The sequence below is a fragment of the Brevundimonas vesicularis NBRC 12165 genome (assembly GCF_001592205.1).
Lineage (GTDB): Bacteria > Pseudomonadota > Alphaproteobacteria > Caulobacterales > Caulobacteraceae > Brevundimonas > Brevundimonas vesicularis.
The window spans coordinates 1-111,388 of sequence record NZ_BCWM01000004.1 but is presented as its reverse complement, the minus strand read 5'-3'; the positions used below and the strand labels follow the sequence as shown (position 1 = coordinate 111,388).

The window sequence follows — 111,388 nt, the reverse complement described above, 5'->3', positions numbered from 1 at the left end:
TGAACCCGCCGCGCTCCAGAATCGTCGCATCGGCCAGGTGGCGTTCGAGGCCCGCCAGGACGTCGCGGCGGACGTCCCGAACCCGGGTGAGCAACTGTTGCCCGAAATAGAGTTCGGTCATCTGCAACAGGGCGTTATCGACGACGATCTGGCGCTCAGCCCGGGACTGGCCGAGTTGAGCCTCAGCGGCCGCCTGGGCGGCCGGAATCCGGCCGCCGGAATAAAGCGGGACGGTGGCGGTGATGATCGGCCGCGTGCTGTCGCGTTCCATCTGGAACTGCAACGGATCGCTGATGGCGTAGTCCTGAGCGACATCCGCCAAGGGCCCCAGCGGCAGATAGAGGGTCTTTTGATACCGCATCATCTGGCCCTCGAACTCCACCGTGGGCAGCCGCAGCGTCCTTACAGCGTTTTCCTGGGCTTCCCGGCTGCGGACATCGGCGTCCGACGCCTCAATGGCGTCCGAGCGTTGCAGGAGCCTGGCCTGCGCGTCGGGATAGGTCAGGGGCAAAGGACCAACGGTCTGGAGGCCGGAGGTTTCGGCGTCAGAGATCTGGGCCTTGGATGCGGGAGCGTAGGCGGCCGCACAGGTCGACGAGATCAGCAGGATCAGCAGGATGGAAGGTCGCAAGGTCATGAGCGAGGTTCTCCTTGGCCGACCGTAGCGTTGACATCGATCCATCTCAATACATACCTGTATCGAATGATCCAGAAGACTGCTCTCTTGAGCCCAAGGCCTGTCCGGAGCCGTCCCACGCGTGCCCAGACGCGCGAGCGTATCCTCAACGGCGCCCTGGAAGCCTTCGCCGAACGCGGTTTCCAGGGGGCGACACAGGAGGACATCTGCGAACGGGTCGGATTGAGCCGGCGGGCGTACAACTCCAATTTCCGGTCCAAGGAGGAGCTGTTTTTCGCCATCTACGATCGGACGATCGAACGGCTTGAACGGCATCTCGAAACCTCGATCGCATCGGCCCTGTCCGGACCGGGACCGGCGGTGGAGAACTTCGTCAGGGCGTTCATCGCCGGCTACGCCTTCGACCGCAGTTGGTATCTGCTGCAGGCGGAGTTCGGCCTGCACGCCCTGCGCAACCCCGCAGTGGCGAGCCACTACGCCGCACGGCAGGCTCGCATCCTCTCGGTTATCGAAGAGGCCGTCTGCCGCGTCTGGAGCGGAATCGAGCCCGGCCGCCCCCACGCGTCTTCTCGCGTCGCTCGTCTCATTCTGGCGGTCCACGAAGGCGCCATGTTCCAGCGCCTGCTGGAACCATCCGCAATCAAGGACGGGGAATTGCTCGCCCTCTTCGCCGAGTTTCTGGTCTCAAGGTCCGTCATCGACGCGTGATGAGCGTGGCGCCGCCCGCTCGCCTCCGCCTTCGGCAACGACCGCGATGCAGGCGGCGCAACGCGAGGACAAAACGCCGCCAGCCATGGGCGGACGGCCTATCAAGAGGATAAACGTCCGGTCGGATGATCAGATGAAAGCAAGGCCCCTCTTAAGAGGGGGCCCGGCTCGCCGTCACTTGTCCCCGTAGTAGCTGCCGAAATGGTTGGATGGCGACCACGCCGGGAGCGCTGCCGGCAAGGCCGGCGTCAGATCACCGTAGTCTTCCACGCCGAAAACGACCCTGCCGTCCATGACCGTCAGGACCGATGAAATGGCCTCGATTTCATCCTCCGAGACGGAGAAGTAGTCCCTGTCCAGGATGGCGAAGTCCGCCAGATTCCCGGGCGCGATGGCGCCCAGCTCGGCCTCGGCATTCATGAACCAGGCGCCGCCCCGGGTGAACAGCCTCAACGCCTCGGCCCGCGTGAGCCGGTTGTCATCGGCGAGCGCCTGTGAGCCGGACACGGACTTGCCGGTCACCATCCAACTGATGCCGACCCAAGGGTTGAAGGTGGCGGCCCGGAAGGCGTCCGTCGTCATCGCCAGGGGGATGCCGCTGTCGACCAGCATACGCAGACGCGGGGTCTGCAAGGCCGCTTCCCGCCCGTGCGTCTTGATGAAGCCATCGGCATGCAGCGCCATCTTGGCGTCCAGGGCGATACCGCCGCCCAGTCGCCTGACGCGCTCGATGTTTTCCGGGCTGATGGTTTCGGCGTGCTCCAGGCTCCAGCGCAAGCCGTCGATCGGCACAGTCTCATTCACCCGCTCCAAGGCGTCGAGGAAGGGCGTAATGTTCTCGTTGTAGGAGATGTGCATCCGGAAGGGGATGCGTCGCGCGATCAGCCGAGAGACGTCCTCCTCGACGAAGCGCTGCATCGTGTCAGGATCGATGATCACCGCCGGCCGATCGAAATTCTCGTGATCGTGCACCGCTCCGTTCAGCACCTCGCCCGCCCCGCGATACTCATGACCGTGCTGGAGCGTGGGATGCAGGTTCTGTCCCGGACTGATCGGAGCGGTCCTCGTGATGGCCTCGATCTCCAGATCGACCATATTGACCGGACCGCCGTCGCCGAGTTGGAGGTCCACGAACGGCATGCGCACATTCAGGCGATTGTCGCGGGCCAGCACATCGACCCGGGCTTGCGCTTCCGGGTACGGCCACCGGCCGCCGTTGTCGATGATCGAGGTCACCCCCAGACGGTTCAGGCCGCGAACGCTGTAGGTGATCGAGCTGACCTGCTCCTCGACACTGGGTTGGGGCACCATCGTTTCCAGCGCGAGAAACAGCCATGTGTAGCCATGGATGACGCCGGTGGGATTTCCCCGGCTGTCACGCTCGATCTCGATATCCGGGAGTTGCGCGAACTGTTCGGAGCCGACGTTGAGCGCCGCCATGGCCTGGTCGTTCAAAAGGGCCCGGTTGTAGGCGTACTGAACAATCGCGGGACGATCCGGAACCGCCGCGCGCAGCTCATCGATCGTCGGGAAGCGGTTCTCTTCGAACTGATAGGGCGACCATCCGCCGATGACCTTGACCCACTGGCCCTCCGGCGTGCGTCGCGCCTGCTCGCTGAGCATGTCGAGGGCCTGCCGCAACGTCGGCACGCCGTCCCAACGGACATTGTAGTTGTAGGCCAGGTCATTGAGGACGTGGGTGTGAGCGTCGACGATGCCGGGAATGAGCCTGCGGCTGCGCGCATCGATCACCGTCGTTTGCGCAGTCGACAGGCCGCGGATTTCGGCGTCGGAGCCGACCGAATAGATCCGCCCGCCTCGGACGGCGAGCGCCGACGCTTCCGGCTGAGACCGATTGCCGGTGAAGATCTTCGCATTGACCACGATCAGGTCCGCGCCCGCGCCGGCGACCGGCGCGGTCTGCGCGTGCGCAGTGGTGAACGAGACCGCCGCAACGACGGCGATGAGAAGTGTCCTGATCATTCTGTCCTCGTTTCACTCGCAAGGGGCGCCGGTCCGGCGCGAGCCGGAGCGCCGAAGTTCGGTGCGAGGCCTTGAGCAGCCCCAATGCACAGGTTCTCGCAGCCTCCTCCCTCCGGGATAGACCGCGACACCGGCACACTGTGTCGCCGTGCGAGGAACGCGTACGGTGGCGGCGAAACGATCTAGAGCCGCCTCGCCTTCCCCTCTGTGGACGTACCGGGCAAGCTGGCCTGCCGGCGCACGCCGTTCCAGCGCTTCGCCCCCCGGGATCCAACCGTCAGCTTGGCAGGACAGAGGCTGTAGCGACCGGATTTGCCCCTGGCGGCTGTTCGCGTCGGCTCGGGCGGCGTCTGCCCGGATGGAGGGGCCAATCGGTCCGGCCTCCGGCTACGGACGGCGTTTGCGACGGCGCCCTCAGGCGGCTTGCCTCACTCTCTTGCCTTTCCAACCTTCCCCGAATGGAGACGCGGTGGCGCACGAAAAGGCGCTAGCGTCGGGCGAAGGCGAGGCTCAACTCGGTGCGCGGGCGGAAACAACGCACGGCGAGGCCATATGCTTTTCTCAGTTTCCGACTTCCGCCGAACGGGCGTGCTTGCGGCGGCCTGTCTCGTCGCCGGCTTCATCGCGCTGAGCATCCATGTCGGCCTGCTCGCCGCAGGCGTCCCCTTCCCCATTCCGACCCCGCCATTGTGGGCGACATGGCTGCACACCGCCTTGGTCGCGGGCGGCCTGATCATGGCGCTTGCAACCGCGGGACCGCGGGGACTTGGTGGATCTTTGGCGGGCCGGACGCTGCTCGCCTTCGCCATACTGGTGCTGCTGCAGGAGACCTTCAGGGTCGCGGTCATGAACGGCGTGGTCACCGGCGGCTGGGCCTATGGCGCGATCGGCCTCATCAAGCCCCTGCTCCGGTCCCTGATCCTCGCACTGCTCTGCGCGGTGGCGGTGCGTTGGGCGCGTGGACCGATCTCGGCGATGGCCGCGGCGCTCGCGGCGGCGGCCGTGGCGACCGGCGCCCAACGCCTGATCCATCCGTTTCTGAACCCCTGACTCGACACCTTCGATCATCTGTCGCGCGCCCCCCTGTTCGTCTTCCCCTATCCCTTCCATGTCACCGTCGCCGCCTACGTCAGCTTCATCGAGGCCGTCGTCGGCGCCGTCATCCTGACCGCGCTGATCTGGGATCGTCTGCCGGCCCGGCTATGGGCGCGACTGGCCTCGCTGGCGCTCCTGACGGCCCTCATCAAAGGCGTCGTGGGCGGGACCGTCCTCTATGGCGTCTTCACCGGCGACAACCCCTGGATCGGCCTGTTCAGCTGGAGCCAATTCCTGCTGGAGTTCCTGGCCCTCGGCGCCCTGATCGGGGCGGTTTGGGGCAGGCTTGGGCCTGACGGTTCACCAGCCGGCCTTCCACCACCCTGAAGACGGACCGATGAGCGGGGAAGAGGCCCTGATACGGTCCCGTTCAACTGCGGGCCGTGCGCCAGTTGGGATAGGTCACATAGGCCGTCCTGGCGCCGTCGGCCCCGGCGGTGATGGTCACCTCCACCCCCTTGGGCATGTGCACGATTGCGCCGGGCGCGGCCGAAACGGTTTTCCCCTCTGACGTTACTTCAAGTCCGCCCTCCAGCACGATCATGACGTCATCAACCCGCATGGTTTCGGTCAGTCTCGATCCCGCCCCCCAACGCCCGTAGCCGATGCTGATCGGCGCGCCGTCGGCGTCATTAACGACATCGCCGGTTTCAATCTCGTCTTTCTGGCCGGGCGAGCGCTCCATTGCGGCGTCGGCGAATATGAATCCCTGCATCTTCATGGTGCGGCTTCCGTCTGTTCGTCTGCAACGCAAATTCCCGACGGCCGGGACCGTTCCTCGAGATGATCCCCGATCCCGCCAGGGTCGCCCTGCGCCTTGTTGGTGAGGAAGACGCGACGAGCGCGGCGGCTGGACGCGACGGATGCCGATGCGCCCGGAATCCGAGCCGCTTCCGACCAGGGCGGCGCTTATTAGTATTTGAAGGTCGCCATGGCGCTGGCGAGAAAGATGGTCTGCGATGATCCGGTCTCGCGGATGAAGGGACCGGCCCCGAGGGCGCCGGCCGAAACCGCCAGCGCCAACTCCTGTGTCGCGCGCCATGTCGCTGACAGCTCGATCTGGGTGCCGATATAGCGAGCGTTGCTGCCGCGGCCGCTGCGGACCAGCGCTCCTGGAATGGAATAGACTCCGTCGCGAGTGCTCTCGCGCCAGTAGGCCGCCCCCATCAAGGTGACGTCCAGGTCGTCACGGGGACGAAGGGTGACCGAAGGCTGGAGGTGAATGAGGTTGCGAGGACCGATCGGCGACTGGGCGACGAAGTACCGCCCACGGGGGAACAGGGCGTTGAAGGTGTTCAGCTCGGGGTCGTCGGGGTCGTCGTCGCCGGAGATGTAGTCGATCATCATAACGACTTCGGGACTGAGCGGAGCTGTCGCAAATCGGCGACGGATTTCGCCGCCCACGCCCCAGGCCGCTGTGCGGCATCGTTGAACTCGCCGCGCTGGATGACGCCCTCGACGTTCCATCGCCATCCGCCTTCGACCCCGAACCAGCGCATGCCGAAGGAGTGAACGGTCTGGCGACCCGAGCCCTGGTCATAGACCGCGTTACGATCCCGGAATCCCAACCAATAGAGATCAACGCCGGTCCGGCGGTCTTGGGCAAGCCACTGGGTTCCATAGAGCCCCCACAACGCCTTCTGGTCCGAGGACCGGTCATCGAAGTCGCCAACACGGTTTTCGACGGGCCGCAGACCCAGGGCGGTGATCCGACGCGTTCCCCGGGTCAGGGAGACATCGGCGCCATCGAACGCCAACGGCACATTCACGCCGTAGCGCGTATCCACCAGACGCCCGCCGCCCAAGGATCGCAGCCGCCGCCCAGCGGCTAGATCCAATGTGGTCCCCGACGCAATCTCCATCTCCAGGCCGACGAAGCCCTGCAGGAAATCGACGCCCGTCGTATCCACAGGCGTCTCGACGCGATCGGCTCCGGAAATGTCTGAGATGATCGGCTGGGCGAACACGCGCAGCTGACCCATATGCAGGTCCGCGTAGGGCATCACACGGTTCCAGAGATAGTCGTTGCGTGGCTGCTGCCCCCATTGCCCGTGCTGGTAGGATTCATATCGGGTCCGCGCCTCAAGGCCGGTGGTCAGATACAGGTCTCCGGCGTCGTTGAGCGGAAGGTATTTGAACGGTTCGGTCCAGCGCCCCGTGCGCCTCCGCGGGTCCGCAAGAACCGACCAATCCTCACTGTATCGCTCGATGGTGATGCCGGGGCCGCCCACGCTCGCCGGCGCCTGAGCCCAGGCAGCCGGCGCCGAAACGGCGATGGCCGCGATCCCCGTCAGACATCCTCTCCAGCAGAGCCGACGCGCGAAGGGCTTCTCGGCCCCGCGACGGAGCGACCCGCTGCGCCGCCCGGCCATGGCGAGGAAGGAAGAGGGATTGGTCGGGTCGAAGGGGTGGCGGGACGCCATGCCGAATCTCTCTTGTTGGAGGTGGAGCAGACGCCGACAGCGCCGACCCTTGCGACATTGGCAGTTCCGATTTCGATGCGGTATGGCCCCATGGGGCTACGCAGTGTCGCCCAAGGAGGAACAATCATGGACATCGACGAACTGCGCACCTTCGTGGAGGTGGCGGACACCCTCGGCGTTTCGCCCGCTGCGCGGCGGCTGGGCGTCGCCAAGTCCGTCGTCAGCCGCCGCCTTTTCAGGCTGGAAGCGGATCTGGGCGTGCAACTCCTGTCGAGAACCACGCGCGGCGCCGTCCTCACCGAGGCGGGCGCGGCCTTTCGGGACCATGCGGCCCGGATTTGCGCTGAGGTCGACACGGCGCGGGAGACGATCGCGCCACAGGGGGAGCTTCAGGGCCGTCTGCGTGTCGCCGCGCCCCTCACCTTCGGCCCGACCCACTATGCGCCTGCCCTCGCTGAAATGGCGCGACGGCACCCCAAGCTCACCTTGCAGACCTGCTACTCGGATCGTTTCGTCGACCTAGTGGCCGAAGGTTTCGATTGCGCCATTCGGGTCGGCTATCTGCAGGATTCCACCCTGATCGCCCGCAGGTTCGGGTCCGTGTACGGCAAGCTCGTCGCCAGCCCCGATTACATCCGCCTCCATGGCGCGCCACAGGCGCCGGACGACATCATGGACCACGAGGCTCTGATGCAGGGGTCCGAGACCTGGCAGTTCATCGATGGCGACCGAACCGTCTCGATCCGTCCCCGCGGCCGGTTCAAGGCTGACAACGGAACCGCGCTCGTCTCGGCGGCCCTGGCTGGGCTCGGGCTGGCCTGGTTGCCGGACGATTTCACCCGGCCCCACGTGGAGGCCGGCAGACTAGTGGAGGTGATGCCGCAGTTTCCGGTGCCGCCGGGCGGGGCTTACGTCCTCAGGCCGCCCGGCCAGCATCCGTCCCGCAAGATTCGCGTCTTGACCGAGTTGCTCATCGAGATGTGCGTTTAGCTCTGAAGGGTCGCACGGCCGGAGCCAACTCCAGTCGGGCTGTTTGAGCCCCAGATAGCCGACGCCCCGCGTTGCCGGAATGGCGACACCGAGGCGCTCGCCGCGCGACTACTCATCCCCGATCGGAACAGGGATAGTCGAGCTTCTCGCAGCAGCCCGGAGCCCGACGTGCCCAATATTCTCGCGCTCACCAGCAGCGTTGCGGGCGACGCCTCGGTCTCGAGCCTCCTGGTCGACTACGCCGTTCGACAGTTGGTGGAGTTTCACAGCGGCGGGGCGGTCACGCGACGCGACCTCGGCCAGGACCCGATCCCTCATCTGACGCCCGAGACCGTCGCGGGCGTGCGCGCCGTGGCCAATACCGCGCCGGAGCTGACGGCGCGTCGGCTCTCCGACAAGTTGATCGGCGAGGTCTTCGCCGCCGATGTCATCGTGATCGGCGCGCCGATGTACAACTTCAGCATACCCACCGGTTTGAGAGCGTGGTTCGACCACGTCATACGGCCGAGGATCACGTTCGCTTACGGCGAGGCGGGCGTCCAGGGCCTCGTCACGGGCAAGAGGGCGATCGTGATCCAGTCCCGCGGCGGCCTCTATACCGAAGGCCCCTTGGCGAGCCTGGATTTTCAGGAACCCTATCTTCGCCTCCTGCTCGGCTTCATCGGGATCAGCGATGTCGCGTTCGTCCAGGCTGAGCGGATCAGCCTTGGACCGGACGCCCGAGAAGCGGCGATCAACCAGGCGAAATCCACAATCGCGGTCGTCGCCGCTCAGCCCTTGTCCGACGACGTCTAGACCCCGCCTCGGCGAGCCCCCGGCTGGCCAGCCCGAGCCCTGCCCTTGGGAGCGAGCGAGCCACCGATGCCCCACCCACGTCCCGCCGTCGCTGCGCGTTGAAAAGGAGGTCTTCCATGCCTGACTTCGCGCCGCCCGCTGTGAATCACGGCTCCGTTTTCGCCGACATGCGCGCCCACCACGTCGCCATCCGCACGCCCGATCTGCAGCAAGCTCTCGACTTCTACGTCGGCGTTCTGGATTTCCGCATCGTTGCGACCTGGCCTCACGGCGACAGCCTGCTCGCCTATATCGCCCCGCCCGCTGACGACCATTTCTACGTCGAGATTCTGGGAGGCGGCGCGCCAGTACCGGTCGAGACTCGCCCCTACGCAGATTTGAGCGATAGCCTGCAGTATCGCGGCTATCATCACCTCTGTTTCGCCGTCGCCAGCGTGGACGCGACCATCGAGCGACTGCGCGCACGCGCGGTGACGATCGTGACAGATCCCTTCGTCGTCCCCGCGATCAACCGCAAGCTCGCGTTCTTCTGCGACCCCTTCGGCAATCTCATCGAACTCGCAGAGGTCCTGAGTTGATCACAGACCATGTCGCCTATGATCGACCGGCGGCGGAGGCCGCGCTGACAATGCCGTCCCACCCCGCCATCGCGACATCGACGACGCTGTCGAGTTCGGAACGGTCGGCGCCGTTGCGGGCCCGGATCGACATGCCCGCCTGGACGGTCTCCACAAAGCGCGCCAGTCGCGCGGTGTCGAGATCCTGCGGCAAATCTCCTTCCGCCACGCCTCGATCGATGCGGGCCTTCAATCGGCTGAACGTCGTCTCCACGTCTTTGGCGAAGGCCTGAAGCGCGGGCAGGCCCTCGCACCCCATGGAGGCGATCGTGGCCATACAGCCGCGCGGGATGTCGAAGACCGCGCCTGAGAAGGCGGCGGCTGAATCGTGAAGAAAGGCGGCGGTCGCCTCGCGTGCTGTCGTCGCCTGGCGGGCGCGATCCCAGGCCAGACCCTCATATTTCCGCACGTAGTGATGCAGCGCCTGGGTGAAGAGGTCGTCCTTCGATCCAAAGGCCGCGTAGAGGCTCTTGGCGCCTATGCCCATGGCTTGGGTGAGGTCCGCGATGGAGGTCGCTTCATAACCCTTGGACCAGAACAGGGTGGTCGCCGTGTCGAGCGCGGCGTCACGATCAAACGCCCGCGGTCGGCCGCGGCCGCGCCGCGCCGGAAGCGCCTCGGAAAGGGGTGAATCTAAATTCTGCATTGAATGATGTATAATTCCGTTGACGCCCATTTTCAACGTCCCTACCTAATTATGCACCAGTCACTGCATAAATGGATGAGACGATGATTGATCTGAGTGGGAAACGCGCCCTCGTCACCGGCGGCTCTCGCGGCATCGGGGCGGCGATCGCTCTGGCCCTGGCCGAGAACGGTGCCGATGTCGCCTTCACCTACGCCAACTCCCCCGATCGCGCAGAGGGCGTCAGAGGCGCGATCGCAGTCAAGGGGCGCAGGGCTTTCGCCATCAAGGCCGACAGCGCCGACCCCAAGGCGATTGAACGGTCCGTCGCGGAGGCCGTCACAGCACTTGGCGGGATGGACATCCTCGTCAACAGCGCCGCAGTGGGCTTCAATGGCCTGATCGCCGATCTCGATGTGGACGCCTACCAGGCGATGATGGACATCAACGTCCGGGCCCCGGTGCTGTTCTCCAAGGCCGCCATCCCGCATCTGACCTCGGGCGGACGCATCATCTTTATCGGCTCCAGCCTGGGGGATCGCGTCCCAATCCCGGGCGTGACCGCCTACGCCATGTCGAAGTCGGCGCTTCTGTCTTTGACGCGTGGTCTTGCCCGCGAACTGGGGCCACAGGGCGTCACGGTCAATCTGGTCGCCCCCGGCTCGACGGATACCGAGGCCAACCCGGCGGACGGCGAGAGCGCTGAGTTCCAGCGTGGTTTGACGGCGCTGGGACGTTTCGCCGAGCCGGCCGAGATCGCCAACGCCGTGGCCTTCCTGGCCAGTGCGGCCGCCGGCGTCATCACCGGCTCCGTCCTGACCGCAGACGGCGGCGCCACAGCGTGATCCCTAAGACGCCTCCGGTTCTTGCAGCCGGAGGCGTCATGGCGGCCAGCGCCCCATGAGATCATTGGCCCGGACGCACCGCATTAAAGCTGAGGGATCCGCCGATCATCACCGAGCACGATCCCCATGGTCCGTCGCATCAATCGCGGGCTGAAGCCCAGGCCGCGCCAGGCTTTCGGCTGGCTCCGACATCCCTGACGACATCCAGCAGAGCGCGCAACGCAGGGGGGATAGACCGATGCCCAGGGAAGTAGAGCGCCAGCCTCTCTTCGCCCGGCATCCAGTCCGAAAGGACCTGGCGTAAACGTCCCCGCGTCAGCGCACCGGACGCCGCAAACTCTGGAACGTAGGCGATGCCCAAACCAGCGACGGCGGCGTCCACCATCAGCGCCTCGTCATCAAGGACCAGACGGCCGCTGATAGCGAGCGCTAGCGGAGTTCCGTTGCGCTCGAACTCCCAGCGATAGGGTTTGCCGCTCGGCAATCGGTGGCCGATGCAGCGATGGCGATTCAGAGCTTCCGGCGTGTCCGGCGTGCCGGCGCGCTCGAGATAAGCCGGAGCCGCGACGCACACGTATCGAAGCCCGGCAGGCATGGGCGCCGCGATCATGTCCTTGGGGATCATGTCATGCGGCCGTACGCCGACATCGAAACCCTGTTCTACAATATCGACGAGACGATCCTTCGCGACGATATCCACGGTCACCTCGGGAAACCGTTCGGCCATCTTCGGCAGGATGTCGCGGACAAACATCGCCACGGCCAGACGCGGTGCATTCAGACGGACCACGCCCTGCACCTGCCCGCGGAATGGAGCGACGCTCTCCAACGCGTCGTCAAGCAGGTCGAATGCTGGGCCCAGGCCTTCGAGCAGACGGATTCCCGCCTCAGTGGGTGAGACGCTCCGCGTTGTCCGATTCAGCAAGCGCACACCGAGACGTGTCTCGAGCGTCCGCAAGGCGTGGCTGAGCGTCGAGGGAGCCACGCCCAGCTCATCCGCCGCCCGCCGAAAGCTGCGAAGGCGGGCCACCGTCGCAAAGGTCATCAGATCGTTTAGCGACGGGCGGGCCATTCGTGGGATTATTTCATCAACTCGTGCGGAATTGAACGTCTAACCGATCAAATCGACGTCTCCTACCTTCGATCAGCCCCGACAAGCTCGGCGCAAAACCTCAACAACCGAGACGTAACTCCAATGTCTGACCGCGAAGCGATCTTCCCACCCAATCGTCACGCCCTTTACGATCTTCATCGCTATTCCGCCGCCATTCGGTCCGGTGACCTCGTCTTTGTGTCCGGACAGGTCGGCAGTCGCGAAGACGGCTCGCCCGAGCCTTCGTTTGAGGATCAGGTCAGAAGGGCGTTCGCAAATCTCGAAGGAGTCTTGACCGCCGCCGGCTGCGGGTTCGACGACATCGTCGATGTGACCACCTTCCACACGAACCCAGACGCCCAACTGGAGACGGTGATGGCTGTCCGAGCAGAGCTTCTCGGCGGACCGCCTTACCCCAACTGGACCGCCATCGGAGCCACTTGGCTGGCAGGGTTCGATTTCGAGATAAAGGTGATTGCCCGCGTGCCAGGGGATTTCCCCAAGGCTGACCCCGGCATTTCACATCCCTGTTGATAGCCCTGCGGATCGGATATCGGCTCTAACGGGCCGATATCTCCGTCTTCAGGACCTCAGTGACCGTCGGAAAACATCCGGGTCGCGCGCTTTCGGCATTCGAAAAGTGCGCTCGTATCGGATGCGTCAGAAGACAGCCGAGCCGGAACAAAGTGTGCGCTAACGGCGCGCATTGCGCCAATCAACCTACCCGATCCAACAGGGCGATGATCTCCTCGATCTTGCGACGCTGCTCCGCTGGGTCACCCGAGACGATGGCGTCCTCGACGCAGTGGCTGAGGTGCCCCTTCAGCATCTCGTTTTCGAACCGGCCCAAGGCGGCCTTAATGGCCCGGACCTGGGTCAGGATGTCGATGCAATAGCGGCCGTCCTCCACCATACGCGAGACGCCGCGCACCTGGCCCTCGATGCGGTTCAAACGCTTGGTCAGCGCGGGCTTGTCGTGGTGATGCATGGTCGGATCATAGCGTGGATCACCCATTTGCAAAATACCCTATGGGGGTATAATTGCGGTCCATAGTTAAGGTCGAGGATCGCCCATGTCGCATGACCATAGCCCGCACGATCACCGTCATTCCCAGGGCCCCGACGCCCAATCCTCGACCAACGCCACAGCGAAGGATCCCGTCTGCGGCATGACGGTCGATCCGGCGAAGACGACCCACCATACGACGCACGACGGGCACGAGTTCCACTTCTGCTCGGCCGGTTGCCGAGCGAAGTTCGTCGCTGATCCGGCGAAATACCTGACGCCCGCCGCGCCCGAACCCGTCAAGCCCGGCGTCATCTACACCTGCCCCATGCACCCCGAGGTGCGCCAGATCGGCCCGGGAGCCTGTCCAAAATGCGGCATGGCGCTGGAGCCGGAAGACGCCACGGCCGGCGCCGGCCCCAATCCCGAGATCGCCGACTTCACCCACCGGTTCGTCGTCGGCGCCGTCCTGACGGTCCCCCTGTTCGTGATGGAGATGGGCTCGCACCTGCTCGGTCTGCACATTCCCCTACCCCACGGCTGGAGCGGATGGGTCCAGTTCGCCCTGGCGACGCCGGTGGTGTTGTGGGCGGGCTGGCCGTTCATCGCGCGCGGCTGGACCTCGGTCAGGACTTGGAACCTGAACATGTTCACCCTGATCGCGCTCGGGACCCTGGTCGCCTGGGGTTTCAGCACGGCCTCGGTCGTCGCGCCCGACCTGATCCCCGACGCCTTCAAGGACATGCACGGCCAGCCGCCCCTCTATTTCGAGGCCGCCGCCGTCATCGTCACCCTGGTGCTCTTGGGCCAACTGCTGGAGTTGCGCGCCCGCGAACGTACCTCCGGCGCCATCCGAGCCCTGCTGGACCTGGCGCCAAAACAGGCCCTGCGCATCCGGTTGGACGGAACGGACGAGGAGATCGCCGTCGAACACATTGCCGTGGGCGACCGCCTGCGCGTGCGGCCGGGCGAGAAAGTCCCGGTCGATGGCCGCCTGATCGAAGGCCGGGCATCGCTGGACGAGTCGCTCGTCACCGGTGAATCCCTGCCGGTGACGAAGCAGGTCGGCGACGATCTGATCGCGGGCTCGTTGAACGCCACCGGCGGCTTCGTGATGGAGGCCGAGAAGGTCGGAGCCGACACCCTGCTGAACCAGATCGCCGCCCTGGTGGCTAAGGCCCAGCGCAGCCGCGCGCCGATCCAGCGGCTGGCCGACCGCGTCTCCGCCTGGTTCGTGCCCGCCGTGGTGCTGGCGGCGGTCGCGGCCTTCATCGTCTGGTCTGTGATCGGGCCGGAGCCGCGTCTGGCCTATGCGCTGGTCGCGGCGGTCAGCGTGCTGATCATCGCCTGCCCCTGCGCCCTGGGTCTGGCCACGCCCATCTCGATCATGGTCGGGGTGGGGCGCGGCGCCCAGGCGGGCATACTGATCCGCGACGCGGAAGCATTGGAAACCTTCGCCTCTGTCGACACAGTGGTGGTCGACAAGACCGGCACCCTGACCGAGGGCCGCCCCGCCCTGACCGCCGTCCAGCCCGCGCCCGGTTTCGACGAGGCCGAATTGCTGCGCCTCGCCGCCGCGGTCGAGCGGGCCAGCGAGCACCCCATCGCCCGCGCCATCACCGAGGGCGCTTCCGCGCGCGGGATCACGCCCGCCGCCGCCGAGGACTTCGACAGCCCCGTCGGGCGCGGGGCCTTGGGCCTGGTCGAGGGCCGCCGCGTGCTGATCGGTTCAGTCGGCTTCCTGAAGGACGAAGACGTCGACGCCTCCGGCCTGTCCGCCCCGGCCGACGCCCTGCGCGCCGATGGAGCGACCGTGGTCATCGTGGCCGTGGACGGCGCGCCCGCGGGCCTGCTGGCTGTGGCCGACCCGGTCAAGGCGACCACGGCCGAGGCGGTCGCGGCCCTGCACGCCGAGGGCGTTCGCATCCTGATGCTGACCGGTGACAACGAAACCACGGCCCGTGCCATCGCTGCCCGCCTGAACATTGATGAGGTCCGCGCCGACGTCAGCCCCGCCGACAAGGCCGCCGTGGTCGAAGCCCTGAAGGCTGAAGGCCGTCGCGTCGCCATGGCCGGCGACGGGGTCAATGACGCGCCCGCCCTGGCCGCCGCAGACGTCGGGGTGGCGATGGGCGCGGGCTCGGACGCGGCGATCGAGAGCGCGGGCGTCACCCTGCTCAGCGGCGACCTGAACGGCATCGTCCGGGCGCGACGCCTGTCGCGCGCCACGGTGTGCAACATCCGCCAGAACCTCGGCTTCGCCTTCGGCTACAATGCGCTCGGCGTGCCTCTGGCGGCGGGCGTCCTCTATCCGGCCTTCGGCCTGCTGCTCAGTCCGATGATCGCCGCCCTGGCCATGTCGCTGTCGTCTGTCAGCGTCATCTCCAACGCCCTACGGCTTAAGGGCGTCCGGCTGTAGAAGGCAGAGCGCCGAAAGTCCTGCTTGCCGATCGGCCCGCCATCGGACGACCAGTCAACGCGGAGTGACGTCTGGCGCCTGTAGCATTCTGCGCGGCGGGTTCGACGAGGCCTAAAACGCGACGATCACCCGAAGCTCAGTCCCGTCACCACAGGTCGCAAGGAAGGCGTCTGGCTGCACGCGTCAAACGGTCAGGCTCGTAAAAGTCTGTGGCTACCGGAAACCTACGGGTAGCGCTTGTCTGCACATCGCGCTCGACTCAGCTTCTCGCGATCCTCGCGCAGCGGCTCAGGAGGCGTCACATGACCGAGCCTCGGCTCTTCACTGAAAAGGAGGCCGCAGAGTACCTGGGCCTGCCAGCGGCCAGCGTCCGCAAACTATCGTTCGGGCACGTGCGGCTCGGAACACGACATCGATACGACCGCAAGGTTCTGGACGCCCATCTTGACCGGCTGGCCGGACTGGATTCTTCTGCGGAACTGAACGTGAACAAGGCCGATGCCGAACTCGCCCGCTTCATTGCCGATCACCCGGATGCTGCCCGGGGTCCATAGGATCAAGCGCGCCAAGGCGAACCGGGTTTTTGAATACTGGTACGCGTGGCGCGGCGGTCCGCAAATCCTGGCGGCGCAAGCTTCCAGCCTGCGCTCCCTCGCGCGAGAGGTCGCCCGAAAGGCGCCGGCGGCGATGGAGGCCTATCGCGCGCAGATCAAGACCGAGAAAAGCGCGACCGACGAGCCGACACTCTACGGCTTGATCACGCGCTACCTCGACCTGATGAACCAGGACAAATCACTGGCTCTTCGAACCAAGACGGATCGCCGCAAACATCTTGACCTCGTACGGACGGAATTGGGTGATCTAACGCTGGCCGCCCTCACCTCGCCTAAGGCGCGATCCTTCTTGCTCACCTGGCGCGACAAGCGAGCGAACACGCCCAAGACCGCCGACGAGCTTCTGGGCGCGCTGTCACTGGTTCTGAACTGGGCCGTGAACCGGGGTGAGTTGGCTACGAATCCCGTCGCGAACTTCCCGCGCATCTACAAGGTCAACCGGGCCGACATAATCTGGGAGCCGCAGCATCTGGAGACCATCCTGGCCTACGCTGACCCGCCAATCGCGGCGGCGATCCGACTGGCTGCGGTCACGGGTCTGCGCAAGAACGACCTCATCGCCCTGCCTTGGGCGGCGGTGAAGGAGAACGCCATCATCTGGCAAACCGGCAAAAGCCGGGGCCGAAAGAGCGTGGTCCTTCCGATCACGGACGCTGTCCGGGAGGTACTGGGCTCCCTTGAGCGCGGCAGTTGCCCGACCGTGCTGTCCACCTCCGACGGTGAACCGTGGACACCGCCAGGCCGCGGTCTGGACAGCGGCGTACAACGCGCCCGCAATGATGCTGAGGAAGCGGCGCAGACGCGTTCAGGATCGGAAGCGACCGCCGGTCTGGATGGACTGCGCTTCCATGACCTGAGAGGCACCGCGGCGACGAACTACATCCTCGCCGGCCTGCCGCTCGACGACGTGGCCACGATCCTGGGGTGGGAGTTGCAGCGTGTGAAGGAGATCGCCCGGCGCTACGTCACAGGGGAAGCTATCGGATTGGGTATGATCGCCCGGCTTCAGGAAGGGCAGAACAGAAGGCCAACTGTAAAACCCAGTGTAAAACCCACCTCCCTCAGGAGAGGTCAAAAGGGCTCAAATGCAGTGAGGGCGGTGGCTGGGGAACTAGGACTCGAACCTAGAATGACGGTACCAAAAACCGTAGTGTTACCATTACACCATTCCCCAGCGGACCGGCGTTTCCGAAGCACTCTGTGCGGCGGAGGCGGTCAGATACGCCAAGCCGTTTTGGGATGCAACACCCTCTTTCAGGACTATTTTCGCTTACCGTGAAGATGGGTCAAAATGGGCGCTTGCGGCCTATCGAACCCATGGCTATAAGCCGCGTCCTCACTTCGGGGCGACGCCGCCAGGCCAGCCCCCACGGTCGGAGTGTGGCTCAGCCTGGTAGAGCACTGCGTTCGGGACGCAGGGGTCGGAGGTTCGAATCCTCTCACTCCGACCATCTTCTCCTCAGAAAAATCGACGATGCGACAGCGGGTCTTCGCCGCTGCCATGTCCGCTTCAGTCGTCGTTCGCCGCACTCTCCGTCGCCTGACGCGCCACCGCATTCAGATGCGCTCCAACCGACTCGATGGTCCTAGAGCCCAGTGCCTTTCGGCGCGCGGTCAGATCAGGCGATCCGACGTCATAGTCGGCCATCAGTCGCCGCACGAACGCCCCGCCTTGAACCTCAGCCAACACCTGATCCATCGCCCGGCGAGATTCGGCTCCAATGACACGCGGTCCGGTCAGGTAGGCGCCGTATTCCGCCGTGTTCGAAATCTTGGCGAAAGCGCCCGCGATGCCGCGTTCGTACATCAGGTCGGTCACCAGCTTCGTTTCATAGAAACACTCGAACCACGCCACTTCGGGCGGATAGCCGGCGTTGACCAGCTTCATGAAGGCCGCGTCGATCAGTTCGGCGATGCCGCCGCACAGTACGACCTGTTCGCCGAACAGGTCGCTCTCGCACTCGTCGCGCATCGTCGTTTCCAGAATGCCCTTGCGCCCGCAGCCCAGCGCCGCCGCATAGGACAGGCCCAGGGCATGCGCGCTGCCCGTCGCGTCCTGCTGCACGCCAAACAGGCAGAAGACCCCCTCCCCGGCTTCGTACAGATCGCGGATGCGCGGCCCGATCCCCTTGGGCGAGGCCAGGATGACGTCCAGATCCGCGCGCGGTTCGACCAGGCCGAATCGCACCGACAGGCCGTGGGCGAAGACCAAGGCCGCGCCCGGCCGCACGTTCGGCTCCAGTTCGTCGCGCCACAGATCGCGGTGCGCCTCGTCTGACGTCATGACGGCGACCACGTCGGCGCCCGACGCGGCCTGTGCGGCCGTCATCACCTCAAACCCGTCGGCGCGCGCCAGGTCTCGCGTCTTGGAGCCGGACTTCAGACCCACCACGATATCGGCCACGCCCGAATCGCGCAGGTTCAGCGCATGGGTCCGGCCCTGGCTGCCGTAACCGATCATGGCCACGCGCTTGCCGCGGATGATCGAAAGGTCGCAGTCGCGATCATGGAAGACGGGCAGCGGATTGGGTAGGGTCTGGGTCATGACCGCCTTCATAACCCCATCCGACGTCGTCGCCTTCTGGAAAGAGGCTGGGCCCGAAAAGTGGTTCGCCAAGGACGAGGCGTTCGACGCCGATTTCCGCGACCGAGGCAGAGACCTGCATTGGGCCGCCGCGCGTCGCGAACTGGACGGCTGGATGGACACGGCTGAGGGCGCCTTGGCGCTGTTGATCCTGCTGGACCAATATCCCCGAAACAGTTTTCGCGGCACGGCGCATCAGTTCGCCACCGACCCGCTCGCCCTGATGTTCGCCAACCATGCGGTGGCCCACGATCTGCATCTGGCGGTCGAGCCGGCTTTGAAGAACTTCCTGCTGCTGCCGTTCGAACATTCCGAACGGATCGAGGATCAGGACCGCTACATGGCCTTGATCGCGGGCGACGAAGAGCTGGAGAAATGGGGCAAGCTGCACCGCGACATCATCGTCCGCTTCGGCCGCTTCCCGCACCGCAACGCCGCACTAGGCCGCCAGACAACGTCTGAAGAACAAGCCTTCCTCGACCAAGGCGGCTTCGGGGGTTGATTCGATCCACAACGATCCGATCGTGACCACCGACGGCTCATTGGCGAACGACTGATTCGGGTGGAAGCTGACGTCATGAACGCTCAGGTCGCCATCGCTGAACTTCAGGCTCGCATCGCCGCAGCGCCGGCTGATCATCCCGAGCGGCAATATCTGAATCTGCTGCGCGACATCCTCGACAATGGCGTCCGTCGCGACGACCGCACCGGCACCGGCACCTTGGGCGTCTTCGGTCGCCAGATGCGGTTCGATCTGTCCAAGGGTTTCCCGGTCCTGACGACCAAGAAGCTGCATCTGCGGTCGATCATCGTCGAACTGCTGTGGTTCCTGCGTGGCGAAACAAACATCGCCTATCTGAAGGACAATGGCGTCCGCATCTGGGACGAATGGGCCGACGCTGAGGGCGAGCTGGGCCCAGTCTATGGCAAGCAATGGCGGTCCTGGACTGCGCCGGACGGCCGCGTCATCGACCAGATCGAGAAGCTGGTTCATGGGCTGAAGACCAATCCCAACAGCCGTCGCCACATCGTCACCGCCTGGAACCCGGCCGATGTCGACGACATGGCCCTGCCGCCCTGCCACTGCCTTTTCCAGTTCTTCGTCGCCGACGGAAAGCTCAGCTGCCAGCTGTATCAGCGTAGTGCCGACGTCTTCCTGGGCGTGCCGTTCAACATCGCCTCTTACGCCCTGCTGACGCTGATGCTGGCCCAGGTCGTGGGGCTGGAGCCGGGCGATTTCGTCCACACCTTCGGCGACGCCCACCTTTATCTGAACCATCTCGAACAGGCCGAGCTTCAGCTGACTCGCGAGCCCCTGCCCCTGCCCGTCATGCAGATCGCGCCCAAGACCGACCTGTTCGCCTTCGACCTCTCGGACTTCACACTCGAAGGCTACGAGGCCTGGCCGCATATCAAGGCGGCAGTCGCGGTCTGATGAACCTCAAGGACCTGCAGGCCGACGTCCTGCGCATTTCCGACATCTACGCCGCCGAACACGACATCGACCGTGACCGCGACTGGGCGCTGCTGAAGCTTCAGGAAGAGCTGGGCGAACTGACCGCCGAGCACCTGCGGCTGACCGGCCGCGCACGAGGCGCGCCCGACAGCCGGGCGCTGGGCGACGAGGCGGCGGATGTGCTGGGGATGCTGCTGATCTACTGCGCGCGGGCGGGTGTCGATCTGGATCACGCCATGCAGCGCAAATGGCTGAAGTGGCTGGACAATCAGACTGAAGCTTAGGCTTCGGGCGCAATCATGATCATCGGCGTCAGGCGCCGAACCAGGTCCTGATCCGTAGTAATGCGTTCGACCACGATGCTGTTCTTCATCATGCCCATCTGCATGGTGGCGCGAAAGGCGATCACGTCGCCCGGCGCGGCGATGAAGCCTTCGACCGTCGGCTTGCTCTGTTTGCCCGCCAGACCGCCGAACGCCATCGACACCTGGTGGCCGCCCGGCGAGACCGAAATGGCGGTGAAGCGCGGGCTCTTCAGTTGGGCCACGAACTTGTCGTCCACCGACAGGTCCATGCCAGCGGCCTTGCCCACGAAGCCTTCGCGATAGACGATCAGCAAAGCCTGGTCGTGAAACTGAGGGCGAAACGCCAGTGCGGCCTGTTTCTGCTCCGCCGTCGCCGCCTTGCCCAGCTTTGTGCCCGCCAGATTGGCCATGATGTAGGCGGTGAACACGCCCAAGAAAGCACCGACCATCATCGGCAGATAGCCGGCGTCGACTCCGGCGGATGAGAACAAGAACGCCAGCCCACCGCTGATGACGAACGCGACTAGGAAACCGACCACGATGGCGGGGAGATACTTGCTCACAACGGGGCTCGCGTTCATTGGATGGGCCACCTCAACGCATCGATACGGTCAAGGTTCTTGCCCCAGCCCCTCATTTCCCTGGTCGTCGCGCGTGGACGCAACGGCGTCATCGGCCGAAATGGCGACCTGCCCTGGCGGCTACGCAGCGATCTGCAGCGCTTCAAGGCCATCACCGTCGGCAAGCCCTGCCTGATGGGCCGCAAGACATGGGAAAGCCTGCCTTTGAAGCCTTTGCCCGGTCGGCTGAACATCGTGCTGACGCGTGACGAATCCTACGAAACCGACGGCATGTCCAAGGGCGCGCTGGTCTGCGCCACCCTGGACGAAGCCATCGAGATCGGGCGCGAGACAGCCGAGGACGATGGCGTCGATGAGATCTGCATCATCGGCGGCACCGCCCTGTTCGAGGCGTCCCTGCCCCGCGCCAGGCGCCTGTACATCACCGAGGTCGAGGCCTCGCCCGAAGGCGACGCCGTCTTTCCTGCATTCGACGAAACAGCCTGGGTCGAGGTATCGTCAGAATCGCACCCGGCAGGCGAGAAGGACGATCATGCCTTCACCTTCCGTGTGCTGGAACGCCGCTAGGAGAAACAGATGTACGTCACCACGACCAACGACCTGCCCGGCTTTCGCGTCACCCGCCACATCGGCCTGGTTCGCGGTGTCACGGTGAGATCGCGCAACGCCATTTCCGACGCCATCGGCGGGGTCCAGTCCATGCTGGGCGGCCGCGTCGGCGCCTATGTGAAGCTGGCTGAGGCCGGGCGTCAGGAAGCCTATGACGAACTGGTCAAACACGCCCAGGCCCACGGCGCCAACGCCATCCTGGCCGTCCGCTACGACGCGACGGAGATCATGCCGGGCGTGACCGAGGTCCTATGCTACGGCACGGGCGTGATCGTCGAGCCGGCATAACCGGCTCGATGTCTCACGATCAGGACAGGGTCATCAGGTCCGAACGCTCGAAGTTGCGCAGCTCGTCTTCGCGACCGTCGCGGATCTTGGCGACCCACTGAGGATCGGCCAGCAGCGCGCGGCCGACGGCGACCAGGTCGAACTCCTCGTTCTCCAGACGGCGCAGGAGACCGTCCAGCGAGGCGGGCTTTGAACCTTCGCCGCCGAAGGCCGCGATGAACTCGCCGTCCAGGCCCACGGACCCGACGGTGATCGTGGGCTTGCCCATCAGCTTCTTGGTCCAGCCGGCGAAATTCAGGTCCGAGCCTGCGAATTCCGGCTCCCAGAAGCGGCGCTGCGAGCAATGGAATACATCGACGCCGGCGTCCGACAGCGGGGTCAGCCACTCGACCATCTGCTCCGGCGTCTCGGCGATGCGGGCCGTGTAATCCTGAAGCTTCCACTGCGACAGGCGCAGGATGATGGGGATGTCGTCGCCGACGCCTTCACGCACCGCTTTCACGACCTCGGCGCCGAAGCGGGCGCGGTCCGCGATGGTTGGTCCGCCCCAGCGGTCCTCGCGCGCATTTAGGCCGCCCCAGAAGAACTGGTCGATCAGATAGCCATGGGCACCGTGGATTTCGACGGCGTCGAAGCCGAGGTCGCGAGCCGCGCGGGCCGACCGGCCGAAAGCGGCGATCGTGTCGGCGACATCTTCCTCCGTCATCGGCTCCAGCTTGGTCTTGCCCGGCATGGTCATGCCCGACGGGCTGTCTACCTTGCCCAGCGGCGCCCAGTCCTCGCCGCGTCCCCTCGCCGAGCCCACGTGCCAGATTTGCGGCGCGATCAGACCGCCGGCGGCATGAACCTCTTCCACCACGGACTTCCACTCCGGCAGCGCTTCGCCGTGGAAGACGGGAACATTGGCGTCGTTACGCGCCGCAGGACGCTCGACGACCGTGCCCTCGGTGACAATTAGACCCACCCCGCCCTCGGCGCGACGGCGATAATAGGCGGCGACGTCTGAGGTCGGGATGCCGTTCGGCGAGAAGGACCGCGTCATGGGCGCCATGACGATGCGGTTGGGCAGGGTCAGCCCCTTGATCGTGAAGGGACTGAACAGGGCGTCGAGGCTCATCGGAACTCCTTGAGTATCTGTAGCATCCAAGGTGGCGAACAGGGTTGCGTTTGAAAACCCCCTGCCTCGGCTTTTTCTAAATCCCGAGCGCCGCAGAGACGTGCGTGGCTATTTCGGCGAAGCGGCCGGCGATATCGCCCTGCGGATCGGTTGCGACAGGCGGTCTTCCGGCATCGCCGCCCTCCCGCAAGGCGGCGTCCAGCGGCAAGGCGCCCAGAAACGGGATGGATAAGCGCTCGGCCTCGGCCTTCCCCCCACCTTCACCAAAGACTGGCCCACTCATGTTCTCGATCAGGCCAAACGTCGGGACATTGACGCGTTGGAACAGGGTGTGGGCGCGTCGCGCATCGGCCAAGGCCACTTCCTGCGGCGTCGACACGATCACCGCTCCATCCAGCGGCGTCTTCTGGATCAGTGTCAGCTGGACGTCGCCCGTGCCTGGCGGCAGATCGACCACCAACACGTCCAGCGGCGCATCAGCTGTCCCCCAACGCGTCTGGGTCAGCATCTGCGTGATGGCCTGCGATGCCATCGGTCCGCGCCAGATCATAGCGTCGTCCATCTTGGTCAACAGGCCGACCGACATAGCCTTCAACCCGTGAGCGATGTGCGGCACGATGGCGCCGTCCTCATAGGCGGGTTGGCCGCTGATGCCCAGCATGGTCGGCAGCGACGGCCCATACACGTCGGCGTCAAGAATGCCGACCGAAAGCCCGCGCGCCGAAAGCGCAGCGGCCAAATTTACGGCGACCGTGGACTTGCCCACCCCGCCCTTGCCGCTGGCGACGGCCAAGACGCGGCGGACATGGGCCGGACGATCGGTCGGGACGGGCGCCTTGGCGCGGCCCTGATCGACCGCCGCCTTTGACAGGCTCGCCGTGCGCGGCGCAGCAACAGGCTTGGTCTCGGCGGTTAGAATGACCGAAACGCGCGCCATGCCGGGAATGGCCTTCAGCGCAGCCTCCGCTGCGTCACGAACCGGCGCGTAGGCGGCCGCTTGGGTGTGATCGACTTCCAGAGCAAACCCCGCGCGATCCTCGGCCACGACCAGACCCTGAACCAGACCGGCGGCGACCAGTCCCTGGCCGGAAACCGGATCGATGATGGCGTCCAGGGCGGCGATGACGGCGGTGCGTTCTACCAAGGCGGTCTCCAAGGGACTTGCAGGCGATGATGCGCGCGTTCTATCGCCCTCGAACCCGTCTCGCGAGCCACGATTTGTCCCAGCCGCCCTCAATCACCCTGATCGCCGGCCCGACCGCCTCGGGCAAATCGGCGCTGGCGTTGAAGATGGCGCGCGAAACGGGCGCGGTGATCATCAACGCCGACAGCCAGCAGCTTTACGCCGACCTACGCATCCTGACGGCCCGCCCTTCGGCAGAGGATGAAGCCCAAGCCGATCATCTACTGTATGGCGTCGCAGACGCGGCCGACGCCTGGTCGGTCGGACGCTGGAGCCGCGCGGTAATAACGTTGCTCGACGACCTCCGCGATCAAGGCCGCCCGGCCATTCTGGTGGGCGGCACTGGCCTCTATTTCACCAGCCTGACGCGGGGCTTGGCCGACATTCCCGCAGTGCCGAGCGGCGTGCGCGATCAGATGGATGCCGACTACACGGCGCTCGGCGAGTCAGGTTTCCGCCGGGGCCTGGCCCAGATCGATCCCGAGGCGGCGCAGGCCATCGAACAGGGAGACCGCCAGCGACTGGTTCGAGCCATGAGTGTTTTCATCGCCAGCGGCCGTGCGTTGAGTGCCTGGAAGGCCGACACCCAGCCCTTGTTGGCTCCGGGTTCATGGATCGGATGGGTCAGAGAGCCCCAGCGTCAGCAACTCTACGCAAACTGCGACCAGCGTGTGGACCTGATGATTGATCAGGGAGCGATAGAGGAAGTCCAAGCCCTCGTGGACCGTGGCTTGCACCCCGCCCTGCCCGCCATGAAGGCGGTCGGGGTCAGAGAATTGGCCGCCTACCTGTCCGGCGATCTGGCCCGCGACGACTCGATCGCCGCCCTAAAACAAGCCACCCGCAACTACGCCAAACGTCAGTTGACGTGGTTCCGAAACCAGACGCCGGAGTGGCGCCGCGCCTGAGTGCAATCCGGCGCTTGGAATGCCTCACGGCTGCGCCTATATTCGTCTGGTCCGGTTTCGGCCGGACTATAGCGATAAACGCGCTTGTAATAAGCGGACCGGACCCGGGTGCGATTCCCGGCGGCTCCACCAACTTTCTCCCCGCGTTATCGGCGGAGGCAGCATGGGGCCGACTAGCATCGACGGACGTGTAAAGAGGATTGCTTTCGCTCGTCCTGGCCCACCGTATCGGGCCATTTTCTAACTGCGAACGATAACTTCGCTGGAGAAGTCGCTCTCGCCGCGTAATGCGGTTCGAGTGATTTCGAATCTTAAGTCCTAGGGGTTCAGATCCCTGGGCGGGGCCCGTCGGGGGGCCTGGCAACAGAACCCCCGGCACTTTCCAAAAGATGATCGGGAGCCTGGCGCCAGAAACCCGGCGCTTTACCTTCATGACACCTTTCGCCTACGGCCCTGCGCCGCTATCAGTCGCGCTCTGATGTGAGGTGACGATGAGCGACCAGGCCCCTCCGGTCGATGAGATGCGGTACGAACAGCTGGCGCAGGAAGCCCTGCGCGGCGTCATGCGCGCCGCGCTGGAACGCGTGCTGGCCGAGGGCCTGCCCGGCGCCCACCACTTCTACATTACCTTCAAGACGCGCGCCGTCGGCGTCAGCGTGGCCCCTGACATTCTGGCGAAATATCCAGAAGAGATGACGGTCGTTCTGCAGCACCAATATGACGACCTGCGCGTCGAGCCTGAGCGTTTCTCGGTCAAGCTGCGCTTCGGCGGCATGCCCAAGAGCCTGGTCATCCCCTATTCCGCGATCACGCGCTTCTACGATCCTAGCGTCCAATTCCTGCTGCAGTTCGAAGACCCGCAGCTTCTGGACGAGGTCGAAGACGAGCCGACCCCGCCGCAGGACATGCCGCCGATTTCGGACGGCCCCAAGGTCGTTTCGCTGGACCAGTTCCGCAAGAAATAGCCGCCGTCAGTCTTTACGCGGATAGGAGCGGATCAGAATCCGCTCTCTTTCGCCTTCGCGTCTTTCGACCAGCAGCCGCGCGACCTGGGCGTCGTCGTGGAACAGATAGCCCTTGATGGAATCGAGCAAGGCCTTGGCCAGGTTGTCGAGGTCCATCCAGGGCGGTTCGCCGACATGCTCCATGCGGATTTCTACGACATGGTCGCCCCATGACGGCCTGGCTCCGCGCCATTCCTTGCGCATGAATTCATAGACCAGCGGCTTATAGTATTTGGCCTGGGTCGTCAGGCCGTCGATCACGATCTCGACCGCATCGCCATCCTCCCTCGCCCTGACCTTACCGGTCCCGATCCAGCCGGCGGTCATGCGACGATTGCCGGTGTGAGGATATCCGCGCTCTTCTTGCCCTGCATGGCTCTCGTGCTACACCGCCGCGCAACCCATCGCCACGCCTGAGAGACGAGATTTACGCGCATGAGCAACGTCCGCACAGAGACCGACACCTTCGGCCCGATCGAAGTCGCCGCCGATCGCTACTGGGGCGCCCAGGCGCAGCGGTCGCTGGGCAACTTCAAGATCGGTTGGGAAAAGCAGCCCCTGCCGGTCGTGCGCGCCCTGGGCATCGTCAAGCGTGCGGCCGCCGAGACCAATCGTGACCTGGGCAAGCTGGAGCCGGCCCTGGCCGACGCCATCATCAAGGCCGCCAATGAGGTTATCGAAGGCAAGCTGAACGACCACTTCCCGCTGGTGGTCTGGCAGACGGGTTCGGGCACCCAGTCGAACATGAACGCCAATGAGGTGATCTCGAATCGCGCGATCGAGATTCTGGGTGGCGAGATGGGCTCCAAGAAGCCGGTCCATCCCAACGACCACGTCAATATGAGCCAGTCGTCCAACGACACCTATCCCACGGCCATGCACGTCGCCTGTGCCGAACAGGTGGTCAACGATCTGATCCCGGCCTTGAAACATCTGCACGCCGCCCTGGACGCCAAGGCCAGGGCCTGGGCCCACATCATCAAGATCGGCCGCACCCATACCCAGGACGCCACACCTCTGACGCTGGGCCAAGAGTTCGGCGGCTATGCGCAGCAAGTCGAGAACGGCATCAAGCGCATCGAACAGACGCTGCCGGCCCTGATGGAACTGGCGCAGGGCGGCACCGCCGTCGGCACCGGCCTGAACGCGCCCATCGGCTTCGCCGAGAAGGTTGCGGCCCAGATCGCCGAGATCACCGGCCTGCCCTTCACCACGGCCCCGAACAAGTTCGAGGCCCTGGCCGCCCACGACGCCATGGTCTTCAGCCACGGCGCCATCAACACGGTCGCCGCCAGCCTGTTCAAAATCGCCAACGACATCCGCTTCCTCGGCTCAGGCCCGCGTTCGGGTCTGGGCGAATTGGCGCTGCCGGAAAACGAGCCAGGCTCGTCGATCATGCCGGGCAAGGTCAATCCGACCCAATGCGAAGCCCTGACCCAGGTCTGCGTCCAGGTGTTCGGCAACAACGCCGCCCTGACCTTCGCGGGATCGCAAGGCCATTTCGAGCTGAACGTCTACAACCCCGTGATGGCCTACAACTTCCTGCAGTCGGTGCGCCTGGTCGCCGACGCGGCTATCAGCTTCACCGACAACTGCGTCGTCGGCATCGAGGCGCGCGAGGACAATATTGCGCGCGGCCTGAACAACTCGCTGATGCTGGTCACCGCTCTGAACGGGAAGCTCGGCTATGACCTGTGCGCCAAGATCGCCAAGACCGCGCACAAGAACGGCACAACATTGCGCGAAGAGGCTGTCGGCGGCGGCTATCTGACGGACGCGGAGTTCGATGAAGCCGTGCGGCCGGAGAAGATGATCTCGCCGGGCTGACCCCTCCAAGATCGAGATTTTTGAAACGCCGACGTCGTCTGACGTCGGCGTTTTCGTTTGGGTCAGGCTTTGTCGCGGATGGTGCGTCCGACCGGCGCCAGCGCCAGCTTGGCCAGTTCGAGATCCTTCAGCGCGAACGGAATGCCGATGATGGAGACGAACTCCGCCACGGCGATGATCAAATGCGTCAGGGCGATGTACCAGCCGGCCACGACGAACCAGACGACGTTCAACACGACGCCGACACAGCCAGCGACGGGATGCGTGTCCTGCCACACGATCTCGCGGCCGAAGGGCCAGAAGGAATAGCTGGCGATGCGCCACGCTGCGAACGTCCACGGCAGGCCGACGACGGTCAGCGCCAGGATCGCGCCGCCCAGCAGCCACAGAAGGCCGGAAATCCAGCCGCCGAAGATGAGCCAGAGGATATTCAGGATCAGGCGCATCAAGACAGGCTCCACTGTCGCCCATTGCGACATACCTCAGATAAGCAAAAGACCCCGCTTGTGCAGCGGGGCCTTCATTAAATCGGCGTCAGATCGGCCTTAGTGCGGCTTCTCGGTCCAGCGCGCCTTGGCGTCGTCTTGGGTCAGGCTCAGATGAACGTGCTTGTCGTCAACCCGTTCGACCCAGCTGACCGGGATCATGTGGTGCTTGAAGCCGCCGGCGAAATCCAGCTTCGCCAGTTCGATCTGGTCGCCCAGGACGTGATCGACCCGGCCCACGTGACCGCCGTCCGAGCCCACGACTTCGAGGTGTTCCTTGATGAGCGAAACGTCAACCATGTGTATCTCCAGCAGTTTGGTTTGTCCTGCCGATGAGAACACACCCGGCCTGCGACGGTTTCAAACGGCGACGCTTGTTCATCGCCTTGATGACAGGATTGGCAAGGACGCGGTAGAAGCCGGCGTTCACACGGAACCGGAACTCAAGAAATGCGGCGGATTGGATCAGGCCTGTTCGGCGTCCTCATGGCCTTGGCCCTTTCGGCGTGTGGAACGCTAGATCGCCCGACCGGCCCCCTCCGCATCACCGACGGCACGCTCGTCAAGGCGGAAGACCCTCGCATCCGCGCCAGCGACAGCGCGCGCCTGCAGGCCTTCACCCAGGAAATCGGTCAGCGACTTCGGCCCGACAAACCGACGTCGATCTTGGCGCTGTCTGGCGGCGGCGCAAACGGGGCCTACGGCGCCGGGCTTCTGGTCGGTTGGACCGAACAGGGCGATCGCCCCGCGTTCGATGTCGTCACCGGCGTCAGCACGGGGGCGCTTGCCGCTCCGTTCGCCTTTCTTGGATCGGATTGGGACGACGAACTTCAGCACGCCTATACCAGCGGCGCCGCCAGCAATTTGCTGAGCTGGCGCAGTTTCGCCGCCTTCCTGAACCCGAGCCTGTTCTCGTCGCAGGTCCTGCGCAATCTGGTGGATGACAACGTCACCCCTGAACTGATGCAGGCCGTCGCGCGCGAGCACGCCAAGGGTCGCCGGCTGCTGGTGGCGACGACCGATCTGGACAGCGAGGAAACCGTCATCTGGGACATGGGTCTCTTGGCGACCCAGGGCGACGAGAACGCCCGCGAGCTTTTCAAAGAGGTGCTGGTCGCCTCAGCCAGCATTCCCGGCGTCTTTCCTCCTGTGCTGATCGCCGGGCTTCAGGACGACGACAAGGTGGTTCTGGAAATGCACGTCGACGGCGGCGTCAACACGCCGTTCCTGGCTATTCCTGAAGACCTGATGCTTTGGACCCGCCCAAAGGACGAAGGCCGCGTCGGCGCCCTCTATGTCATCGTCAACGGCCAAGTCGGCCGCAACGACGGTGTTACGCCCGGCCGCCTGTCGGGTATCCTGGCGCGGACCTATGACAGCATGAGCAAGTCGTCGCTGCGCATCCATTTGGCGGTGACGGCGGCGTTCGCGCGGCGCAATGGGCTGGACATGGCGCTGTCGGCCATTCCGGACAATGTCGCCGCCTCCAGCCTGAAGTTCGATCAGGAGACCATGACGGCCATGTTCGAACTGGGGCGTCAGCGCGGGCGCGGCGCCGATGCCTGGACCCGGCTGGGCGAGCGCCCGGCGGACCAGCCCTTCATCCCCCAGACGACGATCTCGGAGTCTCAGGTGCCGGCTGTGCTGGCGCCGGAGCCCTCGGCCAAACCGTCGGCGGATACGCCCCCCGCCGACAAGCCCAAGGCGTAGTCATGGGCGAGATCATCAATCTGAACCGAGCGCGAAAGACCCGCGCCAAGGCCGAAGACAAGGCCCTGGCCGTCGCCAACCGCTTGGCCCATGGACGCTCCAAGGCCGAGAAGACCCTGTCCGCTCTTGAGCGTCATCGCGCCGAGAAGCAGTTGGACGGTCAGAAGCTGGAGCCGAAATCCGACGACTGACGGCTCAGGCCTTGGGCGCGCGGATCAGCATGACCTGCCCCGCCAGCACAAGCGCCAGCCCGATCAGGGCGCTCCAGCCGAAACGCGCGCCCTCGAACAGCACCGATACCAGCATGGCGATAGGCGGCGTCAGAGCCGAGATGTAGCTCGCCAGCGCATAGCCGCGTTGGCGCGCGATGGTGAAGTACAGGCCGAACGCGATCACCGACCCGAACAGCGACAGATAGAGCAGCGACAGGACATAGTGCGGCGTCGGCTCGATCCGCCACACCACGCCGGTCGCCATGCCGTACAGCGCCAACATCGCCGTGCCATAGGCCATCGCCCAGGAGGTGGCGGCCATGACGGGCGCGCCCGCCTGCTGTCCCTTCCAGGCGAACCAGTTGCCCAGCGCCGAAGCCAGAACGGCGGTTAGGGCGAAGATGACGCCCAGCCCTGGATTGAGGCCGGCGCCCGCCGCGGTGATCTGGCTGTAGGACAGGACCCCGACGCCCATGACGCCCAGTACTGCGCCGATCCACGCCGCCGGCGCCGCCTTCTGTCCGCCCAGCAGCCGAAACAGGATCAGGTTCACAAAGGCCAGGGCGGCGAAGATCACCGCGACCACAGCCGACGCCACCTGCCCCTCCGCCGCATAGACGAAGCCATAGCTGACCGCGAAAACGAAGGCTCCCTGCCCGATGGCGGCCAGATGCTGGCTGCGCGTCAGACGCAGCGGCCGTCGCGTCACCGCGCAGAAGCCGAACAGGACCACCGAGGCCAGACCAAATCGCCAAACGATGGAGACGATGGAATCAACCGGCCCCAGCTGCAGGGTGATCGCGTACCAGGTCGTGCCCCAGATCAGGGCGCAAATGGCGATCGCAGCAATCGCAAAGGGGCGGCTCAAAGGCTGATCTCCGACGGTGGACGGCCCGCATAACACGCCCTAACGCCACGCGCCCTCACGTCTTGCGCCTGAGTGTGACACACTGGGCGCCGCCAAGGAGATCGCCATGCGAAACGCCCCCCTGATCCTGCCCGCCGCCCTGGTCCTGGCGGCCTGCGCCGCCACGCCGGACGTGACGACCGGAACGACGATGGTGAACGTAACGGCCACCTATCGCGAACGGATCATGCTGCCGCCCGGCCATGTCCTGACCGTCAGGATTGAGGATGTCAGTCTGGCCGACGCGCCCGCCAAGATTCTCGCCGAGACCAGCGAGCCGCTGACCGGCGCCCCGCCCTATCGCGTCACCCTGGGCTTTCCGACGTCTCAGATCGATCCGCGCCACACCTACGCCGCGCGCGCCGAGATCCGCGACGCGGCCGGCGCCCTGGTCTTCGTCACAGACACCCGACACGCGATCCTGACGAACGGCGCGCCGGCCTCGGCCGAGATCGTGCTGAAGTCCGCGCGTTGAGCAGCCTCAGCAAACGTTCGGTCGCCCTCGCCGGCCATGCCACGTCGGTGGCGCTGGAGCCGGAGTTCTGGGCCGTGCTGGACCGGATCGCGGCCGCTCGCAGCCTCAGCAAGGCTCAGCTTCTGGCTGAAATCGACGCCGGTCGCGGCCGACGCCCTCTCGCCTCCGCCTGTCGCCTACTGGCGCTGGACTGGGTGGCGGATCATGGAAGACCGGCGTAGCTTCGATCTAACGGAGACCTGACCATGTCAGACAATCGTCTGCTTCCAGCCGCCGTGGTCGGCGGTCTTCTGGCTGTCGGCTTCATCGGCGCCGGTGCCCTGATCGGTCAGGGCGTCATTCACGCGCGCGCCGGCGACCGCACCGTGACGGTGCGCGGCCTGTCCGAACGCAATGTGAAAGCGGACCTTGCCGTCCTGCCGCTACGCTTCACGGCCTCGGGCGATGTCCTTTCGGAGGTTCAAACCAAAATCGACGGCGATCTGGCGCTGGTCCGCCGCTTCCTCACCGCCCAGGGCTACCCTGCCCAGGCCATCGAATTGGGCCGGTTGGAGGTGGCCGACACCCGGTCGCGAGAATACGCCGCCCAGAACGGCGGTCCACGCTTCATCCTGGCTCAGACGGTGATCGTGCGGACCAGCGATGTCGCCCGAGTTCAGGCAACGACGCGACTGCTCAACGATCTGGTGCGTCAGGACGTGGTGCTGCAGGACTTCCAGGGTCCGTCCTATATCTTCACCAAGTTGAACGACGTGCGCCCGCAAATGATCGCAGAGGGTACAGCGGCGGCGCGCACCGGTGCGGAACAGTTCGCCAAGGACAGCGGAACGCCCTTGGGCCCGATCCGTCAGGCCACACAGGGTTCGTTCGAAATCCTGCCGCGCGATGGCGCAGCCGGCGACGAAGCCGCCTCCATCGACAAGAAGATCCGGGTCGTCACGACCATCACCTATAGTCTGAAGTAGTCTCGGGCGGTCCGGCGTCGGAGGATTGCGGTCGCCCGATGAAATCGACGTCGGCGTGCGGATCTTGATCTATCTCGACCAACACGACCCAGACGGCCAGGATCACGAACATTCCGACCATGCCCAGAACGAAGGCCCACCACCCGGCCTTCTTGCCGCGTGGTTTGCGGTGTGACGCCGCGTCCCTTTTGTCAGTGTTCTGCTGCATCGCACCTAGGAACCGGCCGTCGATCCGCCGGGTTCCGAGGTTTGATTGTGGCGGCGGCCCTGACATTGCCGCGCGGTCCCCTTATGTTCCGGTTTCGATTCTGACTGACGGATAGTTTTGCGCCTGTGACTGATCTTCCCGCCCCCCGCATTTCCGACCTCGCGCGCGCCCGTGCGCCCGAGGGCGAGGCGCCGCGCGATTATCTGAAGGGGCTGAACCCGGAGCAGCGCGAGGCGGTCGAGACGACTGAGGGCCCCGTGCTGGTGCTTGCTGGCGCGGGCACGGGCAAGACCCGCGTCCTCACGACACGACTGGCGCACATTCTGGCGACAGGCCGGGCCAAGCCGTGGGAGCTGCTGGCCGTCACCTTCACCAACAAGGCCGCGCGCGAAATGCGCGAACGGATCACGCATCTGATCGGCCCCTCCGCCGAAGGGTTGCGCTGGCTGGGCACCTTCCACTCCATCGCCGCCCAGATCCTGCGTCGCCACGCCGAACTGGTCGGGCTGAAATCCAGCTTCACCATCCTGGACACCGACGACCAGGAACGGGTGCTGAAGCAGCTGCTCGAAGCGGCCAATATCGACACCAAACGCTGGACGCCCAAGTCGCTGTCCGGCCTGATCGATCACTGGAAGAACCGCGGCTGGACGCCGGACAAGCTGCCGCCGGGCGAGGACTTTGCCAACGGCAAGGGTCAGGGTCTGTACGCCGCCTATCAGGCGCGTTTGCGCAGCCTGAACGCCTGCGACTTCGGCGATCTGCTGCTGCACAACATCACCATCCTGTCGCAGCATGCGGACCTGGCTGAGGAATATCGCCGTCGGTTCCGCTACATCCTGGTGGACGAATACCAGGACACCAACGTCGCCCAGTATCTGTGGCTGCGGCTGCTGACGGCCTCGACCGGCAACGTCTGCTGCGTCGGCGACGATGATCAGTCGATCTACGGCTGGCGCGGGGCCGAGGTGGACAACATCCTGCGCTTCGAACGCGATTTCCCTGGCGCCAAGATCGTCAAGCTGGAGCGGAACTATCGCTCGACCAGTCATATCCTGGGGGCGGCGTCCGGCCTCATCGCCGCCAACCGAGACCGGCTGGGCAAGACCCTGTGGACCGAGGACGACAGCGGCGACAAGGTGCGCGTGCGCGGCGTCTGGGACGGCGAGGCCGAGGCCCGCCTGATCGCCGACGAGATCGAGACCGCGCGGCGTCCCCACGCCGGCGAACCCGGCCTGAAATACAAGGACATGGCCATTCTGGTCCGCGCCTCGTTCCAGATGCGCGCCTTCGAGGAACGGCTGGTCATGCTGGCCATTCCCTACACCGTCATCGGCGGGCCTCGCTTCTTCGAGCGCGCCGAGATCCGCGACGCCCATGCCTATCTGCGCCTGATCCTGTCGGAAGACGACGACCTCGCCTTCGAGCGGATCGTCAATGTGCCCAAACGCGGCATCGGCGACACCAGCGTGCAGAAAATCCTGCAACTGGCCCGCCAACACGACCTGTCGGCCCTGACCGCCGTGCGGGGCCTGATCAATACCGACGAGCTTCAGGCCCGCACCCGCACCGCCCTGTCCAACTTCGTGCGCGACATCGACCGCTGGCGCCAACTGTCCGAGACCACGCCCCACTGGCAGGTCATGGAGACGGTGCTGGAGGAGAGCGGCTATACCGACATGCAGAAGGCCGACCGCACCAGCGGGCAGACCCGCCTGGAGAACCTGAAGGAACTGACCCAGTCGATGCAGCAGTTCGAGACGCTGCAGGCCTATCTGGAGCACGTCTCTCTGGTGATGGATCTGGAGCGTGCGACCAGCGACGACCCCAATGGCGACGGGGCGGTGCAGATCATGACCCTGCACGGCGCCAAGGGGCTGGAGTTCCCGCTGGTCTTCCTGCCCGGCTGGGAGGAAGGCGTCTTCCCCAGCCAGCGCAGCATCGATGAGAAGGGCGAAAAAGGCCTCGAGGAGGAACGCCGCCTGGCCTATGTCGGCGTCACCCGCGCCAAGCAAGACGCGCGGATCAGCTTCGCCGCCAATCGTTTGGTCTATGGCCGTTGGACCTCGCAACTGCCCAGCCGCTTCGTCGACGAACTGCCCATCGCCCACGTCGATCCTCAATCCGACACCGGCTATTACGGCGCGTCGACCGGCATGAAGGAGGCCAAGAGCCGCTGGGACGACACGCCATCGTTCGGCAGCGGCTATTCTTCCCCCGGCTGGAAACGCGCCCAATCCTTCACCGCCGCCCAGACCCCAGCCAAGATCCCGGCGCGCAAGGCCGTCATCGAAGGCGACGGCCGACTGATTGCCACCGCCGACCCCAAATCCAGCTCAGGCTGGAAAAAGGGCGAACGCGTCTTTCACCAGAAGTTCGGGTACGGAAACGTGCGCGTCATCGAAGGCAACAAACTGCTGGTCGAGTTCGAAAAGGCCGGGGAGAAGCGCGTGATCGACAGCTTTGTCGAGAAGGCTTAACCCGGCGCTCTAACGCAACGAATGGAGCCAAAGATGGCGGGCCTCAAGGACAAGCGCGGCTTCATCGACAAGGATCGCATTGATCTGTCGGAACGTCAGTCGGTCGAATACTGGATGAAACGCTGGGGCGTAACCAAGGACCAGATCACCGCCGCCCACCGCAAGGTTGGGCGCATGACCAAGGATATCGCGGCGGAATTGGGCAAGAAGCGCTAGCGTCGAACCGTCGCGCCCTATCTCAGGCGGCGCGCAATCCTGCCAGCAACTGCGGGTTCTTCCTCAGGTAGGCTACAGCCTTCAGCCGGGCGCGCTCGATCTCGGGCTTCAGATAACGGCCCATCTCTCCATCATCCCCCCGTAGCTCGCCAAAGACGGCCAACGCGAAAGCCCAACTGTTTGGAGAAAGATAGCCGCTGGTTTGACTTTGCCAGCCTTGGCTGAACGCATCGCCATGCTGGGAGAAGCTGAAGGCCGCGTTGGCGCCGAACACCCCCATGCCGGCATAGGCTACGGTTAGGTCGGTGATCAGTTCATGGGTCTGATCATCTAAGATGTCGGATTCCGCCGACAGAAGCAGGTGCGATAGTTCGTGCGCCAACACCGCGACCAGTTCAGTCGGCTTCTCGACCAGGTCCGGTACATAGGTGATGACCGGCTGGCCGGCTTCATCAAAGCTGAACGTTCCTCCCGGACCTTGCTCGCCCTGGATCGAAACGAACTCGGCCACGCGCAATCCCGTCATCTGTGGCGGCTGCGCATGTAAGCTACAATGCCAGTGCTGCGTCCCCATAGCAGCCTTCACGCAGTCAAAAACATGAAGCGCACGTTCATGTCCGACGGCGTCAGACGGCGGGAAAAAGTCTCGTGTCGGCACGACGACAGGCGTTTGGTTCAGGGGAAGATCAACGCCAAACCGGTCGATCAGGATCGCCCAAGTTTCCAGGTGCCAATCTTCCAAATCCCTATCCAGAAAGCTCCTCGACATCAGCTTTGCGAACATATCCGCCTCTCGTCACAAGCCCTGGTTGATCGGGCGCAACCATAGACAGAACCACGTTCAACGCTAGCATCGCATGTGGTTCTTGAAGGTCGGCGCTTCGAGCAAGCCAGGCAGCAAAGTGTCCTCCTCAAGAGCGTCTGAAGAAGACCACCCCCGCTATCAGATGTGGATCACGCGCCCATAGGCGTCCAGCGCCGCTTCGTGCATGGCCTCCGACATCGTCGGGTGCGGATAGACGATCCCGTGGATGTCTTCTTCCGTGGCCTCCATGGTGATGGCGGTGACATAGCCCTGGATCATTTCGGTGACCTCGTGGCCGATCATGTGGGCGCCGATCAGGGCGCCGGTCTTGGCGTCGAAGATCACCTTGACGAAACCGTCGGTGTCGCCCGAGGCGATCGCCTTGCCGTTCACGCGGAACAGGAAGCGGCCGATTTTCACCTCGCGCTTCTCGGCGCGCGCAGCCTGTTCGGTGACGCCGACCGAGGCCACCTGCGGCTGGGCATAGGTGCAGCCGGCGATGGGCGAATGAACGTTGGGCGTCTTGTAGCCGGCGATATGTTCGGCCGCGTGGATGCCTTCGTGCGACGCCTTGTGCGCCAGCCAGGGCGCGCCGGCGCAGTCGCCGATGGCGTAAAGGCCTTTGACGTTGGTCTGGCAGTGGCTGTCGATCTTGACGTGGCCGCGGTCCATTTCCAGACCCAGTTCTTCCAGGCCGATGCCGTCGGTGTTCGCGGTGATGCCCACGGCGGAGATGCAGACCTCGGCCTCCAAGGTCTCGGCCTTGCCGCCGATCTCCACGGCGACCTTCACGCCCTTGGCGTCCTTGCTCACCTTGGTGACCTTGGCGCCCAGTTTGAACTTCATGCCACGCTTTTCGAACGACTTCTGGGCGGCCTTGGAGACTTCTTCGTCCTCGACCGGCATGATGCGATCCACCGCCTCGACCACGGTCACATCACAGCCCAAGGCGCGATAGAAGCTGCCGAACTCGATGCCGATGGCGCCCGAACCGATCACGACGATCGACTTGGGCATGAATTTCGGCGCCATGGCTTCGCGATAGGCCCAGATACGATCACCGTCGGCTTCCAACCCGATCTGCGGCAGGGCGCGGGCGCGGGCGCCGACGGCCAGCATGACCGACTTGGCCTCGAGCGCGCGCGAACCGCCCGCTTTCAGGGCGACCACGACCTTGGGCGAGGCGGCGCCCTTCTCCAGCTTGGCCGAACCTTCGATCACCTCGATTTTATTTTTCTTCATCAGGAAGCCGACGCCCTGATTCAGCTGTTTGGCCACGCCGCGCGAGCGCTGGATGATGGCGTCAAAGTCGAACGACGCGCCGGACGCCGACAGGCCGTACTCCTTCAGATGGCTCAGGCTCTCGAACTTTTCGCCCGACTTCAGCAGGGCCTTGGTCGGGATGCAGCCCCAGTTCAGGCAAATGCCGCCCAGGTTCTCGCGCTCGACGATGGCGACCTTCAAACCCAACTGGCTGGCGCGAATGGCCGCGACATAACCGCCGGGGCCCGAGCCGATGACGACGAGATCGAATTCAGCAGCCATTAGATCAACTTCTCGATGTCGGCCTTGATGGCCTCAGGTTCAGTCTGCGGGGCGTATCGGGCGACCACCCTGCCCTCGCGGTCGGTCAGGAACTTGGTGAAGTTCCACTTGATGGCTTTGGAGCCCAGGAAGCCGCGCTTCTGTTCGGTCAACCAGGCGTAAAGCGGATGTCGGTTCGGTCCGTTGACCTCCACCTTGTCGAACAAGGGGAAGGTCACATCGAAACTGGTGGCGCAGAAGGCGGCGATTTCCGCCGCCTTGCCCGGCTCCTGCTCGCCGAACTGGTTGCAGGGAAAGCCCAACACCTCAAACGGCTGATCGGCGAACGCGCGGTGCAGCTTTTCGAGGCCGTCGTACTGCCCCGTAAAGCCGCACTTGGACGCCGTATTGACGATCAACAACGCCTGACCGCGAAAGCGATCGAGCGAAACGTCCGTGCCGTCGATGGCGCGGGCGGAGAAGTCATAGACCGAGGTCATGACCTCACCCTCCCCTTAGGCCAGCATCGCGACGGGATCTTCGATCAGCGGCTTGAACGCCTGCAGGAAGCGGGCGCCGGTCGCGCCGTCCACCACGCGGTGATCGCAGGTCAGGGTCACGGTCATGACCGTGGCGGGCACGACCTGGCCGTTCTTGACGACCGCGCGTTGCTCGCCCGCGCCCACGCTCATGATGCAGCCCTGCGGCTCATTGATGATCGAGGTGAACTGCTTGATCCCGAACATGCCCAGGTTGGACACCGAGAAGGTGCCGCCCTGGAACTCTTCCGGCTTCAGCTTGCGGTCGCGCGCGCGCTTGGCCAGGTCCTTGGACTCTGTCGCGATCTGCGCCAGACCCTTGGTTTCGGCCTTCTTGATGATCGGGGTGATCAGGCCGCCGTCGATCGCCACCGCCATGGAGACATCGGCGTTGTGATGCATGGCGATGCCTTCGGGCGTGTAGGAGGCGTTGGCCTCCGGCACCATCTTCAAAGCAAGAGCGGCCGCCTTGATGACGAAGTCGTTGACCGAGACCTTGATGCCCTGCGGCTCCAGCATCTTGTTGACCTTGGCGCGCACGGCCATCAGCTGGTCGATTTCGCAGTCGATGAACAGCGGGAAGTGCGGCACATTCTGGACGCTGTCGACCATGCGGCGCGCGACGGCCTTCTTCATGCCGTCCAGCGGGATCAGGTCGTAGCTGCCGTCCGGAATGCCCATCTGCGCCAGCGACTGCGCCTTGCGCGGCTCCGCTGCGGTCGTGGCGGGCGACGCCGAAGAGGCGGTCGCCGGTTGGGCCGGCGCCTTACCGGCGTCCTCGACGTCGCGCTTGACGATGCGACCGTGCGGACCGGTGCCCTGGATCGACTTCAGATCGACGCCGTTCTGGGCGGCGATGCGGCGAGCGAGCGGTGACGAGAAGATGCGATCTCCGCTGTCCGACTTCGGCGCGGCAGGCGCCGGAGCGGCAGGCGTGGCGTCCTTGGGCGCCTCGGCCGCAGCCGGAGCGACCTCGGCCTTGCGGGCCTCTTCCGTTTTTGCAGCCGACCTTTCAGTCGGCTTGGGTGCGGCCGCGCCGCCCTCGTCCTTCAGGCGGGCGATCGGCGTATTGACCTTCACGCCTTCCGTGCCTTCAGCGACCAGGATGTCGGTGACTTCGCCCTCGTCCACGGCCTCGACTTCCATCGTCGCCTTGTCGGTTTCGATCTCAGCGATCACGTCTCCGGCGGAGACGACGTCCCCGACCTTGACGTGCCACTTGGCCAGAACGCCCTCCTCCATAGTCGGAGACAGGGCCGGCATCAGGATGTCGGTCATGCCATCACCTGTTTCACGGCCGCGATGATCTTGTCCACGCCCGGCAGCGACAACACTTCCAGGTTGGCGGCGTAGGGCAGCGGCACGTCTTCCTGGTGAACCCGCAAGGGCGGCGCGTCCAGATAGTCGAAGGCGTGCTCAATGACGCGGGCCACGACCTCGGCGCCGACGCCCATCGGACCCCAGCCCTCTTCGGCAGAGACCAGGCGGTTGGTCTTCTTGACGCTCTCGACGATGGTCTCGTGATCCAGGGGGCGCAGAGTGCGCAGGTCGATCACCTCAGCCTCGATGCCCTCTTCGGCCAACTTCTCGGCGGCCTGCAGGGCGAAGCCGACCATGCGGCTGTGGGCGGTGATGGTGACGTCCTTGCCTTCGCGACGGACCTTGGCCTTCCCGATCGGCAGGACATAGTCCTCGACCTCCGGCACATCGAACTCCAGGCCGTACATCATCTCGTGTTCGAGGAAGACGACCGGGTTCGGGTCACGGATGGCGGCTTTCAGCAGGCCTTTGGCGTCGGCCGCGTCATAGGGCGCGATGACTTTCAGACCCGGCACCTGCGCATACCAGGCCGAGTAGTCCTGGCTGTGCTGGGCGCCGACGCGCGAAGCCGCGCCGTTCGGGCCGCGGAACACGATTGGCGCGCGGATCTGACCGCCCGACATATAGAGCGTCTTGGCGGCCGAGTTGATGATGTGGTCGATCGCCTGCATGGCGAAATTGAACGTCATGAACTCGACGATCGGCTTCAGGCCCGACATGGCCGCGCCGACCCCTAGGCCGGCAAAGCCGTGCTCGGTGATCGGGGTATCGACGACGCGCTGGTCGCCAAACTCCTGCAGCAGGTCGCGGCTGACCTTGTAGGCGCCCTGATACTGGGCGACTTCCTCGCCGATCAGGAAGACGCGATCGTCGCGGCGCATCTCTTCGGCCATGGCGTCACGCAGAGCGTCGCGCACCGTCGTCTTGACCAGTTTGGCGTCGGCCGGGATTTCCGGGTCCCGCAGTTCGACCTTGGGCGTCGCGGTCTGGGCCGGGGCCTTTTCGGGATCGCCAGTCTTACCTTCGGCCGCAGCCTTGGGTGCCTCAGCCTCGCTCTTTGCGGAATCAGCCTTGGGCGCAGGCGCCGCTGCGCCGTCTTCGCCGGCCAAACGCGCGATCGGCGTGTTGACCTTCACGTTTTCAGAGCCTTCGTCGACCAGGATTTCCAGCACTTCGCCTTCATCCACGGCCTCGACTTCCATCGTCGCCTTGTCGGTTTCGATCTCGGCGATCACCTGGCCTGCTGACACGGTGTCGCCTGCCTTGATGTGCCATTTGGTCAGCGTGCCCTCTTCCATCGTGGGGGACAGCGCCGGCATCAGAATGTCGGTCACGGATCAGGCCTCCACGTAGACGTCGGTATAGAGCTCGGACGGATCGGGTTCCGGGCTCTCTTGGGCGAATTGAACAGCTTCGGCGACGATCGCCTTGATCTCGTTGTCGATGGCCTTGAGCTCGTCCTCGGTCGCATTGGCGGCCGACAGCAGCGTCTTCAGGTGATCGATCGGGTCGCGGGTCTTCTTGACCTCGTCGACCTCTTCCTTGGTCCGGTACTTGGCCGGGTCGGACATCGAGTGACCACGATAGCGATAGGTCTTCACCTCCAGGATGAAGGGACCGCCGCCCTCGCGGGCGCGCTTCACCGCACGCGCCGTCGCGTCGCGCACGGCCAGCACGTCCATGCCGTCGACCTGCTCGCCCGGAATGCCGAAGCTGGCGCCGCGCTGATACAGTTCGGTCGTGGAGGACGAGCGCTCGATGCTCGTGCCCATGGCGTACTGGTTATTCTCGATAATGTAGATGGCCGGCAGCTTCCACAGCTGCGCCATGTTGAAGCTTTCGTACACCTGCCCTTGGTTCGAGGCGCCGTCGCCGAAATAGACGAAGGCCACCGAATCGTCGCCGCGATACTTGCCGGCGAAGGCCAGGCCGGTGCCCAGCGCCACCTGAGCGCCGACGATGCCGTGACCGCCGTAGAATCCGGTCGGCACGTCGAACATGTGCATCGATCCCCCCTTGCCCTTGGACGAACCGCCGCTGCGGCCGGTCAGCTCGGCCATGACTTCCTTGGGATCCATGCCGGCGGCCAGCATGTGGCCGTGGTCGCGGTATCCGGTGATGATCTTGTCGTGGCCTTGTTTGACGCTCTCCTGAACGCCGACCGCCACGGCCTCTTGGCCGATGTACAGGTGGCAGAAGCCGCCGATCAGACCCATGCCGTAGAGCTGGCCCGCACGCTCTTCGAAGCGGCGGATCAGAACCATCTCGCGATAGAAGCGCAGAAGGTCTTCCTTGGACGCCGTCGGCGTGTTGGGCAGTTTGTCAGGCGTGGTCGTCTGAGCGGATTTGGCTGGGGCTTTCGCCATCCGGTATCTCCCGGCTAGGCGCCGAGAACCGACGCCTTCTTATCGTTACGGAAAGGGGCTTTAGCAGCCTTCCTTCCGGTAACGCAAAGGGGTGCGGGTCGCCCTGTAACAATAGTTCAAGTGGTGAAGGGCGCTCAGCCTTGGGCGGCAGGCGCCGAGACGCGGATCACATAGTCGCGCGGATCGGAGAAGCCGAGCACGGCGCGCGCGCGCTCTTCCAGAAGGTCGCGAGACAGGCTGTCGGTGCGCAGATAGCGAACCCGTGTCTCAAGGTCGCGGCGCTGCTCAGTCAGATGCGCCAGCTGGTCCTCGCGTTGCCCCAGCAGGGCGTCGCGAGACGAGCCGCTCAACAGTCCGCGCTCGCCCGTCAGCGCCTGCACCCCGAGATAGGCCAGAAGCAGCAACAGGGCGAGGGACAGGCGGTAAGGTTTCATCCGTTCGGGCACTTGAGACGCTCCTTCTGAGCGCGAAAACACAGTTCAGAAACCGTGCCCGAAAATGCCTAACGAAATGTAGCTTGACCGTAAGATTGTCGGCGGAAAACGCTGATTCTCCGCCGACAATTCCGTTTCCTATTTCAGCAGCATGCCGTCGCCGAAATAAACGCCCTGGTCGCCCAGCATTTCCTCGATGCGGAGCAACTGATTGTACTTCGCCACCCGGTCGGAGCGGGCCAGAGAGCCGGTTTTGATCTGCCCGCAGTTGGTCGCCACGGCCAGGTCGGCGATGGTGTAGTCCTCGGTCTCGCCCGACCGGTGGCTCATCACGGCGGTGTAGCCTGCGCGGTGGGCCATATCGACGGCGTCCAGCGTCTCGGACAGGGTGCCGATCTGGTTGACCTTGATCAGGATCGAGTTGGCCAGACCTTCGCCGATACCCGCAGCCAGACGCGCCGGATTGGTCACAAACAGATCGTCGCCGACCAGTTGGACCCGGTCGCCCAGGCGTTCGGTCAGCAGGCGCCAGCCGTCGAAGTCATCCTCGGCCATGCCGTCCTCGATCGACACGATCGGGAAGCGTTCGCACAAGTCGACCAGGTAGGCCGCCATGCCTTCGGAATCGACGGTCTTGCCCTCGCCGGCCATGACGTATTTGCCGTCCCTGAAGAACTCGGTCGAGGCGACGTCGAGGCCCAGGTGGAAATCCTCGCCCGCGAGGTAGCCCGCCGCCTGGCCCGCCTTGGTGATGAAGCTCAGCGCCTCATCGGCCGAGGCCAGATTGGGCGCAAAGCCGCCCTCGTCCCCGACGTTGGTGTTGTGCCCGGCGTCCTTCAGTTGCTTCTTCAGGGCGTGGAAGATTTCGGCGCCCATGCGTACCGCGTCCGAAAAGGTCTCGGCGCCGGTAGGCAGGATCATGAACTCCTGGATGTCGATCGGATTATCGGCGTGGGCGCCGCCGTTGATGATGTTCATCATCGGGGTCGGCAGGACGCGGGCCGAGACGCCGCCCAGATAGCGATACAGTTCCTGATTGGCCGACAGGGCGCTGGCCTTTGCGACCGCCAGAGACACGCCCAGGATCGCGTTGGCGCCCAGACGGCCCTTGTTGGGCGTGCCGTCCAGCTCGATCATCGCCTCGTCGATCCGGCGCTGCTGCTCGGCATCCATGCCGGACAGGGCGTCGAAGATTTCGCCGTTGACGGCGTCGACCGCCTTCTGGACGCCCTTGCCGCCCCACATGTCCTTGTCGCCGTCACGCAGCTCGACCGCTTCGTGCGCGCCCGTAGACGCGCCGGACGGAACGGCGGCGCGGCCGAACGAACCGTCTTCCAGCGTGACATCGACCTCGACCGTCGGATTGCCCCGGCTATCGAGGATCTGGCGGGCGACGATGTCGGCGATGTCGGTCATGGCTCGGCTCTTTGGCTCAAGGGGCAAGGGAGGTCCGACGGTTTAGCCGCCTCCCCGCCAAACGCCAATGCCGACATCGTCGCCAGGCGTCAGGAACAGCCCTCGACGAGCTGGATCGAAGGATCGCCCGCATGGACCATCATCACCTTGCCGTCGCTGCCGATCTCATATCGAACGCCGCGCGCCGACGGATCGGTGACATAGGTCGTCGATCCGCCCTTCGACCAGACGAACAGATCCTCGGCCGGCGCCTCCTGGTATTTGTGCGGCTGGGCGAAGACCGCGCCGCCATAGGCCTGCTTGATCGCCATGGCCGTATCGCCCACCCCGAATCCACGATCGGTCTTCGTCGTCGCACCGCGCGCCAGGGTGATTCGCGTCAGCACGCCGTTCTGGACCATCACCTGCACATCTGCTGGCGCGTTTGCCGGATGGAACTGGTCACAGACTTCGGGCTCGGCGCCGCCGACGGCGTTCGGTTGGGAGTCCTCGCCCCAGACCTTCACCAGTTCGGCGCGCGTCATGCCGATTCGCACCGGCCCCAGACCTTCGGCTGTCAACGCATTCGGATCGGCGGCTGGCGTTGCGGGCGTCTCGTTCGCGGATACGACCGGCGGTGCGGCGGGCTCTGAGACGCGCTCCTCTGCGCGATTACAGGCGGCGAGGGTCAGCAGCGCGCAGGCGCCGACGGCGGTGAAACGAATCATCATGCGGCGTCTCCAATGGAAGCTTCACCGCACAGAACGCACGAAAACGGCGCGCGGGTCACCGCGCGCCGTCGAAATCGTCATCCGACCGAAGTCGGGATCGCCTGAAAGACTAGTCTTCCTTCGGCGTGATGACCTGACGACCGCGATAGGTGCCGGTCTTCAGGTCGATGTGGTGCGGGCGCTTCAGCTCGCCGGTGTCCTTGTCCTCAACGTAGACGTTCGAGGTCAGGGCGTCGTGGGCGCGGCGCATGTTGCGACGCGAGGGAGATACTTTGCGCTTCGGAACGGCCATGTCCGTCTCAATCTTCTAAGTCGGGCGCCGCCCAGAGCCGAGCTCCGTCTAGCGCGAAAACAATAGCGGCGGCCCTCAGGACCGCCACGCGAGGCGCGGCTTATGCATGAACCGCGCGACGATTTCAAGGCGTTTAAGCAGGCGTCAGACGCCGGACGATCTTCGCAGGATTGCCGACCACCACCACGTCGGACGGCACGTCCTTCGTCACGACCGATCCCGCGCCGATCACCGAACGATCGCCGATGGTGACGCCCGCCAAAACGATAGCGCCGCCGCCAATCCAGACGTCGTCCCCAATGGCGATCGGCCGCGCCGTCTCCTCGCCGCGGCGGGCGACCGCGTCCAGCGGATGTTCCGGCGTCAGAAGCTGCACGCCCGGCCCGGCCTGGAAGTTGTCGCCGATACGGATCTCGGCGCAGTCCAGGAACACGCAGTTGGCGTTCGCGAAGGCCCGCGCGCCCAGATGGATGTTGACGCCGTAGTCGCAGAAGAAGCCCGGCATGATGATCGCCTTGCCGTCGGCCGCATTGACCAGTTCGTTGACCAGGGCGCCGCGCCGGTCGCGATCCGGCTCGGCGTTGATGGCGACGGTCAGGGCCACGGCGCGGGCGCGACCGTCGCGCAGATCGGGATCGCCCGGATCATAGGGCAAGCCCGCCAGCATCTTCTCGCGCTCGGTCATGCGGCCTCCGTCAGAGCGTCAGCCACCGCTTCACCGATGGCTAGCGAACTGGTCAGGCCGGGGCTTTCGATGCCGAACAGAGCCATCAGACCATCGATGCCGTGATGCTCGCGGCCATGAAGCTGGAAGTCCGGTTGCGGCTCGCCCGGCCCATGCAGTTTGGGCCGAATGCCGGCGTAGTCCGGCGTCAGGACGCCATCGGGCAATCCCGGCCAGAAACGGCGAATGTAGGTGGCGAACTCTTCGGCCTTGGCAGGATCGACCGAGTAATCCTCGTTTTCGACATAGGCCAGGTCGGGCCCGAACACGGCCTGACCACCCAGATCCTTGCGATAGTGGGTGCCCAGCGCGCCGGGGATGGGCGGCGGATAGATCAGGCGGTCGAACGGCGCCTTGCCCGTCAGCCGGAAATAGACGCCCTTGCCGAAATGTCCGGCCGGAATGTCGCCGGGCGGATAGCCTTTGATCAACGCCGCCACCGCCTGGGCCGACAGTCCAGGCGCGGTGACCAGAAGGCGGCTGGTGACCCGCATCCCCCCCTCCCCGCCGACACGGATCGTGAAGCCGCCGCCCGTCAGCGGCTCTGCGCCCTCGAACGGCGCCGAGACCACGACCGACCCGCCCGAATCCTCGATCTCGCCTTGCAGGGCGAGCATATAGCCGTGGCTGTCGAACAGGCCGCTCTCGGGCGACAGAATGGCGGCGTGGGCGTTCAGCTCCGGCTCCAGCGCCCGCGCCTGGGCGCCGGTTAGATGCGCCAGCCCTTCGACACCATTCGCCGTCGCCTGTTCGAAGATCGCCTCGATCCGCTCGACCTCGGCCTCTTGCGTCGCCACAACCAGCTTGCCGCATTTCCAGTGGTTGATCTTGCGGCTGGCCAGGAAGTCGTAGAGCGCGCGGCGTCCCTCGACGCAGAAGCGGGCTTTCAGTGAACCGGTCGGATAATAGAGCCCGCCGTGAATGACCTCGGAATTGCGGGAGGAGACGCCCTGGCCGATGTGGGCTTCCTTCTCCAACACCAGCACCGTCAGGCCCCGTTTCGACAGCGCCCGTCCGCAGGCCAGGCCCACAGCCCCGGCGCCGACGACGGTCGCGTCGAAATCGAAACTCATCGGACGCCGTATCTCCGTTTCGCCTCGGCCTCGAAACAGCCGATCAGCTTTTCCACCGCCCGGTCGAAGTTCGCCGATAGCATCATGTCCAGCATCCGGGATTTGAAGGCGAAGTCGATCATGAACTCCAGCCGCGTGCCGTCGGGATGGGGAAAGAACTCCCAACGGTTCTTCAGGTGCTTGAAGGGGCCGCGCAGCAAGCCGACCTCGACCTTGGGCGCATTGCGATCATGCCGGACCCAGGTGGAGAAACGCTCCTTTAGAAAGGAAAACCCGACGCTGGCCTCCGCATCCTGCAAGCCGACGCCCTCGCCTTCCTCGCGCGCGTTCCAGACGCGCATCGACGTGACCCAAGGCACGAAGTCGGGATAGGCGCGCACGTCGGCGACCAGATCGGCAAGCTGTTCGGGCGCATAGGGAAGAATGCGCGTGACGCGGTGGACGGCCATGCGGGACTTAGCGGCGCAGCTGCGCCTCGCGCGCCGCCTTAAGCCGGGCGAAGTCGTCGCCGGCGTGGTGCGACGAACGCGTCAGCGGGCTGGACGACACCATCAGGAAGCCCTTCGCCCGGGCGATCGCCTCATAGGCCTTGAACTCTTCCGGCGTCACGAACCGATCAATGGCGGCATGTTTGCGCGTCGGCTGCAGGTACTGGCCGATGGTGATGAAGTCGACGCCGGCGGACCGCATGTCGTCCATCACCTGCATGACCTCTTCCTTGGTCTCGCCCAGACCGACCATGATGCCGGACTTGGTGAACTGGTTCGGGTCGCGCTCCTTGACCATCTGCAACAGGCGCAGGCTGTGGAAGTAGCGCGCGCCCGGGCGAATCTTCAGATACAGGCGCGGCACGGTCTCCAGGTTGTGATTGAAGACATCGGGCTTGGCGTCAATCATCACGGCGGCCGCCCCGTCCTTTCGCAAGAAGTCGGGGGTCAGTATCTCGATCGTGGTGTCCGGCGCCTGGATGCGGATCTGGCGCACCACCTCGGCGAAGTGGGCCGCACCGCCGTCGGCCACGTCGTCGCGATCGACCGATGTGATGACGACGTGGTTCAGGCCCATCTGCTGGACAGCCAGGCCCACCTTGCCCGGCTCTTCCGGATCCAGCGGCTGAGGCAAGCCCGTCTTTACGTTGCAGAAGGCGCAGGCCCGCGTGCAGGTGTCGCCCATGATCATCAAGGTGGCGTGTTTCTGGCTCCAGCACTCGCCGATGTTCGGGCAGGCCGCCTCTTCACAGACCGTCACCAGCCCCTTGGAGCGAACGATCTCCTTGGTGGCGTTGTATTGACCAGAGCCCGGCGCCTTGACCCGCAGCCAGTCGGGCTTTTTCAGAACGACCGACTCGGGCCGGTTCTGCTTTTCAGGGTGGCGCAGCTCGGACGGCTTGCGCTGAAGGGTGTCGATCAGGGTGACCATAGCCGGTATTTCGGACTTTGAGGGCGTTTAGGCAAGGCACACCGGGTAACAGACTTGCCGCAGGCGTGATCGCGCAGCGGAACTCACGCGACGTTACGCATCTTTTCAAGATGACGCGGCGTCATTAATGACAGTCGCCCGAACAACAGAGAGGGCCGCCCGCGTCCTCCGTAGGAGACGCGCTTGCGCCAGGCCCTGGATCCCTCGCTTTACGACTCGACCCTGATCGACGCCCTGATCGATGCGCGGTCGCGGTTCGGCGACAAGGAAATCCTGGAGGATCAGGACCGGCATCCGCTGACCTACACCGGCCTGATCCGCGCCGCCTTCGTGCTGGGCCGCAAGATCGCCAATATGACCGACAAGGGCGAGCGGGTCGCTATCCTGCTGCCGTCGTCCATGGGCGTCGTCGTCACCTTCTTCGGTCTGCACGCCCACGGTCGTGTGCCGGTAATGCTGAACTTCACCGCCGGCGAAGCCAATCTGAAAGCGGCGATCAAGGCCTCGGGCGTCAAGAAGGTGCTGACCGCCAAACGCTTCATCGACCAGGCCAAGCTGGACGACCTGATCGTCGAACTGAAGACGGTGGCCGAGGTCGTCTGGCTGGACGACGTGCGCAAGACCATCGGTCTGGCCGACAAGCTCTACGGCCTCGCCGCCGGCGCGGCGCCCAAGCGGTTCCGCGTGAAGACGGATCCCGATGCGCCGGGCGTCGTCCTGTTCACCTCCGGCAGCTTCGGCACGCCAAAGGGCGTCGTGCTGAGCCAGAAGAACCTCGTCGCCAATGCGCGTCAGGTGGCGGCCCACATCGACCTGCTGCCCGAATGGGTGATGTTCAATCCCCTGCCGACCTTCCACTGTTTCGGCCTGACCGGCGGGGTCATTCTGCCGCTGCTGCAAGGGTTGAAGGCGTTCCAGTATCCGTCGCCGCTGCACGCCAAACAGATCACCGACCTGCTGCCCCAGGTGAAGGCCTCGATCCTGTTCGCGACCGACACCTTCCTGAACCAGTACGGCCGCGTCGCCGAACCGAACGACTTCTCGACGCTGAAGTTCGTCGTCGCCGGCGCCGAAAAGGTGCGCGAGGAAACCCGCACCCTGTTCAACACCAAGTTCGGCGGCGTCGAACTACTGGAAGGCTACGGCGCAACCGAGGCCTCGCCCGTGATCGCCGTCAACCATCCTGACCGAAACGCGCCAGGCACGGTCGGTCAGGTGCTGCCCGGCATCGACTGGAAGCTGGAGCCCGTTGAGGGCATCGAAGCAGGCGGTCGCCTAATGCTGCGCGGGCCCAATGTCATGAGCGGCTATGTCACCTCGGCCGAGCCCTTGCAGTGGGATCCGATCGGCGACGACTGGCTGGACACCGGCGACATCGTCGATGTGACCGACGACGGCTATGTCACCATCCGCGGCCGCGCCAAGCGCTTCGCCAAGATCGGCGGCGAGATGGTCTCACTAACCGCCGTCGAAGGGATCGCCGGCGCCGTCTGGCCGGATCAGCGCCACGCCGTGGTGTCGATTCCGGACAGCCGCAAGGGCGAGAAGCTGGTGCTCGTCACTGACCACGCCGACGCTGAGGTCGCGCCCCTGGCCGAATGGGCGCGAACCAACGGCGCGCCCGAACTGATCGTGCCGAAAAAGATCGTCAAGGTCGCCGAGGTCCCCGTCCTGGGCACCGGCAAGACTGACTATGTGTCGATCCAGAAGATGGTAGAGGCCGAGAAGGCGGCCTGATCAGCCGATCCGGACGCCCGTCATCGAGATCGAGCCGCCGTCGATACGGTCGTTGAAGAAGCTGACCGCCTCGCCCGGCTCCTGCTGGGCGGCGATGTAAAGCACCGGCAGGAAATGTTCGTCGGTCGGCACGCTCAATTGCGCGTCCTCGGCCAGACCCACCCAGTCGATCAGCGCTTCATGGTTGCCCCGTTCGAACGCCGTCTTCACCGCCTCGTTGAAGCCGGTCGCCCAGGCGTAGGGTTCGGCGCCGTCCTCGCGTTTCCAGGTCCGCAGATTGTGGACGAAGTCGCCCGAGCCAGCGATGACGATTCCCTCGTCGCGCAGCGGTTTCAGCGCCTTGGCCAGGTCGTAATGCTGGCGCGCCGTCAGCTCGCGATTCAGCGATAACTGCACCACGGGCACGTCTGCCTCTGGCCAAACATGGCACAGCACCGACCAGGTCCCGTGATCCAGGCCCCACCCTTGCGTCTGGACGGCTCCGGTCAGCGCCGACACCCGCGCCGCCAAGGCGGGCGACCCGGGCGCCGGATACTGCATCTGATGAAGTTCGCGCGGGAAGTTGCCGAAGTCATGGATGGTTTCGGGCTTCTCCTGCGCGGTGACGCCCAGCCCGCGCGTCTCCCAGTGGGCGGAGATCATCACCACACCCTTGGGCTTGCCGATCGCTTCGCCCAGCGCACGCCAGGCGGCCCCATAGGGACCGCCAAGCGCATTCATGGGCGAACCGTGGCCGAAAAAGACGGCGGGCTGACGCATCGGATCAGCCGTGCAGCTTCTTGGCCAGCTCGGCGATATGCTTGCCCTGGAACCGGGCGCCGTCCAGCTCGACGTCGCTGGGCTGACGCGAGCCGTCGCCGCCCGTGATCGTCGATGCGCCATAGGGCGAACCGCCGTGGATGGCGTCCAGCGTCATCTGTCCCTGGAAGGAATAGGGCAGCCCCACGACCGGCATGCCGTGGTGCATGAAGAAGTTGTGCAGGCCCTGGAACGTCGTCTCCTGGCCGCCGTGCTGGGTCGCGGTGGCGGTGAAGGCGCCGCCGATTTTGCCGATCAGGGCGCCCGAGAACCACAGGCCGCCGGCCTGATCCAGGAAGGCGCGCATCTGCGACGCGGCCGAACCGAAGCGGGTGCCGGCGCCGATGATGATGGCGTCGTAGTCCTTCAGATCGTCGATCTTGGCGATCGGCGCCTTTTGATCCAGCTTGTAGTGCGAGGCCTTGGCCAGCTCTTCCGGCACGGTTTCCGGCACGCGCTTGATGTCCACGACGGCGCCTTCGACCTCGCGCGCGCCTTCGGCGACCGCCTCGGCCATGGTTTCCAGGTGACCATAGGTCGAATGATACAGGACGAGGACTTTCGGCATCGGGGAGGCTCCGTTGAATGGCAACGGTCGTCATTCGCAACAACGACCGTTGCTAACTTGGCGCGCTGCTTGCCCTTCCGCAAGTCCCCGACATCAAATCACGTCTCGAAGGGACAAACGGTGTCGTAAAAGGTCTTGTCGCCCGGCGTGGGGCGACCGCGGCGACAATGGAAACGGTGCTCCATCACCATCGCCTGCTGCTCGATGTTCAACGCGCCCCACCGGCAGGTCGGTTCCACGCGATAGGCGTAGGAGGCGGAGGTGTCCCCAGCTTTCAGCTTGGCGAACAGCAGATTGACCCCCTGCTGGGCCTGCCAGACGTGCGTCAGTTCATGGATCAGGACGCCCTGCATGCGAACCGGCGCGGCCGTGAAGTCTGCGACGAGCTGCGCTTGCGGCCAGACAATCCAGTCTCGCCCGAACCAGCGTCCAGCAACGAAGGCGCGGCGGAACGGCCAGCCGATCAAACGGACCGGTGCGAGGTCGATTGCGGCCCCGAACGCCTCTCGCGCCAGGCCCTTTTCAGCATTGCTCAGGGCGCGAACGAAGGATCCCAAGGCTTCACATACTCCCAGTGCCACGGTTCATAGACATAGGGCACAAAGCCGAAACGCCCAGCGTTCGTCACCAGCCAGCGATAGGTCGCCGACCGCGCCATATATTCGCGACTGGCCGGGGTGGTGGAATCGACGCCCAGACCCGGCGCCTGGCCGACATACAGATCGACCGCTGTCCCCGTCCGATGCGGAGAGCAGACGGCACGACGTAGGCCGTCGCAGTTGCCCTGCTGCGCACAGCGCGCCGCGTCCGCCTCGGGATCGCGGAAGCCGGAGAAAATCTGCAGCAGTTCGGGATCGCCCGCCACCTCCGGAACCTCAGCCCGCGCGGCCGCGACCAGCTGGCGATAGGCGTCCAACACGTCCCGGCGCAGCAGACGTGTCAGACGGTCGGCATGTTCCTCGGACTCGACCAGATAGCCAAGCTGATTGATCGGCGGCGGCTCGGGACAGGCTCCGCCGACGCGCGCCATGACGAACGGCCGCCGCTCCTGCCAAAGGCCGCGAAACACCTGGAAGGTCGCCGCATCGAACAGACCGGTCGGCGCCAGGCCGTGCGTCTGCTGAAACCCCGCCAGTTGTGACGCGAAGATCGGCGTGCCGGGTCCGCAGGTCGTATGCAGTTCGCGCTGGATCAGCGGCAGATAGGCCTGCCACCCCCACTCCGCCGCCCCGAACGGCGCCCATTCCATGCCGTAGGCCGACGCCACGTTCGCCAGTCCCTGCGCCTGCCAACCGTCGGCGTTGGTGTGGCAGGGTCCGGCCGCACGCGCGCCGCCAGCAAACGTCAGAACGAAGCAAACGGACAGGAACGCAAGAAGGCTTCGCCACATGTCGCACAGGAAGCCCCAAGCTGGTCGATCTCACAAGTGCATGCGTCACCGATCGCTGGCATGGTGGCGCGCGGCCGACTCGCGCCGCGCCTTTCGGACCGATGCATGTCCACCGCCGCGCCGACCGCGCCCCGCCGTTCCAACGCCGTGCTCGCGGCCTTTTCCGGCCCGTGCCTGCCGCTGGCGGCCTTCGGGGTCGCCCTGCCCGTCACCCTGCCCGAGTTCTACGCCACCCATGTGGGTTTGGAGCTGGGAGTTGTGGCGGCCGTCTTCATGGCCGCGCGCCTGATCGACATCGTCTTCGACCCCTTCATCGGCTGGGGCATGGACAAGACCAAGACGCGGTTCGGTCGCTATCGCCCGTGGATGGCGATCTCGACGCCGATCCTGATGCTGTCGGCCTTCATGATGTTCGTCGTGGTCCAACCGGGCGCCGGACCGGCCTATCTGTTTGGTTGGCTGCTGGTCCTCTATCTCGGCTTCTCGATCGGCACCTTGGGCCAACTCGGCTGGGCCGCCGTGCTTGCGCCGCAGTATGACCAGCGCAGCCGGGTCTATGGCTGGTGGCAGGTGTTTAACATCATCGGCGTGATCCTGATTCTGGTGCTGCCGACCGTGGTGGTTCAGACCGGCATCGGGAACTATGCCGACGGCGTGCGCATCATGGGCTGGGCCATCCTGATCGCCCTTCCCGTCACCATCGGCCTGGCCATGGTCGCCGTACCCGAACCCGTCAACGCGGGCGACCAGCCGCACGGGGGCGCCGGCGCCTATCTGGCCCTGCTGAAGATGCCCACGGTCCGGAAGCTCTTGATCGCCGACCTGCTGCTGGGGGTCGCGCCAGGCATCACGGGTTCGCTGCTGTTCTTCTTCTTCGGACAGATCAAGGGTTACGACCACAGCCAGGCCGGCCTGTTCATGTTGTTCTATTTCGTCGCCGGTCTGTGCGGCGCGCCGATCTGGGCCTGGTTGGCCACGCGGATCGGCAAGGACAAGGCCCTGGCTGTCGCCAGCCTGATTTTCGCGGCCCTTTATATCGCCGCCACCCTGGTTCCCGGCGGCAACTTCATGCTGACGGCAGGCGCCATGTTCATCGCCGGCCTGCCCTATGCGGCCGGCCTGTTTCTGCTGCGCGCCATGATGGCGGACGCCGGCGACGAGGTGCGGCTGGAGACGGGCGTGGATCGCACCGGACTGATGTTCTCCATCCTGTCCGCGACGACCAAGATCGGCCACGTGGTCGCGCTGATCCCCTATCTGATCCTGCAAGGCGTGGGCTTCAAGGCGGTGCCGGGCCCGATGGGCAACAGCGACTTTTCACTGCTGACGCTCCAGATCCTGTTCATTCTGGTCCCCGGCCTGTTGCTGGCCGCCGCCGCCTGGGTGCTGAAGGGCTATCCCCTGACGCCGAAGCGGCACGATGAAATCCGCCTCGCCCTGGAAGCTCGCGACGGAGCCCGCCGTTGAGACCGATCGACCGCCTGCTCGGCGTCATGGAGCGGTTGCGCGATCCTGACGGCGGCTGCCCCTGGGACGTGGAGCAGACCTTCGCCACCATCGCCCCTTACACGATCGAGGAGGCCTATGAGGTCGCCGACGCCATCGAGCGCAACGATCTGGTCGAGCTGAAGGGCGAACTGGGCGACCTGCTGTTTCAGGTGGTCTTCCACGCCCGCATGGCCGAGGAACAGGGGCTGTTCGACTTCGACGACGTGGTCACGGCCATCGCCGACAAGCTGGAGCGCCGCCACCCCCACGTCTTTGGTGACGAGGCCCAGCGCTCCACGAAAGAACAGACCGTCGCCTGGGAAGCCATCAAGGCCGCCGAGCGCAAGGACCGCAAAAAGCCTGGCGTGCTGGATGACGTGCCGGTCGGCCTGCCCGCCCTGACCCGCGCCGCCAAGCTGACAAAGCGCGCTGGTCGCGTCGGCTTTGACTGGCCATCCACCGATGAGGTGTTCGACAAGCTGGCCGAAGAGGTCGAGGAGCTGCGCGTCGAGATCGCCGCCGGCGACAAGGCCAAGGCGCGCGAAGAGCTGGGCGATCTTCTGTTCGTCGTCGCCAACCTGGCGCGCAAGCTGGACGTCGAACCCGAAGACGCCCTGCGCGCCGCCAACGCGAAGTTCGTGCGTCGCTTCGGCTTCATCGAGGCCGAGCTGGCGAAGGACAGCCGCACGCCCGACCAATCGGACCTGACCGAGATGGACCGCCTCTGGGACGCCGCAAAGGTCGCCGAGAAGGCCGCGCCTGAAGCCTGAGCGACCCCGCGTGACCTACGACCTGATCATTTTCGACTACGACGGCGTGGTCGCCGACAGCGAGGTGCTGAACAGCACCGTCATGGCCGAGCAACTGACCGCCATCGGTCTGCCGACCTCGCTCGACGACGTCTTGGCCGCCTATACGGGCAAGCGCTGGCGCGACAATCGGCCGGTCGTCGAGGCGGCCTTGGGTCGTGCCTGCCCTGAAGACTTCCACACCACATGGTTTGCCACCTGTCGTCAGCGCGCGCCGCAGCAGCTTGAACCCGTGCCCGGTCTTCTGGACTTTGTCGCTGCCCGACCCGAGCCCCGCTGCATCGCTTCGTCCAGCGGCCCCGACTGGATCGGCGTCGGCCTGAACCTATTCGGCCTGACGGATCATTTCGACGGCGCGGTCTTTACCGGCCTGGTGGTCGAGCGCGGAAAGCCCCACCCCGACATCTTCCTGCACGCCGCCCAGACGATGGGCGTCGATCCGTCCCGCGTCCTGGTGATCGAAGACAGCGAGGCGGGCGTCACGGCCGGCGTCGCGGCCGGTATGACGGTCGTGGGGCTGACGGCGGGCGGCCATGTTCGCGACGGCCATGCCGAGCGCCTGACGGCCCGCGGCGCCCACCACATCGCCGACAGCTATGCGGCCGTCTCCGCTTTCATGGATCGTCAGAGGTAGCGCAGTTCCTGAAGATCGACGTCACGGAACAGCTTCTTGGCCGTCACCTCATCCAGCTGACGAGCCCTCATCAATCGACGCAGTTCCTCGCGCTCGGCGGCCAGCCCCGCCAGCCAGAGACGACGCTCGATATCGTCCATCTTTCGCGTCAGGGCGGCGTCTTCCTCGTCCGTGCGGGTGTGGGTCTCGATCCGCTGGCGATAGGTCTCCATGATCCGACCGGCGATGTCGGAATAGAGATCGGGGTCGGGTTTGCCTTCCGCCATAGCGTACGAGGCGTCCTCAATGGCGCGCAGGGCGGCCGAGGCGGCGGCGACCCGGCCACGATCCTCTTCCTGCTCATGCGAGGGCTCCGGCGGCAGTTCGACGTTCTTCAGGAGTCTAGGCAAGGCGAAGGTCGCCAGCACCAGCGACACCACGATCACCCCCGCCGCCAGGAAGATGGCGAGGTTCCGCGACGGCATCGGCGATCCGTCGCCCAAGGCGAACGGCAGGGTCAGAATACCCGCCAGAGTGATCGCCCCCCGCACGCCCGCCAGAGACATCACCATGGTCAGCCGCAGACCGACCCTGGCCGGCGGACCGCGATGGCGGCGGCGAAACAGGGTCAGCTTCAGCGAGGTCCAAACCCAGACGAACCGCAGCGCCGCCAAGGTGGCGACGATGCCGAACACATAGACCGCCAGCCACCAGACCTCGGGCCGGCTGGTGCCCGCCACCACCTCGGCCGCGCGCGACATGATCGAGGGCATCTGTTCGCCCAAGATCACGAAGATGATGCCGTTGGCGACGAACTGAACCGTGTCCCACACGACGCTGCGCCGGATCCGCGTCATCGCCATCGACTGGCCGGCGATGCCCCCCCGCTCGGTGAAGCTCATGGTCACCCCGGCCGCAACCGCCGCCAGGATGCCTGACGCATGCAGTTCTTCCGCCACCAGATAGGCCGCAAACGGGATCAGCAGGCTGACCAGAATCTGCGCGCCCACGTCCTCTCCCCAGCGTCGGCTGACGAAGCTCTTGGCGTAGCTGATGGCCATGGTGACCAGAACGCCGACGGCGACCCCGACCAAAGCCAGCCAGGCGAACGTCCCGACCGCATGGCCGATCGAAAACGCGCCAGTCGTCGCGGCGGCGACCGCGATCCGCATGCAGGTCAGGCCCGTCGCATCGTTCAACAGCGACTCACCTTCCAGAATGTGCATCAGGCGCTTCGGGATCGGCGCCCGTGCGGCGATCGCCTGAACCGCGATGGGATCGGTCGGCGACAGGATGGCGGCCAGGGCGAAGGCCACCGGCAGCGGCATCTCCGGGATCATCCACCAGATCAGGAAGCCCAGACCGACGACGGTGAACAGCACCAACCCCAGCGCCAGCTCAAGGATGACCGCCCGGTCGCGAAACAGGTCTTCCTTAGGAATTCGCCAGCCGTCCAGAAACAGCAGCGGCGGCAGGAACAGAAGAAAGAAGATGTCCGGCTCAAGATCGACCGTCTTGCCCGTGATCAAGACGATGGCGGCGCCAAGCCCGATCTGAACCAAAGGCAAGGCTATGCGCGTGATCCGCGCGATCGAACCCGACACTACCACGGCCAACAGCAGAAGCAGGACGGTTTCGATCAGATGCATGAAAACTCAGTCGGTCCGGTCTGGATACAGGCGCTCGAATCGCCCGAGCGCCGCAGGATGCAGCCGGACCGTGACGTGAGTACGGCCAAGCTCGTCCGCATTGCGCGACGTGACCCGCCCATGTTCGTACAGCCACGCCAGGGCCTCGCCCTGATGCGGCTCGAGCGTCAACTGCGTCTCGGGATCGTCGTCGATCAGGCCGGCGATGATCTGGCGCAGAGGTTCGATCCCCTCGCCCGTCCAGGCTGAGACGGCCACCGCCTCACCGTCCTTCGCCAACCGTTCGGCCTGACCCAGCACAGTCTCACGCGCCTCGTCATCCAGCAGGTCGATCTTGTTCCAGACCTCCAGCACCCGGCGCGTCTTGCCCTCTGGCGTCTCGATCTGTTTCAGCACGGCCTCGACATCCTTGGCCTGAGCGGCGCTGTCGGGCGAGGCGATGTCGCGGACGTGCAGAATCAGATCGGCCTCGCCGACCTCCTCCAGGGTCGCGCGGAAGCTCTCGACCAGTTCGTGGGGCAGGTCGGAGATGAAGCCGACTGTATCCGCCACGATGGCCGGTCGCCCTTGCGGCAGCCGGATGGTCCGCTGGGTCGTGTCCAGAGTGGCGAACAACAGGTCCTTGGCGAAGACCTCCGACCCCGTCAGCCGGTTGAACAGCGTCGACTTGCCAGCGTTGGTGTAGCCGACCAGGGCGATCGTCGGGAACGGCGCCTTCTGACGCTGCTTGCGGTGCAGGCCGCGCGTGCGTCGCACCTCTTCCAACTCAGACTTCAGCCTGACGATCCGGTCGGCGATCAGACGCCGGTCCAGCTCGATCTGGGTTTCGCCGGGCCCGCCGGTCGAACCAGTGCCGCCGCGTTGCCGCTCAAGGTGGGTCCAGGTCCGCACCAGACGCGACCGCTCATAATCCAGCCGCGCCAGTTCGACCTGAAGCCGCCCCTCCTTGGTCCGCGCGCGACGGCCGAAGATCTCCAGGATCAGGCCGGTGCGGTCGATAACCTTCACCTCCCACGCCTTTTCCAGGTTGCGTTGCTGCACCGGCGTCAGGGCGTCGTCGATGATGACAGCCTCGGCGTCTGCGGCGCGCACGAGCGCGGCCAACTCCTCGACCTTGCCCGTGCCGAACAGGGTCGCTGGCGTGGTGCTGCGCAGCCGCACGATCTCTTCGGCGCGCACGTCGAGGTCCAGCGCGCGGGCAAGGCCCGCCGCCTCCTCAAGCCGTTCGCTCGCCAGCCGCGGACTGTCCGAGCGTCGGTCGGGGTGAATGACGACCGCCCGGATAAGCGGGACGGTGTGGTCGATCAGTTTTTGGGTCAATCAGTCTTCTTCGGCGTCGGGCTCGTACAGTTGCACGGGCGCGGACGGCATGATGGTTGAGATGGCGTGTTTGTACACCAGCTGGGACTGGCCATCGCGGCGCAGCAGGACACAGAAGTTGTCGAACCAGGTCACGATGCCCTGCAACTTGACCCCATTGACCAGGAAGATGGTCAGCGGCGTCTTGGTCTTGCGGACCGAGTTGAGGAAGGTGTCCTGAAGGTTCTGACGTTTGTCTTGCGACATGGCAGGTTTTTCCTGTTCTTCGTTGTTTGTCGCCGTGGGAGCGGCGGGGCCGATGCAGCCAACCGCGACCTTAACCGCCGCCCGGCCGCTCGGGCAACGCCCTAAATGGCCCCTCGACGCGCCTGTTCAAGATAGAGTTCTCGCAGGCGGGTCGCGACGGGCCCGGGCTTGCCATCGCCGATCTTCACGCCGTCCAGCGAAATCAGCGGCATGACGAAGGCGCTGGCGGCGGTGACGAACACCTCGCGCGCCCGTTTCGCTTCATCGACCGAGAAGGCCCGTTCTTCCAGTTCGACACCCTCGGCGGCGGCGAGCTCGATGACGGCTGCTCGCGTGACGCCCCGCAGGATATTGGCTTGGATGTCCCGCGTTCTCAGCCTGCCGTCCTCATCCACGATCCACGCATTGGTCGATGCGCCTTCGGTGATCAGACCCATGTCGTCATACATCAGGCACTCGTAGGCTCCGCGCTCGCGCGCCGCCTGTTTGGCCAGCACATTCGGCAAGAGACCGACGGTCTTTATATCGCAACGCCCCCAGCGAATATCGGGCTGGGTGACGCCGGCCGCGCCGTTTTGCGCCAGACGCTGACTCCGCGCCGGATCGATCGACTTGGCGGTCACGACAACACTGGGCGCGACATCGACCGGAAAGCCATGATCGCGTGGCGCCGTGCCGCGTGTGATCTGCAGATAGACCATGCCGTTGCGCACACGATTGCGCCGCACGGTCTCGCGCAGAACGACGCCCAAGGCGCCGGCGCTCATCGGAATGTCGATCTTCAGTTCGTTCAGACTGCGGTGAAGGCGGCTCATATGACCTTCGAAATCGCCCAGCCTCCCGTCGAAGACCGACCAGACCTCATAGACGCCGTCTGCAAACTGGAAACCGCGATCCTCGATATGGACCACGGCCTCGCCATGCGCGCTATACGCGCCATTGACATAGGCGACGCGTGACATCAGGCCGGCTCTTCTTCATCGCCGCCGCGCGCTGGCGAGACGCCCAGCGACTTCAGCTTTCTATGCAGGGCCGATCGCTCCATGCCGATGAAGGCGGCGGTGCGCGAGATATTGCCGCCGAACCGCATGATCTGCGCCGCCAGATACTCCCGCTCGAAGACCTCGCGCGCCTCCCGCAGCGGCAGGGCGATGGTGCGCTCGCCGCCCAGGTTCGCCGTCCCGCCGTTAGAGGTCGCCACCTCCTGCGGCAGCATGTCGGCGGTGATCGTTTCCGCCGGATCGCCGGTCGCCAGGATCAGCAGACGCTCGATATTGTTGCGCAGCTGGCGGATGTTTCCGGGCCACGGGTGAACCTGCAGCACCGCCACCGCATCGTCCCCGACGATGCGTTTGGGCAGCCCTTGCGAGGCGCTGATCGTGTCGACGAAATATTCGACCAGTTCGGCGATGTCCTCGCGCCGTTCCGACAGCGGCGGGACACGGATCGGCACCACATTCAGACGGTGGAACAGGTCTTCGCGGAAACGTCCCTCTGCGATCTCGGCCTTCAGATCGCGCGAGGTCGACGTCACGACGCGGACATCGACCTGCACGTCCTGCTCTCCGCCGACACGCCGGAACCGCTGGTCCACCAGAACGCGCAGGATGCGGCTCTGGCTCTCGCGCGGCATGTCGCTGATTTCGTCCAGATACAGCGTGCCGTTGTGGGCGCGTTCGAACACGCCGATCTTGCGCGGACGGCCGTCCTGGCCCTCCTCGCCGAACAGTTCGACATCCAGACGTTCCGGCGTCATGCCGGCGGCCGAAATCGCGACGAACTCGGCGCGGGCGCGCGGACTGGCTTCGTGGATCTGACGCGCCACCAGCTCCTTGCCCGAGCCGGCCGGTCCGGCGATCAGAACCCGACTGTTGGCCTGGGCCACCTTGGTGATGGTGCTGCGCAAGGCCTGCGCAGCCTGTGATCGGCCGATCAGACCGGACGGTGTCATGGTCGCCGCGCGAAGGCGGCGGTTCTCGCGCCTCAGCGTCGCAGCCTCAATGGCGCGTTCGACCACGACAACCAGCCGATCCGACTTGAACGGCTTTTCGATGAAGTCATAGGCGCCGCGCTTCAGCGCCGTCACCGCCGTCTCGATATTGCCGTGACCGGAAATCATCACCACCGGCAGGTCAGGGTCCAGTTCCTTGACCACCTCCAGCAGCTCCAGCCCATCCAGCCCCCCGCCCTGCATCCAGATGTCCAGGATCGCCAGCGACGGCTTTCTGGCGCGGATCGCGGCCAGGGCCTCGTCGGAGTTTGCGGCGACGCGCACGGCGTGGCCCTCGTCCTCAAGCAGGCCGGACACCAGGTCGCGGATGTCGGCCTCGTCGTCGACAACCAGAATGTCGGAACCGGTTGGTCGCATCTTGCCTCGCTATTCGGCGGCCAGGGTCTGGAGCTTGCGCTCCGCGCCCTCGCCGCCTTTACCGTGGGGTTTCAGGGGGAAGATCATGCACACGCGTGCGCCGCGCAGGGTCTTGGCGTCGGCCAGCTTCAGCTCGCCGCCGTGGTCCTCGCAAATGCGTTTGACGATGGCCAGGCCCAGGCCCGTGCCCTTCTCGCGCGTGGTCACATAGGGTTCGGTCAGGCGATCGCGGTCGCGAGCCGGCAGACCCACGCCGTCGTCCTCGATGACGAAGGTGGCGAAGCCGTCCTCGATCGTCAGCGACGCGATGACGCCCGCACGATCCGACGCCGCAGCTTCGCCAGCGGCAAGCCGTTGCGCCGCAACCGACTCGCCCGCGTTTTTGAGGATGTTGATCAGCGCCTGCCCAACCATGCGGCCGTCGGCCTCCATTGTCGTCTTGGGCAGGGGCTCGGTGATGTCGACCACGATGTGCGGCGCGGCGACCCGCTGGGCGAACACCGCCTCGCGCAGCATTTCGGCCGGGTTCTCGGGCGCGAAACGCGGCGCCGGCATGCGGGCGAAGGACGAGAACTCATCGACCATGCGACCGATGTCTCCGACCTGGCGGATGATGGTGTCAGTACACCGGTCGAAGATTTCGACATCCTCGCCGATCCGCGCGCGGTATTTCCGCTTCAACCGCTCGGCCGACAGCTGGATCGGCGTCAGCGGGTTCTTGATCTCATGGGCGATGCGACGGGCCACGTCGCGCCAAGCCGCGTTTCGCTGGGCCGTCACCAAGCGGGTGATGTCGTCGAAGGTCAGGACCATCTCGCCACCGAAGCCGCCCTCGATCCGAACGCGCAGCCGCCGCGTGTCTCCGCCCCGGCTGACGTCGATGTCTTCCTCGATATGGGCCTCGGCGCGCCGAACCAGATCGCTCAGCTCTGGCGACAGGGCCGCGAGTTCGTGACCCAGAACCTCGGCGTCGTCGATGTGAAGCAGTTGCAGGGCGCTGTCGTTGATCGCCGACACCCGCCCACGCTTGTCCAAGCCGATGACACCGGCGCTAACGCCCGACAGCACCGTCTCGATGAACCGGCTGCGATCATGCGCCTCATCGCTCGCGGCCTTCAGCGCCGCCTGCTGCGCTTGCAGATCGCCGGTCATGCGATTGAAGGCGTCCGACAGGGTGGCGATTTCGGCCGGCGCGCCGTCGCTGTCGACCCGTGCGGTGAAGTCGCCGCCCGCGACCTGTCCCGCCGCCTTCACCAACCGACCGATCGGCGCGGAGATGCTGCTGGCCGCCGACATTCCCAGCCACACCGCGCCCACCAGCACCAGCAACGCCGTCTCCAGATAGCTGAGGATGAAGGCGGACTGAATCCGAGCGCGGCTTTCCTGAGCCTCTCGATAAGCCTGGATCGACTGAACCGAAGTGTTCATTCGCGCCACAAGACCGTCTTGAAGCGGACGCACCAGATAAAGATAGGCGTCGCCATAGGACGGCAGGGCGATGATCGACCGGACGGCGTCTGGATGCTGCGTGACGGTTTGCGGAGGCTGCCCGCCTTCAGCTGCGGCCGCGAGTTCATCGCGCGGCGGCGCAAGATAGGGAGGCGCGCCCGTTTTTTCAGCGCGAGCCAACACCTCGCCCTTGCCATCCAGAATGTAGATGGCGGGATAGCCGAAGATGTCTCCAACTTGGCCTAGAGCATCGTTAAACTGAATGCGATCAGCGAACAGGCTTCTCGCGCTTCCCAACTGGTCCGAAATCGTGACCAGGTCAGCATCCATTGCGGCCGAAACGTCCTGGATATAGGCGCGGCCCACGATCGCTCCGTTCTCGACCGAGGCCTGGACGTTCTGGCTGAACCACTGGTCCACGCCCCGATTGACCAGCACACCGAACACCAAGGCGATCAACACCGACGGGACCAGGGCCACCATCGAGAACAGGGCGACGAACCTGAGGTGAAGGCGCGATCCGGCTTCATCGGTACTGCGCACCAAGGTCAGCACGCGCCGGCCGACGATGATGGCCAAGCCGGAAATCAAAAGCAGATTGGCGGCCAACACGATCAGGGCGATCTGGCTGCTCGATCCGCGCGCCGACCCTGATGTGGCCCCCGGAGCGACCGCCACCAGCCAGATGGCCGCCGCCGTGATCGCGACAGCCAGAAAGAACGCCAGTCCGAAGCCGGTCCGCGCCCTTTCGCTATCGACCCACCCCCAGAACGACCCGTCGTCCGACGCGAGGTCGGGCGAAGCGGTGCGTGCTGAAGGCGTATCCGTCATGCCACAGCAGTCTCCAACACCTGTGGCCCATTTTCAACAGCAGACTTACCCAACCGAGGCAAATCCGGCCGCCACAGTTCGTGCATGGCGTCTTCGACGGCCATCGGATCGTCTAGGCGGCAAATTCTTGCCTTCGCCTCTCGACGGTGTTGCGGATCGGCCGGCCAAGGCGCCTGTTCGATGTACCAGCCCAGATGTTTGCGGAACATTTTCAAACCCAGCGGCAGGCCGTAGAACTCGGCCGACGCCCGCAGATGCTCGATCACGATCGCCAGACGCTCTTCAGGCCCGGGTTCCTCCAGCGCCACGCCGTCGATCAACGCCCGCTCAAGGTGCGCCGCCAGCCATGGCCGGCCGTAGACGCCACGTCCCAGCATCAATCCGTCCGCGCCGGACAGCGCCAAGGCCTGGCGCGCTTCATCGGCGGTGATGATGTCGCCATTGACGATGACGGGAATGCCGACCGCCGCCTTCACCATCCCGACCGCGTCCCAATCCGCTTGCCCGGTGTAGAACTGTTTTCGCGTGCGGCCATGCACCGTGACGGCCTTGACGCCGATCGCTTCCGCACGGCGGGCCAGTTCGGCGGCGTTCCGGCTGTCATCGTCCCAGCCCAGCCGCATCTTGACCGTCACCGGCCGATCGGTCGCCTTCACAGCCGCCTCCATGATCCGGCAGGCCAGATCGGGCGTCCGCATCAGAGCCGAACCGGCGGCCGAGCCTGTCACCTCCTTGGCCGGACAGCCGAAGTTCAGATCCACGATGTCCGCCCCAGCCTTTTCTGCCATCCGCGCCCCCTCGCCCATCTGCTCGGGATCGCGCCCGACCAGTTGGATGACGGTCAGCGGCAGACCGGCCCCCACGGCGGCGCGCCGCACCACGTCCGGCCGCGCCCGCGCCAGTTCTTTGGCCGCCACCATCTCCGTTGCGACATAGGCGGCGCCCAGTCTGGAGGCCAGAATGCGGAACGGCAGGTCGGTCACGCCGGTCATCGGCGCCATCAGCACTTGGCCGGGCACGGTCACATCGCCGATTTGCAAGGTCTTGGGCATTTCCGTCTTTCGCCGCATCGCAGCCGCCCTCGTCAAGCACGACCGCGGCGCTTTGATGGTATCGCCCCGTCGCCGCGCGCACTATCAAGGCCGCCATGACATTCTCGGGCATCATCGTCGCGGCCGGTTCCGGCTCGCGCGCCGGCGGCGATAAACAGTGGCGGGACCTGGGTGGAAAGCCCGTGCTGCGCTGGTCTGCCGAGGCCTTGTTGAACGCCGGCGCCGACACACTGATCGTCGTGATCGCCCCTGACGCCGTTGACCGTGTGGCCATGGTGCTGTCCGGTTTGCCGCGTTGGAAAGCCGTCGTCGGTGGAGCCGCCCGCGCCGATTCGGTCCGCGCCGGGCTTGCAGCCCTGACCTGTGGAACGGATCAGCCGGTGTTGATCCATGACGCCGCCCGTCCGCTGCTGAAGGCCGCCGTCATCGACCGTCTGCTGTCCGCCCTTGAAACTTCGGACGGTGCCCTGCCCGTCCTGCCTGTCGCCGACAGCCTGCGACGCGGAGAGGCGGAAATCATGACCGACGTGGTTGATCGCGACGGTCTGTGGCGCGCCCAGACGCCTCAAGCCTTCCGCCGGGGCGTGATCGAGACCGCCTATGCCGCCTGGTCGGACGCCGAGGTTCCGACCGACGAAGCCGTCGTCGTCCAGCGCAGCGGCGGCGCGGTGGCCCTGGTTCAGGGCGATGCGCGTCTGATGAAACTGACCTATCCCGAGGATTTCGCCATGGCCGAAGCTCTGCTGCCCGAAGCTCTGCTGCCCGAAGCGCAGCGTTATCAAACCCGCATCGGCTCCGGCTATGACGTGCATCGCTGGGGACCGGGCGGGTCCGTCTGGCTTTGCGGGATCGAGGTGCCGCACGACCAGACGCTGATCGGCCACTCCGACGCCGACGCCGGTCTCCACGCCCTGACCGACGCCATCCTGGGCGCCATCGCAGCGGGCGACATCGGCGACCATTTCCCGCCAACGGATCCGAAATGGAAAGGCGCCTCCTCGGACCAGTTCCTGATCCATGCCGCCGAACTGGTCGCGGCGCGCGGCGGCCGCATCGTCAATGTCGACGTCACCCTGATCTGCGAACGACCCAAGGTGAAGCCGCATCGCCAGGCCATGCGCGATCGGATCGCCGGGCTGCTAGGCCTTCCGCTCGATGCCGTCAGCGTCAAGGCGACGACGACCGAAGGGCTTGGTTTCACCGGACGCGGCGAGGGTCTGGCCGCCCAGGCCGTGGCGACTGTGGAAACGCCAGTCGCCTAGCGCGCCGCCATCTTCATCTGACGCACCAGCGATCCGAACAGATTGACGTAGTCGTCCGTCCACGGACGCACCGTCGTCGGCGACAGCTTGCGCCAGCGCGCATCGTCCCTGAACCCCTCCAGCGCCGCCGGACTCTTGCCGATCAGCAGGGCCTCGGTCGAGGCCTCGGCCATGTCGCCCTGGCCCGACTGCTCGATATAGACCTGGTGCAGGTGCGGGACCTTCAGCGCCTGCGCCGCCGCCTCGGCCGGCAGGGTGATCTCCAGGTTCCGGTTCGACAGATGCAGCACCACAACGCCGTCGGGCGCAAGCAGACGCAGATAGCCGCGGATCGCCTCCACCGTCAGCAGATGCGTCGGCACGGCGTCAGACGAGAAGGCGTCGATGACCAACAGGTCGTAGGATCCTGCCGGCTCACGATCCATCGTCAGGCGCGCATCCCCCAGAACCGTCCGCACCGGCCCATCGGCGCAGCCGTTGATGAAGCTGAACCATTGGGGGTCGCGCGACAGGCGATCCACCATCGGATCGATCTCGAAGAAGGTCAGTTGGTCCTGGGCGCGCTTGTAAGCGGCCATGGCGCCCGAGCCCTGCCCCACCACGCCGACGCGCGCGCCGTCCAGCCGTCTCGTCTGCATCTGCAGCATCGCCTGCCCCAGTGGCGTCGAGGTCGCGTAATAGAGCGTCGGCTGACAGCGGTTCGACGTCGTCTGGGCCTGGGCGCCATGCAAAGTCGTGCCGTGCATTAGCACATGGACAGGCCCGCCCATCAGCGGATCGTCGATATTGGCCACCCGCATCACGCCAAAGAAGCTGCGTTCCGACAGGGCCCAGTCATAACCGCGCGCCAGATGATAGCCGGACCAGACGATAGCGGCCAAAACGATTGTGAACATCACCGCCCGATCGCGCACCAGGAAGGCGAACAGGGTCGCGATCCCCAGGATGGCTTGCGCGATCCGCACCAGTTCGGCGTCCGGGATGGCCGCGCGAATGTCGGGCGCATAGCGGACCGCCTCCATCGACAGCGGCCCCAACAGTGCGATGACCACGCCGGCGACGCAGCAGATGATGTCCCACGGCCTGATCTCGCGACGGCTCCACGGCCGCAGCAATCCGACCGCCACCAGCACCAGCGGATATTCCCACACCATGTCGAAAATGGCCGGCGCGATCAGGCCGTTGAACAGTCCGCCGACTACGCCGCCCAGCGACAGCAACAGATAGAATTCGGTCAGCCGATCTGGCGCCGGCCGCCGCGCCGCCAGCCTCTGATGACACATCAGCGCGGTGAAGAAGAAGGCCGCCAGATTGATGGTGAACACCAGCAGCCATTCACCTGTCCGGAACGCAATCAGGGCGGCGCAGGCCGCCGCCGCCGCCGCCTGCAAACCAAGGCCGATGGCCGGCGAAACAGCCGGCCGGGTCTGGAAAGCGATGACAAACGTCAGCAGATAGAGCGCGAGCGGTATGACCCACAGAAAGGGCGCCGAAGCCACATCCGTCGTCAGATGCGCCGTCACCCCCAGCATCAGACTGGACGGCGCGGCGGCCAGCAGAACCAGCATCCCCTTTTCGCGCCAAGCAATCGGCGGGCTGGCCTCAAGTGGCGCGGGCTCCGCCGTTCCAATGTCGCGTCGTCGCCAGACCTGAACGCCCAGCCCCACGACCATCACCACGAACAGCCAATAGCCGACGCTCCAGCCCAGGCGCTGATCCGACAGACTGGCCAGCGGCTCGATCACGACCGGATAGGCCAGCAGGGCCAAGAAGCTGCCCAGGTTCGAGGCGGCATAGAGAACGTAGGGGTTCTGGCCGTCTGCATGTCCGGCCCGCACGCGCGCATACCAGGCCTGAAGCAGCGGCGCAGTCGCCGACAGCACAGCGAACGGCGCGCCGATGGACACCGCCAGCGTCGCCAGCAGCCACATCGCCGGTTGGGACGGATCGGGATCCCCCAACAGGCCGCTGATCTGCAGGGGCAGGAAAAACGCCGCCACGATCAGCAGGCCCAGGTGAACCCCGACCTGCGCCCGCATCGTCGCCAAACGTTGCAGCAGGTGCGCATAGCCATATCCAGCGAGCAGCGCGGTCTGGAAAAACACCATCGACGCGTTCCACACCGAAGGCGATCCGCCCAGGGTCGGCAACAGCAGCTTGGCCGCCATTGGCTGAACGACGAAGACCAGGCAAGCCGATGTGAAGATGGCGACGGCGAACAGGATCGGCGCGATGCGATCCGATGTCGGGGCGGCGGGGCGTAACGGATCGACAGCCTCGGTCATGGCTCTGGTTAGAGCTGGGTTCGCGGCCTATGAAAAGACCATGTTTTCCCAAGATATCGCGCAGCTGGCGCAACAGATTGTCGCAACAGCCAGCGAACGCCGCCTGATGCTGGCGACGGCCGAAAGCTGCACGGGCGGGCTGGTGTCCGCTGCGATCACGGCCATCCCCGGTTCGTCAGCGGTCTTGGATCGCGGCTTCGTCACCTACAGCAACGAGGCTAAGGCCCAGATGCTGGGCGTGTCGCTGGAAAGCCTGTCCGCCCACGGCGCCGTGTCGCAAGTCGTCGCGGTGGCCATGGCCGAGGGCGCCGTGGCGCACTCGCGCGCCTCCGTTTCTGTGTCCGTAACAGGCGTGGCCGGACCGGGCGGCGGATCGGTCGATAAACCCGTGGGCCTGGTCCACTTCGCGGCGTCAGGCCCACAAGGCGTCGTTCACCGTGTCGAGCGGTTCGGCGACCTCGGCCGCGACGACATTCGCCAAGCCAGCGTTCGCGTGGCGCTGGAACTGCTGGCGGATCGGCTCGCGTGAGCGACCCTGTCGTCATCGACGCCAGGGGTCACCGCTGCCCTGTTCCCAGCCTGAAGCTGATGAAGGCGATGGAAACGGCCTCGCCCGGCACGCGGATCGTGCTGCTGGCCACCGATCCGATGGCCCGGATCGATGTGCCGTTTCTGATGTCTCAAAAAGGCGGCCGCGTGCTTGGTATCGAGGAGGCCGAAGGCCTTCTTCGTTTTACGATCGAGACCGGCGCCCGGCTCGACGCTCCGACAGATTGACGACATCGGCCGGCGGCGTGTCGGCGATCGCGCGCGCCTTGGCCGCCAGTTCCATCTCGGTGGCGAAGGCGCCGCCGTAGAAGATGGCATTGACGTTCCACGACAGCCAGATCAGCAGCACCACCACGGCGCCGACCGACCCATAGGTGGCCCCCAGCGGCGCGATCTGTTCGACATAGATCGCGCACAGCCACGACGACACGACCGACATCAATGTCGCCACCAGACCGCCCGCCGTCGCCGGCAGCCAGGCGACCGGCGTCCTGTGGCTCATGGCGTAGCGGTAAAGCAGCGTCAGCCCGACCACCAAGCCGATGGCGGGCAGGAAGGCGTCCAGCGGCGCCATGCCACTTCGCCCGGGCAGGCCGGCGGCCGACGACGAGGCATGCGCCATGATGCGCACGGTCACGACGGCGCCCGACACCACGGTGAATAGCGCAAAGGCGAAGATGGCCACGAAGAAGGCCAGCAGATTGAACTTGAAGAACCCGTGCGGCTCGGTCTCGTCATGGATCAGGTTCAATCCCGCCAACAAGGCCTTGAAACCTCGGTGCGCGGCATAGGCGCCGACGAACAGGGCGAAGGCGCTCTGAGCGGAAACCGTCCGCGCCGACGCATTGCTCAAACGCGTGATCTCGCCCTGAAAAATGGTCTGCGCCGCCTTGGGCAGCAGGTCCGACAAGGCGGTCGCCTGGGCGCTGACTTCGCTGATCGACAGACCCAGCTTGTAGAAGCCGATCAGGATGGCGATCGCCGGGAACACGGCCAACAGGGCGAAGAAGGACACGCCGCCCGTATAGAGCATGACGTCACGCCCCCAGCTGCGGGTGAACGCTCGCACGGCCAGCCCGCCCCAAAACCCGGGCGCTTTCAGCACCGACCGTGTCAGTTGCTCACTCAAATCGGTCCCCACAACCGTTGCACAAGCGGCGGAACCTAGCGGAATTCGTCTGTGGCGAAAGTCTCATCCGCGTGAGGACGATCATTCGCGATCCGGCCGCATCCCTTTGGCCGGACGACATTGCATCCTTAACACCCTCGTCGCTATGGTCCGCGCGTTTCCGGCCGGCTATTGGCGCGGCGACTTTTGGAGACGATCGGCTTGGCTTTCGACGCGCGCGTATTGATCCTGGCGGCTGACGATGGCCGGATCGGGCCGCTCGCTGCGGGTCTGGATGCGCTGGGCTGGACGACGGTGACCGCCCGCGACGTCGTTTCGGCCGAGATGACGCTTCAGGACTTTCCGCTTGAAGCCGCCGTCATCGACATCAACACCTTCGACGCCGATGTGGCGTCTCGCCTTCGCGCCGCCGCCGAGCCGCGCCGCCTGCCCATCGTGGTCATCGGCGCCCGCCCTGATTCGGTGAAGGGTGCGGATCTGACCATGTCCACGCCGCCGCATCCGGCCCAGGCCGCATTGCGTCTGGAGCAGCTGGGCCGAGCCGCCATCGCCGAGGAAGAATATCGGCTGCGCGTCACCACCTTCGCCACGCGCGGGGTGGGTCTGGACGAGCGGACGGACGACGATGGTCCCTTGCGTGTTCTGGCCGCCGGCGTCGCCGACCGGCGCTTTCTCGCCCTGTCGAACGCCCTGACTGCGGCCGGTGTCGAGGTGGTCGCGGCGCCGACGCCCTACACCGCCTTCGACTATCTGCACGAAAGCCCGTTTGACGCCGCCGTTCTGTGGGGCGCCGAAGACCATGCGCCGGCCCTGTCGATCGCGGCGGGCATGAAGCGCAACACGCGCCTCTATCATATTCCGCTGATGCTCTATCTGCGCGGCAGGAACGAGATCAGCCTGGCTGAACTGTTCAATCGCGGCTTCGCCGATGTCGCGTGCGCCGACACGCCCGAGGGCGAAACGGCCGAGCGGATCCTGGCCCTGGCCGGCGCGCACCGCATTCATCTGGGCATCCGAAAGACGTTGGACTCGGTCCGCAGCCTGGAAGTGATGGACCCGGAAACGGGCCTGTTCACGCCCGAACTGTTCGCAAGCCACCTGGGCCGTGTCGCCGAGGCCTCGCGCGCGCGCAAGCGCCCGCTTTCCGTCTGCGTCCTGAGGGTGCGCGAAACCGAATCCGTCACCTGGGCGCGTCAGGGCGGTTGGCTGGATCGCGCCATGCCGCAGATCGGGGCCATGGTTTCGCGCCTTGTCCGTGTCGAGGACACCCCTGCCCGCTTGGCCAAGGAGGTCTTCGCCCTCGCCCTGCCCGCGACCCACGCTGAACCGGCGCGTCTGGCCGCAGAACGAATCGCCGCCGTGATCGGCTGCACCGCCTTCGACGCCGGTCCGGACAGGTCGCCGTTCGTCGCCGAATTCGACGTCGGCGCCGCCGAGATGCGCCCCGACGAAAGCGCCGCCGCCCTGCTTGAGCGCGCCTCGGCCGACCTGTTCGAAAAGACGCGCTGAGAGGCTTTACGCCCCCGCCACCCGCGCCAGATCGGCGGTGATTCGTTCGGCCACCTTCAATCGCTCTTCCGCCGTCGGCCAATCGCCTGAAACGACGATCTTCTGATCCGGCCGAATCTTCCAGAAGGCGTGGTTCTTCTGGATCAGCCCGACCAGTCCCGCCGGATTGGGGAAGCTGTTGTCGCGCAACGTCAGGACCGCACCACGCGGCCCGATGTCGATCTTCTCAATGCAGGCCTTGCGGCAGTTCGACTTGATGCCGACGATCTTCAGCAACTGCTGCGCCTCATCCGGCAGGGGCCCGAAACGGTCGATCAGTTCGGCGGCCAGGGCTTCGCGATCCTCGGCCTGTTCGGCGTCGGAAAGACGGCGATAGAGGCTCAGACGCACGTTCAGGTCCGGCACGTAATCTTCTGGAATAAGGACAGAAGCCCCGACGTTGATGGACGGCGACCAACCGCGATCCACGGCGTGTCCCTCGCCCTTCTCGCGCAACTCCGCCACGGCGTCTTCCAGCATCTGCTGGTACAGTTCGACGCCGACCTCGCGGATGTGGCCCGACTGTTCGTCGCCCAGCAGATTGCCGCCGCCGCGCTGGTCCAGATCGTGGCTGGCCAGCTGGAAGCCGGCGCCCAGATTGTCCAGCGACTGCAGAACCTGCAACCGCCGCTCGGCCGACAGGGTCATCGGCTTGACCGCATCGGTGGTCAGATAGGCGAAGGCGCGGGCCTTGGACCGGCCGACCCGTCCCCGGATCTGATAAAGCTGCGCCAGGCCGAACATGTCGGCGCGGTGCACGATCAGCGTATTGGCCGTCGGGATATCCAGCCCGCTCTCGACGATGGTGGTGGAGACCAGGACGTCATATTCCCCGTCGTAGAAGGCGCTCATCACCTCTTCCAGCTGGGTCGCGCTCATCTGGCCGTGACCGACGACGAACTTCACCTCGGGGACCTGTTCGCGCAGGAACTTCTCGATGGCGGGCAGGTCCTTTAGGCGCGGCGCGACGTAGTAGGCCTGACCCCCGCGATATTTCTCGCGCAGCAGGGCCTCGCGCACCAGCACCGGATCCCACGGCGTGACGTAGGTCCGCACCGCCAGGCGATCGACCGGCGGGGTGGCGATGATCGACATCTCGCGGATACCCGACAGCGCCATCTGAAGCGTGCGCGGGATCGGCGTGGCGGTCAGGGTCAAGAGATGCACGTCGGCGCGCAGCGTCTTCAGCTTCTCCTTGTGCTTGACGCCGAAGTGCTGTTCCTCGTCGACGATGACTAGGCCGAGGTCGCGGAAGCCGACCTGTTCGCTCAGCACAGCATGGGTGCCGACGACGATCTCGACCGAGCCGTCCTTCAGCCCCGCGCGCGTCTCCGCCGCCTCCTTGGACCCCACCATCCGCGACAACTGACGCACCTTGACCGGCCAGCCGGCGAAGCGTTCGGTGAAGGTCTTGTAGTGCTGGCGCGCCAACAGGGTCGTCGGCGCGACGATCGCCACCTGCTGACCCGTCATGGCGACGACGAAGGCGGCCCTCAGCGCCACCTCGGTCTTGCCGAAGCCGACGTCGCCGCAGATCAGGCGATCCATCGGCGTGCCCTTGCCCAGATCCTCCAGCACATCGCCGATGGCGTTCAGCTGATCGTCGGTTTCCTCGTAAGGGAAGCGCGCGCAGAACTCGGCGAACAGACCCGGCGGCGGCGTGACCGCATCGGTCTCGCGCAGCGCCCGTTTGGCGGCCAGGGCGATCAGCCCCTCGGCCATGGCGCGCAGACGTTCCTTGGCCTTGGCCTTTCTCGCCTGCCAGCCTGCGCCGCCCAGCTTATCCAGTTGGACGCCCTCGGAGTCCGAACCGTACCGCGTCAGAAGGTCAATGTTTTCAACCGGTAGATAGAGTTTGCTCTCACCAGCGTAGAAGAGCTCCAGGCAGTCGTGCGGGGCCTGCTGGATTTCCAGCGTCTTGAGCCCTTCATAGCGACCGATCCCGTGATCCAGGTGAACCACCAGATCACCCGTCGTCAGGGCCGACGCCTCCGCCAGGAAGTTCGAGGCGCGGCGTTTCTTGCGGGGCCGCGCCAGACGGTCGCCCAGGATGTCGGTCTCGGAAATGACAGCCACCTCGTCGGTGACAAAGCCGTGCTCGACCGGCAGGACGCCGCGCAGATAGAGGTCCTTCGGCGCCGCCTGAATGTCGGCCCAGTCGCGCACGGCGACGATGTGATCCAGCCCGTGGTCGGCCAGCATGGTCGCCAGCCGCTCCGACGATCCTTCGGTCCAGGAGGCGAACAGCACCCGCTTGCCCTCGGCCTTCAGCGCCGCCGCATGGGCCGCCACCGCTTCGAACAGATTGACGCTGTCCTGCGCCCGCTCGGCGGCGAAGGTCCGGCCCAAACGTCCGCCGGCATCCTCGCCTCCCGTGGAGAAGGGCGTGAAACGACGCACGGCGCGACCCGCCAGCGCCTGGTTCCAGTCTCCGGCGTCCAGATAGAGCCGCTTGGGCGGCAAGGCGCGATTGGCGCTGGCCTGTCCTTTGGCCTTGGCCGCCTCGGCGCGCGCGTCGTAGGCGTCCGCGACCAGATCCCATCGCTCGGCGCGGGCCGTCTCGACCTGGTTGTCGAGGAAGATCGCCGCGTCGTCCGGCAGATAGTCGAACAGGCTGTCCAAGGTCTCATAGAACAGCGGCAGCCACTGTTCCATGCCCTGACGCCGCGCGCCCTCGCTGATCGTCGCATACAGCGGGTCGTCGCCCGGCGCGCCGAACAGGTTCAGATAGCCGGTGCGGAAGCGCGAGATGGCCGCCGCATCCAGCAGCGCCTCCGACACCGGCGCGAGGGACACGGACGTCATCTGGCCGGTCGACCGCTGCGTTTCGGGATCGAAGGTGCGGATCGATTCCAGCTCGGATCCGAACATATCCAGCCGGACCGGCTCCTCGAAGCCGGGCGGATAGACGTCGACGACCCCGCCGCGCACCGCGAACTCGCCGCGCTCCGACACGGTCGAGGCCCGAACATAGCCGTTGGCGGCAAAATATCGCTCCAGCGCCTGGATATCGAGATCGCGTCCGACCTTGGTCTCGAACCCGGCCTGTGTCGTGACCGACTTCGGAGGGGTGCGCTGCATGGCCGCTGACACCGTCGTCACGACCAGAACCGGCGCATCGCCAGGCTTGCGCATCGCCAGCCGCGTCAGCGTCGCCATGCGCTGCGCCGCGATTCCCGCCGTGGGGCTTAGTCGGTCATAGGGCAGACAGTCCCACGCCGGATAATCCAGGACTTCAATACCTTTCGAGAAGAACTGAAACGCTTGAACGAAGCTGCCCGACCTCTGAAAGTCGCGTGCGACGAACAGGCCGACACCGCCGCCGGCCTTGATGCGTTCGGCGACGATCAGCGCGTCCAGCCCCTCGGGCGCGCCGCCCAGATCGGCGTCAATCCGATGTTCGACCTTGGCGTCCATCAGCCGATTCCCTTGCCGACTTCGGCCGCGACGTAGGCGCGCATGAAGGCGCGCACCTTGGCCATCACCGGCGTCTCGAACTCGGGCGGCGTCGGATCACGCTCGATGATCCAGCCGTAAAGCCACTGATCTTCCTCGTCGATCAGCCGCTCGAACTGGTCCAGTTCCGCATCGGTCAGGGTCGGCGCGACCTGATCGGAAAACGGCCCCAGCACCATATCGGCCTCGCGAAAGCCCCGCCGCCAGGCGCGGAACTGTATGCGGCCCAACCGCTGCCTGCGCTCAGGCGTCATCTGCTCAGGGGTCATTTCGCTTTCGGGACGCGCGTCGATTTCGGCCACAAGAATCCCTGCCCGGCAAAGTGGGAAGACGCTCAAGCAGCGAGCCACCGCGTGGCGAGCGTTAGCGTCTTCAAATGGAAGAAGCGCAGATAGCGTTCCTGAACGGACTTCGCCACCCGTCATGGTCACGCTATGTTCACGGCGATGCGTCCGCAGATTCTCTTTCCCCTGTTCGCCGAGGTCTCGACCCTCAAGGGCGTGGGCCCTCGCGTCCTGCCTCTGGTGCAAAAGGTGGCGGGCCCGCTGGTTCGCGATCTGCTGTTCCTCAGCCCGTCCGGCGTCATCGTGCGCCGCCCTGCCGAGGCCGCCACCGCGGTCGATGGCGAGGTGGGCGTCTTCACCGTGACCATCGACCGCCTCTTCACGCCCAGCCGTCCTGGCGCACCGCTGAAGGTCCGGGCCAGCGATCCCACCGGCTTCGTGCATCTGGTCTGGTTCGGCGGCTCGCCCCAGCACATCGACCGGCTGTTGCCGCGTGGCGAGACGCGGTTGGTCGCAGGCAAGGTCGAGCGCTTCAATGGCGAGGTCCAGATCGTCCATCCGGACATCGTCACGCCAGACAAGGCCGCCGACATTCCGGCGTCCGAGCCCGTCTATCCTGCGACGCAGGGCCTCAGCTCGCGCCAGTTGCGTAAACTGGTCCACGCCGCCCTTGCTGACGCGCCCGACCTGCCGGAATGGCAGGACACCGCCTGGCTCAAGAAGCAGAACTGGCTGGGTTGGCGCGCCGCTATCGACGCCCTGCATGCCCCCACAAGCGAGATCGACCTGACGCCCGACGCCCCCGCCCGCCAGCGCCTGGCCTATGACGAATTCCTCGCCCACCAACTGGCTCTGGCCCGTCGTCGCCGCGCCCGCGAGATCAAGCCCGCCCCCGTCATCGCCCCCGGCTCGGCGTCCGAACACCTGCTCCAGGCCCTGCCCTTTCAGCTGACCAACGCCCAGGCCCAGGCCGTCGCCGAAATCCGTCGTGATCTGGCGTCGGGCCAGCAGATGGGCCGATTGCTGCAAGGCGATGTCGGCTCGGGCAAGACCGCCGTCGCCGCCCTCGCTCTGGCCGACGCCGCTTCGAGCGGCTTCCAGTCCGCGCTCATGGCTCCGACCGAAATCCTGGCGCGCCAGCATTACGAGAAGCTCGGCCCCATGCTGGACGCAGCCGGCGTCGCCGCCGTCCTGCTCACGGGCCGCGACACCCCGGCGCAACGACGCGAGAAATTGGCTGCCCTGGCCTCGGGTCACGCCCAGGTCGCCATCGGCACCCATGCCTTGTTCCAAGACGCCGTCCGCTTCGACCGCCTTGCCCTGGCGGTCATTGACGAACAGCACCGGTTCGGCGTCAACGAACGTCAGCGACTGCAAGCCAAGGGCGACCCGCGCCTGGGCGCCGTGCATCTGCTGACCATGTCGGCCACCCCCATTCCCCGCACGCTCGAACTGACGCAGTACGGCGAGCTGGAGGTCAGTCGCCTGATGGAAAAGCCGCCCGGCCGCACGCCCGTCACGACCGCCGTCCTGCCCTTGGCCCGCATCGTCGAGGTCGCCGCCCGGCTGAAAACGGCGGTAGAGAGCGGCGCCCAGGCCTATTGGATCTGTCCTCTGGTTGAGGAATCCGAGGCCATCGACCTGGCGGCCGCCGTCGATCGCGCCGACGATCTGCGGCGCCTGCTGGGCGTGGAGGTCGGCCTGGCCCACGGCCAAATGCCCGGTGCCGAGCGCGAGGCGGTCATGGCCGACTTCGCCGACGGCCGTCTGCCGGTTCTCGTCGCCACCACGGTGGTCGAAGTCGGCGTGGACGTGCCCAAAGCCTCGATCATGGTTATCGAACACGCCGACCGCTTCGGTCTGGCGCAGTTGCACCAGTTGCGCGGCCGCGTCGGTCGCGGCGCCAAGGCCAGTTCCTGCATCCTGCTGTATGGCGGTCAGGACGGCGCCCTCGGCGAGACGGCGAAAGAGCGGCTCGAAACCCTGCGTCGCACCGAGGACGGCTTCGTCATCGCCGAGGAAGACTTCCGCCTGCGTGGCGGCGGCGATCCCCTGGGCCTGAAACAGAGCGGTTTTCCCGCCTATCGTTTCGCCGACCCGATCCGCCACCGCAGCCTGATGCTGGCGGCCGCCGACGATGCGCGGCTGATCATGAACCGCGATCCTGATCTGACGTCGGAACGCGGTCAGGCGGTGCAGGTGCTGGAAGAGTTATTCGACTGGAAAAACCACAAGGTCGGCGCGAGCTAGCCGATCACTCGGCTCCAGCCATCGAATCCGACCTCGACGTTTTCGGGAACAAGCGCCGACAACGCCTTGTAATCCATGTCGATATGCAGATTCGTCAGCACCGCGCGCTCCACGTCTGCGGCGGCGATCCACGCCAGGGCCTGGTCCAGATGGGCATGAGTCGGATGCGGCGCATAACGCAGCGCATCCACGATCCAGAGCTTACAGCCAGCCACCGCCGCCAAGGCCGCCTCGTCCAGATCGGACACATCGCTGGAATAGGCCACGTCGCCCAACCGATAGCCGACAGAGCGGATCGGCCCGTGCGCCTGGTCGAAAGTCGTCACCGGTATCGCGCCGCCTGCGCCCTCGACGGACCAGGCTACGCCGTGCTGCGGAATGATCCGTCCGTCCAACAACGGCGGATAACCGAACTTGCTCTCGAAAATGTAGTCGAACCGATGCGTCAGCGAGCCGTGCGTCGCCGCATCCATCCACGCCGGAATGCGCTTCCTGGCCCGCGCGGCGAAGGTGCGCAGATCGTCGATGCCGTGGGTCTGGTCCGCATGATCGTGGGTATAAAGAACCGCATCCACATGTTTCGTGCCGCTGGCCAGCATCTGTTCGCGCAGGTCCGGCGAGGTGTCGATCAGGACAGTGGTCACCCCCTCCGGCCCGGTCTTCCTCGCCAGCATCGAACAGCGCGTTCGCCGGTTCTTGGGCTCGGTCGGGTCGCAGGCGCCCCAGTCGCCGTCCCCGCGCGGCACCCCGCCCGACGATCCGCTGCCCAGAATAACGACTTCGAAACTCATGCGGGCCTGGGTATCCGGTCAAAGAGGCCGAAGAAGGCCTCGGTCGTGACGCAGTCCGCCTCCTCGGCGCTCCAGCCGCGAATCTCGGCCAGCTTGTGCAGTACATGACCTATGTAGGCCGGCTCGTTGCGCCGTCCGCGATGCGGAACGGGCGCCAGATAGGGGCAGTCGGTTTCGACGATGATCCGGTCGCCCGGCATATCGCGGATCACCGCCCGCACGTCCTCGGCCGCCTTGAAGGTCGCAATGCCGGATACCGAGAACCACGCGCCCATTTCAGCAGCGATTTTGGCCAGTTCCGCCCCACTCGTATAGCAGTGCATCAACATCTTGAACGGCCCCGCCGCATACTCCTCGCGCAGGATCGACGCCATTATATCGTCCGCCTCACGCGTGTGGATCACCAGCGGCAGGCCGGTTTCGCGCGCCGCCTTCACATGCTGCCGGAACAAGCCCCCCTGCACCTCGCGCGGGCTGAAGTCGTAGTGGAAATCCAGACCGCATTCGCCGATGCCCACAATCTTGGGCCGCTGGGCCAGATCGATCAGTGTCGCCGCCGTCAGGTCCGCTGCATCCTTGGCCTCGTGCGGATGCACCCCGACCGTGCACCAGATGTCCTCATGGGCCATGGCGATGCCGTGCGTCGCCTCGAACGTCGTCAGCTTGTCCGAAATCTCGACCATCAGCCCGACGCCCGCCGCGCGCGCGCGCGCGATCACGGCGTCCCGGTCCTCTTCGAACTGCGGCGCGTGCAGGTTCACATGACTGTCGATCAGCATCAGCCCATCCGCTCCTGCTGGGCCTGCACCCGCTTCAGGTCCGCCAGCGCGCCGGCCAGCACATCGGCCTTGTCCAGGTTCAGTCCCGCCGCCCGTTCCGGCAACGGCTGCAGCCGCTCCCATAATTCAGCCCATCGATTGCCGGCGCCCGGCGCGCTCTGCAAGGCGCGCATCCGCACCGCCGCGATCAGCCGGTCCATCAGGGTCTCGAACCGCTCCTGCCCCTCGGCGCCGCGGAACCGGTCGGCGATGGCCAGAGCTTCGGCTCGGTCCACTTCGCCCTCGACCCAGCGCCTCGCCAGTTGATCCATCTCAAACGTCGCGCCTGACGCCAGGGCCAAGGCCGCGCCGGGCGATCCGCCCGCCATGATCGCCGCATGTTCGGCGTCCTCACGCTCTGCGCCCGTCCGGTTGCGCACCAGGGTCTCCAGCCGATCCGGCGCCCAGATCGGAAAGCTCAGCCGCCGGCACCGCGACCGGATCGTCGCCAGCAACCGCCCCGGCGCATGGGTGACCAGAAACAGCACGCCACGCTCGGGCGGCTCCTCAAGAACCTTCAGCAAGGCGTTGGCGGCGTTGAGATTAAGGTCGTCTGCCGCATCGATGATCGCCACCCGAAACTGGGCTTGCGACGGGCTCTTTGAAAAGAACTCCGGCAATTCGCGCGACTGATCGACCGAGATCGACTTCTTCGTCTTGCCGCCCTCAACCAGCCGTTCCAACACCAGCAGGTCCGGATGCGACTGGGCCGAGATCAGCCGGCTGACCGGATCATCGCGCCGCGCGCCCAGCGGCCCGGACGCAGGATCGGCCGCCGCGCCCAGCAGCCGTCGCGCCGCCCGATAGGCGAAGGTCGCCTTGCCCGTCCCCTCGACCCCGCACAGCAGCCAGGCGTGGTGCAGCCGCCCCCGTTCCCAGGCGTCCAGAAACGCCGTCTCCGCTGCGGCATCAGGGATCAGGTCGAAACGATCGCGCGGGTGATCGCTCACAGCAGCCGGTCCTGAACCGCCTGCCAGACCCGCGCCTCGACCTCGTCCAGCGATCCGACCGCGTCGATCAGCACGCAACGCTGCGGATTGGCCTCGACGATGCGCAGGAAGCCCTCGCGAAGCCGCTGATGGAACTCCAGACCCTTGGATTCGAACCGCGTCTCGAACAGGCCGCGCCCGAACGCCCGCTCCAGGCCGACCTCGACCGGCAGGTCGAACACCAGCGTCAGGTCCGGCTGGTCGTCCCCGACCACGCCCGCGTCAATCTGTTCGATGAAGCTTTGCGCCACGCCGCCGCCAGCGCCCTGATAGGCCCGGCTGGAATCGGCGAACCGATCGCACACCACCCAGTCGCCGGCCGCCAGCGCCGGGCGAATGGTCCGCTCCAGATGGTCCGAGCGCGAGGCGTACATCAGCAGGGTCTCGGTCATGGCCGACCACGGCTCGGCGTCCGTGGCCACCACCAGATTGCGGATCACCTCCGCGCCCCTGGAGCCGCCCGGTTCACGCGTGCGCACCACCTTGCGCTCGCCCAGCACCGCCTGCAGCCGCGCGACCAGCCGCCCGACCTGGGTCGATTTGCCAGCGCCCTCGCCGCCTTCGAAGCTTATGAACTGTCCACGGGTCACGCGCCTTCATGGCGCGCCGACGCCGCCCGGCGCAAGCCCGCGCGCGCGATCAGCTGCCGGATATCAACAGGGCGCCCGCATAACCTCGCGCCACGACCGACTGACGCGCCGCCTCGGCCGCATTGGCGCTGTCCCACGGCCCCACCACGACGTTGAACCGCCCCGCGCCCCGATCGGCCCGCACCCAGCCGCTCAGGCTGTCGGCGATTCGCCCGGCCTCGACCTGATCCGAGAAGCTGCCCGCCTGGACCCAGAAGGTCGTCACCTCCGCAACCGCAACCGGTGAGGGGGCGATAACCGGCGCGCTGACAGGTGTGCTGGCCGGGACCACGCCTCGCGGCGTCGGTGCCGAGGCCCGCAACAGCGTGCCCCCGCCCTGCTGCGGCGCCCGGCCGAGGTAGCGCACCCGCACCCGCCCCACGCCTTGCGACAGCATCCCCAGTTCGCTCGCTGCCTCGCGCGACAGGTCGATGATCCGGCTGTCCACGAACGGCCCGCGGTCATTGATCCGCACCACCAGCCGCCGCCCGTTCTCCAGGTTCGTCACCTCGACCAGACCGGGCAGAGGCAGGGTCTTGTGCGCCGCCGTCAGGGCATGCATGTCGAACCGCTCGCCGGTCGAGGTCGGCCGGCCGTTGAAGGCGTCGCCGTACCAGGACGCCATCCCCACCTCTTCGTAATCCGGCTGTTCCTTGGGCGTGTACCAGCGCCCGCGCACCTGATAGGGCCGCATCGTCCCTGACACGATCGGCGCAGGGTCCTTGACGACCGGCGGACGGTCCTCGCCGCGCCCAGCGACGGTCCCGCGCACGCCCGCCCCGCCAACGGTGGAACAGGCGGCCAGCAGTGAGAACAGCCCCAGGATCAGCGCGCCGCGCACTCCCTGTCCAAACGTCATCGACCCGCCTCGCAAAAAATACGAAAACAGGATGACCCAAGACATTTCCGCTTTGGTTAATGACCCGTTCGCCTGCTATGGCGTCCGCCTCCGCTGCGGCGGCAAGGAAGTGTGGCCGAGTGGTTTAAGGCACTGGTCTTGAAAACCAGCGACGGTGAGAGCCGTCCGTGGGTTCGAATCCCACCGCTTCCGCCAAGACGCATTGAATTACTTTAATAATCTGAGCGCCGGTTGGCGCCACCCGCCTTTGCACCCCTCTAAAGTGGTCGTGCTAACACCGACGCCAAGTCATTTGCGCGCCAAACGCCGATTCTGGCTGCGTGCCAGCAAGCACACATTAGGCTTCCAGCCGATAGCCCACGCCAGGCTCGGTGAGCAGCAATATCGGGCTGGCAGGATCGGCCTCCAGCTTATGTCTCAACTGCCCCACCACAACGCGAAGGTACTGGGTGTCGTTGACGTGAGCGGCGCCCCAGACGGCCGTGAGCAAATCGCCGTGGCTGATGACCTTGCCGTGGTGGCGGGCCAGATGGGCGAGTACCTCGAACTCCTTGGGGGTCAGCTTGACGATTTCTCCAGAGCGACGGACACGGCGGCGTTCGATGTCGATGGAGATGTCCCCAGCGGTCACAGGACCGATGGTCTCGGAAATCGAGGCGCGCATGCTCACCCTCAGACGGGCCAGGAGTTCACCGATGCCGAAGGGCTTTTCGACATAGTCATTGGCGCCCAGATCGAGGGCCGCGATCTTCTCCGCCTCGCGGTCCCGCGCCGAGAGGACAATGATAGGTCCCGCGTAGAACTCTCGCGCGCGTTTCAGGACGTCCTTGCCGTCCATGTCAGGCAAGCCAAGATCCAGAACGACCGCATCGGGCGACCAGAGGGCGACACCCCGCAAGCCATCCTGCCCGCTGTCCGCTCGTTTCGGCTGATACCCGGCCGCGTCCAGCGCAGGCGACAGGAAGCGGTGAATCTGAGGCTCGTCGTCGATGACGAGGATCACGGGGCGGACGGCGGACATGGGCGCTCTATAGCAGGTCGCGGTGGGTCGGGATCGCCTTCGATAGGCTGATCAGAATGCGGGTGCCCTTGCCGTCGGCGATGGGGCTGGCGGCGGCGATACGGCCGCCCATGGCTTCGACAAATCCCTTGGATATGGCCAAGCCCAGGCCTGCGCCCTTCGATCGGTCGGTGGACTCTTCCATTCGACGGAACTTGTCGAACACCCGTTCCAGCTCGGCGGTCGGTATTCCCCTGCCCTCGTCCTCGATGGAGATGACGACCGAGCCTCGATCCTCATAGGCCGCCAGTTCGATGGTCGAGCCGTCGGGACTGTAGGCGATGGCGTTTTCGAGAATGTTGACGACGGCCTGCTCCAGCAGACCCTGGTCCAACAGAACCAGGCTCAACTGGGAGGGAAAGTCGCGGGTCACGTGACGGGTCCCCAGCCGACGCGCCACCCGCTCTGCGGCGGCGTTGAGAATATCGCGCACGTCCACCCAGTCTGTGCGCACGTTCAGCCCGCCGCCCTCCAGCCGCGTCATGTCCAACAGGTCGCCGACATAGCGCGACAGCCGTTCCGCCTCTTCGCGGATGCTGAGCAGCAGGTCGTCGCGGACCTCGGGCTTCAGGGTCGCGCCATAGTCGATCAGGGTCGTCGCCGAGCCCAGGACGGTGGACAGGGGCGTGCGCAGATCATGGCTGACCGAGTTCATCAAGGCCGCGCGGAAACGATCGGCGCGGCGCAGGGTCTCGGTCTCCAGCGCCTGACTGGCCAGATCGGCACGCTCAAGCGCCACGGCGCCCTGGTCCAGCAACGCCATGGCCAGACGTTCCTCGTCCGAGCCCGCCGCCACGGCCGAGGCGTCGATGCCCGCCACGCCGGCCCGGCCGCGCACGCCCTGCAAGGGCTGAAACAGCCAGTGGGTCTGCGGCAGGGTGCCGGTGCCGTGGCCCGTCACCTCGCCGTGGGTCCAGGCCCAGCGGGCGGCGGCCATGGCGTCGGGGGCCAGGGTCACGCCCTCTGGGCTGGCCGCCGTCAGCACAATGTCCTCGCCGTCGGGAAGCAGGACGACGGCGCCCGCGCCGGCGGCGGCTGACGCCTGTTCGGCCAGGCTGCGGGCCGTGGTCGCACGATCCTGGCCCGCCGACAGGGTCTGGCTGGCGGCCAGCAGGGCCGAGACGGCGGCGGCGCGCCGCTGGGCGGCTCTGGCCTGTTCGCGCACCCGCCCCGCCAGGGCGCCTGTGCCCAGGGCCACGCCCCAGAAGAGCAGCAGCGTCAGGAAGTCAGTCGGCGAACCGATCAGGAAGCTGTAGCGCGGCTGAAGGAACAGGAAGTTGTAGGTCAGGAAGGCTAGGGTCGCCGCCGCCAGCGCAGGCCGCAGCCCGTTCAGCACCCCGGCCGCCACCACCGCCGCCAGATAGATGACGCCCAGATCGACCCGCTCGAACCGGGTGTCCAGCAATAGGGCCGCGCCCGTCGCCGCCAGGACGAACCCCGCCCCCGCCGGATAGCCGCGCCAGTCCAGCGCCGCCCGGACGCCAGACTTGGCCGCCGATTCGGGCGCGGCCAGATCGCCCTCGGTCACGACGTGGACGGCGACGCCCTGGGCCTTGCGCAGCAGTTCGGTCGCCAGGGCCCGGCCGGTCCATTCGGCGAACCGCCCGCCGCGCGTCTTGCCGATGACGATCTGGGTGACGTTGTTGCGGTGGGCGTGATCCAGCACGGCGCGCACCACGTCGTCGCCGCTGATCGTCACGGGCCGTCCGCCCAGCTGCTCGGCCAGCTTGAAGGCCTCGGACAATCGTCCCGCCGAGCGGGCGTCGGCCCGCGATCCGCTGGGCCGCTCGACATGGGCCACCGACCAGGGAGCGTCCATCATCATGTCCGACATCCGCCGACCGGTCCGCACCAGCGAGGCGGTCATGGCGTCGCCGCCGACCAAGACTAGGATCCGCTCGTTCGCCGCCCACGGCCCCGACACGCCCCGCTCGCGCAGGTGGCTCAGAAGCTGGTCGTCCACCGTCTGGGCCGCGCGTCGCAGGGCCAGTTCGCGCAGCGCCGTCAGGTTCTCGATCTTGAAGAAGTTCTCGGACGCCACCCGCGCCGTTTCGGGCACATAGACCTTGCCCTCGGCCAGACGCGCCCGCAGGTCGTCGGGCGTGATGTCGATGACCTCGATGTCGTCGGCGCCGGTCAGGGCGCTGTCGGGCACCGCCTCGCGCTGGCGCACGCCGGTGATGCGCAGAATGACGTCGGACAGGCTTTCCAGATGCTGGATGTTCAGCGTGGTCCAGACGTCGATGCCCGCGTCGCGCAGCTCCTCCACATCCTGCCAGCGCTTGGGATGGCGCGAACCCGGCGCGTTGGAGTGGGCGTATTCGTCGACCAGCAACAGTTCGGGCCGTCGCGCCAGGGCGCCGTCGAGGTCGAACTCCATCAAGGCGCGGTCGCGGTGTTCAATGGGCGCGCGCGGCATGACGTCGAGCCCGCGCAGCAGGCTCATCGTTTCCTTGCGGCCGTGGGTTTCGACCACGCCGACGACGACGTCCAGCCCCTCGGCCTTTCGACGGCGCGCGGCGCGCAGCATTTCATAGGTCTTGCCCACGCCTGGCGACATGCCCAGAAACACCTTCAGCCGCCCGCGCTTGCGGCGCGGAACGGCTGAAGTCGCGGGCGTTTCGGGCGCCGTTTCGGGCAATCAGCCCTCCGCCCCGAAGCGGGCGTCCAGCGCGCGGTTGGTCAGCAGGACATTGACGTGCGGCTGGCCGATGAAGCCCAGGAAGCCCCCCTCGATGTGCGCGTCGATGATGCTCTGGACCTGTTGCACGGAAACGCCTCTGGCGCGGGCGATCCGCGCGGCCTGAAGCCGAGCGTAGGCCGGGGACACGTCCGGGTCGAGGCCCGAACCCGAGGTCGTCACCGCATCGGCGGGGATGACGCCGGAGCCATCCTCGGCGCGGATCGTCTGGGCGCTTTCGGCGACGCGAGCGATCAGGTCCGGGTTCAGCGGCCCCATGTTGGAGCCGGACGAGGCGGCGGCGTCATAGCCGTCGCCCGCCGCCGACGGGCGCGGATGCAGATAGGTCGCGCCGACGAAAGGCTGGCCGATCAGGGACGAGCCGACGACCCGCCCGCCGGGGTCGCGCACCAGGCTGCCGTTGGCCTGATCGGGGAAGGCGACCTGGGCGATCCCGGTGACGGCCAGCGGATAGGCCAGGCCCAGCAGCAGGGTGAACAGGGCCGTCATGACGAGGGCCGGGCGAAGTTGGTTGACCATGGTCGTCGCCTCAGAAGGTCGCCTTCAGCGTGGCTACGGCGCGTGCGCCGTAGATGTCGCCGAAGTCGTGATGATCGGTGTCGTGATAACGCAGGTCCAGCGCCAGATTGTCGGTCAGCTGATAGGCCGCGCCCAGGTTCCAGGTGGTGTAATCCAGGTCCGACGAGACCCACTGACGGCCGACGGCGCCCGAGACGGTCCATTTGTCGGCAGGGCTGACCGCGCCGTTAACCTCGGCATAGGTCGCCTCGTCCTCGGCCGCGCCGAAGAAGTCGGGCGAATAATAGACGGCGGCGCCCAGGGTGGCCGAACCCACGGTGCGCGAAGCGGCGGCTTTCAGCTCGACATAGTCATAATCGGCGCCGTCGGGCTGACCGGCGTAGAGATAGCCGATCACCCCGAAGTCCAGCGCATAGCCGGCGACCTCGGGCCGATAGCCGGCATACAGATCGACCTCGGCGTCCGTATCGTCGCCGAAATCGACGTTGGAGGCCCAGCCGCCGGCGTAGAAACCGTTCTTGGTCAGATCGACGCCGGCCGAGATGGCTGGGTTTTCCTGGGTTTGGCTGACGCCGCGAAAGACGTAGTCGGAGGTGACGGCGACGTTAGCCGACACGTCCTGGGCCTTGGCTTCGCTGCACAGGCCCAGACCGGCGAGACCGACAATACAGGCGGCGGCGAACCAGGCGTCGTTGCAGCCCGAGGCCTTGGAGAAGGATTTACGCATTGGATTTCTCTATTCGAACAGGATGAATGGCCATGGGGTTGGAGCGCGTGCGCGGATCGGTCTGCTGCAGCGTCGCCACACCCCACATCACGGCGATGACCAGCACCGCCACGACGAGTTGCAGGATGCGAGAGACCTCCCGACGCATCACGCCAGACCCAGGCCGGAGATGAGCAGGTCGATCAGCTTGATGCCGACGAACGGGGCGATCAGGCCGCCCAGGCCGTAGATCAGCAGGTTGCGACCCAGAAGCGCGCCGGCGCCGATGGCCCGGTATTTGACGCCCTTCAGCGCCAGCGGGATCAGGGCGACGATGACCAGGGCGTTGAAGATCACCGCCGACAGGATGGCGCTCTCGGGGCTGTGCAGACGCATGACGTTCAGCGCGCCGAGCGACGGCAGGGCCACTACGAACATCGCCGGGATGATGGCGAAATATTTGGCCACGTCGTTGGCGACCGAAAAGGTCGTCAGCGCGCCGCGCGTGATCAGCAGTTGCTTGCCGACCTCGACGATCTCGATGACCTTGGTCGGGTCGCTGTCCAGATCGACCATGTTGCCGGCCTCGCGTGCGGCCTGGGCGCCGGTCTGCATGGCCACGCCGACATCGGCCTGGGCCAGGGCCGGGGCGTCGTTGGCGCCGTCGCCGCACATGGCGACCAGGCGACCCTTGGCCTGTTCGGCCTTGATCAGGCGCATTTTGTCCTCAGGCGTGGCCTCGGCGAGGTAGTCGTCCACTCCCGCTTCCGAAGCGATGGCGGCGGCGGTCACCGGATTGTCGCCGGTGATCATCACGGTGCGCAGGCCCATCCGGCGCAGGTCGGCGAAGCGCGCCTTCACGCCCGGCTTGACCACGTCTTTCAGGTGGATGACGCCGACTAGGACGCCGTTCTGGGTCACGGCCAGGGGCGTGCCGCCCGAACGGGCGATCCGGTCCACGGCCTGGCGGAACTCGGCCGGGGCCGCGCCGTCGGTCAGGTTCAGATCCTTCAGTACCGCATCGACCGCGCCCTTCCTCCAGCTGTCCTTGCCGACGTCCAGGCCCGACTGGCGGGTGACGGCGGTGAAGGGAATGGCGACGGCGCCGGCGGGCTGATCGACCGAGACGCCGGCGTTGCGGCCCAGCTCGACGATGGAGCGGCCCTCGGGCGTCTCGTCGGCGAGCGACGCCATGACGGCGGCGGCCAGGGCGGCCTCGGGGCGCACGCCCGGAACCGGGATGACTTCGGTCGCCATGCGGTTGCCGAAGGTGATGGTGCCGGTCTTGTCGAGCAGCAGGGTGTCGACGTCGCCTGCCGCCTCCACCGCACGGCCCGAGGTGGCCAGCACGTTCACCTTCAGCAACCGGTCCATGCCGGCGATGCCGACGGCGGACAGCAGGCCCCCGATCGTGGTCGGGATCAGGGTGATGAACAGGGCGCCCAGCACCATCGGGTCCAGATCGACGCCGGAATAGGCGCCCAGGCCCACCAAGGTCACGACCGCGATCAGGAAGATCAGGGTCAGGCCGGCCAGCAGCACGGCCAGGGCCAGCTCGTTGGGCGTCTTCCGGCGGTCCGCGCCCTCGACCATGGCGATCATGCGATCGAGAAAGGTCGAGCCGGGCTTGGCGGTGATGCGCACCTTGATCCAGTCCGAGACGACGGTCGTGCCGCCGGTCACCGCCGAACGGTCGCCGCCGCTTTCGCGGATCACCGGGGCGCTCTCGCCGGTGATGGCGGCCTCGTTGACCGAGGCCACACCCTCGACGATCTCGCCGTCAGAGGCGATCACGTCGCCGGCCTCGACCAGGATGATCGACCCGACTTCAAGCTCCGAGGCGTTGGTCGGGACCACGCTGCCGGTCTTCGGATCAACGATCAGCTTGGCCTTGGTCGTGACGCGGGTGGCGCGCAAGGAATCGGCCGCCGCCTTGCCCCGCCCTTCGGCGATGCTTTCGGCGACATTGGCGAACAGGACCGTGGCCCATAGCCACAGCGCCAGCTGCACCGCAAAGCCCGCTGACTGACCGCTCGCGATGGCCGCAGCGGCCGAGAGCGTGGACAGAAGCGCCACGATCCAGGTGGTGAAGATGACCGGATTGTTGATCAGCTTGACGGGGTTCAGCTTGACGAAGGCGTCGCCCACGGCGCGTCCGATCATCTGTCCCGAGAGGCCGCCCGCAAGAGGCGACGCACGGCCGCCCTCGCGGGGATCCAGAGTTACTTGTGTCATGTCAGGATGTCCGAAGGATCAGGCGCCGGCGACCGCCGCGAGCACCTGGAAGTGCTCGACGATCGGTCCCAGGGCGAGGGCGGGCAGGAACTGCAGGCCGCCGAGGATGAGAATCACGCCGATCAGCAGGCCGATGAACAAGCCATTGTCGGTCGGCAGCGTGCCGGGGCTGGGCGCCAGCTTGGGCTTGACCACCAGACTGCCGGCGATGGCCAGGACGGCGACGGCCGGAATGAACCGCCCGAACAGCATGCCCAGCCCCAGGGTCGTGTTCCACCACGGAGCGTTGGCGGTCAGGCCCGCAAAGGCCGAGCCGTTGTTCGCCGCCGCCGAGGTGTAGGCGTAGAGGATCTCCGACAGGCCGTGCGGACCCTTGTTCAGCAGGCCCGCCAGCGCCGCCGGGAAGACGGCCGACACGGCGGTGAAGCCCAGGATGGCCAGCGGCAGGATCAGCACCGCGATCATGGCGAACTGGATCTCGCGCGCCTCGATCTTCTTGCCCAGATATTCCGGGGTGCGCCCGACCATCAGGCCGGCGACGAAGACCGACAGCAGGGCCATGACGACCATGATGGCGATGCCCGAACCGACGCCGCCGGGCAGGATCTCGCCCAACTGCATCAGGAACATCTGCAACCCGCCGCCCAAGGGCATGAAGCTGGCGTGCATCGAGTTGACCGACCCGTTCGAGGCGCCGGTCGTGACCACGGACCAGACGGTCGAGGCGGGCGCGCCGAAGCGGACCTCCTTGCCCTCCATATTGACCGAGGCGTCCACCTGGGCCGCGACCAGGGCCGGGGCCGGCTGGGTCTCGATCACATACATGGCCGCGCTTGCGACGCTCAGCAGGATCAGGGCGGCCGCCGCCAGGGCGCGGATGTCGCGTCCCGCCATGGCCGTGCGGCCGAAGGCGAAGAAGGCCGCCCAGCCCATGACGTTGATCGCCACGGCGGTCAGCAGATTGGTGATGGCGTTCGGGTTCTCGAACGGATGGGCGCCGTTGACGTTGAAGACGCCGCCGCCGTTGATGCCCAGCTGTTTGATCGCCACCTGGCTGGCGGCCGGGAACAGCGGTAAGGTCTGGGATCCGCCCTCGACGCCGGTCGCCGTCACATGGGCCGCCAGGCTCTGAACGATGCCGAGACCTGACAGGGCCACGGCCAGGATCAGGGCGGCGGGCAGCAGGACGTACAGGGTCGTGCGGGTCAGATCGGCCCAGAAGTTGCCGACGCCCTCGCCGCGATTGGCGACGAAGGCCCGCGCCAAGGCCGCCGCGATCGTCGCGCCCGTCGCCGCCGAGACGAAGTTCTGCACCGTCAGGCCGACCATCTGGGTGAAGGTCGACAGGGTCGCCTCCCCGCCATAGCTCTGCCAGTTGGTGTTGGTCACGAAGCTGACGGCGGTGTTGAAGGCCAGATGCGGCGACACGCCTGCGAACCCTTGCGGGTTCAGCGGCAGCACGCCCTGCAGACGCAGGATCGCATACAGCAGCACAAAGCCCGCCAGGTTGAAGGCCAAAAGGGCGCCGGCGTATCCCAGCCAGCCTTGGCTGCGTTTAGGATCGACGCCGGCGGCGCCGTAGAAGACGGCCTCGACCGGCTTCAGCACCGGGTCCAGCCAGGTCCGCTCGCCATTCCAGACGCGCGACATATAAACGCCGATGGGCCAGCCGAGCATTACGGCCAGCCCAAGGGTCAGGGCGATCTCGCCCCATCCTTGAATGTTCATGATTTTAGTCCCGGTCCCTTAGAACCGCTCGGGCCGCAGCAGCGCCGCGACCATGTAAACGGCGACGACCAGCGCCCCCGCCCCCCAGAGCATGGCGATCATCGTCATACCCGTTTCAACGCTGTGGCCAGCAAGGCGAAGACGGCGAACGCCCCCGCACCCACCGCCAGAAAAATCACATCGGCCATGCCGATCGCCTCCGACTTGTTGGAGACGGCAAATGCTCACCGAGAGGCATAAGCGCGCCATTCCGGATCACGCGCGGCGCATAAGGAAAACATAAGGGGCCGGTTGTGCGGGCATCGAGCAGGCGCCTGCGAGCCCCGTGAAGCACCTTACGGAAGCGCCGTCCGACATGCGGGCAGCGTCAAGTTCCGCCTGTCTTCGGACGCGCCAGGTGTCGTAAAAAGCTTCCGCCAGGAAATGACACGTCCTGGATAAGGCTTGCTATTGCCCCGTCTGCCGTTAGGAACCCGGCTCCCCTGCCTGGAGCCCTGCCATGACGGCGACGAAACCGATGACGATCGGGATCGATTTCGGCACGACCAATACGGTCGTGGCCCTGACCGATGCGGACGGCCTCGCCTATCTCGTGACATTCGACGCGGTCGAAGGCCAGACCACCACCTTCCGCTCGGCGCTCAGCTTCCAGACACATCCGGGCGTGGACGGCCAGCCGCCCGAGCGTGTGGTCGAGGCCGGGCCCTGGGCCATCGCCGCCTATGTCGAGGACCCGCTGGAGACCCGCTTCATCCAGTCGTTCAAGACCTTCGCCGCCAGCGCCGCCTTCACCGAGACCCGGATCGACAACAAGCGCTACGCCTTCGAGGATCTGCTGGCCGCCTTCCTGCTGCGCCTGCGCCACCATGCCGGCGACGCACTGACGGACGCCCCGCCCGCCGTCATCGTCGGCCGTCCCGTCACCTTTGCAGGCGGCAATCCAGACGAGACCCTGGCCCTGTCGCGCTATCAGACGGCGTTTCAGCGACTGGGTTTCACCGACATCCGATATGCGCACGAGCCTGTCGGCGCCGCCTTCTATTTCGCGCGTCAGCTAAAGGCGGACGCAACGGTCCTGGTCGCCGACTTCGGCGGCGGCACCAGCGACTTCTCCATCATACGGTTCGAACATACGCCCGACGGCCTGCGTTCGACGCCGCTGGCCCGCTCCGGCGTGGGCGTGGCGGGCGACGCCTTCGACTACCGGATCATCGACCAGCTGGTTTCGCCCGAACTGGGCAAGGGCGGTCTGTACAGCTCCGTCGGCAAACAACTGCCGATTCCCCAGCGGTATTATTCCGCCTTCGCCCGCTGGGATCAGCTGGCTCTGCTACGGGCCTCGCGCGACATGCGCGACATCCGCGCCCTGGCCCGCACCGCGCTGGAGCCGGAGAAGATCGAGCGCCTGATCGAGGTGCTGGACGACAACCACGGCCATGATCTGTATCGCGCCGTGTCCGCGCTGAAGATGGCCTTGTCAGCTGACGACCAGGCGACCTTCCTGTTCCAGGCCGGCGGTGTCCATATCGAAAAGCCGGTCGCCCGCGCCGATTTCGAACGCTGGATCGCGCCGGAACTTACCGCCATCGAAGGGGCGGTGGATCAGGCGATGGCCCGCAGCGGCCTGGCGCCCGACGCCATCGACCGCGTCTTCCTGACCGGCGGCACCTCCTTCGTGCCGGCCGTAAGAGCGCTCTTCCAGAACCGCTTCGGCGCCGAGCGGATCGAGACGGGCGGCGAGTTCGAATCCATCGCCGCCGGCCTGGCCCTGATCGGGCGCGAGACGGATCTGGACCTGTGGAGCGAAAAGGCGGTCTAAATCCCGCCCTAAAACCCTTGCGCCCGCGCCACCCGTTCGGCGTGGAAGCCGGCGTCGCCCAGCAGTTCGTTCAGCACCCGCACCCGCTTCATGAACAGGCCGACGTCGAAATCGTCGGTCATGCCGACGCCGCCGTGCATCTGAACCGCCTCCTGCACCGCCAGCTCGGCGACCCGCCCCGCCTTGGCCTTGGCGATGGAGGCCGCCAGCGGCGCGTCTTCGCGCCCTTCGTCGATGGCGATCTGCGCGCCGATCGTCGCCGCGCGCGCCAGCTCCAGCTCCGAGAACAGATGCGCGGCCCGGTGCTGCAACGCCTGGAACTCGCCGATCAGCTTGCCGAACTGTTTGCGGGTCCGCAGATAGTCCATCGTCGTCTTGAACGCCTGATCGCCGGCACCTGTCAGGCTGGAGGCCGCGCAGGCCCGCCCCAGGTTCAGCGCGCCATCCAGCAGCGCCTCCCCGCCCCCGACCGCGCCGATCACCGCATCGGCGTCGACCGCCACATCAGTCAGCGTGATCCGCGCCGCATTGTGCGCATCCACCATCACCGTGCGCTCGATATCGACGCCCGCCGTCGCCGGATCGACCAGTAACAGCGTCGTCCCCTCCTCAGCCGTCGCGACGACGATCAGGGCGTCGGCCACATGGCCGTCCAGCACGAAGGCCTTGGCGCCATTCAGCCTGAAACCATTGCCCGCTCGCTCGGCCCGCGTGGTGATCCGGGAAGGCGCATGCTTGGCGCCCTCTTCCACCGCCAGCGAAAGGATCGCCTCGCCCGCCGCGATCCTGGGCAGCCAGGCCTGCTGCACCTGCGAACCGCCGTCAATCAGCACCTTGGCCGCCAGAATCGACGATCCCAGATACGGCGACGGCGTCAGGGTGCGGCCCAGGCTCTCGGCGATCACGCCGGCCTCGACCGCGCCCAGCCCCATGCCGCCCAGCGCCTCGGGGATGATGACGCCGGCGAAGCCCATCTCGCCGAAGGCCCGCCACAGGTCGCGCGACACCCCATCGGCGTCACGCTCGTCCCGCAGCTTCCTCAGATGGGCGATCGGCGCCCGTTCGTTCAGGAAGCCGTCGGCGGCGTCCTGCAACATCGTCTGTTCTTCGGTCAGGATCAGCGGCATCGTCTCACGCTCCCGGCAGTTGCAGCAGGTGTTTGGCGATGATGTTCAGCTGAACCTCGCTGGTGCCGCCCTCGATGGAGTTGGCCTTGGTCCGCAGCCAGTCGCGCGCGGTCTTGCCGTCATGCGACCGCTCGCCCTCCCATTCCAGCGCATCGACCCCGCCCGCCGCCATAAGCAGCTCATGGCGCCGCTTGTTCAGCTCGGAGCCGTAATATTTCAGCATGGAGGCGATGGCCGGATGCGCCTGTTTGGCCTTCACCTGATCTCCGACCCGCTCCATCGCCAGACGGAAGGCGGCGGCGTCGATCTCCAGATCCGCGATCCGCGCGCGCAGCATAGGCTCGTCCAGTCGGCCGGCCTCGTCGGCGCCGATGGCGTCCAACGCCACCTGCCCCACCGGCCGCCCGCCGCCGACCTCGCCCATCGCGCCGATCATGGTCCGCTCGTGCGCCAACAGATATTTGGCCACGTCCCAGCCCCGGTTCAGCGTCCCGACGAGGTTTTCCTTCTCCACCCGGACATCGTCGAAGAAGGTCTCGCAGAAGGGCGACTTGCCTGAAATCAGGGTGATCGGCCGCGTCGTCACGCCCGGCGTCTTCATGTCGAACAGCACGAAGCTGATGCCCAGATGTTTGGGCGCCTCGGGGTCCGTCCGCACCAGGCAGAAGATCCAGTCGGCCTTGTCGGCGTAGGAGGTCCATATCTTCTGGCCGTTGACGATCCAGTGGTCGCCCCGATCCTCGGCCCGCGTCTGGATGGACGCCAGATCCGACCCCGCGCCTGGCTCGGAGTAGCCCTGGCACCAACGGACCTCGCCGCGCACGATCTCGGGCAGAAAACGCTTCTTCTGCTCTTCCGTCCCAAAGGCCAGCAGCGCCGGGCCCAGCATCCAGACGCCGAAACTGGCCAGGGCCGGTTGGGCCTTGATGCGGCGCAGTTCGGAGGCCAGCACCTTGGCCTCCTCGCGGCTGAGGCCGCCTCCACCGTATTCCCTGGGCCATTCCGGCGCCGTCCAGCCCCGCGCGCCCATTCGCTCCAGCCATTGCTTGTGCGCCGGGGTCTTGAACGTGGGATTTCGCCCGCCCCAGATCATCTCGTCGTCGGCCATCGGACCGCGACACTCGGCCGGGCAGTTCGCCTCCAACCAGGCGCGCGTCTCGGCGCGGAATTGCTCCAGATCGGTCATTCCTCGTCTCCCATGGCGTGCGTCGCTGACCGGCCGAAACCGATGCGAGACATCGTTGGGAATGACCTTATCCAGGAAATCCCCGCCTTAGAAAGCGAAACCTGAATGCCGATCACCTAGAGCCTGATCGGCATCAGTGGAATCGCTTCGCGATTCCGCTGATGCCGTGAATCAGGCTCCAGATTGATGCTGGAGCGAAATCTGAGCCGAGTTGGACTGCATCCAACTCAACCGATTTCGCTCTAGCTGACGTAATGTCAGATCAGGCCGTCAGATCAGACCGTGCCCCTTGGGCAGTTCAGCGTAGCGGTGAACCCGCGTCGACATCACCAGACCAAAACCGATCATGACGGTCAGCATCACCGTGCCGCCATAGGACAAGAGCGGCATCGGCACGCCCACGACCGGCGCCAGCCCCATCACCATCGCCCCGTTGATCAGCACATAGAGCGCGAATGTCGCCGTCACGCCCGACGCCGCCAATCGCCCAAAGTGGCTGTGCGACAGCGAGGCGATCCTCAGCGAGATCAGAATGATGGCGGCATAGGAGGCCAGAAGCGTGAAGGTGCCCACAAAGCCGAACTCCTCGGCGAAGGCGGCGAAGATGAAGTCAGTCTGGCGCTCGGGAAGGAACTCCAGCTGGCTCTGGCTGCCCAGGCCAAACCCGCGCCCCAGCGGTCCGCCCGACCCCATGGCGATCTTGGACTGCACGATCTGATAGCCCTTGTCCGACATGTCGGCCTCGGGGTTCAGGAAGGTCAGCACCCGGTGACGCTGATAGTCGTGCATGCCGAACATGACATAGGGCGGCACCAGCACGGCGGCGGCGATGATCAGCGGCAGGATGATCCGCCAGCTCAGCCCGGCGACGAACATGATCGCCGCGCCCGTCAAACCGATCAGTATGGCCGATCCCAGGTCCGGCTGGTGCGCGACCAGCAGGAACGGCAAGCCGATGATCCCGACCGGGAAGATCAGCTTCCAATGGAAGCTCGCCTCCTTGGCCGAGGCCCCGTGATACCAGCGCGCCAAGGCCAGCACGACGCCGATCTTCATGATCTCGGACGGCTGGATGCGGGTGAAGCCCAGGTCCAGCCATCGCGTGGCGCCCAAGGCCGTATAGCCCAGCGGCGTCTCCACCAGCGCCAGCATGAACAGCGCCATCCCGTAGATGGGATAGGCCAAGGCGAACCAGTAGCGGATGCTGATCAGCGACAGCATCAGCATCAGCGCCAGACACATGCCGAACCGGATCAGGTGCTTCATCGCCCACGGCGACCAGGATCCGCCGGCCACCGAATACAGCATCAGGGCCCCGGTGCCGGACACCACGCACAGCAAGGCTGTCAGCCGCCAGTCGATCTGGCCCAGTTTGGTCGAGACGCGTTCGCGCTCGCCGGGACGTGACAGGGCCGACGCGGTCAACGGCCGGGCTCGGACAGATAAGGACGCGGCCCGCTGGTCGCAGACGGCGCGGGGCGGCTCGGCTGCGGCGGGGCCACGACATCGGGCTCGGGCGCGGCGCCCACCACCCCGTCCTCGACGATGGCGTCGCCGGTCGGTTCGGGCGGCAGCGGCCGTTCGATGCGCGCTCGCATGTCCGGATCCTTGAGCAGGACGGTGCGCATCACCTCACGCGCACGCGGCGCGCCGGCGGTCGCCCCGCCCTTGCCCCCGTGTTCGACGATGATGGCGACTGCATATCGCGGCGCATCCACCGGAGCGAAGGCCACGAACAGGTTGTGGTCCTTCAGCGCCCAGATATTGCTCTTGCGCGAGCCGGAGCCGTAGTTCCGGACCTGCGCCGTGCCGGTCTTGCCAGCCATCTGGATATCACCCAGGCCCAACTGGCTCTGGCGATAGGCGGTGCCGGATCGGTCATTGGCCACGGCGATCATACCCTGGCGCACATATTCGACGTGGGCCGGATCGAACGGCAGGTCCGGCGCCTCGGCCCCGCTGGGCTGCTCGACACCGCCGATGGACTTGATCAGGCGCGGTTGAAGCTGCTTCTTCCCGTTCGCCAGCCGCGAGGTCATGACCGCCAGCTGCAGGGCGTTCACCGTGATCGCCCCCTGCCCGATGGCGACCGAGGTCGTCTCGCCGGGATGCCAGACCGGATCGCGCGGGAACGTCCGCGCCTTCCACTCTGTGGACGGCAACAGGCCTTTGCGCTGGTTCCCGACGCCGATGTCGAACTCGTGCTCGAAGCCCAGCGCCAGCCCCGCCTTGCGGATATTGTCCACGCCGGCGCGGTTGCACATGGCGTAGAAATAGACGTCGCAGGAGTTCTTGATCGCGTCGTGCATGTTCTGGGTGCCATGCCGCCCCCAGCATCGCTGCACCCGGTTACCGGTGCGATACGCGCCGCTGCAGAAGACCGTCTGATTCGGATCGACACCGGCCTCCAGCAGGGCCAGCGCCGTCGTCGGCTTGAAGGTCGATCCCGGCGGGAAGGTGCCGTTCAGCGTCTTGTCCAGCAGCGGCTTGCGCTCATAGTCGGCCAACGCGCGATAGGTCTTGCTCGGCACGCCGCCGACGAACAGATTGGGATCGAAAGACGGCGCAGACATCATGCACAGGATGTCGCCGTTGCGCACATCCATGACCACACAGGCGCCCGACTCGTCGCCAAACACCTCCAGTGCCCGGTTCTGAACATCGGCGTCCAGTGTCAGGATGACTTCCTTGCCCGGCACGGCCGGCCGCGATCCGCCGATGTCCTCGGCGACGACGCGACCGCGCGCATCGACCTCGACCCGATTGCCGCCCGGCTCGCCGCGCAGCGACGTATCCAGAGCCTTTTCTACGCCTTGGCGGCCGATGCGGAAGCTGGGGTTGAACAACAGGGCGGGCGGCTGCTCGCCCTTGTCACGGATCGCCTTGACGTCGCGATCGGACACCTTGGCCACATAGCCGATGACGTGGGCGAACGATCCGCCGAACGGATAGTAGCGCGCGTCGTTCATATCGACCATCACGCCGGGCAGTTCGTTGGCGTACTGATTGACCTTGGCGAACTCTTCCCAGGTCAGGTCGCTCTTGACAGGCACCGGATTGAACTTGGACGCCGCATTGACGTCGCGGATGATGGCGCGCCGGCGCTCAAGCGTGTCGGGCAACAGCCGTCCCAGAAGGTCCAGCGTCTGGTCCAGATCCTTGGTCTCGTCGCGCACTACCAGCACCCGGAAACTGGGGCGATTGCCGGCGATGACGACGCCGTTGCGGTCCTTGATCAGGCCGCGCGGCGGTGGGACCATGCGGAAGTTGAACTGGTTCTGCGACGACAGGGTCGCATATTCCTGAGCCTGCACGACCTGCAGCTGGCCCAGCCGTCCGATCAGCGCTGTAATCCCCAGCGCCGTCGCCCCGCCCAGCACGAAGGTGCGCCGCAGGAAGGACCCCTGACGCTCATTCACATCGGCAAAGAAGATGGAGGGCTCGCCGCTCATCGGAACCGAATATCTCCGTCGTCGAATCGCTCAAGCATCCAGTTGGCGATCGGAAACAGCAGCAGCGTCGGCACGACCTGTCCGACCAGCGGCAGGATCGCCGGCGCGTTCGCCGCTCGCATCGTCACCACCAGATAGGCCAGAAAAAAGGCGCCCAATGTGCACGCGGCATAGGCTCCAAAGCGGATCAGCCCCTCATGCCCCGCCAGCAGATTGCGCGACAGCAGCACCGTTCCATAGACGCCCATCAGGCACAGCGCCCAAAGGCCCAGCGGCGTATTCCAGAAGAGATCGAGGAACAGGCCGATCAGGAACAGCGCCGCCGGCGCCAGCATCGACGGCCGGATCAGGGGCCAGGCGAAGGCCAGGATCATCGGAATGACCGGCTCGGGCAGATGCAGACCGAACAGCTGGAGCGGCGTTCCCAGAACGACCGTCGCGGCGAGGACGAGCAGGGCCGGATAGACGATCCACTGAAGAGGTCCGACAACGCGAACCGCGACGGGCCGTCTCACGCCGCGCCTCCCGGAGCGGGCGCCGGCGCAGGGCTCGGCGCAACCGGCGCAGGCGACGAGGTCGAAGCCGCAGGCCTCGGGGACGTCACGGCCGGACGGGCCGCCGTCGGCGCAGCGGCGGGCGCAGGCGTTGGCGCTGGCGTCGTCGCCGCAGCACGCGCCCGTTCGGCCCGGGCCTGCTGCGCCGCCGCACGACGCGCGGCCGCGTCACGGATCGCTCCGACCTCGGCCGCGCTCGGCTCCGGCGCCGTCGCCAAGCCTGCGAGAGGCGGCGCGTTCAGCGCATTCGGGCTGACCAGCTGTCCAAAGCTCTGGAACAGCAGCACGCGGACGTAATCGATCGCGCCGTGATCGCTGAACAGTTTGACCCGCCAGGCGCCGTCCACGCCCTTGGCGGCCACGCCGACCGGCAGTCCGCGAGGCAGCCCGCCGCCGTCCCCTGAACTCAGGATACGGTCACCCGCCTTGATCGAACCGGATCCGCGAATGAACTCCAGACGCGGGCTGTCGCCGCCGTCGCCGGTCAGCATGGCGCGCGCATCGGTGCGCTCGATCATCACCGGCGTGCGCGACGCCACGTCCGTCAGCAACACGACACGGCTGACGCCGCCCGTCACGCCCGTCACCCGACCGACCAGTCCATGTTCCGTCACGACCGGATTGCCGATCCGCACGCCCTTGGCCGAACCGACGTCGATCAGCTTGGCGTTGGAGAAGGGGCCGCGCGTTTCCGAAATCGCTCGCCCCGTGGCCATGGGCACCGGCGGTTCGGTGCGCAGACCCAGCATGGCCTCATAGCGGCCGTTGATGTTCTTTTGGGCGATCGCCTCGTCGCGCCAGCCGCGCAGTTCGGCGATCTCGGCTTTCAGGCGGCGGTTCTCGCCGATAGCGAAGAAATAGCCGCCGACATAGTCGCGCGCGGCCCCGGCCCAACGCACCGGCGCGGCGAAGACCCCGCCCACTGGCCCGGCCGTCGCTTCGAAACCGCCGCGCGCCGCGCCCATGGTCGAGCCGCCCTCGGACGTGGTCCGATCGCCCAGCAACAGGACGACCGCGCCGATGACGGCCACGACGACGACGACCGCGGCGGTCCACGCCAGCGGCACCTTGATGTTTTCAAAAGGGCCGTCGCGAAACGCCACGGGCGACCTTCCACTCAAAGGGGTTGGAATCGGCAGGACGCCCCCTGCCGCTGAGCCTGCCTATCGCAAAATCAAGGCCGGAATGGAACCGTGATCACGCAGGCCTGACAAGGATTTGCAGCCAAGCTTTCACTTGGCCGCAACGGACGGATCAGAGCGCGGAGTCGAGCACGCCCTTCATCCAGCGCGGGTGCTCCAGCACGCGGCCACAGCCGATGGCCACGCACGACAGCGGATCATCGGCGACCGAGACCGGCAGGCCGGTGTGATCGCGGATCTCGACGTCCAGGCCGCGCAGCAGCGCGCCGCCGCCCGTCAGCATGATGCCCTTGTCGGCGATGTCGGCGGCAAGTTCAGGCGGGGTGGCTTCCAGCGCGACCTTCACGGCCTCGATGATCTGGGTGACCGGCTCGGCCAGGGCTTCCGCCGCCTGACGCTCCGAGATGCGCACCTCGCGCGGCACGCCCTGCATCAGGTCACGGCCCTTGACCTCGATCGACAGGCCTTCGCCGTCGGCCGGAATGCGGGCGGTGCCGATGTCCTTCTTGATGCGTTCGGCGGTCGTTTCGCCGATCAGCAGATTATGGTTGCGACGCATGTAGCTGATGATCGAGTCGTCCATCTTGTCGCCGCCGACGCGGACCGAACGCGAATAGACAATGCCCGACAGCGACAGGACGGCGACTTCCGTCGTGCCGCCGCCGATGTCGACGACCATCGAACCTGTCGGTTCGTGGATCGGCAGGCCGGCGCCGATCGCGGCGGCCATCGGCTCGTCGATCAGGCCCACGCGGCGGGCCGAGGCGTTCAGGCAGCTGTCGTTGATCGCGCGACGCTCGACCGCAGTGGCGCCCGAGGGCACGCAGACGATGATCTTGGGGTTCACGAAGCCCTTGCGGTTATGAACCTTGCGGATGAAGTGCTTGATCATCTCTTCGGCGACTTCGAAGTCGGCGATGACGCCGTCGCGCATGGGGCGGATCGCCTCCATGTGGCCCGGCGTGCGGCCCAGCATCTGCTTGGCCTCGATCCCCACGGCGTGAACGACCTTGCGTCCGCCGACGTTTCTCAGCGCCACGACCGACGGCTCGTTCAGGACGATGCCCTTGCCCTTCATGTAGATCAGGGTGTTGGCGGTGCCCAGGTCCATCGCGATGTCGTTGGAGATCGCGCCGAAAAGGGAGAAGCTCATGGGAATCGATACCGTTGTTAGCTGGCAGGGCGTCTAGATGTCTCAGTCGACCTGGCGACGCCCCAACTGCCCTGACATCCCCACGCCGGACAGTTCCTGATCGTCTTCGCCACGCCTACTAGCGGCGGGTTTGCCCGTATGAAACCGGGAATACAAGCCCCGATGACAGTGTCGTCATATGGAGAGGGCTATCGAGGCACGACGCCTGTGGACACCGGCTTCAGGATGTCGGCCTGCCGTCGCGCTTCGGAACGACGGCCAGGGCGTCCGCCGCCTCCATCGTGGGATACAGCGTGTCCTCCTCGCGGGCGACCCGATGCGCCAAGGCGCCGATCAACCCCTTGGTTACAGAGGCGAAACGCTCCCGATCCCTCAGAATGCGGGCCTGTGACCACTCTTCGAAATAGTGCGCCCAAACGCCGCTCAGAGCCCCCATGTCCTCAACATAGTGCTGCGCGAGGTTGCGAACCGAATGATCTTGGGACCGCATCAGGACGGGATAAAGTTCGCCGTCCTCAATCGCGAGATGCTCAGTCAGAGCCGTATTCAGCGCACGCATCAGCTCACGTGCGCGGATCGCATCGTCCGACGTTTTCATAATGGCGGCGGTCCCGCCCAGGGCGCTGGCCAGTCGAATGATCCGGCCGTGCTGCGTCTTCAGAATACGGACATCCATGGCGACGCCTCCAAAGCAACAGCATGCAACCTCTGGATGAACGGAGTCTAAATAGCAGGCTAAGCAAATTCCCTCAGTCGCCGCGCGCGATCTCGCGCCGCTTGACCAGTTCACGCACCAACAGCATCAGCGCCAGCCAGGCCAGCGCCACGCCAGCCAATATGGCCGAGGTCCAGATCCCGTCGCCGCTGACCGCCGTCATGAAGGATCCGCCGAAGAAAGCGACCAGCGCGGTCTTCGGCAATACCCCCAGCGCGCACCCCGCCAGAAAGCCCGGAAACGACGCCCTCGCCGCCCCGAACGCCATGTTGACGACGATGAACGGCGCCGACGGCACGTTGCGGATCATGAAGCTGGCGTAGAAGGCATTTTTGCCGACGAACCGCGTCAGCCGTCCGACCGTCTTGCCGCCGTGCCGCGCCAGAAGCCGCGCCGTGGGTCCGCGTCCCAGCCAGTAGGTCACGCCCGCCGACACGACCGTCGCGATCCAGCTGTAGAGGAAGCCGAACCACGGTCCGAACGCCACGACGCAGGCGGCGATCAGGATGAACTGCGGCGCGCCGAAAAAGGCCGAAATCGTGAACACCACGATAGCGGCCACCAGCCCCCAGGGCCCCTGACGGAATCCGGCCAGCCAGTCTTCCAGCCGCCCTTCGGCCTCCAGCCCCAACTGGCTCTTGCCCACAGCGAACAGGGCGATCATCGCGCCCAGCAGCAGGGCCGTCGCCAGCACGGCGCGCCAGCGACGCGCCTCCATGTTCGACAGAAAATCGATGATCCAGCGCATCAGAGCCGCCGCTTATCATCCCATCTCTGCATTAGCGAGCATCAGCGCATTGTCCCGAGGGGCGACGCCGCGTAAACAACCCCGCCTCCCCGGCAAAAACTTCCAAAACCACGGGATAGTTCATGTCCAGCCTGCAATCTTCCGCCCTCGCCCGCGTCAAGCCCTCGGCCACCATCGCCGTCACCGCGCAGGCCCGGAAGCTTAAAGCGGAAGGTCGAGACGTGATCGGCCTGGGCGCCGGCGAGCCGGATTTCGATACGCCTGAAAACATCAAACAGGCTGCGATCGACGCGATCAACCGCGGCGAGACCAAATACACCGACGCCGACGGCATGCCCGAGTTGAAGGCGGCCATCGTGGCCAAGTTCAAGCGCGAGAACGATCTCGACTATACGGCCGCCAACATTCACGTCGCGCCGGGCGGCAAGCCCGTCATCTTCAACGCCCTGGTCGCGACGCTGAATCCCGGCGACGAAGTCATCGTGCCCGCCCCCTACTGGGTCAGCTATCCCGATATGGTGCTGCTGGCCGGCGGCGAGCCTGTCACCGTGGTTGGCGAGGAGAAGGACGGCTTCAAGTTGCTGCCCGCTGTGCTGGAAGCCTCGATCACGGCCCGCACCAAGTGGCTGATCCTGAACAGCCCTTCCAACCCAACCGGCACCGCCTATACGCGCGCCGAACTGGAAGCCCTGGCGGAGGTGCTGCGTCGCCACCCGCAGGTCTGGGTGCTGACCGACGACATGTACGAGCACCTCGTCTACGGCGACTTCGAATACACCACCATCGCCCAAGTGGCGCCGGACCTGATCGACCGCACCCTGACGGTCAACGGCGTGTCCAAGGCCTACGCCATGACCGGCTGGCGCATCGGCTACGCCGGCGGCCCCAAGCCTCTGATCGACCTGATGCGCAAGGTAGCCAGCCAGACCACATCCAACCCGTCCAGCATCAGCCAATGGGCGGCCGTCGAGGCGCTGAACGGCCCGCAGGACTTCATCCCTGAGCGCAAGGCCGCCTTCGAAAAGCGCCGCGATCTGGTCGTGTCGATGCTCAACCAGGCGGCTGGCATCACCTGCGCCACGCCCGAGGGCGCCTTTTACGTCTATCCGTCCATCGCCGGACTGATCGGCAAGATGACCGAGACGGGTGTCGCCATCGATGGCGATTCCACCTTCGCCGCGGAACTGCTGAACGCCGAGGGCGTCGCCGTGGTCCAGGGCGAAGCTTTCGGCCTGAGCCCCTATTTCCGCATCAGCTACGCCACCTCGGACGCCGTGCTGGAAGAAGCCTGCACCCGCATCCAGCGCTTCACGGCTTCGCTGCGCTGATCGACCCAGGGCGGAGGCTAAAAGCTTCCGCCCGCCATCCGGCTCTACTTGCTGGGCTGCATATAGACCACGCGGCAATCGCCATCGATGGTGGTGTAGCGGTTGTTCGACGCGTCCACGAACGAGATTCGGCCGCCGTCGTCATATTCGACCTTGCCAGTCGAGCGTCCCTTGAAGTTCTCCACTCCATAGGTCCAGCAGGTGATGTCCGCCGGCTTGTCGCCCCAGGTTGCGTCGTTGCGCGCCCGCTTGCTGTCGGTGCAGGCGGACATTCCGCCGGTCAGGGCGAGGGCAACGGCTGTATAGACGAGCGCTTTCATAGGCTCAGCCTTGCACGGACGCCGTCCAAGGAAAAGGGCCGCCCCGGCGATGCCGGGACGGCCCAACTTTCGACGATGGCGCTCGACCTATGGCCGGCTGGCCATGCCCAGCTTCACAGGCTTGGCGTCGTCAGCCAGGGCGCCGCGCTTGACGCCCCACAGAAGGATGATCGGCGCGCCGACATAGATCGACGAATAGGTGCCGATGATGATGCCGAACATCAGAGCGATGGAGAAGCCGAACAGGGCCTCGCCGCCGAAGATGGCCAGAGCCGCCAGCACCATGACGGCGGTCACGCCGGTGATGATTGTCCGCGACAGGGTCTCGTTCAGCGACAGGTCGATCACGTCGCGCAGCGGCATGGTCTTGTACTTGCGCAGGTTCTCGCGAAGACGGTCGAACACGACGACGGTGTCGTTCATCGAATATCCGATGACGGTCAGGACGGCGGCGACCATGTTCAGGCTGAACTCCAGCTTGAACAGCACGATCAGCCCGAACGTCAGGATCACGTCGTGAAGCAGGCCGACCACGGCGCCGAAACCGAACTGCGGCTCGAAGCGGAACCAGATGTAGAGGAACATCAGGCCGATCGCGACGCCCAGAGCCAACAGGCCCGAGGTGAACAGTTCGCCCGACACCTTGGAGCCAACGACGCTGACGCCCGAATAGTTGACCTGACCGACCGCGCCGCTGATGGCGCCCTCGACCTGGTTGACCACCTGGGTCTGATCGCGGCCTTCAGGCACCTGGAAGCGAAGAATAGCAGTCGAGCCGTCATCGACATTGGTGTCGCGGCGCGCGATGCCCTGGACCTGAACGTCACCCAGGTTCAGGCCATTCACGGCCTCGCGGACCCGATCCAGCTCGATCGTCTGACCCGCCGGCTTGGACACTTCCATCGAGGCGCCGCCCCGGAAGTCGATGCCCATGTTCAGGCCGGGATAGAAGCAAGACACGATCGCCGCGACGCACAGGATCACCGACAGAACGCCGGCGAACCGCGCATATTTGACGAAGTGGAAGTTCGTCTTCTGCGGCAGCAGTTTGATGAGGGGCCATCCACGCATCGCCATCACTCCGCGATCGGCAGTTTTTTGGGCTTGGCCGTCTTGAGCCAGTAGCCGAGCAGGACCTGGGCGACCAGGACCGACGAGAAGACCGAGGTGAACACACCGATGGTCAGGGTCCAGGCGAACCCGCGAACAGGGCCTTCGCCGAACACGAACATGATGCCCGCCGCGACCAGGGTGGTCAGGTTGGCGTCGATGATGGTGCCCATGGCCTTGTTGAAGCCGGCGTCCATCGAGGCGATGACGCTGCGCCCCGCACGGGCCTCGTCACGCATCCGCTCATAGATCAGCACGTTGGCGTCCACCGCGACCGCGAAGGTCAGGATCAGACCGGCGATGCCGGGCAAGGTCAGCGTCGCCTGGGTCAACGACATGGCCGCCACGATCAGCACGCCGTTCAGCACCAGGCCGACCACCGACACGCCACCGAACAGCAGACCGTAGGCCAGGATCATGAACAGCACGATGATGGCGAAGCCGACGGCGGTCGACAGGGCGCCTGCGGCGACCGCATCCGCACCCAGTTCGGCGGTGACGGTGCGGCGCTCCTCGACGTTCAGCGGCGCCGGCAGGGCGCCCCCGTTCAGCAGGTTCACCAGCGTCGCCGCTTCCTGGATCGAGAAGTTGCCGGTGATCTGGCCCGAACCCGAGGTGATCGCGCTCTGGATTGTCGGGGCCGAAATGACCTTGCCGTCCAGAATGATGGCGAAGGGCTTTTGAAGGTTGGCGGCGGTGGCTTCGCCGAACCGGCGGGCGCCGGCGCCGTCGAAGCGGAAGTCGATGGCCGGACGGCCGCTCTGGTCCGAACCGACGCCGGCGCGGGTCAGGTTCTCGCCCGACACCAGCACGCGCTTCTTGACCAGATAGGGCGTGCCGTCCTCACCTTGCAGCAGTTCGGAATCGGGCGGCACACGGCCGGCCAGGGCATCCTGAACCGAGTTCTCGACATCGACCATCTGGAAGGTCAGCTGCGCCGTCTGGCCGATGACTTCTTCCAGCTTGCTCGGATCGCTCTCGCCCGGCGCCTGGACCACGATCCGGTCGGCGCCCTGGCGAGTGATGGAGGGTTCGCGCGTGCCCAGGCTGTCGATCCGGCGGCGCACCACCTCGATCGACTGGTCCACGGCCGTCGCGCCCATGCCGTTCAGCGCGGCGTCGGTATAGGCGAAGCGGATGCGGTTATCGCCCAGGCGCGTCGCGGTGCGTTCCGCCTGGCCGCCCGGTCCGACCTGACCACCCAGCTGTTGCAGCGCCTTGAACGCGGCATCGCCCTGGGCCGGATTGGCCAGGGTGACGACCACGCCGCCGGCTTCACGCTGGAAGCCGTTGGTGGCGACGCCCGCACTGTTCAGCGTGACCCGAACGTCCTCGATCAGGTTGGTGACGCGCTTTTCGCGCATCGCAGGCACATCGACTTCCAGCAGCAGATACGAACCGCCCTGAAGGTCCAGCCCCAGGTTCAGCTTGTTCTTGGGCATAAAGCCGGGCAGCGCTTCGCGCTGCTGATCCGACAACAGGTTCGGGAACGCCAGCAGACAACCGAGAACGGCCGCGACGACGACGAGAATGACTTTCCAGCGCGACAGCTGAATCATGAGGGCGGTCCAGGTATCGGCGGATACGCGAGCGTATCAGGCCTTGGAATCGTTGGCGGCGATGGCGGTGCGGTTTCGCACCTCGGCGATCATGGCCTTGACCACGCGCACATTGACGCTGGGCGCGATCTCGACGTTGACCTCGGCCTCTTCGACGCGGGTGACCTTGCCGATCATGCCGCTGCCCAGGACGACAGTGTCGCCACGCTTGACGGCGGCGATGGCGGTTGCGTGTTCCTTGGCGCGCTTCTGCTGCGGACGGATCAGCAGGAAGTAGAACAGGATGAAAATACCGATGATGGGCGCAAACCCGATCAACTGCGCCGTCAAGCCGCCTTCAGCGCCCATGGGTCGTCTCCGAACATAGAAGGGTAGCCCTCGTCGGCCCCCCATTAAAACGAGGCGCGGAACCTAGGGCCGCGCCTCGCAGATTGCAACGCGGCGAAAGCGCTACCTGGGCAACACTGTCAAAGGATCGACGGCGACCGGATCGTCGCCGCGCATCTGACGGGTCTCGAAGTGGATCGAGGGGCGTCCGTCGCCGGCCGTCAGACCCACGGTGCCGATCTGCTGGCCCGCGCGAACGTCGTCGCCGTCCTTGACCGTCGCCGAACCCAGATGGCCGTAGACCGTGCGCCAGCCGTTGGCGTGCACGATCAGCACCGTCAGCCCCTGCCCCACCAGATCGCTGCCGACATAGGCCACACGCCCCGCCGCAGAGGCGCTGACCGTCGCGCCGGCCGAGGCGCCGATGTTGATGCCGTTGTTCCGCTCGCCCATGCCGACCGGGCCGAAACGTCGCACGATGTCGCCGCGCACGGGCCACAGCAGGTTCGGCTGAGCGGTGACGGCGCCGGCGTTGGTCTGTTCGACAGGACGCGTCTGGACCGGCAGGGCAGCATTGCCCGAGGGCGGCGGCGGGGGCGGCGGCACGGCGCCGTTGTTGGGCACCAGCACGCCGACGGGCGAGGCGCCAGTCGCGTAAGGATCGCGGCCGGTATCCACCGCCGCTTCAGGCAGTATGATTCGCTGGCCGGTCGTGATCGCCCCGCGTGGCCCCAGGCCGTTCAGATCAATCAGCGTCTGGACCGGGGTCTGGAAGCGGCGTCCCACGCCCGAGATCGTGTCGCCCGGTTGGATCACATAGGCCGCGCCCGGGCGCACCGGGGCCGACGACGACGGATAGGACGGCGGCGTGTAGGCGGGCGGCTGCGACGCCGGAGGCTGATAGGTCGGTTGGCTCGGACCGACATTGACCGTTGGCGGCAAGGCCCCGCCGTCCACCTGACCGATCGGCGCGGTCGCGGGCGGCGGCGATTCATAAGGGGCCGGTCGATAGGGCTGGTTCGAATTCTGGCCGGCGTTCGGATAGGTCGGCTGCTGCGGATAGGCGCCCTGCCCCGGACCATAGGCCGGCGCCGGGTTCGCATGCGTCGAATAGCGCGGCTCCGAAGGATAGCTGATGCAGGCCGCCGTGCTCAACGCCGCCCCCGCGACCAGAACCGCTCTCATCCAGCCCGAAATCATCGCCACCGGCTGCTCCCATTCGTGGTTAAACTCGCCCGCCCGGTGTGCCCGCTCGCGCCCCATAAGCCAACCCCGCAAACCGCACGGAATTGGGGCGCGAAGGTTAACGGCTCACACAGCGAGCAACCCGGTCGCGAGCGATAGCCAGCAAAAAGGAGTCTATCCCTCCTTCGCCGTCCCCTCGACCAAGGGAACGAAACGCACTTCCGTCAGGCTCTCGCGGTGGAACGACCCGTCGCCTTGCCCGACGTAGCGATGCAGCATCTGCACCGACGTCCGCCCCACCGGCGCGACCAGCACCCCGTTCGGCTTCAGCTGTTTCAGCAGTTCGGTCGGCTCGGTCGGCGAGGCGGCGGTGACCATGATCCGGTCGAACGGCGCCTGTTCGGCCCAGCCCAGGCCGCCGTCGCCGTGCTTGGTGATGACGTTCTCGATCTTCAGCACCCGCAGCCGCGCCTCGGCCTCGACCAGCAGGCTGCGATACCGCTCCACCGAATAGACATAGCGCGCCAGCCGGCTCAGCACCGCGCACTGGTATCCGCTACCCGTGCCGATCTCCAACACCCGGTGACGCGCCTGCACCTCCAGCGCCTGGGTCATCAGTCCGACGATATAGGGCTGGCTGATGGTCTGGGCGCAGTCGATCGGCAGGGCCTGATCCTCCCACGCCTGATCCAGGAACTTCTCGTGCACGAAGACCGCGCGGTCGATGCTCTCCATCGCCTTCAGCACGCGCGGGTCCGTGACCCCTTGCTGCCGCAGCGACAGGATCAGCCGCCCAGCCCGGTCGTCGTGCAGATTCATGCGGCGGTCGCCACGCTCTTCGGCGGCGCCCCGCCCAGCACCTTCTTCAGGTCATTCACGCTGGTCATGTGCGTCAGGTCGATATGCAACGGCGTGACCGAGATCCGCCCCTCCTCGATGGCCCGCAGGTCCGTGCCCTCGGCATGCTCCTGCTTTTCACCCCGGAAGCTCATCCAGTAATAGTCCCGTCCGCGCAGGTCCGTGCGCCGCACCGCGTGCATCTCGCCGACGTTGCGGAAGCCCTGGGTCGTCACCTCGACCTGATCGACCGCTTCCGGCGGCCGGTTGGGGAAGTTCAGGTTCATCACCACCCCGTTCGCCCATTTCTGGTCCAGCAGGCGGCTGATTATCGCAGGCGCAAAGGCTTCCGCTGTCTCCCAGTGCGCGACCACCTCGTCGTGGAACCGCTCCAGGCTTTGGCTCAGGGCGATGGAGCGGATGCCGAACGCCATGCCCTGCAAGGCGCCCGCCACCGTGCCGGAATAGCTGACGTCCTCGCCGATATTGTGCCCGCGATTGACGCCCGACAGCACCAGATCGGGCTTCTCCGGCATCAGGTCATTGACCGCCAGCACGACACAGTCGGTCGGCGTGCCCGTCACCGCGAACCGCTTCTCGCCCAGGTTCAGCACCCGCAACGGTTCTGTCAGGGTGATCCCCCGCCCCTTGCCCGACTGCTCGACGGCGGGCGCGCACACCCACACGTCGTCGCTCAGCGTGCGCGCAATCCGCTCGAGGCATTCCAGGCCTTCGGCCTCGATCCCGTCGTCATTGGTCAGGAGAATTCGCATCAGCCGCCCACGAACTCCACACCGCCCATATAGGGCTGCAACACCTTCGGCACGGCGATCCGGCCGTCGTCCTGCTGATAGTTTTCCATGATCGCCACCAGCGTCCGGCCGACCGCCAGGCCCGAGCCGTTCAGCGTATGGACGAACTCGGTCTTCTTCTCGCCGGCGCGCTTGAACCGCGCATCCATGCGCCGCGCTTGGAAGTCTCCGCAGTTCGAACAGCTGCTGATCTCGCGATAGGTTCCCTGGCTGGGCAGCCAGACCTCCAGGTCGAAGGTCTTCTGCGCCGAAAAGCCCATGTCGCCCTTGCACAGCAGCATCCGCCGGAACGGCAGCTCCAGCGCCTTCAGCACCGCCTCCGCACAGGCCGTCATCCGCTCGTGCTCGGCGTCTGAGTCCTCCGGCCGCGCGATGGACACCATCTCGACCTTCGAGAACTGGTGCTGGCGGATCAGCCCGCGCGTATCGCGCCCCGCCGACCCCGCCTCGGCCCGGAAGCACGGCGTCAGCGCCGTCATCCGCATCGGCGTCGCCAGCTCGTCCTCGGACAGGATGGTCTCGCGCACGAGATTGGTCAGGGAGACTTCGGCGGTGGGGATGAGGTAGCGGCGCTCTTTAGCGAGTTCCGCCTCAACGGCATCAAAGTAGTTGAAAGCCCACGCATTCTTCAGTTCGGATTGCAGTTCCTCATAGCTAGCCATCAGGACATCAGCGACCTGAGCGCCAGAGGACACTAGACGATCAACCTCGGCATACGCCTTGTCGATCAGATGCTGCTCGACAACTTTAGTCCGGTCACTTGCGATGGCGTAGGCGGCGTCTTTATCGAGGAAAGTCGCTTTGAACAGATCCTCCTCAAACTTCGGCAACTGCCCCGTGCCGAACATCGCGTCGTCCCGCACCAGATACGGCGGGTTCACCTCCAGATACCCGTGCTGGTCCGTCTGCAAATCGAGCATGAACTGGCCCACGGCCCGTTCCAGCCGCGCCAACTGCCCTTTCAGCACCGCGAACCGCGCGCCCGACATCTTCGCCGCCGCCTCGAAGTCCAGCATCCCCAGGGCCTCGCCCAGGTCGGCGTGATCCTTGGCCGGACCGGTGCGACGCGGCTCGCCCCAGGTCGAGACCTCGACATTGGCCGCCTCGTCCTCGCCGTCCGGCACATCCTCGGCCGCCAGGTTCTTCTGCGCCGCCAGCAGGTCGCGCAGCTCCTTGCCGACGCGCGCCTCGACCTCGGACGCCGCAGCGATGTCGCCTTTCAGCGCCTCGACCTCGGCCTTGAGGCGATCCGCCTCTGCCATGTCCTTGCGCCCCATGGCGGCGCCGATCAGCTTGGAGGCTGCATTACGCTTGGCCAGGGCGTCCTGACCCGTCGTCTGGGCGTGACGCAGTTCGCCGTCCAGCCGCAGGATGTCCGCCACCAGCCCATCGGCCTCGTCCACCCCGCGCGACGACCAGCCCGCCACGTAAACCTGGGGGTTCTCGCGAATGGCTCTGATGTCGTGCATGGTCTGAAACTTCGGCTGGGCGGGAGAAGCCGAACGCTCTACCCGCCCACGCGGAATCGGGCAACGCGAGAAGCTCGCACCATCGTCTCCTCCCCAATTGTGGGGAGGGGGACCGCGAAGCGGTGGAGGGGTTCTTGACGCCGCTTAGGCGCCGGGATGCGCTGAAGAGCTCCTCCGTCTCTCCGCTACGCTTCGAGCCACCTCCCCATGACATGGGGAGGAGACGATGCTCAGCCATCGCAATGCCGCTGGCCCCTCCCCAGCGATTTCAACCGCTTGCCGATTTATGTCCCCCGTCTCCCGTCCACGGGGTCAAACGGCCCCATAATACGCCTGTCTCGTCGCATGGAGGGCTCGCTTGGCCTGCGACCTTGCGGCGACGGGAGCGGATGGAACGGGGGCGGTGGTGAAATCCCATCGCGGCGCCGGGGCTGACC

General features: G+C 65.9%; 110 protein-coding genes, 3 tRNA genes, 1 other RNA gene and 2 pseudogenes (1 of these 116 cut by a window edge). 40 read left to right on the top strand and 76 right to left on the bottom strand.

The features are described 5' to 3' along the window. Positions 1-637, bottom strand: partial view of a TolC family protein gene (locus tag BVE01S_RS04510; RefSeq protein WP_054765651.1) — the 5' portion only. It extends 779 nt beyond the left edge of the window; 637 of the gene's 1,416 nt are visible here — the first part of the coding sequence; its start codon is at positions 635-637; its stop codon lies off the left edge, out of view. A gap of 87 nt (positions 638-724) precedes the next feature. On the opposite strand from BVE01S_RS04510, the gene BVE01S_RS04505 reads away from it, so the two are divergent. Next, entirely contained in the window at positions 725-1,345 is a 621-nt protein-coding gene (locus BVE01S_RS04505) for a TetR/AcrR family transcriptional regulator (protein WP_218015907.1), read from the top strand. A 174-nt stretch (positions 1,346-1,519) separates the two neighbouring features. On the opposite strand, the gene BVE01S_RS04500 is transcribed toward BVE01S_RS04505, so the two are convergent. Next, on the bottom strand, positions 1,520-3,328 hold the full coding sequence (locus BVE01S_RS04500) for an amidohydrolase (RefSeq protein ID WP_054765650.1): 1,809 nt from the start codon (positions 3,326-3,328) through the stop codon (positions 1,520-1,522). Positions 3,329-3,880: 552 nt separating this feature from the next. On the opposite strand from BVE01S_RS04500, the gene BVE01S_RS04495 reads away from it, so the two are divergent. Together BVE01S_RS04495 and BVE01S_RS16735 are read left to right on the top strand one after the other, a co-directional pair. Continuing rightward, entirely contained in the window at positions 3,881-4,378 is a 498-nt protein-coding gene (locus tag BVE01S_RS04495; RefSeq protein ID WP_066624816.1) for a hypothetical protein, read from the top strand. A gap of 204 nt (positions 4,379-4,582) precedes the next feature. After that, entirely contained in the window at positions 4,583-4,750 is a 168-nt protein-coding gene (locus BVE01S_RS16735) for a hypothetical protein (protein WP_157076424.1), read from the top strand. 43 nt (positions 4,751-4,793) lie between these two features. On the opposite strand, the gene BVE01S_RS04490 is transcribed toward BVE01S_RS16735, so the two are convergent. Both BVE01S_RS04490 and BVE01S_RS04480 read right to left on the bottom strand, forming a co-directional pair. Then, positions 4,794-5,144 carry a EutQ-related cupin domain-containing protein gene (locus BVE01S_RS04490; RefSeq protein WP_003167189.1) on the bottom strand — a complete coding sequence of 117 codons (351 nt, stop codon included), beginning with the start codon at positions 5,142-5,144 and terminating at the stop codon, positions 4,794-4,796. Between the two features lie 191 nt (positions 5,145-5,335). Further along, positions 5,336-6,795 (bottom strand): annotated as a pseudogene (locus BVE01S_RS04480) (alginate export family protein). A 177-nt stretch (positions 6,796-6,972) separates the two neighbouring features. Here BVE01S_RS04480 and BVE01S_RS04475 point away from each other — a divergent pair. From BVE01S_RS04475 to BVE01S_RS04465, 3 genes are all read left to right on the top strand, one after another. Beyond that, entirely contained in the window at positions 6,973-7,836 is an 864-nt protein-coding gene (locus BVE01S_RS04475; protein ID WP_066624814.1) for a LysR family transcriptional regulator, read from the top strand. A 168-nt stretch (positions 7,837-8,004) separates the two neighbouring features. Next, on the top strand, positions 8,005-8,631 hold the full coding sequence (locus tag BVE01S_RS04470) for an FMN-dependent NADH-azoreductase (protein WP_054765648.1): 627 nt from the start codon (positions 8,005-8,007) through the stop codon (positions 8,629-8,631). Between the two features lie 116 nt (positions 8,632-8,747). Then, the gene (locus tag BVE01S_RS04465; protein WP_054765647.1) at positions 8,748-9,209 is read left to right on the top strand and encodes a VOC family protein; all 462 of its coding nucleotides are present in this window, start codon (positions 8,748-8,750) and stop codon (positions 9,207-9,209) included. Positions 9,210-9,225: 16 nt separating this feature from the next. Here BVE01S_RS04465 and BVE01S_RS04460 read toward each other — a convergent pair whose 3' ends face one another. Beyond that, positions 9,226-9,894, bottom strand: a complete 669-nt coding sequence (locus tag BVE01S_RS04460) for a TetR/AcrR family transcriptional regulator (RefSeq protein ID WP_003167195.1) — start codon at positions 9,892-9,894, stop codon at positions 9,226-9,228. 83 nt (positions 9,895-9,977) lie between these two features. On the opposite strand from BVE01S_RS04460, the gene BVE01S_RS04455 reads away from it, so the two are divergent. Further along, positions 9,978-10,718, top strand: coding sequence for an SDR family NAD(P)-dependent oxidoreductase (locus BVE01S_RS04455; protein ID WP_066625028.1), 741 nt, complete (start codon positions 9,978-9,980; stop codon positions 10,716-10,718). A gap of 139 nt (positions 10,719-10,857) precedes the next feature. On the opposite strand, the gene BVE01S_RS04450 is transcribed toward BVE01S_RS04455, so the two are convergent. Beyond that, a complete protein-coding gene (locus BVE01S_RS04450; RefSeq protein WP_244878352.1) occupies positions 10,858-11,763 on the bottom strand; it encodes a LysR family transcriptional regulator in 906 nt (301 codons plus the stop codon). Positions 11,764-11,913: 150 nt separating this feature from the next. On the opposite strand from BVE01S_RS04450, the gene BVE01S_RS04445 reads away from it, so the two are divergent. Continuing rightward, the gene (locus BVE01S_RS04445) at positions 11,914-12,345 is read left to right on the top strand and encodes a RidA family protein (protein ID WP_003167198.1); all 432 of its coding nucleotides are present in this window, start codon (positions 11,914-11,916) and stop codon (positions 12,343-12,345) included. Between the two features lie 181 nt (positions 12,346-12,526). On the opposite strand, the gene BVE01S_RS04440 is transcribed toward BVE01S_RS04445, so the two are convergent. Then, a complete protein-coding gene (locus tag BVE01S_RS04440; protein ID WP_174523843.1) occupies positions 12,527-12,826 on the bottom strand; it encodes a metal-sensitive transcriptional regulator in 300 nt (99 codons plus the stop codon). Between the two features lie 58 nt (positions 12,827-12,884). On the opposite strand from BVE01S_RS04440, the gene BVE01S_RS04435 reads away from it, so the two are divergent. The 3 genes and pseudogenes from BVE01S_RS04435 to BVE01S_RS17435 all read left to right on the top strand — a co-directional run. Then, complete coding sequence (locus tag BVE01S_RS04435) at positions 12,885-15,236, top strand: heavy metal translocating P-type ATPase (protein WP_054765645.1); 2,352 nt, start codon at positions 12,885-12,887, stop codon at positions 15,234-15,236. 302 nt (positions 15,237-15,538) lie between these two features. Then, the gene (locus BVE01S_RS16730) at positions 15,539-15,790 is read left to right on the top strand and encodes a helix-turn-helix domain-containing protein (RefSeq protein WP_003167202.1); all 252 of its coding nucleotides are present in this window, start codon (positions 15,539-15,541) and stop codon (positions 15,788-15,790) included. Next, positions 15,735-16,769, top strand: a pseudogene (locus tag BVE01S_RS17435) (tyrosine-type recombinase/integrase); the annotation flags it as partial. The gene BVE01S_RS16730 and the pseudogene BVE01S_RS17435, both read left to right, overlap by 56 nt. A 181-nt stretch (positions 16,770-16,950) precedes the next feature. Here BVE01S_RS17435 and BVE01S_RS04425 read toward each other — a convergent pair. Next, positions 16,951-17,024: transfer RNA gene (locus BVE01S_RS04425), tRNA-Gln, on the bottom strand. Between the two features lie 200 nt (positions 17,025-17,224). On the opposite strand from BVE01S_RS04425, the gene BVE01S_RS04420 reads away from it, so the two are divergent. Continuing rightward, positions 17,225-17,301: transfer RNA gene (locus BVE01S_RS04420), tRNA-Pro, on the top strand. A gap of 59 nt (positions 17,302-17,360) precedes the next feature. Here BVE01S_RS04420 and ilvC read toward each other — a convergent pair. After that, the gene (gene ilvC / locus BVE01S_RS04415) at positions 17,361-18,395 is read right to left on the bottom strand and encodes a ketol-acid reductoisomerase (protein ID WP_084375292.1); all 1,035 of its coding nucleotides are present in this window, start codon (positions 18,393-18,395) and stop codon (positions 17,361-17,363) included. Between ilvC and BVE01S_RS04410 the strand changes: the two genes are divergently transcribed. The 3 genes from BVE01S_RS04410 (at position 18,394) to BVE01S_RS04400 (ending at position 20,174) form a co-directional block, all read left to right on the top strand. After that, entirely contained in the window at positions 18,394-18,936 is a 543-nt protein-coding gene (locus BVE01S_RS04410; RefSeq protein ID WP_066624810.1) for a DUF924 family protein, read from the top strand. The two genes, ilvC and BVE01S_RS04410, sit on opposite strands and share 2 nt — an antisense overlap. Positions 18,937-19,011: 75 nt before the next feature. After that, complete coding sequence (locus tag BVE01S_RS04405) at positions 19,012-19,869, top strand: thymidylate synthase (RefSeq protein ID WP_066625022.1); 858 nt, start codon at positions 19,012-19,014, stop codon at positions 19,867-19,869. Continuing rightward, complete coding sequence (locus tag BVE01S_RS04400) at positions 19,869-20,174, top strand: nucleoside triphosphate pyrophosphohydrolase family protein (RefSeq protein ID WP_066624807.1); 306 nt, start codon at positions 19,869-19,871, stop codon at positions 20,172-20,174. The genes BVE01S_RS04405 and BVE01S_RS04400 overlap by 1 nt, the downstream gene beginning before the upstream one ends. Here the strand turns inward: BVE01S_RS04400 and BVE01S_RS04395 are convergent. Continuing rightward, entirely contained in the window at positions 20,171-20,758 is a 588-nt protein-coding gene (locus BVE01S_RS04395) for a hypothetical protein (protein WP_066624805.1), read from the bottom strand. The genes BVE01S_RS04400 and BVE01S_RS04395 overlap by 4 nt on opposite strands. A gap of 57 nt (positions 20,759-20,815) precedes the next feature. On the opposite strand from BVE01S_RS04395, the gene BVE01S_RS04390 reads away from it, so the two are divergent. Both BVE01S_RS04390 and BVE01S_RS04385 read left to right on the top strand, forming a co-directional pair. After that, on the top strand, positions 20,816-21,343 hold the full coding sequence (locus BVE01S_RS04390) for a dihydrofolate reductase (RefSeq protein WP_088582859.1): 528 nt from the start codon (positions 20,816-20,818) through the stop codon (positions 21,341-21,343). Positions 21,344-21,352: 9 nt separating this feature from the next. Then, on the top strand, positions 21,353-21,673 hold the full coding sequence (locus BVE01S_RS04385) for a YbjQ family protein (RefSeq protein WP_039243695.1): 321 nt from the start codon (positions 21,353-21,355) through the stop codon (positions 21,671-21,673). Between the two features lie 19 nt (positions 21,674-21,692). On the opposite strand, the gene BVE01S_RS04380 is transcribed toward BVE01S_RS04385, so the two are convergent. Next, entirely contained in the window at positions 21,693-22,790 is a 1,098-nt protein-coding gene (locus tag BVE01S_RS04380; protein WP_066624802.1) for an NADH:flavin oxidoreductase, read from the bottom strand. A gap of 76 nt (positions 22,791-22,866) precedes the next feature. After that, positions 22,867-23,934 (bottom strand): Mrp/NBP35 family ATP-binding protein, encoded by a 1,068-nt coding sequence (locus BVE01S_RS04375; protein ID WP_066625016.1) that lies wholly within the window; start codon positions 23,932-23,934, stop codon positions 22,867-22,869. Positions 23,935-23,960: 26 nt separating this feature from the next. Between BVE01S_RS04375 and miaA the strand changes: the two genes are divergently transcribed. The 3 genes from miaA (at position 23,961) to BVE01S_RS04360 (ending at position 25,846) form a co-directional block, all read left to right on the top strand. Then, complete coding sequence (gene miaA, locus BVE01S_RS04370; protein ID WP_084375290.1) at positions 23,961-24,881, top strand: tRNA (adenosine(37)-N6)-dimethylallyltransferase MiaA; 921 nt, start codon at positions 23,961-23,963, stop codon at positions 24,879-24,881. A gap of 10 nt (positions 24,882-24,891) precedes the next feature. After that, positions 24,892-25,261: a transfer-messenger RNA gene (gene ssrA, locus BVE01S_RS04365) on the top strand. A gap of 111 nt (positions 25,262-25,372) precedes the next feature. Then, positions 25,373-25,846 carry an SspB family protein gene (locus BVE01S_RS04360; protein ID WP_017504863.1) on the top strand — a complete coding sequence of 158 codons (474 nt, stop codon included), beginning with the start codon at positions 25,373-25,375 and terminating at the stop codon, positions 25,844-25,846. Between the two features lie 6 nt (positions 25,847-25,852). On the opposite strand, the gene BVE01S_RS04355 is transcribed toward BVE01S_RS04360, so the two are convergent. Beyond that, positions 25,853-26,212 carry a RusA family crossover junction endodeoxyribonuclease gene (locus BVE01S_RS04355; protein ID WP_066551435.1) on the bottom strand — a complete coding sequence of 120 codons (360 nt, stop codon included), beginning with the start codon at positions 26,210-26,212 and terminating at the stop codon, positions 25,853-25,855. Positions 26,213-26,320: 108 nt separating this feature from the next. Between BVE01S_RS04355 and fumC the strand changes: the two genes are divergently transcribed. After that, positions 26,321-27,712 carry a class II fumarate hydratase gene (gene fumC, locus BVE01S_RS04350; RefSeq protein WP_066624800.1) on the top strand — a complete coding sequence of 464 codons (1,392 nt, stop codon included), beginning with the start codon at positions 26,321-26,323 and terminating at the stop codon, positions 27,710-27,712. A gap of 62 nt (positions 27,713-27,774) precedes the next feature. On the opposite strand, the gene BVE01S_RS04345 is transcribed toward fumC, so the two are convergent. Together BVE01S_RS04345 and BVE01S_RS04340 are read right to left on the bottom strand one after the other, a co-directional pair. After that, complete coding sequence (locus tag BVE01S_RS04345; protein WP_066625011.1) at positions 27,775-28,161, bottom strand: YccF domain-containing protein; 387 nt, start codon at positions 28,159-28,161, stop codon at positions 27,775-27,777. A 96-nt stretch (positions 28,162-28,257) separates the two neighbouring features. Beyond that, complete coding sequence (locus tag BVE01S_RS04340) at positions 28,258-28,497, bottom strand: DUF2171 domain-containing protein (protein ID WP_039243689.1); 240 nt, start codon at positions 28,495-28,497, stop codon at positions 28,258-28,260. Between the two features lie 150 nt (positions 28,498-28,647). On the opposite strand from BVE01S_RS04340, the gene BVE01S_RS04335 reads away from it, so the two are divergent. Continuing rightward, positions 28,648-29,907, top strand: coding sequence for a patatin-like phospholipase family protein (locus BVE01S_RS04335; RefSeq protein ID WP_066624798.1), 1,260 nt, complete (start codon positions 28,648-28,650; stop codon positions 29,905-29,907). Positions 29,908-29,909: 2 nt separating this feature from the next. Then, a complete protein-coding gene (locus BVE01S_RS04330; RefSeq protein ID WP_066624796.1) occupies positions 29,910-30,098 on the top strand; it encodes a DUF4169 family protein in 189 nt (62 codons plus the stop codon). A 4-nt stretch (positions 30,099-30,102) separates the two neighbouring features. On the opposite strand, the gene BVE01S_RS04325 is transcribed toward BVE01S_RS04330, so the two are convergent. Further along, positions 30,103-30,987: a DMT family transporter gene (locus BVE01S_RS04325; RefSeq protein ID WP_066624794.1), complete on the bottom strand. Its 885-nt coding sequence runs from the start codon at positions 30,985-30,987 to the stop codon at positions 30,103-30,105. Positions 30,988-31,093: 106 nt separating this feature from the next. On the opposite strand from BVE01S_RS04325, the gene BVE01S_RS04320 reads away from it, so the two are divergent. From BVE01S_RS04320 to BVE01S_RS04310, 3 genes are read left to right on the top strand one after another with little or no spacing between them, the layout of a single operon-like run. After that, complete coding sequence (locus BVE01S_RS04320; RefSeq protein WP_066624792.1) at positions 31,094-31,501, top strand: YbaY family lipoprotein; 408 nt, start codon at positions 31,094-31,096, stop codon at positions 31,499-31,501. Then, positions 31,498-31,722 carry a ribbon-helix-helix domain-containing protein gene (locus BVE01S_RS04315; RefSeq protein WP_066624790.1) on the top strand — a complete coding sequence of 75 codons (225 nt, stop codon included), beginning with the start codon at positions 31,498-31,500 and terminating at the stop codon, positions 31,720-31,722. The genes BVE01S_RS04320 and BVE01S_RS04315 overlap by 4 nt, the downstream gene beginning before the upstream one ends. Positions 31,723-31,746: 24 nt before the next feature. Continuing rightward, on the top strand, positions 31,747-32,466 hold the full coding sequence (locus BVE01S_RS04310; RefSeq protein WP_055805099.1) for an SIMPL domain-containing protein: 720 nt from the start codon (positions 31,747-31,749) through the stop codon (positions 32,464-32,466). Here the strand turns inward: BVE01S_RS04310 and BVE01S_RS04305 are convergent. After that, positions 32,447-32,674 (bottom strand): hypothetical protein, encoded by a 228-nt coding sequence (locus BVE01S_RS04305; RefSeq protein ID WP_066624788.1) that lies wholly within the window; start codon positions 32,672-32,674, stop codon positions 32,447-32,449. The two genes, BVE01S_RS04310 and BVE01S_RS04305, sit on opposite strands and share 20 nt — an antisense overlap. Before the next feature lie 125 nt (positions 32,675-32,799). On the opposite strand from BVE01S_RS04305, the gene BVE01S_RS04300 reads away from it, so the two are divergent. Next, entirely contained in the window at positions 32,800-35,154 is a 2,355-nt protein-coding gene (locus tag BVE01S_RS04300) for an ATP-dependent helicase (RefSeq protein ID WP_066624785.1), read from the top strand. Positions 35,155-35,187: 33 nt separating this feature from the next. After that, positions 35,188-35,370, top strand: coding sequence for a DUF3606 domain-containing protein (locus BVE01S_RS04295; protein WP_055753752.1), 183 nt, complete (start codon positions 35,188-35,190; stop codon positions 35,368-35,370). Positions 35,371-35,392: 22 nt separating this feature from the next. On the opposite strand, the gene BVE01S_RS16725 is transcribed toward BVE01S_RS04295, so the two are convergent. From BVE01S_RS16725 to lipA, 14 genes are all read right to left on the bottom strand, one after another. Further along, positions 35,393-36,154, bottom strand: coding sequence for a hypothetical protein (locus BVE01S_RS16725; RefSeq protein ID WP_146112061.1), 762 nt, complete (start codon positions 36,152-36,154; stop codon positions 35,393-35,395). 159 nt (positions 36,155-36,313) lie between these two features. Further along, positions 36,314-37,720, bottom strand: coding sequence for a dihydrolipoyl dehydrogenase (lpdA, locus tag BVE01S_RS04285; RefSeq protein WP_066624775.1), 1,407 nt, complete (start codon positions 37,718-37,720; stop codon positions 36,314-36,316). Beyond that, positions 37,720-38,199, bottom strand: coding sequence for a glutathione peroxidase (locus BVE01S_RS04280; protein WP_066624773.1), 480 nt, complete (start codon positions 38,197-38,199; stop codon positions 37,720-37,722). The genes lpdA and BVE01S_RS04280 overlap by 1 nt, the downstream gene beginning before the upstream one ends. Before the next feature lie 15 nt (positions 38,200-38,214). Then, positions 38,215-39,516, bottom strand: a complete 1,302-nt coding sequence (locus BVE01S_RS04275; RefSeq protein ID WP_066624771.1) for a pyruvate dehydrogenase complex dihydrolipoamide acetyltransferase — start codon at positions 39,514-39,516, stop codon at positions 38,215-38,217. Then, positions 39,513-40,892, bottom strand: a complete 1,380-nt coding sequence (locus BVE01S_RS04270; RefSeq protein WP_066624768.1) for a pyruvate dehydrogenase complex E1 component subunit beta — start codon at positions 40,890-40,892, stop codon at positions 39,513-39,515. Before BVE01S_RS04270 ends, BVE01S_RS04275 begins: the two co-directional genes overlap by 4 nt. Positions 40,893-40,895: 3 nt before the next feature. Beyond that, positions 40,896-41,924: a pyruvate dehydrogenase (acetyl-transferring) E1 component subunit alpha gene (gene pdhA / locus BVE01S_RS04265; protein WP_039243674.1), complete on the bottom strand. Its 1,029-nt coding sequence runs from the start codon at positions 41,922-41,924 to the stop codon at positions 40,896-40,898. Between the two features lie 134 nt (positions 41,925-42,058). Then, positions 42,059-42,358, bottom strand: coding sequence for an FtsB family cell division protein (locus BVE01S_RS04260; protein ID WP_017504845.1), 300 nt, complete (start codon positions 42,356-42,358; stop codon positions 42,059-42,061). Between the two features lie 138 nt (positions 42,359-42,496). Continuing rightward, on the bottom strand, positions 42,497-43,774 hold the full coding sequence (gene eno, locus BVE01S_RS04255; RefSeq protein ID WP_066624765.1) for a phosphopyruvate hydratase: 1,278 nt from the start codon (positions 43,772-43,774) through the stop codon (positions 42,497-42,499). 89 nt (positions 43,775-43,863) lie between these two features. Further along, a complete protein-coding gene (locus BVE01S_RS04250) occupies positions 43,864-44,484 on the bottom strand; it encodes a hypothetical protein (RefSeq protein WP_066624763.1) in 621 nt (206 codons plus the stop codon). Between the two features lie 109 nt (positions 44,485-44,593). Continuing rightward, positions 44,594-44,776 carry a 50S ribosomal protein L32 gene (gene rpmF, locus BVE01S_RS04245; protein ID WP_026108365.1) on the bottom strand — a complete coding sequence of 61 codons (183 nt, stop codon included), beginning with the start codon at positions 44,774-44,776 and terminating at the stop codon, positions 44,594-44,596. A 133-nt stretch (positions 44,777-44,909) separates the two neighbouring features. Beyond that, positions 44,910-45,461: a sugar O-acetyltransferase gene (locus BVE01S_RS17365; protein WP_066624760.1), complete on the bottom strand. Its 552-nt coding sequence runs from the start codon at positions 45,459-45,461 to the stop codon at positions 44,910-44,912. Then, positions 45,458-46,573: an NAD(P)/FAD-dependent oxidoreductase gene (locus BVE01S_RS04235; protein WP_066624758.1), complete on the bottom strand. Its 1,116-nt coding sequence runs from the start codon at positions 46,571-46,573 to the stop codon at positions 45,458-45,460. Before BVE01S_RS04235 ends, BVE01S_RS17365 begins: the two co-directional genes overlap by 4 nt. Next, positions 46,570-47,022: a type II toxin-antitoxin system RatA family toxin gene (locus tag BVE01S_RS04230; RefSeq protein WP_039243665.1), complete on the bottom strand. Its 453-nt coding sequence runs from the start codon at positions 47,020-47,022 to the stop codon at positions 46,570-46,572. The genes BVE01S_RS04235 and BVE01S_RS04230 overlap by 4 nt, the downstream gene beginning before the upstream one ends. A 7-nt stretch (positions 47,023-47,029) precedes the next feature. After that, on the bottom strand, positions 47,030-47,992 hold the full coding sequence (lipA, locus tag BVE01S_RS04225) for a lipoyl synthase (RefSeq protein ID WP_017504838.1): 963 nt from the start codon (positions 47,990-47,992) through the stop codon (positions 47,030-47,032). Between the two features lie 183 nt (positions 47,993-48,175). Between lipA and BVE01S_RS04220 the strand changes: the two genes are divergently transcribed. Then, positions 48,176-49,729, top strand: a complete 1,554-nt coding sequence (locus BVE01S_RS04220) for an AMP-binding protein (protein ID WP_066624756.1) — start codon at positions 48,176-48,178, stop codon at positions 49,727-49,729. Here BVE01S_RS04220 and ygiD read toward each other — a convergent pair whose 3' ends face one another. The 4 genes from ygiD to BVE01S_RS04200 form a co-directional block, all read right to left on the bottom strand. Then, positions 49,730-50,488: a 4,5-DOPA-extradiol-dioxygenase gene (ygiD, locus tag BVE01S_RS04215; RefSeq protein ID WP_084375289.1), complete on the bottom strand. Its 759-nt coding sequence runs from the start codon at positions 50,486-50,488 to the stop codon at positions 49,730-49,732. Positions 50,489-50,492: 4 nt separating this feature from the next. Further along, positions 50,493-51,095 (bottom strand): NAD(P)H:quinone oxidoreductase, encoded by a 603-nt coding sequence (gene wrbA, locus BVE01S_RS04210; protein WP_066624754.1) that lies wholly within the window; start codon positions 51,093-51,095, stop codon positions 50,493-50,495. A gap of 98 nt (positions 51,096-51,193) precedes the next feature. Beyond that, complete coding sequence (locus BVE01S_RS04205) at positions 51,194-51,652, bottom strand: hypothetical protein (RefSeq protein ID WP_066624751.1); 459 nt, start codon at positions 51,650-51,652, stop codon at positions 51,194-51,196. Beyond that, entirely contained in the window at positions 51,628-52,485 is an 858-nt protein-coding gene (locus BVE01S_RS04200) for a D-alanyl-D-alanine carboxypeptidase family protein (protein WP_066624748.1), read from the bottom strand. Before BVE01S_RS04200 ends, BVE01S_RS04205 begins: the two co-directional genes overlap by 25 nt. A 105-nt stretch (positions 52,486-52,590) precedes the next feature. Between BVE01S_RS04200 and BVE01S_RS04195 the strand changes: the two genes are divergently transcribed. The 3 genes from BVE01S_RS04195 to BVE01S_RS04185 are packed head-to-tail and all read left to right on the top strand — an operon-like array spanning position 52,591 to position 55,416. Then, complete coding sequence (locus BVE01S_RS04195) at positions 52,591-53,952, top strand: MFS transporter (protein WP_066625007.1); 1,362 nt, start codon at positions 52,591-52,593, stop codon at positions 53,950-53,952. Next, the gene (gene mazG / locus BVE01S_RS04190; RefSeq protein ID WP_084375288.1) at positions 53,949-54,743 is read left to right on the top strand and encodes a nucleoside triphosphate pyrophosphohydrolase; all 795 of its coding nucleotides are present in this window, start codon (positions 53,949-53,951) and stop codon (positions 54,741-54,743) included. Before BVE01S_RS04195 ends, mazG begins: the two co-directional genes overlap by 4 nt. A 10-nt stretch (positions 54,744-54,753) precedes the next feature. Then, a complete protein-coding gene (locus BVE01S_RS04185; protein WP_066624743.1) occupies positions 54,754-55,416 on the top strand; it encodes an HAD family hydrolase in 663 nt (220 codons plus the stop codon). Here BVE01S_RS04185 and BVE01S_RS04180 read toward each other — a convergent pair. The 7 genes from BVE01S_RS04180 to dusB form a co-directional block, all read right to left on the bottom strand. Beyond that, positions 55,407-57,044: a Na+/H+ antiporter gene (locus BVE01S_RS04180; RefSeq protein WP_066624742.1), complete on the bottom strand. Its 1,638-nt coding sequence runs from the start codon at positions 57,042-57,044 to the stop codon at positions 55,407-55,409. The genes BVE01S_RS04185 and BVE01S_RS04180 overlap by 10 nt on opposite strands. Positions 57,045-57,050: 6 nt before the next feature. Further along, complete coding sequence (hflX, locus tag BVE01S_RS04175) at positions 57,051-58,364, bottom strand: GTPase HflX (RefSeq protein WP_066624741.1); 1,314 nt, start codon at positions 58,362-58,364, stop codon at positions 57,051-57,053. Then, complete coding sequence (gene hfq / locus BVE01S_RS04170; RefSeq protein ID WP_003164861.1) at positions 58,365-58,610, bottom strand: RNA chaperone Hfq; 246 nt, start codon at positions 58,608-58,610, stop codon at positions 58,365-58,367. Between the two features lie 101 nt (positions 58,611-58,711). Continuing rightward, on the bottom strand, positions 58,712-59,572 hold the full coding sequence (locus BVE01S_RS04165) for a D-amino-acid transaminase (RefSeq protein ID WP_066624739.1): 861 nt from the start codon (positions 59,570-59,572) through the stop codon (positions 58,712-58,714). Next, positions 59,572-60,978 carry a nitrogen assimilation response regulator NtrX gene (ntrX, locus tag BVE01S_RS04160; RefSeq protein ID WP_066624736.1) on the bottom strand — a complete coding sequence of 469 codons (1,407 nt, stop codon included), beginning with the start codon at positions 60,976-60,978 and terminating at the stop codon, positions 59,572-59,574. The genes BVE01S_RS04165 and ntrX overlap by 1 nt, the downstream gene beginning before the upstream one ends. Before the next feature lie 9 nt (positions 60,979-60,987). Then, a complete protein-coding gene (locus BVE01S_RS04155; protein ID WP_066624733.1) occupies positions 60,988-63,258 on the bottom strand; it encodes a sensor histidine kinase NtrY-like in 2,271 nt (756 codons plus the stop codon). Then, entirely contained in the window at positions 63,255-64,310 is a 1,056-nt protein-coding gene (gene dusB / locus BVE01S_RS04150; protein WP_066624730.1) for a tRNA dihydrouridine synthase DusB, read from the bottom strand. The genes BVE01S_RS04155 and dusB overlap by 4 nt, the downstream gene beginning before the upstream one ends. A 95-nt stretch (positions 64,311-64,405) precedes the next feature. Between dusB and BVE01S_RS04145 the strand changes: the two genes are divergently transcribed. After that, on the top strand, positions 64,406-65,572 hold the full coding sequence (locus BVE01S_RS04145) for a bifunctional 2-C-methyl-D-erythritol 4-phosphate cytidylyltransferase/2-C-methyl-D-erythritol 2,4-cyclodiphosphate synthase (protein WP_066624728.1): 1,167 nt from the start codon (positions 64,406-64,408) through the stop codon (positions 65,570-65,572). On the opposite strand, the gene BVE01S_RS04140 is transcribed toward BVE01S_RS04145, so the two are convergent. Next, positions 65,569-67,857: a spermidine synthase gene (locus tag BVE01S_RS04140; RefSeq protein ID WP_066624726.1), complete on the bottom strand. Its 2,289-nt coding sequence runs from the start codon at positions 67,855-67,857 to the stop codon at positions 65,569-65,571. The two genes, BVE01S_RS04145 and BVE01S_RS04140, sit on opposite strands and share 4 nt — an antisense overlap. Before the next feature lie 40 nt (positions 67,858-67,897). Between BVE01S_RS04140 and BVE01S_RS04135 the strand changes: the two genes are divergently transcribed. Both BVE01S_RS04135 and BVE01S_RS04130 read left to right on the top strand, forming a co-directional pair. Continuing rightward, positions 67,898-68,386 (top strand): CinA family protein, encoded by a 489-nt coding sequence (locus tag BVE01S_RS04135; RefSeq protein WP_066625001.1) that lies wholly within the window; start codon positions 67,898-67,900, stop codon positions 68,384-68,386. A 59-nt stretch (positions 68,387-68,445) separates the two neighbouring features. Beyond that, the gene (locus BVE01S_RS04130) at positions 68,446-68,634 is read left to right on the top strand and encodes a sulfurtransferase TusA family protein (RefSeq protein ID WP_306301761.1); all 189 of its coding nucleotides are present in this window, start codon (positions 68,446-68,448) and stop codon (positions 68,632-68,634) included. Here BVE01S_RS04130 and BVE01S_RS04125 read toward each other — a convergent pair. Continuing rightward, positions 68,591-69,535: a YihY/virulence factor BrkB family protein gene (locus BVE01S_RS04125; RefSeq protein WP_240612094.1), complete on the bottom strand. Its 945-nt coding sequence runs from the start codon at positions 69,533-69,535 to the stop codon at positions 68,591-68,593. The two genes, BVE01S_RS04130 and BVE01S_RS04125, sit on opposite strands and share 44 nt — an antisense overlap. 201 nt (positions 69,536-69,736) lie before the next feature. Between BVE01S_RS04125 and BVE01S_RS04120 the strand changes: the two genes are divergently transcribed. After that, positions 69,737-71,044, top strand: a complete 1,308-nt coding sequence (locus BVE01S_RS04120) for a diguanylate cyclase domain-containing protein (RefSeq protein ID WP_066624721.1) — start codon at positions 69,737-69,739, stop codon at positions 71,042-71,044. A 6-nt stretch (positions 71,045-71,050) separates the two neighbouring features. Here BVE01S_RS04120 and mfd read toward each other — a convergent pair whose 3' ends face one another. Further along, positions 71,051-74,500, bottom strand: a complete 3,450-nt coding sequence (gene mfd / locus BVE01S_RS04115) for a transcription-repair coupling factor (RefSeq protein WP_066624708.1) — start codon at positions 74,498-74,500, stop codon at positions 71,051-71,053. Next, the gene (locus BVE01S_RS04110; RefSeq protein ID WP_066624705.1) at positions 74,500-74,841 is read right to left on the bottom strand and encodes an FAD assembly factor SdhE; all 342 of its coding nucleotides are present in this window, start codon (positions 74,839-74,841) and stop codon (positions 74,500-74,502) included. Before BVE01S_RS04110 ends, mfd begins: the two co-directional genes overlap by 1 nt. A gap of 144 nt (positions 74,842-74,985) precedes the next feature. Between BVE01S_RS04110 and recG the strand changes: the two genes are divergently transcribed. Next, complete coding sequence (recG, locus tag BVE01S_RS04105; RefSeq protein WP_066624994.1) at positions 74,986-77,073, top strand: ATP-dependent DNA helicase RecG; 2,088 nt, start codon at positions 74,986-74,988, stop codon at positions 77,071-77,073. Here recG and BVE01S_RS04100 read toward each other — a convergent pair. From BVE01S_RS04100 to BVE01S_RS04080, 5 genes are read right to left on the bottom strand one after another with little or no spacing between them, the layout of a single operon-like run. Continuing rightward, positions 77,070-77,864 carry an MBL fold metallo-hydrolase gene (locus BVE01S_RS04100; protein WP_066624702.1) on the bottom strand — a complete coding sequence of 265 codons (795 nt, stop codon included), beginning with the start codon at positions 77,862-77,864 and terminating at the stop codon, positions 77,070-77,072. The genes recG and BVE01S_RS04100 overlap by 4 nt on opposite strands. Further along, the gene (locus BVE01S_RS04095) at positions 77,861-78,643 is read right to left on the bottom strand and encodes a TatD family hydrolase (RefSeq protein ID WP_066624698.1); all 783 of its coding nucleotides are present in this window, start codon (positions 78,641-78,643) and stop codon (positions 77,861-77,863) included. Before BVE01S_RS04095 ends, BVE01S_RS04100 begins: the two co-directional genes overlap by 4 nt. Beyond that, entirely contained in the window at positions 78,643-79,632 is a 990-nt protein-coding gene (locus BVE01S_RS04090) for a DNA polymerase III subunit delta' (RefSeq protein WP_066624690.1), read from the bottom strand. The genes BVE01S_RS04095 and BVE01S_RS04090 overlap by 1 nt, the downstream gene beginning before the upstream one ends. Continuing rightward, positions 79,629-80,261 carry a dTMP kinase gene (tmk, locus tag BVE01S_RS04085; RefSeq protein WP_066624687.1) on the bottom strand — a complete coding sequence of 211 codons (633 nt, stop codon included), beginning with the start codon at positions 80,259-80,261 and terminating at the stop codon, positions 79,629-79,631. Before tmk ends, BVE01S_RS04090 begins: the two co-directional genes overlap by 4 nt. A 49-nt stretch (positions 80,262-80,310) precedes the next feature. Beyond that, positions 80,311-81,159: a septal ring lytic transglycosylase RlpA family protein gene (locus tag BVE01S_RS04080; RefSeq protein ID WP_066624990.1), complete on the bottom strand. Its 849-nt coding sequence runs from the start codon at positions 81,157-81,159 to the stop codon at positions 80,311-80,313. A 105-nt stretch (positions 81,160-81,264) separates the two neighbouring features. Between BVE01S_RS04080 and BVE01S_RS04075 the strand changes: the two genes are divergently transcribed. Further along, positions 81,265-81,354: transfer RNA gene (locus tag BVE01S_RS04075), tRNA-Ser, on the top strand. A gap of 142 nt (positions 81,355-81,496) precedes the next feature. Here the strand turns inward: BVE01S_RS04075 and BVE01S_RS04070 are convergent. Genes BVE01S_RS04070 through BVE01S_RS16715 form a run of 8 tightly spaced genes read right to left on the bottom strand, consistent with a single transcriptional unit; the run spans position 81,497 to position 90,216 of the window. Beyond that, on the bottom strand, positions 81,497-82,180 hold the full coding sequence (locus BVE01S_RS04070; RefSeq protein WP_066624684.1) for a response regulator: 684 nt from the start codon (positions 82,178-82,180) through the stop codon (positions 81,497-81,499). Between the two features lie 7 nt (positions 82,181-82,187). Further along, the gene (locus tag BVE01S_RS04065) at positions 82,188-84,860 is read right to left on the bottom strand and encodes a DUF4118 domain-containing protein (protein WP_066624681.1); all 2,673 of its coding nucleotides are present in this window, start codon (positions 84,858-84,860) and stop codon (positions 82,188-82,190) included. Continuing rightward, entirely contained in the window at positions 84,861-85,439 is a 579-nt protein-coding gene (gene kdpC, locus BVE01S_RS04060; RefSeq protein ID WP_066624678.1) for a K(+)-transporting ATPase subunit C, read from the bottom strand. A gap of 10 nt (positions 85,440-85,449) precedes the next feature. Further along, a complete protein-coding gene (locus BVE01S_RS04055) occupies positions 85,450-86,166 on the bottom strand; it encodes a TorF family putative porin (RefSeq protein ID WP_066624675.1) in 717 nt (238 codons plus the stop codon). Further along, positions 86,159-86,314 carry a hypothetical protein gene (locus BVE01S_RS16720; protein WP_153923133.1) on the bottom strand — a complete coding sequence of 52 codons (156 nt, stop codon included), beginning with the start codon at positions 86,312-86,314 and terminating at the stop codon, positions 86,159-86,161. Before BVE01S_RS16720 ends, BVE01S_RS04055 begins: the two co-directional genes overlap by 8 nt. Continuing rightward, positions 86,314-88,380: a potassium-transporting ATPase subunit KdpB gene (gene kdpB / locus BVE01S_RS04050; RefSeq protein ID WP_066624670.1), complete on the bottom strand. Its 2,067-nt coding sequence runs from the start codon at positions 88,378-88,380 to the stop codon at positions 86,314-86,316. The genes BVE01S_RS16720 and kdpB overlap by 1 nt, the downstream gene beginning before the upstream one ends. 18 nt (positions 88,381-88,398) lie before the next feature. Further along, a complete protein-coding gene (kdpA, locus tag BVE01S_RS04045; protein ID WP_066624667.1) occupies positions 88,399-90,108 on the bottom strand; it encodes a potassium-transporting ATPase subunit KdpA in 1,710 nt (569 codons plus the stop codon). An 18-nt stretch (positions 90,109-90,126) separates the two neighbouring features. Continuing rightward, on the bottom strand, positions 90,127-90,216 hold the full coding sequence (locus BVE01S_RS16715; protein WP_105625212.1) for a potassium-transporting ATPase subunit F: 90 nt from the start codon (positions 90,214-90,216) through the stop codon (positions 90,127-90,129). A 391-nt stretch (positions 90,217-90,607) separates the two neighbouring features. Between BVE01S_RS16715 and BVE01S_RS04040 the strand changes: the two genes are divergently transcribed. Next, positions 90,608-91,927 (top strand): Hsp70 family protein, encoded by a 1,320-nt coding sequence (locus BVE01S_RS04040; RefSeq protein ID WP_066624664.1) that lies wholly within the window; start codon positions 90,608-90,610, stop codon positions 91,925-91,927. Between the two features lie 8 nt (positions 91,928-91,935). Here the strand turns inward: BVE01S_RS04040 and BVE01S_RS04035 are convergent, their stop codons facing one another. From BVE01S_RS04035 to BVE01S_RS03995, 9 genes are all read right to left on the bottom strand, one after another. Beyond that, on the bottom strand, positions 91,936-93,054 hold the full coding sequence (locus BVE01S_RS04035) for an acyl-CoA dehydrogenase family protein (protein ID WP_066624660.1): 1,119 nt from the start codon (positions 93,052-93,054) through the stop codon (positions 91,936-91,938). A gap of 4 nt (positions 93,055-93,058) precedes the next feature. After that, entirely contained in the window at positions 93,059-94,240 is a 1,182-nt protein-coding gene (locus BVE01S_RS04030) for an acyl-CoA dehydrogenase family protein (protein ID WP_066624658.1), read from the bottom strand. A gap of 270 nt (positions 94,241-94,510) precedes the next feature. Beyond that, positions 94,511-95,665 carry a rod shape-determining protein RodA gene (rodA, locus tag BVE01S_RS04025; protein ID WP_066624655.1) on the bottom strand — a complete coding sequence of 385 codons (1,155 nt, stop codon included), beginning with the start codon at positions 95,663-95,665 and terminating at the stop codon, positions 94,511-94,513. Continuing rightward, the gene (gene mrdA / locus BVE01S_RS04020; RefSeq protein ID WP_066624652.1) at positions 95,662-97,692 is read right to left on the bottom strand and encodes a penicillin-binding protein 2; all 2,031 of its coding nucleotides are present in this window, start codon (positions 97,690-97,692) and stop codon (positions 95,662-95,664) included. Before mrdA ends, rodA begins: the two co-directional genes overlap by 4 nt. Then, positions 97,689-98,207, bottom strand: coding sequence for a hypothetical protein (locus BVE01S_RS04015; protein ID WP_066624650.1), 519 nt, complete (start codon positions 98,205-98,207; stop codon positions 97,689-97,691). The genes mrdA and BVE01S_RS04015 overlap by 4 nt, the downstream gene beginning before the upstream one ends. Further along, on the bottom strand, positions 98,204-99,349 hold the full coding sequence (gene mreC / locus BVE01S_RS04010; protein ID WP_066624648.1) for a rod shape-determining protein MreC: 1,146 nt from the start codon (positions 99,347-99,349) through the stop codon (positions 98,204-98,206). The genes BVE01S_RS04015 and mreC overlap by 4 nt, the downstream gene beginning before the upstream one ends. Positions 99,350-99,500: 151 nt before the next feature. Next, positions 99,501-100,541 (bottom strand): rod shape-determining protein, encoded by a 1,041-nt coding sequence (locus tag BVE01S_RS04005; RefSeq protein WP_017504801.1) that lies wholly within the window; start codon positions 100,539-100,541, stop codon positions 99,501-99,503. Positions 100,542-100,761: 220 nt separating this feature from the next. Next, on the bottom strand, positions 100,762-101,217 hold the full coding sequence (locus tag BVE01S_RS04000) for a hemerythrin domain-containing protein (RefSeq protein ID WP_066624644.1): 456 nt from the start codon (positions 101,215-101,217) through the stop codon (positions 100,762-100,764). Positions 101,218-101,290: 73 nt separating this feature from the next. Further along, on the bottom strand, positions 101,291-102,004 hold the full coding sequence (locus BVE01S_RS03995) for a TVP38/TMEM64 family protein (protein WP_066624641.1): 714 nt from the start codon (positions 102,002-102,004) through the stop codon (positions 101,291-101,293). Positions 102,005-102,126: 122 nt separating this feature from the next. Between BVE01S_RS03995 and BVE01S_RS03990 the strand changes: the two genes are divergently transcribed. Next, entirely contained in the window at positions 102,127-103,332 is a 1,206-nt protein-coding gene (locus BVE01S_RS03990; RefSeq protein ID WP_066624639.1) for a pyridoxal phosphate-dependent aminotransferase, read from the top strand. A gap of 44 nt (positions 103,333-103,376) precedes the next feature. On the opposite strand, the gene BVE01S_RS03985 is transcribed toward BVE01S_RS03990, so the two are convergent. From BVE01S_RS03985 to serS, 8 genes are all read right to left on the bottom strand, one after another. Further along, a complete protein-coding gene (locus BVE01S_RS03985; protein WP_055804960.1) occupies positions 103,377-103,652 on the bottom strand; it encodes a hypothetical protein in 276 nt (91 codons plus the stop codon). 87 nt (positions 103,653-103,739) lie between these two features. Then, positions 103,740-104,729 carry a protein translocase subunit SecF gene (gene secF, locus BVE01S_RS03980; RefSeq protein ID WP_039243629.1) on the bottom strand — a complete coding sequence of 330 codons (990 nt, stop codon included), beginning with the start codon at positions 104,727-104,729 and terminating at the stop codon, positions 103,740-103,742. Continuing rightward, positions 104,729-106,321 carry a protein translocase subunit SecD gene (secD, locus tag BVE01S_RS03975; protein WP_066624637.1) on the bottom strand — a complete coding sequence of 531 codons (1,593 nt, stop codon included), beginning with the start codon at positions 106,319-106,321 and terminating at the stop codon, positions 104,729-104,731. Before secD ends, secF begins: the two co-directional genes overlap by 1 nt. 36 nt (positions 106,322-106,357) lie before the next feature. Next, entirely contained in the window at positions 106,358-106,669 is a 312-nt protein-coding gene (yajC, locus tag BVE01S_RS03970; RefSeq protein WP_017504795.1) for a preprotein translocase subunit YajC, read from the bottom strand. 102 nt (positions 106,670-106,771) lie between these two features. Continuing rightward, a complete protein-coding gene (locus BVE01S_RS03965; protein ID WP_066624627.1) occupies positions 106,772-107,848 on the bottom strand; it encodes a peptidoglycan DD-metalloendopeptidase family protein in 1,077 nt (358 codons plus the stop codon). 159 nt (positions 107,849-108,007) lie between these two features. Then, positions 108,008-108,652 (bottom strand): protein-L-isoaspartate(D-aspartate) O-methyltransferase, encoded by a 645-nt coding sequence (locus BVE01S_RS03960; RefSeq protein WP_045810751.1) that lies wholly within the window; start codon positions 108,650-108,652, stop codon positions 108,008-108,010. After that, positions 108,649-109,443 carry a 5'/3'-nucleotidase SurE gene (gene surE / locus BVE01S_RS03955; RefSeq protein WP_066624621.1) on the bottom strand — a complete coding sequence of 265 codons (795 nt, stop codon included), beginning with the start codon at positions 109,441-109,443 and terminating at the stop codon, positions 108,649-108,651. Before surE ends, BVE01S_RS03960 begins: the two co-directional genes overlap by 4 nt. Next, complete coding sequence (gene serS / locus BVE01S_RS03950; protein ID WP_066624618.1) at positions 109,443-110,951, bottom strand: serine--tRNA ligase; 1,509 nt, start codon at positions 110,949-110,951, stop codon at positions 109,443-109,445. The genes surE and serS overlap by 1 nt, the downstream gene beginning before the upstream one ends. Positions 110,952-111,388: the final 437 nt, after the last annotated feature.

What these genes read in the sequence shown, in the direction of transcription:
- BVE01S_RS04030 (WP_066624658.1), bottom strand. Translation starts at nt 94,240, where the DNA reads ATGACCGATCTGGAGCAATTCCGCGCCGAGACGCGCGCCTGGTTGGAG.
- BVE01S_RS16715 (WP_105625212.1), bottom strand. Translation starts at nt 90,216, where the DNA reads ATGACGATGATCGCCATGCTCTGGGGGGCGGGGGCGCTGGTCGTCGCC.
- kdpB (WP_066624670.1), bottom strand. Translation starts at nt 88,380, where the DNA reads ATGACACAAGTAACTCTGGATCCCCGCGAGGGCGGCCGTGCGTCGCCT.
- BVE01S_RS04380 (WP_066624802.1), bottom strand. Translation starts at nt 22,790, where the DNA reads ATGAGCCTCGACGCCCTGTTCAGTCCCTTCACGATCAAGGGGCTGACC.
- BVE01S_RS04455 (WP_066625028.1), top strand. Translation starts at nt 9,978, where the DNA reads ATGATTGATCTGAGTGGGAAACGCGCCCTCGTCACCGGCGGCTCTCGC.
- mfd (WP_066624708.1), bottom strand. Translation starts at nt 74,500, where the DNA reads ATGGACGCCAAGGTCGAACATCGGATTGACGCCGATCTGGGCGGCGCG.
- BVE01S_RS04405 (WP_066625022.1), top strand. Translation starts at nt 19,012, where the DNA reads ATGAACGCTCAGGTCGCCATCGCTGAACTTCAGGCTCGCATCGCCGCA.
- BVE01S_RS04260 (WP_017504845.1), bottom strand. Translation starts at nt 42,358, where the DNA reads ATGAAACCTTACCGCCTGTCCCTCGCCCTGTTGCTGCTTCTGGCCTAT.
- lpdA (WP_066624775.1), bottom strand. Translation starts at nt 37,720, where the DNA reads ATGGCTGCTGAATTCGATCTCGTCGTCATCGGCTCGGGCCCCGGCGGT.
- BVE01S_RS04305 (WP_066624788.1), bottom strand. Translation starts at nt 32,674, where the DNA reads ATGCAGCAGAACACTGACAAAAGGGACGCGGCGTCACACCGCAAACCA.
- BVE01S_RS04180 (WP_066624742.1), bottom strand. Translation starts at nt 57,044, where the DNA reads ATGCATCTGATCGAAACCGTCCTGCTTCTGCTGTTGGCCGTGGTAGTG.
- BVE01S_RS04100 (WP_066624702.1), bottom strand. Translation starts at nt 77,864, where the DNA reads ATGAGTTTCGAAGTCGTTATTCTGGGCAGCGGATCGTCGGGCGGGGTG.
- BVE01S_RS04155 (WP_066624733.1), bottom strand. Translation starts at nt 63,258, where the DNA reads ATGACGGATACGCCTTCAGCACGCACCGCTTCGCCCGACCTCGCGTCG.
- BVE01S_RS04500 (WP_054765650.1), bottom strand. Translation starts at nt 3,328, where the DNA reads ATGATCAGGACACTTCTCATCGCCGTCGTTGCGGCGGTCTCGTTCACC.
- BVE01S_RS04080 (WP_066624990.1), bottom strand. Translation starts at nt 81,159, where the DNA reads ATGACGTTTGGACAGGGAGTGCGCGGCGCGCTGATCCTGGGGCTGTTC.
- BVE01S_RS04400 (WP_066624807.1), top strand. Translation starts at nt 19,869, where the DNA reads ATGAACCTCAAGGACCTGCAGGCCGACGTCCTGCGCATTTCCGACATC.
- BVE01S_RS03995 (WP_066624641.1), bottom strand. Translation starts at nt 102,004, where the DNA reads ATGCGCTGGATCATCGATTTTCTGTCGAACATGGAGGCGCGTCGCTGG.
- secD (WP_066624637.1), bottom strand. Translation starts at nt 106,321, where the DNA reads ATGATTCAGCTGTCGCGCTGGAAAGTCATTCTCGTCGTCGTCGCGGCC.
- BVE01S_RS03990 (WP_066624639.1), top strand. Translation starts at nt 102,127, where the DNA reads ATGTCCAGCCTGCAATCTTCCGCCCTCGCCCGCGTCAAGCCCTCGGCC.
- BVE01S_RS04035 (WP_066624660.1), bottom strand. Translation starts at nt 93,054, where the DNA reads ATGCCGCTGATCCTGACCGAAGAACAGACGATGTTGCAGGACGCCGCC.
- ygiD (WP_084375289.1), bottom strand. Translation starts at nt 50,488, where the DNA reads ATGCGTCAGCCCGCCGTCTTTTTCGGCCACGGTTCGCCCATGAATGCG.
- BVE01S_RS03985 (WP_055804960.1), bottom strand. Translation starts at nt 103,652, where the DNA reads ATGAAAGCGCTCGTCTATACAGCCGTTGCCCTCGCCCTGACCGGCGGA.
- BVE01S_RS04055 (WP_066624675.1), bottom strand. Translation starts at nt 86,166, where the DNA reads ATGCGTAAATCCTTCTCCAAGGCCTCGGGCTGCAACGACGCCTGGTTC.
- secF (WP_039243629.1), bottom strand. Translation starts at nt 104,729, where the DNA reads ATGGCGATGCGTGGATGGCCCCTCATCAAACTGCTGCCGCAGAAGACG.
- BVE01S_RS04130 (WP_306301761.1), top strand. Translation starts at nt 68,446, where the DNA reads ATGAAGGCGATGGAAACGGCCTCGCCCGGCACGCGGATCGTGCTGCTG.
- BVE01S_RS16730 (WP_003167202.1), top strand. Translation starts at nt 15,539, where the DNA reads ATGACCGAGCCTCGGCTCTTCACTGAAAAGGAGGCCGCAGAGTACCTG.
- BVE01S_RS04145 (WP_066624728.1), top strand. Translation starts at nt 64,406, where the DNA reads ATGACATTCTCGGGCATCATCGTCGCGGCCGGTTCCGGCTCGCGCGCC.
- kdpA (WP_066624667.1), bottom strand. Translation starts at nt 90,108, where the DNA reads ATGAACATTCAAGGATGGGGCGAGATCGCCCTGACCCTTGGGCTGGCC.
- BVE01S_RS17365 (WP_066624760.1), bottom strand. Translation starts at nt 45,461, where the DNA reads ATGACCGAGCGCGAGAAGATGCTGGCGGGCTTGCCCTATGATCCGGGC.
- pdhA (WP_039243674.1), bottom strand. Translation starts at nt 41,924, where the DNA reads ATGGCGAAAGCCCCAGCCAAATCCGCTCAGACGACCACGCCTGACAAA.
- ntrX (WP_066624736.1), bottom strand. Translation starts at nt 60,978, where the DNA reads ATGCGACCAACCGGTTCCGACATTCTGGTTGTCGACGACGAGGCCGAC.
- BVE01S_RS04330 (WP_066624796.1), top strand. Translation starts at nt 29,910, where the DNA reads ATGGGCGAGATCATCAATCTGAACCGAGCGCGAAAGACCCGCGCCAAG.
- BVE01S_RS04410 (WP_066624810.1), top strand. Translation starts at nt 18,394, where the DNA reads ATGACCGCCTTCATAACCCCATCCGACGTCGTCGCCTTCTGGAAAGAG.
- recG (WP_066624994.1), top strand. Translation starts at nt 74,986, where the DNA reads ATGCGTCCGCAGATTCTCTTTCCCCTGTTCGCCGAGGTCTCGACCCTC.
- serS (WP_066624618.1), bottom strand. Translation starts at nt 110,951, where the DNA reads ATGCACGACATCAGAGCCATTCGCGAGAACCCCCAGGTTTACGTGGCG.
- BVE01S_RS04230 (WP_039243665.1), bottom strand. Translation starts at nt 47,022, where the DNA reads ATGGCCGTCCACCGCGTCACGCGCATTCTTCCCTATGCGCCCGAACAG.
- BVE01S_RS04280 (WP_066624773.1), bottom strand. Translation starts at nt 38,199, where the DNA reads ATGACCTCGGTCTATGACTTCTCCGCCCGCGCCATCGACGGCACGGAC.
- surE (WP_066624621.1), bottom strand. Translation starts at nt 109,443, where the DNA reads ATGCGAATTCTCCTGACCAATGACGACGGGATCGAGGCCGAAGGCCTG.
- BVE01S_RS04450 (WP_244878352.1), bottom strand. Translation starts at nt 11,763, where the DNA reads ATGACCTTTGCGACGGTGGCCCGCCTTCGCAGCTTTCGGCGGGCGGCG.
- BVE01S_RS03965 (WP_066624627.1), bottom strand. Translation starts at nt 107,848, where the DNA reads ATGATTTCGGGCTGGATGAGAGCGGTTCTGGTCGCGGGGGCGGCGTTG.
- BVE01S_RS04495 (WP_066624816.1), top strand. Translation starts at nt 3,881, where the DNA reads ATGCTTTTCTCAGTTTCCGACTTCCGCCGAACGGGCGTGCTTGCGGCG.
- BVE01S_RS04140 (WP_066624726.1), bottom strand. Translation starts at nt 67,857, where the DNA reads ATGACCGAGGCTGTCGATCCGTTACGCCCCGCCGCCCCGACATCGGAT.
- BVE01S_RS16725 (WP_146112061.1), bottom strand. Translation starts at nt 36,154, where the DNA reads ATGTTCGCAAAGCTGATGTCGAGGAGCTTTCTGGATAGGGATTTGGAA.
- BVE01S_RS04440 (WP_174523843.1), bottom strand. Translation starts at nt 12,826, where the DNA reads ATGGGTGATCCACGCTATGATCCGACCATGCATCACCACGACAAGCCC.
- BVE01S_RS04200 (WP_066624748.1), bottom strand. Translation starts at nt 52,485, where the DNA reads ATGTGGCGAAGCCTTCTTGCGTTCCTGTCCGTTTGCTTCGTTCTGACG.
- BVE01S_RS04235 (WP_066624758.1), bottom strand. Translation starts at nt 46,573, where the DNA reads ATGAGTTTCGATTTCGACGCGACCGTCGTCGGCGCCGGGGCTGTGGGC.
- BVE01S_RS04000 (WP_066624644.1), bottom strand. Translation starts at nt 101,217, where the DNA reads ATGGATGTCCGTATTCTGAAGACGCAGCACGGCCGGATCATTCGACTG.
- BVE01S_RS04385 (WP_039243695.1), top strand. Translation starts at nt 21,353, where the DNA reads ATGTACGTCACCACGACCAACGACCTGCCCGGCTTTCGCGTCACCCGC.
- wrbA (WP_066624754.1), bottom strand. Translation starts at nt 51,095, where the DNA reads ATGCCGAAAGTCCTCGTCCTGTATCATTCGACCTATGGTCACCTGGAA.
- BVE01S_RS04445 (WP_003167198.1), top strand. Translation starts at nt 11,914, where the DNA reads ATGTCTGACCGCGAAGCGATCTTCCCACCCAATCGTCACGCCCTTTAC.
- BVE01S_RS04135 (WP_066625001.1), top strand. Translation starts at nt 67,898, where the DNA reads ATGTTTTCCCAAGATATCGCGCAGCTGGCGCAACAGATTGTCGCAACA.
- mrdA (WP_066624652.1), bottom strand. Translation starts at nt 97,692, where the DNA reads ATGAGCGGCGAGCCCTCCATCTTCTTTGCCGATGTGAATGAGCGTCAG.
- BVE01S_RS04320 (WP_066624792.1), top strand. Translation starts at nt 31,094, where the DNA reads ATGCGAAACGCCCCCCTGATCCTGCCCGCCGCCCTGGTCCTGGCGGCC.
- dusB (WP_066624730.1), bottom strand. Translation starts at nt 64,310, where the DNA reads ATGCCCAAGACCTTGCAAATCGGCGATGTGACCGTGCCCGGCCAAGTG.
- rpmF (WP_026108365.1), bottom strand. Translation starts at nt 44,776, where the DNA reads ATGGCCGTTCCGAAGCGCAAAGTATCTCCCTCGCGTCGCAACATGCGC.
- fumC (WP_066624800.1), top strand. Translation starts at nt 26,321, where the DNA reads ATGAGCAACGTCCGCACAGAGACCGACACCTTCGGCCCGATCGAAGTC.
- BVE01S_RS04070 (WP_066624684.1), bottom strand. Translation starts at nt 82,180, where the DNA reads ATGTCCGCCGTCCGCCCCGTGATCCTCGTCATCGACGACGAGCCTCAG.
- BVE01S_RS04005 (WP_017504801.1), bottom strand. Translation starts at nt 100,541, where the DNA reads ATGAGCTTCTCCCTTTTCGGCGCGATCTCCAACGACATCGCGATGGAC.
- BVE01S_RS04165 (WP_066624739.1), bottom strand. Translation starts at nt 59,572, where the DNA reads ATGTCACGCGTCGCCTATGTCAATGGCGCGTATAGCGCGCATGGCGAG.
- BVE01S_RS04295 (WP_055753752.1), top strand. Translation starts at nt 35,188, where the DNA reads ATGGCGGGCCTCAAGGACAAGCGCGGCTTCATCGACAAGGATCGCATT.
- ilvC (WP_084375292.1), bottom strand. Translation starts at nt 18,395, where the DNA reads ATGACCCAGACCCTACCCAATCCGCTGCCCGTCTTCCATGATCGCGAC.
- BVE01S_RS04475 (WP_066624814.1), top strand. Translation starts at nt 6,973, where the DNA reads ATGGACATCGACGAACTGCGCACCTTCGTGGAGGTGGCGGACACCCTC.
- hfq (WP_003164861.1), bottom strand. Translation starts at nt 58,610, where the DNA reads ATGTCGCAAGACAAACGTCAGAACCTTCAGGACACCTTCCTCAACTCG.
- BVE01S_RS04435 (WP_054765645.1), top strand. Translation starts at nt 12,885, where the DNA reads ATGTCGCATGACCATAGCCCGCACGATCACCGTCATTCCCAGGGCCCC.
- BVE01S_RS04195 (WP_066625007.1), top strand. Translation starts at nt 52,591, where the DNA reads ATGTCCACCGCCGCGCCGACCGCGCCCCGCCGTTCCAACGCCGTGCTC.
- lipA (WP_017504838.1), bottom strand. Translation starts at nt 47,992, where the DNA reads ATGGTCACCCTGATCGACACCCTTCAGCGCAAGCCGTCCGAGCTGCGC.
- BVE01S_RS16720 (WP_153923133.1), bottom strand. Translation starts at nt 86,314, where the DNA reads ATGCGTCGGGAGGTCTCTCGCATCCTGCAACTCGTCGTGGCGGTGCTG.
- BVE01S_RS04460 (WP_003167195.1), bottom strand. Translation starts at nt 9,894, where the DNA reads ATGCAGAATTTAGATTCACCCCTTTCCGAGGCGCTTCCGGCGCGGCGC.
- miaA (WP_084375290.1), top strand. Translation starts at nt 23,961, where the DNA reads ATGATGCGCGCGTTCTATCGCCCTCGAACCCGTCTCGCGAGCCACGAT.
- BVE01S_RS04335 (WP_066624798.1), top strand. Translation starts at nt 28,648, where the DNA reads ATGCGGCGGATTGGATCAGGCCTGTTCGGCGTCCTCATGGCCTTGGCC.
- yajC (WP_017504795.1), bottom strand. Translation starts at nt 106,669, where the DNA reads ATGGGCGCTGAAGGCGGCTTGACGGCGCAGTTGATCGGGTTTGCGCCC.
- eno (WP_066624765.1), bottom strand. Translation starts at nt 43,774, where the DNA reads ATGACCGACATCGCCGACATCGTCGCCCGCCAGATCCTCGATAGCCGG.
- BVE01S_RS04275 (WP_066624771.1), bottom strand. Translation starts at nt 39,516, where the DNA reads ATGACCGACATCCTGATGCCGGCCCTGTCTCCGACTATGGAGGAGGGC.
- BVE01S_RS04355 (WP_066551435.1), bottom strand. Translation starts at nt 26,212, where the DNA reads ATGACCGCCGGCTGGATCGGGACCGGTAAGGTCAGGGCGAGGGAGGAT.
- BVE01S_RS03960 (WP_045810751.1), bottom strand. Translation starts at nt 108,652, where the DNA reads ATGAATCTGCACGACGACCGGGCTGGGCGGCTGATCCTGTCGCTGCGG.
- BVE01S_RS04360 (WP_017504863.1), top strand. Translation starts at nt 25,373, where the DNA reads ATGAGCGACCAGGCCCCTCCGGTCGATGAGATGCGGTACGAACAGCTG.
- BVE01S_RS04490 (WP_003167189.1), bottom strand. Translation starts at nt 5,144, where the DNA reads ATGAAGATGCAGGGATTCATATTCGCCGACGCCGCAATGGAGCGCTCG.
- BVE01S_RS04040 (WP_066624664.1), top strand. Translation starts at nt 90,608, where the DNA reads ATGACGGCGACGAAACCGATGACGATCGGGATCGATTTCGGCACGACC.
- BVE01S_RS04340 (WP_039243689.1), bottom strand. Translation starts at nt 28,497, where the DNA reads ATGGTTGACGTTTCGCTCATCAAGGAACACCTCGAAGTCGTGGGCTCG.
- kdpC (WP_066624678.1), bottom strand. Translation starts at nt 85,439, where the DNA reads ATGGTCAACCAACTTCGCCCGGCCCTCGTCATGACGGCCCTGTTCACC.
- BVE01S_RS04250 (WP_066624763.1), bottom strand. Translation starts at nt 44,484, where the DNA reads ATGATGATTCGTTTCACCGCCGTCGGCGCCTGCGCGCTGCTGACCCTC.
- BVE01S_RS04310 (WP_055805099.1), top strand. Translation starts at nt 31,747, where the DNA reads ATGTCAGACAATCGTCTGCTTCCAGCCGCCGTGGTCGGCGGTCTTCTG.
- BVE01S_RS04465 (WP_054765647.1), top strand. Translation starts at nt 8,748, where the DNA reads ATGCCTGACTTCGCGCCGCCCGCTGTGAATCACGGCTCCGTTTTCGCC.
- BVE01S_RS04095 (WP_066624698.1), bottom strand. Translation starts at nt 78,643, where the DNA reads ATGCTGATCGACAGTCATGTGAACCTGCACGCGCCGCAGTTCGAAGAG.